Origin of the sequence: Kitasatospora sp. NPDC004669 (assembly GCF_040609455.1) — a bacterium.
Classification (GTDB): domain Bacteria; phylum Actinomycetota; class Actinomycetes; order Streptomycetales; family Streptomycetaceae; genus Kitasatospora.
The window spans coordinates 193,721-309,063 of the sequence record NZ_JBEXKB010000001.1; the positions used below are offsets into that span (position 1 = coordinate 193,721).

A 115,343-nucleotide genomic window follows, 5' to 3' on the forward strand; every position below is an offset into this window, starting at 1 on the left:
CGCCAAGCAGACGCCCGACGAACTGGTCCGCTGGCCGGCCGGGCCGCTGGCCGGGGACGTCGCGTACCACGAGCTGCTGCGGCGGCGGGCCTTCGACGTCTGGGTGCACGAGCAGGACCTGCGCCGGGCCCTGGAGACCCCCGGCAACCTGGACGCCCCGGGCGCGCTGGTGACCCGGGACTTCCTGCTGGAGCAGCTGCCCAAGGCCGTCGCCCACGGCGCCGGCGCCCCGGCCGGGACGACCCTGGTGGTGGACGTCACCGGCCCGGTGGAGTTCCTGCGCACCGTCCGGGTGGACGGCGCCGGACGCGGCACCATGGACGAGTCGATCAGCCTGGCCCCCGACGTCCAGCTCACCATGGGCTGGGAGACCTACCTGCGGCTCGCCTGCGGGCGCGGCCGGCCCGGCCCGGTGAGCGTGGAGGGCGACAAGGAGCTGGCCGAGCGGGTGCTGGCCAACTTCTCCGTCACGATCTGATCCGTCACAATCTGAGGCCGCTGGGGCGTGTCCGACACGCCCCGAGGCCCGCCGTACGGATCAGGACGCGGCTGCGACCTTCCGGCGCAGCCGCAGGATCATCACGGTGCCCACCGCCAGCGGGACGTACTGCCAGCAGAACGCCCAGCGGAAGGCGGAGGCCGAGTACGCCCCGGTGCCGTCCGGGGAGAGCGCGTCCAGCAGCACGCCGACGCCGAACAGGGTGATCATCGTGCCGATGAAACCGCCCATGTTGACGATCCCGGAGGCGGTGCCGAGCCGCTCCACCGGGTTGCGGGCGCGGGCGTAGTCCAGGCCGACCAGCGAGGCCGGGCCGTTGCCGCCCATCACCAGAATGATCCCGACCAGCAGCCAGGTCGGCGGGTGCCCGCCCGGCCAGGCCAGCACCAGCGCCCAGCCGAGCCCGGTGGCCGCGAGGACGCCGAACACGATCGGCATCCGGGCCCGGGCGGTGCGGGAGAGCACCCGGCCGAAGACGAAGCCGAAGCTCATGTTGGAGAGCACCAGCAGGGTCAGCAGCCCGCCGGCCGCGGCCCGGGACATGCCCTGTGCCTCCACCAGGTAGGGCAGGCCCCAGAGCAGGCCGAAGGTGTTGCCGGGGAACTGGGTGGTGAAGTGGATCCACAGGCCGAGCCTGGTGCCCGGCTCCCGCCAGCAGTCGAGGACCTGGCGGCCGATCCCGGCCCGCTCCCGCCGCTCGACCGGTCGGACCGGCCCCTCCTGCGCGGGCGCGTCCTTCAGGAACAGCGCGACCAGCGCGAACACCGCCACCCCGAGCAGCGCGATCGCGGTGAAGGTGGGCGTCCAGCCCTCGCTGTGCAGCGCCTGGGCGAGCACCACGGTGGTGACCAGGTTGCCGCCCATCCCGGCCAGGCCGGTCAGCTGGGCGACGAACGGGTTCTTCGCCGCCGGGAACCAGCGGGCGGCGATCCGCAGCACGCTGATGAAGGTCATCGCGTCGCCGCAGCCGAGCACCGCCCGGGAGGCCAGCGCGGGAGCGAAGGAGGAGCTGAACGCGAAGGCCAGCTGGCCGGTGCTGAGCAGCACCACGCCGAGCAGCAGCACCCGGCGCGGCCCGAACCGGTCCACCAGCAGGCCGACCGGGACCTGCATGGCCGCGTAGACCAGCACCTGGAGGATCGAGAAGGTGGACAGCGCCGAGGCACCGATGCCGAAGCGCTCGGCGGCGTCCAGTCCGGCCACGCCGAGGCTGGTGCGGTGGATGACGGCCAGGACGTAGACGCTGACGCCGACGGACCAGGCCAGCCAGGCCGCGCGCCCGCCGGGCGGCGCGGGCGCGGTGGCGGCCGGGGGCTCGACGGTGGGCCGGGGAGCGGGGACGGACAGGGACGGGGCTGAACGAGCTGGCTCCACGGTCATAGTTCGCCCAGGTTAGTCATCCCATGATTGGACGCCCAGTCCGGGGCGAGGACGACCCGTCAGCCGGTCACCGTCCAGGACACCGACCTGGTCATGTAGCGGGCCCGGAAGGCCTCGTCCCGCACCCAGTCCGTGGTGTCCCGGACGGTCGCGGTCACGGTGGCCGTCCGGCCCGGGGCCAGGTCCAGCTGCGCGGTGTCCAGCCGGGCGCCGTCCGCGGCCTTCGGCGTCACCGGGACGCCGTCCACCGTCCACTCCACCGTCAGCTGCCGGGTGCCGGTCAGCGGCAGCGGCCGGACGTCCAGCCGGGGGCGCCCGGCCACCTCCCCGGGCGGCGGCGAGGGGGCGTCGGTCGGCCGGACCTTGCGGTACAGCTCCTCGATGATCGCCTCGCGCGAGGGCAGGTTGTAGGCGCTGCCCAGAGTGCGCATCACCGAGTCGGGGGAGGGCCGGTAGAGGCCGTTGGCGTTGCGGTACGCCCCGACGGTCCCGGCGCCGTCCGGGGACTCGGCGCCCAGCCAGCGCCACCACTTGGTCTGCTTCTTGCGCATGTCGTCGGCGTCGACGGTGGAGAGGTTCGGGTAGTCGGCGTCGTCCGGGGCGCTGTCGTACTCGTCGCCGAGGTCCCCCACGGTGTGCCCGATCTCGTGCTGGATGATCCGCCCGGCGTCCGGGCTGCCCCCGGCCAGGGTGGTCACCCCGGTGCCCCCGGCGCCGCCGTACTCGGCGGAGTTGGCCAGCGCTATCAGGTACTGCGGCCCGGCGCCGTCCCCCGCGTACCGGGCGGTGGCGGACTCGTCGGCGCACAGCAGCCGGGCGGTGCCCTCGCACCAGAAGTGCATCCCGAGCGGGGTGGCGGGGTTGCGGCCGCGGCTCTCGGTCTCGGCTATCCCGGAGACCGGGGAGACCACCTCGACCCGCCTTATGTTGAAGAACCCCTGGTAGGTGCGGAACGGCTCGATGTCCATCAGCGCGCGCCAGGCCTTGTCGGCCTGCTGCCGGAACAGCTCCTGCTCGTCTCCGGTGTAGCCGTCGCCGAGCAGGACCAGGGTGATCCGGTTGGCCGGGTCCCCGGTGCGACGTATGTCGAAGGTCGGGGCGGCCGCGGGTACCCGCTGGTCGGCGCGGAGCGCGGTGTGCGGCGGCACCGCCCGGTCGACGGGGGCGCCCGCCCCGATCACACCGAACGGCGAGGGGCCGACCAGCTCCAGGGCGGCGGGGAGTACGGCGGTGGACACCAGCACGAGCGCGGCCAGACTTCGGACGAGACGGCCTGGGGTGCCAGAAGGCATACGGGTTCGTCCTCGGGGCTCCGGTCACCCGGCGTCGCCCGGGTGGTGGAGCGGAGACGTACCCGGACCGGCGTGTCGCCCCAACCGGCCGAAGAAAATGTCACCGACCTGGCCGAACGATTCCTGTCGTCCAAGCCATACCAATCAATCCCGCCAGCTCAATCCCGCCAGCTCAATCCCGGCGGCGCTTCCCCAGGTCCAGCACCAGGTGCGTCCCGAGCCCGAAGAGCAGCCCCCAGAAGGCCGAGCCGATGCCGAACAGGCTCATCCCCGAGGCGCTCGCCAGGAAGGTCACCACCGCCGCGTCCCGCCCGCGCTCCTCGGCCACCGCCGCCGCCAGACTGCCCTGCAGCGAGGCCAGCAGCGCGACCCCGGCGATCACCGCGATCAGCTCCTTCGGCAGGCCGGTGAACAGGCTCACCAGCACCCCGCCGAAGCTGCCCACCAGCACGTACAGCGCGGCCGAGGACATCCCCGCCACGTACCGGCGGCGCGGGTCCGGGTGGGCCTCCGGGCCCGAGCAGATCGCCGCCGTGATCGCCGCCAGGTTCACCCCGGGCGAGCCGAAGGGCGCCATCAGCATCGACATCGCGCCGGTCGAGCCGATCAGCAGCCGGTCGTCCGCCCGGTAGCCGAAGGCCCGCATCACCCCGAGGCCCGGCGCGTTCTGCGAGGCCAGCGTGACGATGGTGAGCGGCAGCGCCAGCCCCACCAGGGCCGACCAGGAGAAGGCCGGCACGGTCAGCACCGGCACGGTCGGCCCGCCCGAGCCCAGGTGCAGCGGCAGCCCGACGGTGAACGCCGCCAGCACCCCGCCGACCAGCAGCGCGACCGGGACGGCGTACCGGGGCGCGAACCGCTTGGCCAGCAGGAAAGCCGCGAAACCGCCCACCACCAGCACCGGCGCGCTGTGCACGGCGCCGAAGATCCCGGCGCCGAAGGAGAACAGGATGCCCGCCAGCATCGCGTTCACGATCCCCACCGGCACCGCCTCGATCAACCGGCCGAACCAGCCGGTCACCCCGAACAGCGCCACCACCGCGGCGCTCACCAGGAACGCCCCGACCGCCTCCCGGTACGGGTAGTCGCCCAGGCCGGTCACCAGCAGCGCGGCCCCCGGGGTGGACCAGGCGGTGATCACCGGCGTGCGGGTCCACCAGCTGAGCACGAAGCCGCTCACCCCGCTGCCGATCGCCACCGCCCAGATCCAGGACGCCGTGTGCGTCGGGTCCAGCCGCCCGGCGGCCGCCGCGGCGAGCACCACCACCAGCGGCCCCGAGAAGGACACCACGACGCACACCAGTCCTGCCAGCAGCGCCGGCCCCGACACGTCCCGTCGCAGCGACCGACGTTCCCCACTCCCGACCGGCTCTGCCTCCGGTCGGATCGTCAGCTCATCCGTCATTCCGGCAGTATCCCGAAGCCCGCCCGAAGACTCACGAAAAAACTTTTGAACCCACCTGCAACCCCCGGCGGGGATGCACGTCTATCAGGGTGAAGGCACGGAGAGCGAGACCGGCAGAGCCGGGGGGCGCTTCCGCTCACGAAGGAGCGGGGCCGGTCGCCTTCGCCAACACACCGTCAGTCACATGACCCTGGGGAGTCACGTCATGCACACGTCCGTTATCACCCGTTTTGCGAAGAACGACCGCGCCTTCTCCGGCCGCCGCCGCATCGCCGCCCTCGCCGCCACCGCCGTCCTCGCGGGCGGTGTCCAGGTCCTCGCGATGAGCGACACCGCCTGGGCCTGCGGCGACGCTCGGTACGACACTCCGCCGGCCGTCACCGGCGGCGTGATGCAGCAGGCCCCCTCCGGGGACTTCCGGGCGCCCTTCACCAACACCCTCACCGCCGACGGCGGTTGGACCGAGTACAGCGTCGAGATGGCCAACTTCACCGGGGGCGACCTTCCCAAGGTCACGCCGAGCTTCAGCCTGTCGTCCCTGTCGCACACCGCCCTGCGGGTCAAGGACGTCCGGGTCGAGGTCATGCAGAACGGTGCCTGGAAGCCGCTCAAGGTGAACGCGGGCTGCATCGGCCTCGACGCCGACACCAACTCCCTGACCCAGCCGCTGTCCAACGGCCGCGCCGCCAACTTCATGTTCCGGGTCTCCCTCTCCCCGAACACTCCGCAGGACGTGACCGAGCTGGCCGTGGTGACGGATGCCTACGCCAACAACGGCAACGAGGGGCACTGGGGCAACCGCAGCGTGAAGGTCCTCCACCCGAAGACCGCCGAGGCGAAGCCCGCCTCCGCCGCCAAGCCCGCACCCACCAAGCCGGCCAAGCCCGCCGCGGCCGTGCCCGCCGCCGACAACACCCCCGCCGAGAAGCCCGCCGAGAAGGCCCCGGCCGAGAAGCCCGCTGCCGCTGCCGCCCCGGCGACCACCGCGCCGGCCGGCACCCCCGAGCTGGCCCACACCGGCGCCGCCGAGAACAACACCTTCCTCGCCGTCTCCTCCGCCGCGCTGCTCGCGCTCGGCGGCGGCGTCCTGATCGCCGTCCGCCGCCTCCGTCCCCGGCGGTAGTCGACGGGCGGACACGACGAAGGGGCCCTCCTCCGTACGGCGGTACGGAGGAGGGCCCCTTCCTCACTTCCGGCGAACCGTCAGCCCCAGGTGATCAGGCGCTTCGGGTGCTCCAGCAGCGCGGCCACGTCGGCCAGCACCTTGGAGCCCAACTCCCCGTCCACCAGCCGGTGGTCGAAGGAGAGCGCGAGCGTGGTGACCTGGCGCGGGACGACCTTGCCCTTGTGCACCCACGGGAGCTCCCGGACCGCGCCGAAGGCGAGGATGGCCGCCTCGCCCGGGTTGAGGATCGGGGTGCCGGTGTCGACGCCGAAGACGCCGACGTTGGTGATGGTGACCGTGCCGCCCTGCATGTCGGCCGGCGAGGTCTTGCCCTGACGGGCCGTCTCCACCAGCTCGCCGAGCGCGACGGCCAGGCCGGAGAGGGTCCGGGACCCGGCGTCCTTGATGTTCGGGACGATCAGGCCGCGCGGGGTGGCCGCGGCGATGCCGAGGTTCACCTGACCCTTGATCACGATCTCCTGGGCCGCCTCGTCCCACTGGGCGTTGATCTCCGGGTGGCGCTTGATCGCGGTGAGCAGCGCCTTGGCGACCAGCAGCAGCGGGCTGACCCGGACGTCCCGGCCCAGCTCACCGCTCTCCTTGAGCCGGCGGACGAACTTCATCGTGCGGGTCACGTCGACCTGGACGAACTCGGTGACGTGCGGGGCGGTGAAGGCCGAGGCCACCATCGCCTGCGCGGTCGCCCTGCGGACGCCCTTGATCGGCACCCGGACGTCGCCCGCGCCGGGGACCGGCACCGGAGCCTCGACGACGGCGGCCGTCGGGGCCGCGGCGGCCTCGACCGGCTCGACGGCCGGAGCCGCCAGGGCCGCGGCGTGGGCGTGCACGTCCTCGCGGGTGATCACGCCGGCCGGGCCGGTCGGGGTGACGGCCCGCAGGTCGACGCCGAGGTCCTTGGCCAGCTTGCGCACCGGCGGCTTGGCCAACGGCCGCTCACCGACCGGCGCTTCGGCCACCGGGGCGGGCGCGGCCGGAGCCGGGGCGACCGGGGCGGCGGGCGCGGCCGGAGCCGGCTTGGGCGCGGCGACCGTCTTGGTGGTGGTCGTGCGCCGGGCCCGGCGCTGGGTGACGCCGGTGCGCGGGCCGTACCCGACCAGCACCTCGCGGCGCTCGGGCTCGGCCTCGTCGGCCGGCGCCTCCACAGCGGGGGCGGTCGCGGTGGCCGGAGCGGCCCCCGCCTCGCCGGCCACCGCGACCGAGATGATCACGGTGCCGACGTCGACCGTCGCACCCTCGGGGAAGAAGAGCCGCTCGACGACCCCGTTGAACGGGATCGGCAGCTCGACTGCCGCCTTGGCGGTCTCGACCTCGCAGACGACCTGCCCGTCGGTGACGGTGTCACCGGGCTTGACGTACCAGCTGAGGATCTCGGCCTCGGTGAGGCCCTCGCCCACGTCGGGCATCTTGAACTCGCGGAGCGAGCGAACTTCGGTGGTCATCTTCGCTCCCCGGTATCAGTACGCGAGCGCGCGGTCGACGGCGTCGAGCACGCGGTCCAGGTCGGGCAGGAAGGCCTCCTCGACCCGGGACGGCGGGTACGGCGCGTAGTAGCCGCCGACCCGCAGGACCGGTGCCTCCAGGTGGTAGAAGCACCGCTCCGTGAGCCGGGCGGCCAGCTCGGCGCCCATGCCCAGGAAGACCGGCGCCTCGTGCACCACGACGGCCCGTCCGGTGCGCTTGACCGACTCCTCCAGGGTGGTGAAGTCCACCGGGGAGAGGGAGCGCAGGTCGACGACCTCCAGCCGGCGGCCGTCCTCCTCGGCGGCCGCGGCGGCCTCCAGGCAGACCTTGACCATCGGGCCGTACGCGATCAGCGTCGCGTCGGTGCCGGGGCGGACGATCCGGGCGTCGTGCAGACCCAGGTCGGCGGCGGCGCCGACCTCGCCCTTGTCCCAGTAACGCCGCTTGGGCTCCAGGAAGATGACCGGGTCGTCCGACTCGATGGCCTGCCGCAGCATCCAGTGCGCGTCGTGCGCGCTGGCCGGGGTGACCACCCGCAGACCGGCGGTGTGCGCGAAGTACGCCTCGTGCGACTCGCTGTGGTGCTCGACCGCGCCGATACCACCCGCGTAGGGGATACGGACGGTGATCGGCATCTTGACGTGGCCCAGCGCACGGGCGTGCATCTTGGCCAGCTGGGAGACGATCTGGTCGAAGGCCGGGTAGACGAATCCGTCGAACTGGATCTCCACGACCGGGCGGTAGCCGCGCAGCGCGAGGCCGATCGCGGTGCCCATGATGCCGGACTCGGCCAGCGGGGTGTCGATCACCCGGCTCTCGCCGAAGTCCTTCTGCAGGCCGTCGGTGATCCGGAAGACGCCGCCGAGCTTGCCGATGTCCTCGCCCATCAGGACGGTCTTCGGGTCGTTCTCCAGCGACTTGCGCAGCGCCTCGTTGAGCGCCTTGGCGATGCTCAGCTGACCGGCCATCAGTGGTTCTCCCCCGCCTCGAAGGAGGCCGCGTACTCGATGTATTCGGCCCGTTCCTCATCGACCAGCGCGTGCGGCTCGCTGTACACGTGGTCGAAGATCAGCGTCGGGTCCGGGTCCGGCATGTTGCGCACGCCCTCGCGCACCCGCAGGCCCAGCTGCTCGCTCTCGGCGTCGACGGCGGCGAAGAACTCCTCGTCCGCCAGGCCCTCCTTCTCCAGGAGGGTGCGCAGCCGCAGGATCGGGTCCTTGGCCTTCCAGGCCTCGGTCTCCTCGGCGAGCCGGTAGCGGGTGGGGTCGTCGGAGGTGGTGTGCGCGCCCATCCGGTAGGTGAAGGCCTCGATCAGCACCGGGCCGTTGCCGCTGCGGGCGTAGTCGAGCGCCCAGCGGGAGACCGCGAGGCAGGCCAGCACGTCGTTGCCGTCCACCCGCACGCCCGGGAAGCCGAAGCCGGAGGCACGGCGGTACAGCGGGATCTTGGTCTGGGTGGTGGTGGGCTCGGAGATCGCCCACTGGTTGTTCTGGCAGAAGAACACCACCGGCGCGTTGTAGACCGAGGCGAAGGTGAAGGCCTCGTTGACGTCGCCCTGGCTGGAGGCGCCGTCGCCGAAGTACGCGATCACCGCGTCGTCGGCGCCGTCCTTGGTGATGCCCATCGCGTAACCGGTGGCGTGCAGGGCCTGCGCGCCGATCACGATGGTGTACAGGTGGAAGTTCTTCTCGTTCGGGTCCCAGCCGCCGTGGTTCACGCCGCGGAACATCCCGAGCAGGTTCAGCGGGTCGACGTCGCGGCACCAGGCCACACCGTGCTCGCGGTAGGTGGGGAAGGCGTAGTCGCCGGTGCGCATGGCGCGGCCGGAGCCGACCTGGGCGGCTTCCTGACCGAGCAGCGAGGCCCACAGACCCAGCTCACCCTGGCGCTGGAGGGCGGTCGCCTCGGCGTCGAACCGGCGCACCAGCACCAGGTCGCGGTAGAGGGAGCGCAGCTCCTCCGGAGTGGTGGTGAGGGGGTAGTCCGGGTGCTCGACCCGCTCGCCCTCCGGGGTGAGCAGCTGCACGAGCTCCGGCTGGGCGTCCGTACCCGTGGCGCGGAGGGTGCCAGGGACGTCGGGGGCCGCCTTCTTGCGAGCCCTCGCCGTACTTTTGGCCGTGCTTTTGACGGTCACGTTCACTCCTCGGTCTGTCCGGCCGCCCGGGGTCGCCGGTGACCGGTCCGGTCACCGCCTCGCGGGGCGCGCGTGGGTGTGCGCACCTACTGCGTGGCAGGTGGTGATCCTGTTCCGACGGCGTCCCTCACGAGAACGTTACCCAGCGTCCGCCCTTGGCGCGCTTGCGCTAGGACGTCCTACTTGTTCAGGGTCTACAACCCCGAGGGTGCCGCGCCCGGCTCGCCGTCGAAAGGGTGGGGGTGACGGTCGGCGTGACGCAGCTCTCAATTCGAGCGCCTTCAGGACACCAGCGCACGTTATCCGGGCGGACGCCCGTGCGTAAGGGGGTTCTCGGTATCGGTTTCGGCGACTGTGGCCGGATCACGTCATGACGCCGATGAGAACGATAGGCCTTGTGTAGGGTGATATGGGAGGCTTTGGGCGTGATTGATAACGGACAAATCAGGGTGTTCCTGCTCGACGATCACGAGGTCGTCCGACGGGGCGTGCGCGATCTGCTCTCGGTCGAGGATGACATCGAGGTGGTCGGCGAGGCCGGCACGGCCGCCGAGGCACTCACCCGGATCCCGGCGGTCCACCCCGACGTCGCGGTGCTCGACGTACGGCTGCCGGACGGCAACGGGGTCGAGGTCTGCCGCGAGATCCGTTCCCGGCTGCCGGAGATCAAGTGCCTGATGCTGACCTCCTTCTCGGACGACGAGGCACTGTTCGACTCGATCATGGCGGGCGCCTCCGGCTACGTCCTGAAGGCGATCCGCGGCACCGACCTGATCACCGCCGTCCGGGACGTCGCGGCCGGCCGCTCGCTGCTCGACCCGGTCGCCACCAGCCGGGTGCTCGCCCGGCTGCGCGACGGCGGCGAGAAGGAGGACGAGCGGCTGGCCCAACTCACCAAGCAGGAGCGGCGGATCCTCGATCTGATCGGTGAAGGGATGACCAATCGTCAGATCGGCAACGAGTTGCACCTGGCCGAGAAGACGGTGAAGAACTACGTCTCCAGTCTGCTCGCCAAGATGGGCATGGAGCGACGCACCCAGGCGGCGGCCTTCGTGGCGCGGCACCAGGCCGACCATCAGCACTGATCCGACCGCTGCACACGCCTGACGGTTTGTCAAGGGCCCCTACCGGGGGGCCATAACCTCTGCACGTGACTTTCAGCCAGACCCTCGCCTGCGCCCCGGCCCGCCCCGACCTCACCGCCCCGCCGATAGGGACCCTCAGTCCACCCGTCCCGCGCAGCGCACTCACCGAGGTCCTGGCCCGCTACCGGGTGGGGCGGCTGCTGACCGCCGAAGCGGTCGCCGAAGGCCTGCTGAACCGGGGCTACCGGGTCACCACCGAGGCCGGTTCCTACTTCCTGAAGTGCTACGTCGACGCCGCCACCGCCAACCGTCCGAAGATCCTCGCCCACCACCGCGCGATGACCGACCTGCACGCCCTCGGACTGCCCGTCGCGCCCCCGCTGACCTGCGCCGAACGCGTCGGCACGGTGGCCGGCCTGGACGGTCGGCTGTTCGCGCTCTTCCCCTGGGTCGATGGCCGACACCAGCACGGTACGGAGCTCCCCCCGTCGCAGTGCGACGCGCTCGGCGCGCTGCTCGGCCGACTGCACGGCGCGCTCGACGACGTCTGCGCCCCCCTCGACCAGCCCGCCGGCTACCGCAGCGCCGACCCTCGCGACAGCGCGGAACTCGCTCGCGACCTGCAACGCCGCGCCCGCGAGCACCGCCCGTACGGCGAACTGGACGCACTGGTCGAAGAACGGCTCGACGAACGGCTGGAACTGCTCGCCGAACACGCCCACCGCCGCCCCGACCCGCGTACCGCCCCGCCCACCGGCTGGACCCACGGCGACTTCCACGGCCTCAATCTGCTGTACGCCGACGGGCGCGTCACGGCCGTCCTGGACTGGGACAAGCTCGGCCCGCAGCCACGCGCGGAGGAGGCCGTCCGCGCCGCCACCCTGCTCTTCAACGACCGGGACACCGGCACCCTCGACCTGGTCCGGGTCCGCCGCTACTCACAGGCCTACCGGGCCTCCGGAGCCGCCACCGCCGAGCACCTGGCCGCAGCCGTCCACAGGGTCTGGTGGGAGCGGCTGAACGACTTCTGGATGCTGCAGTGGCGCTACCAGCGGGCCGACCACCGGGCCGACCCGCTCTACCCCGCCTCGGCGGGCCAGTTGGCGTGGTGGTGCCAGGAGTACGAGCAGGTCCTGGACGCCTTCGCCAACTGAGCCCGTCAGCCGGTCACCGGTGGCGGCAGCGTGCCGCCACCGCCACCGGTCGGCTTCGGGGGCGGCGGCGACGGGTTGGTGGTCGTGCCCCCACCGCCCGAGCTCGGCGACGGCGCCGTGGTCGGCCCGCCGGTCGCCGAGGAGGTGGCCGTCGGGGTGTGGGTCGAGGTCGCCGTCGGCGTCGAGCTCGCCGTCGGGGTCTGCTGGGTGTGCTTGCCCGAACCCGGCGACGGCGACACGTTGTTGTAGCCGCCGTTCCCGGTGTAGCCGCCGTTGTCGGTCGGCTGCTGCGACGGCTTCCTGGTGCCGGAGACGGACGGCGACGAGGTCGGCTGGCCGCTCTGGGTCGGCGTGGTCGCCTCGGTGGTGCTGACCGCCGAGGTGGGCGCGGTCGGCGTGATCGTCTTGTTGTTGTTGTCCTCGCCACCGGTGAGCGCGAAGGCGATCCCGGCACCGGCCGCGAGCAGCACGGCGATGCCGCCGACCACCCAGCCCCAGGGCCCGCGCCGCCGTCCGCCGTCGTACTCGCCGTCGTCGCCGTCGCCGCCGTACGGGCCGCCGGCCCCCTGGTAGGGCGAGGGGGTGTGCGGGCCGCCCGCCGAGTACGGCAGCACGGAGGTCTGGTCGCCCGCGCCGACCACGCCGAAGGCCTGGGTGGCCAGCGTCTGGTCCGGCCGGATCACCTGGGTGGCACCGGTGTCGCCCGGCAGCCCTTCGGCCGCGCCGACCCAGCCGGCCCCGGCCGCGCCGTGCATCTCACGCAGCGCGTGCTGCACGTGGGCGCGGAACTCGTCGGCGTCCTGGAAGCGGTCGTCCGGGTTCTTGGCGAGCGAGCGCAGCACCAGCGGGTCCAGCCCGACCGGCACCCGGCTGTTGGCCTGCGAGGGCGGCACCGGCGGGTCCTGGACGTGCTGGTAGACCACCGAGAGCGGGGTGTCGCCGGTGAACGGCGGGCGCAGCGTGAGCAGCTCGTAGAGCATGCAGCCGGCCGCGTACAGGTCGGAGCGGTGGTCGACCGGCTTGCCGAGCGCCTGCTCGGGCGACAGGTACTGCGGGGTGCCCATGACCATGCCGGTCTGGGTCATCGTGGTGGCCCCGCCGGTCAGCGCCCGGGCGATGCCGAAGTCCATCACCTTGACCGCGCCGCTGTTCGTGATGATCACGTTGGCGGGCTTGATGTCGCGGTGGACGATCCCGTTCCGGTGGCTGTAGGCGAGCGCCTCCAGCACCCCGGCGATGATGATCAGCGCCTGGTCGACCGGCGGCGCCTCCTCGTCCACCAACAGCTCGCGGACGGTCCGGCCCTCGACCAGCTCCATCACGATGTACGGCGTGGACTCGTCCCCGACGTACTCCTCGCCGGTGTCGTAGACCGAGACGATCGAGTGGTGGTTCAGCGCCGCGACGGCGTGTGCCTCGCGGGTGAAGCGCAGCCGGGCGACGTCGTCCTGGGCGAGCTCGCCGCGCAGCAGCTTGACCGCGACGGTGCGGCCCAGCCGCACGTCCTCGGCGGCGAAGACCTCGGCCATGCCGCCGCGGCCGAGCCGGTGGGTCAGCCGGTAGCGGCCGTCGCCGACCGTGCCCAGCGGGGCGGCGGTACCGCGGCCCGGGGTCTGCGGCCCGCTCCGGCCGAACGGCGGCAGCCCGGAGGTCGCGGCTTCGTTGCCCGGCTCGGGGAACCTCGGCGTCCCGCCGGTCCGTCCGTCCCCTCGGGCACCCGCGTCGTCGTCCGGCTGCTGCGTCTGTGCCATCGCTCCTCGCCCCGGGCGTTCGCTCGGAATCGCGGTGCCCTGTCGCTTACGTATCCCCGAACGCTACCGCTTCCGGCGCGCACCCGTGACCCGCCCGAACCGGCCGGAACCCGTCAGAGCAGGCCATTCCGGTCGGCCGGCCGGTCCAGCACCAGCACCGCGGCGGGCCGCTCGGAGTGGATCCCGATCTTGCCCTTGGTGTCGTTCTTCGCCTTGTTCACCACGATCGCGATGATGATGCCGGCCAGCACCAGCACACCGACGATGATCGCGACGACCACGAAGGCCGTGGAGCAGCCGCCGCCGTTGGGCTTCGGCTGCTGGTACGGCGGCATCGGCTGCCGCACCGGCTGCGGCGCCGGGGTGTGCATCGGCCGCGGCCCCCCTTGCTGGAGGAACTGCGGCTGCGGCGTCTGGTAGGCCGGCGGCGTGGTCTGGTACTGCGGCTGCCCTTGCTGGAGGTACTGCGGCTGCGGCGTGTGCGGAGCCTGCGGGGCAGGGGTCTGGTAGGCCGGCGGCGGGGTCTGGTAGTGCGGCTGCTGCGGGAAGGGGGGCGGGGTCTGCGGGGCCGCGTGCACCGAGCGCGGGCCCTCCTGGATCACCAGCGGGGTGCTCGCCTGGAGCGAGTGCCCGGCGCCGCCGCCCTTCAGCTCGGCGATCAGCCGCTCCGCCTCGTCCCGCATCGCGGCCGCGCTCTGGAAGCGGTGCGCCGGGTCCTTGCGCAGCGCCTGGGCGACGTAGGCGTCCACGGCCGGGGTGATCGAGCGGTTGAGGCCGGAGGGCGCCGGCGGCTCCTCCTGGACGTGCTTGTAGGCGATCGAGAAGGCCGAGTCGCCGTCGAAGACCAGCTGGCCGGTGAGCATCTCGAAGAGCATCACGCCGACCGAGTAGAGGTCGGAGCGGGCGTCCACCGGCTTGCCGAGCGCCTGCTCGGGCGAGAGGTACTGCGGGGTGCCGACCACCATGCCGGTCTGCGTCATCGACGTGACGCCGGATTCCAGCGCCCGGGCGATGCCGAAGTCCATGACCTTGACATTGCCCTTGCGGTCGAACATGACGTTGCCGGGCTTGATGTCGCGGTGCACCAGGCCCATGTCGTGCGAGGCCTCCAGCGCGTTCAGCACGCCGATGGTGACCTTCAGGGCCTGCTCGGTGGGCACCGCGCCGTACTGGGCGACCGCCTCGTTGATCGTCTCGCGCAGGCCCATGCCGTCGATCAGCTGCATGACGATGTACGGCGTGCTGGAGCCGTCCGGGGCGATGTCCTCGCCGCTGTCGTACACCGTGACGATGTTGGGGTGCTCCAGCCGGGCCACCGCCTGGGCCTCGCGGCGGAACCGCTCCTTGAACGAGTCGTCCCGGCCGAGCTCGCTGTGCATGCTCTTCAGCGCGACCTGCCGGCCCAGCACGCTGTCGTACGCGAGGTGCACGGAGGCCATACCGCCCTCGCCCAGCAGCCGCTGCAGCACATAGCGGCCGTTGCCCAGGGAGAAGCCCTCGACCGCCGCGTTGCCGTGCTCGCTCATGGTCCTCTGCTCCCCCTCGGCGCGACCGTGCTGCCGCAGCCGTGACGTTCGGTCTCGTCCGTGCGTGGTGGGCCCGGCCCGCTGGCCTGGCGGACCCCTGTCGCGGCGGCTCGACCGGCCGGCGACAGGGGTCAGGGTATCGGCTCCCGCCGACGGTGATCGGCCCAGGGCCGATCCTGGCCCCGGGCCGTCGGCGCCGTTGTGCGGCGCTGCGGCCCGGGGCGGATCGTCGTGGTACGTCCGGCCCGGCGACGGCCCACGGGCTGCGGTCTACAGGTAGGGGCCGGAGCGGATGCCGCGGCCCTGGCCCGGCTCCTCCTCGTCCGCCTCGCCCCCGTGCAGACCGGGCGGCAGCGCGCGCCGCATCTGCTCCAGCTGGGCGCGCGCGGCCATCTGCTGGGCGAACAGGGCGGTCTGGATGCCGTGGAACAGGCCCTCCAGCCAACCCACCAGCTGGGCCTGGGCGATCCGCAGCTCGGCCTCGGTCGGGATGCTGTCCTCGGTGAACGGCAGCGACAGCCGCTCCAGCTCGGCGACCAGCTCCGGGGCCAGCCCGAGTTCCAACTCCTTGATCGAGCTGGCGTGGATGTCCTTCAGCCGGGCCCGGCTGGCCTCGTCGAGGGGCGCGGCCCGGACCTCCTCCAGCAGCTGCTTGATCATGCTGCCGATGCGCATGACCTTGGCGGGCTGCTCGACCATCTCGGTCACCGGGAGCTCACGCGGCGCGTCGCCCTCGTCGTCCAGGTCCCCCGCCGAGCCGGCGAACCCCTGGCCCACGGGCAGCCCGTCCGGTCCGACGATCAGCACCTTCTGGCCGTCCTGCGACTGCCCGCCGGTGGCCCGGAAGGGCTCCTGCGACGAGCGCTCGTTCATCGGATTCGTCATGAACAACATTCTCTCTCACTGGGGTTGGTCGGGCGGAAGCCCCCGTTCGTCCCGCCGTCCTGCGCCACCCCGTCACGACGGTACGCCCCCGCGCCCCGCGCGGGAATCCGTACGGATACTCAGTTCCCGCCCCGCCCCATCCAACTACCGCCCCCGGCACCCACCGTGGGCGGGGCCGCCACCACCCCAGAACCCGCACCGAACCTCCACGTCGGCCCGCCGAGGGCGGTCCCCTCGGCGGGCCGACGTGGAATGTGCACGGTGAGGCACGGGTGGGCCACCCGGTGCCTGCTTCAACCCTTCCGGAGGCGGAGGCCGATCAGGGCGAGGCCGCAGCCGATGAGGCCCAGGCCGACGCCGAGGGGGAGCTGGAGAGTGGAGGGGTCCTGCCAACGGGCAGGGAGGATCGCCGGGGCGGCCGCCTCGACGGTTCGGTCGGCGGCCACCGTGGTGTCCGGGGCGCTGGGGGCGGCGGGGGCCAGGGCGGCCGGGGTGTTCGCGTCGCTGCCCGGCCGGTCGGCCTCGACGCTCTGGTCCCGGACCTGCCCGGGCTGCTGCTCGACGCTCTGGTCGGCGGCCTGGTCCGGCGCCTGGTCAGGGGCCTGGTCCGGCGCCTGTTCCACGGTGGCGTCGGGGCGTTCCGGCGCCGACGCCGGGCGGTGACGGTGGTGGTGGGCCCGGGGGAAGTCGCGGCCACCCGGGCGCGTCCGGGGCCCCGAATGCTGCGGCAGCACAGCCGAGGGCTCCGCCTCGATGCTCACCCGGGTGTTCGGCGAGGGCCCCGCCACGGCCGTCGTCGCGGCGGCCAGCGGGAGCGTGAGCCCCAGCACGGCCACCGCGAGCAGCTGCTGGGAGCGGTGGGTACGACGGTGGTGCGGCGCGGCGGGCAGCGGCCCGAGGGGTGCGTGCAGTGATGCGGCCACGGTCGGAGTCCTTCCGACGGCCGACCGCGCCCGGGGGCGGAATCGGCGGCGGGACAGCTCCGGACCAGCCTCACACATTCCGGCTAACGCGGCATTTCGGACACTCTGTGCAGTCCCGCACGACCGCCGCCAATCCCTCAGGCCTGCAAACCTGCAAACCTCCAGGCCTTCAGGCCTTCAGGCCTTCAGCACGACCTTCCCGACCTGCTCACCCGCCTCCAGCACCCGGTGTCCGACACCGGCCTCGGTCAGCGGCAGCACCCGGTCCACCACCGGCTTCACCACCCCGGACTCCACCAGCGGCCACACGTGCTCCCGCACCGCCGCCACGATCGCCGCCTTCTCCGCCAGCGGCCGCCCGCGCAGGTTGGTGGCGATCACGGCGGCCCGCTTGCGCAGCAGCGCGTTGAGGTCCAGCTCGCTCTTCACCCCGCCCTGCAGCCCGATGATCACCAGCCTCCCGTTGACCGCCAGTGCGTCCACGTTCCGCTGCAGGTACTTGGCGCCCATGATGTCCAGGATCACGTCCGCCCCGGCCCCGCCGGTGGCCTCCCGGAGCGCCTCGACGAAGTCCTGCTCGCGGTAGTTGATCGTGATGTCCGCGCCCAGCTCGGCGCACCGGGCCAGCTTCTCCGCGCTGCCCGCCGTCACCGCGACCCGCGCGCCGACCGCCTTGGCCAGCTGGATCGCCATCGTCCCGATGCCGCTCGCGCCGCCGTGCAGCAGCACCGTCTCACCCGGCCGCAGGTGGGCCGTGAGGAACACGTTGGACCACACCGTGCAGGCGACCTCCGGCAGCGCCGCGGCCTGCTCCGCGCTCAGCCCCTTGGGCAGCGGCAGCAGCTGCCCGCTCGGCACCGCGACCCGCTGGGCGTACCCGCCGCCGGCCAGCAGCGCGCACACCTCGTCGCCGACCGCCCAGCCGGACACCCCCGGCCCGAGCGCGACGATCCGCCCGGCGCACTCCAGCCCCGGGTAGGGCGAGGCGCCGGGCGGCGGGTTGTAGAAGCCCTGCCGCTGGAGCAGATCGGCCCGGTTGACGGCGGTGGCCGACACCTCGACCAGGACCTCGCCCTCGCCGGGCACCGGGTCGGGCACCTCCGTCCACACCAGTGCCTCGGGACCGCCGGGTACGGGAATCGTCATCGCATGCATGCCCCGAACCTACTGCGCCTCACGGCAGTTCGGGGGTCAGGCCCCGCCCCGGCCGGTCGACTCGATGACGATCACCCGGTCGGCGAGCTGCGGCGCGGCGGCCTCCGACCGGGGCCCCGTCGCTCGCTCACGGCGCCTCCACCAGCTCGACGGTCTGCCCCGCCGCCGCCCCGCCGGGCGGGACCACGGCCAGCGCCTCGGCCCGGGCCAGGCCGCGCAGCATCGCGGGCCCGTCGAAGGCGAGCGGTACGACCCCTTCGACGGTGCGCCGCACCGGCTGCAGCCGGGTGTCCACCGGGTGTCCGGGCAGGACGACGGTCGCCGGCGCGAGCGCGGGGGCGGCGACGGCCCGTCCGCCGCGGGCGTGCAGCAGCGGCAGGGCGAGCGTGACCATCCCGGCGACGGCGGCCAGCGGGTTGCCCGGCAGGCCCACCAGGTGGCGTCCGCCGGGGAGTTCGGCCAGCAGCATGGGGTGTCCGGGCCGTACGGCGACGCCGTCCACCAGCAGCCGGGCGCCGGCCTCGGCCAGCGCCCGGTGCAGGAAGTCCACCGGCCCGGCGGCCGTCCCGCCGGTGGTGACCACGACATCGGCGGTGGAGTGCCGCAGCGCGTCCCGCAGCAGCCCGAAGTCGTCCCGGACGCACCGGACCTCGGCCACCTCCGCACCGGCCGCCCGCAGCCAGGGCGGCAGCAGCGGACCGAGCGCGTCCCGGACCAGCCCCGGCCCGGGGATCCCGGAGGCGAGCAACTCGTCTCCGAGCACCAGCAGTTGGACCACCGGTCGGCGGCGGACGGCCAGCCGGTCGTGGCCGCAGGCGGCGGCCAGGCCGAGCACGGCCGGGCCGATCACCGTCCCGGCCGGCAGCAACTCCTCGCCCCTGCGGCACTCCTGGCCGCGCGGGCGGACGTCCTGACCGGTGGTCAGCGGCTGCGGGCCGCGGTCGTGCAGCAGTGCGCCGTCCGTCCGGCCGTGCTCGCGGCGCAGTACGGCGGTTGCGCCGGGCGGCAGTTGGGCCCCGGTGGCGATCTCGACGGCGCTGCCGTCGTCCAGCGGCGCCACCTCGGTCCGGCCGGCCAGCACCCGTCCGGCGACCCGCCAGGGCCCGGGACCGGCCACCGCCCAGCCGTCCATCGCGGAGGTGTCGAAGGCGGGCAGGTCAGTCAGCGCGCCCAGCGGTTCGGCCAGGGTGTGCCCCAGTGTCTCGGCCAGCGGCAGCCCGACCACCGGCAGCGGGCGCATCCCGGCCCGACGCGCGGCATCCCGGGCCCGCGGCCAGCTCAGCGTGCCCGGGCCGGTGGACGGCGCCGCCACGGCGGTCTGCCCTACCGCGCTCACGGCTCGCCCGGCCCGTCGACGGCGCTCCAGCGCTCGGCGAGTGCCGTGGACCGCCGGGACGCCTCGGCCACGGCCGCCGACCCGCCGCCCTGCTGGGCGGCCGCGTAGCCGATCAGAAAGGCGGTCAGCGGCGCGGCCGGGCGGGCCACCCCGTGCGCGACCACCCGGGCCATGTCGAGCAGGCCCCGGACGTCCACATCCAGGTCGATGCCCAGGTCGGCCTTGACCTCGGCGATCCAGTCTTCCAGCGTGCGCTCCATGCGCCCATGCTGCCTGATCGGCGGTTTCCCGTAGGTGTTCGCCCCGTGTGCGGGACGCGTCGTTTCCCTCACGGGCCGACGAAGGACCCCGTGAGCCGCCCTTCCGGTCGCCGCGCGGCGAAGGCTCAGGACCTCTCCCGCTCCCGGGCCTGCTCCAGGTCCTCCCAGGTGTCGCAGTCGTACGCGACGTTGTCGGTGTCGGCCACCAGCAGCCGGGGCAGCCCTCCGACGAGTCGGCGCAGCGGCAGTCCGTCCGGGTCGCCGAGGCCGGCCAGCGCGGTGCGCAGCGGGGCGCTCCGGTAGGCGGCGGCGAGCGGCTGCTCGCGTCCGCCGGCGTCGATCAGGACGGTGGCCGCCACGGTCGGCTCGGCCTCGTCGAGGGCGTCGACCAGCCGCTCCACCGTCCGCCGGTCCAGGAAGGGCAGGTCGGCGGCGAGCAGCAGCACGGTGTCCGCGGTGACCAGGCCGAGCCCGGCCGCGACGGCCGCGACCGGCCCGCCGCCGGGCGGCTGCTCCCTGGTCCAGCGGACCCCGTCCCGCGCGGTCGGCCGGGTGGGGCCGACCACGACGGTGGTGCGGGCGCCCGCGCAGGCGGCGAGCACCCGGTCGAGCAGGGAGGCCTCCCCCACGGTCAGGCCGGGCTTGTCGACCCCGCCGAGGCGGCGGGCGGCACCACCCGCCGGAACGATCACGTCGTACGGCGTCATGCGGCCAGTATCCGCCCGGCCGTCCGTGCCGGACCCTACTCGGCCGGGTCGTCGTCCTCGACGATCTCCGCGTCGATGATCCCGTCCTCCGCCCACGCCCGGGCGCTGTTCGCCGCCGCGCCCAGCTCCAGGAAGGACGGCAGGGTCAGCTCCCCGTACCGCCGGCTCATCGTCGTGACCAGGGCCTCCGGGTCGTGCGGGTGCGCGGCCAGCGCCCGGTCGAAGTCCCGCAGGTACTTCCCGGTGAAGGCGAGCACCCGGGCCGCGTCGTCGCCCTGCTCGGGGGCGCGGTGGCCGGCGATCACCCGGTCGACGCCGAGGTCGGCGATCCGGCCGAGGTTGTGCCCCCAGGTGGTGCGCTGGGCCGGGGTGGTGTCGGCGGTCCACACGTGGGTGCCGTTGTAGACGAAGTCCCCGGCGATCACGGTCCGGATGCTCGGTACGTGGACGACCGTGGACTCCCCGCAGTCGGCCTGGCCGAGCAGCAGCACCGGGATCACCTGGCGGTCGAGCATCAGCGGCTGCGGCAGCAGCGGGGCGGGGATCAGCGGGTGGTCCGGGATGTCGTCGCCGTACACCGGCTTCCACTGCGCGACCTTGGCGGCGACGGTGCGCCGGATGCCCTCGACCACCGCCGGTGCGGCCAGCAGCTGTGCGTCCGGGAAGAGCTTCAGCACCTCCTCCGCGCCGAAGTAGTGGTCGGGGTGCTGGTGGGTGATGACGATGGCGAGCAGTCGGCGGCCCTTGCCCGCGACCCACTCGGCCAGTTCCCGCCCGGCGCTGCGGGTGAGCTGGGCGTCCACCAGGATCGCGGTCTGCTCGCCGAGGATCAGCGTGGAGGTGCTGAAGAAGGCCGACTCGGGGCCGGTGAAGACGGCGACCTCCAGCGGTCGGGCGGACCGCTCGGCGTCCATCCGCTCCGCGCCGGCGTTCTCCTCGGGCGGGGACGACGTCACGGGCTGCTCCCTCTGGTCGGCGGTCGGGCTCCCTGCGGCCTACAGCATGGGAGTACCGGCGGCCGATCGCGCGGAAGGCGCGCCCGACGGGGCGCGCCTTCGGGCGCGGCTCACACCGCGGCTCACCCGGCGGCGCGGGCGGCGAGCTCCTTGCCGCGGTGGGCGGCCTGCTCCAGCGCCCGGGCCTTGGACTCGGCGGCCTTCGGGACGAAGTCGGCCATCGCCGGGACGGTCCCGGCCAGGGTGAGCTCGGGGACGATGAAGTCGACCTCCAGCCCGAGCATGCCGGTCAGCACCTTCTCCAGGTAGGTGGTGACGAACTCGTACGGCTCGCGCGGGGCGCCGGGCGCGTACGAGCCGCCGCGGGCGGCGACCACGGTGACCGGGGTGCCCTTGGCGGAGGGCTCCTCGCCGGCGGTGCGGCCCATCAGGATCACCTGGTCCAGCCAGGCCTTGAGGGTCGACGGGATCGTGAAGTTGTACATCGGGGTGCCGATCAGCACCGCGTCGGCCGACTCCAGCTCGGCCATGAGCTGCTCGCGCAGCGCGAAGGCGGCGGTCTGCTCGGCGCTGCGGACCTCGGCGGGGGCGAAGCCGGCGGTGATGCCGTGGGCGTCCAGGTGCGGGATCGGGTCGGCGGCGAGGTCCCGGTGGATCACCGTTCCCCCTGGGTGCTCGGCCAGCCAGGCGGCCCGGAAGGCGGCCGTGACCTCGCGGGAGACGGAGCTGTCGGTGAGCGCCGAGGAGTCGATGTGCAGGAGCGTGGGCATGGCGGGACCTCCAGAGAATAAGTAGCTGCTGTTTCCTCTGCAGCTATAAGTACAGTAGCAGCTTACTTTTATATAGTTGCTAGTGACAGGTCGAGTACGCTGGACCCATGGCCGAGCAGCAGGTAGTGACCGACGCAGTCCCGACCGCCGTCGACGCGTGCGCCCCCGAAGGCCACGGCACCTGCGCCAACATTGACCAGGCCCTCAACCGGGTGTTCACCCTGCTCGGCAAGCGCTGGACCGGCATGCTGCTGGGCGTGCTCAACAACGGCGGACCGGCCTACTTCTCCGAGCTGCGCCGCGCGATCCCGGGCATCAGCGAGCGGATGCTCTCCGACCGGCTGACCGAGCTGACCGAGGCCGGGATGGTCGTCCGCGAGGTCGACGCCGGCCCGCCGCTGCGGGTCAGCTACCGGCTCACCGAGGGCGGCGTCGCGCTGAAGCCGGCGCTCACCGAGCTGGCTCTCTGGGCCGACCGCTACCTACCGGAGAGCGCTCTCAAGGGCGGCTGCTGACATTCCCGGAACGGCCCCGCCCATGAACGACGAAGGGCCCGTCCACCGGCGAACCGGTGGACGGGCCCTTCACACACCCGGGGGCTCAGCGCTTGGTCACGGCCTCGCGCAGACGGGCCACCCGATCGGCGACACCCCAGGTGGTAACCCGCCAGAGCGCCTCGATCACGATGTTGCGGCTCATCTTGGACGCGCCCAGCTCGCGCTCGACGAAGGTGATCGGCACCTCGGCGACCTTGAACCCGGCCTTCACCGTGCGCCAGGCCAGGTCGACCTGGAAGCAGTAGCCGGCCGAGGCGACCTGGTCCATGCCCAGCCCCAGCAGGGTCTCCTTGCGGAAGGCCCGGTAGCCGCCGGTGACGTCCCGGATCGGCACGCCCAGCATCAGCCGGGAGTAGGTCGAGCCGCCGCGCGAGAGCAGCAGCCGGGACTTCGGCCAGTTCACCACCCGGCCGCCAGGCACCCAGCGCGAGCCGAGCACCAGGTCGGCGCCGCGCAGCGCGCCCAGCAGCCGGTCCAGCTCCTCGGGCTGGTGCGAGCCGTCCGCGTCCATCTCGACCAGGACGTCGTAGCCGTTGTCGATGCCCCAGCGGAAGCCGGCGAGGTAGGCGGCGCCGAGGCCCTCCTTGCCCTTGCGGTGCATGACGTGGACGTGCGGGTCCTCGACGGCCAGCTTGTCGGCCAGCTCGCCGGTGCCGTCGGGGCTGTTGTCGTCGGCGACCAACACGTGCGCCTCGGGCACCGAAGCGCGGACCCGACCGACGATCCGCTCGACGTTCTCCGCCTCGTTGTAGGTCGGGATGATCACCAGGACCCTGCCGAGATCAGCAAAACTCTGCTGGTTCACGGTCACGTACAAACCTCTCGGCCGATGGCGGGGAGTATCAGAACACCGTCGCCCGCACTCTGGAACGCGGTCCCGCCGACAGCCCGCCGGCGGGTTCACCACGGTGGAGAATGCTGTGCGGGGCGGGGCTACTGCGTCCTGGCATCCTACTACCGCGCCCGGGAACCACCGGTCCGACCACGGCACTCCCACCGGATGACCACCGTTTCCCCGTGGGTGATGCCGGTGGGCTAGGGTCGATGCCCTTGCCCGTCCCCGGACCGCCCGGACGGCCGGGCCCGCCCCGCAGATCCGGCACACCCGCCCAGCCAGCGAAGGAGTAGGACCGCGCGCATGGACAGGCTCGTCAACACCGTCCGCCCGTATGCCTGGGGGTCGCTCACGGCCCTGCCCGAGCTGCTGGGGCAGGAACCGACCGGTGAACCGCAGGCCGAACTGTGGATGGGCGCCCACCCCGGCGACCCGTCCCGCGCCGACCGCGGCGCGGGCCCGCGCCGACTCGACGAGCTGATCGCGGCCGACCCCGAACGAGAGCTCGGCGCGGCGAGCGTGGCCCGGTTCGGCCCGACCCTGCCGTTCCTGTTCAAGGTGCTCACCGCGGGCATCCCGCTGTCCATCCAGGCGCACCCCACGCTGGACCAGGCCAAGGCCGGCTTCGCCGCCGAGAACGCCCTGGGCATACCGCTGGACGCCCCCGAGCGCAGCTACCGCGACGACAACCACAAGCCCGAAATGATCTGCGCGCTGGGCGAGTTCGAGGGCCTGTGCGGCTTCCGCCGGCCCGCCGAGGCGGCCGAGCTGATGGCCCGGCTCTCGGTGCCCGGACTGGACCCGCTGATCGACCTGCTGTGCGTCGAGGACGAGTCCGAGGCGCTGCGCGGCACGCTGGCCGCCATCCTCACCATGGACGACGAGACCGCCGGGAAGACCGTCCGGGAGACCGCCGAGGTACTGGCGGAGCACGACACCGGCGATCCGGACTGGTACTACGCCCCGTACGCGCGGGTCGCCAAGGACTTCCCGGACGACCGCGGCCTGATCACCGCCTTCCTGCTCAACCACTTCCGGCTGCGCGCCGGCGAGGCGCTCTACCTGGGCGCCGGGGTGCCGCACGCCTACCTGTCCGGCGTCTGCGTCGAGCTGCAGGCCAACTCGGACAACGTGCTGCGGGCCGGCCTCACCCCCAAGCACATCGACGTGCCGGAGCTGCTGAAGGTCGTGGTCTTCGAGTCCGACTCGGCCCGGGTGGTCCATCCCGTCCCGGTCGAGGGCACCCCCGGCGAGCAGCTCTACCCCGTCCCGATCGACGAGTTCCGGCTCTCCCGCTTCGAGCTGGACGGAGTCGGGCGCGAGATCGACGGCCGCACCCCGCAGATCCTGCTCTGCACCGAGGGCGCGGTACGGCTCACCGCCGCCGACGGCACCGCGCTGGACCTCGCCCGCGGCCAGTCCGCCTTCCTCCCGGCCACCGGCGCCCCGACCCGCCTCTCCGGCACCGGCAGCACGCTGTTCCGCGCCACCGTCACGGTCTGACGACGGCCGCCGACCGTTCGTACGACGAAGGGCTCGTCCCCCACCGGGGGACGAGCCCTTCTCAGCTCAAATGATCACCGGCCCGACGGCACCGCGCCGACCTCGACCGGCATCGGCCCCGGCCCCGGCCCCGGCCCAGCTTCTGCGAGACCGGCCGGCCCGCGGGACAGGCCCTCAGTCCCGGGTCATGTCGACGAAGCGCGAGTAGTGGCCCTGGAAGGCGACCGTGATGGTGGCGGTCGGACCGTTACGGTGCTTGGCGACGATCAGGTCGGCCTCGCCCGCGCGGGGCGACTCCTTCTCGTAGGCGTCCTCGCGGTGCAGCAGGATGACCATGTCGGCGTCCTGCTCGATCGAGCCGGACTCACGGAGGTCCGAGACCATCGGCCGCTTGTCGGTGCGCTGCTCGGGACCACGGTTCAGCTGGGACAGCGCGATGACCGGCACTTCCAGCTCCTTGGCCAGCAGCTTGAGGTTACGGGACATGTCCGAGACCTCCTGCTGACGGTTCTCGGCCCGGCGGGAGCCGCCGGACTGCATCAGCTGGAGGTAGTCGATCACGATCAGCTTGATGTCGTTGCGCTGCTTGAGCCGGCGGCACTTGGCGCGGATCTCCATCATCGACAGGTTCGGCGAGTCGTCGATGAACAGCGGCGCCTCGCTGACGTCGGGCATCCGGCGGGCGACCCGGGTCCAGTCGTCGTCCGTCATGTTGCCGGAGCGCATGTGGTGCAGCGCGACCCGGGCCTCGGCGGAGAGCAGACGCATGGCGATCTCGTTGCGGCCCATTTCGAGCGAGAAGATCACGCTCGGCAGCTTGTGGTGGATCGAGCAGGCCCGGGCGAAGTCCAGCGCGAGGGTGGACTTACCCATCGCGGGTCGGGCCGCGATGACGATCATCTGGCCGGGGTGCAGACCGTTGGTGAGCTGGTCGAAGTCGGCGAAGCCGGTCGGCACGCCGGACATCTGGCCGTTGCGGGAGCCGATCGCCTCGATCTCGTCGAGGGCGCCCTCCATGATGTCGGCGAGCGGCGCGTAGTCCTCGTTGGTGCGCTGCTCGGTGACGGCGTAGATCTCCGCCTGGGCGGCGTTGACGATCTCGTCCACGTCGCCCTCGGCCGCGTAGCCCATTCCGGCGATCCGGGTGCCGGCCTCGACCAGGCGGCGCAGCACGGCGCGCTCGTGGACGATCTGGGCGTAGTACTCGGCGTTGGCCGCGGTCGGGACGGAGTTGACCAGGGTGTGCAGGTACGAGGCGCCGCCGACGCGCTGCAGCTCGCCGCGCTTGGTCAGCTCGCCGGCCACGGTGATCGGGTCGGCCGGCTCGCCGCGGGCGTAGAGGTCGAGGATCGCGCCGTGGACCATCTCGTGCGCGGGCCGGTAGTAGTCGGCCGGCTTGAGCACCTCGACCACGTCGGCGATGGCGTCCTTGGAGAGCAGCATGCCGCCCAGGACGGACTGCTCGGCGGCGAGGTCCTGCGGGGGGACGCGCTCGAAGCCGTCGACGCCGCCCTGGCCCTCGTCCTCGCGGCGGTCCCGGTCGTCCCGGCGGTCGCCCTTCTTGAAGCCGCCGCCCTTGCGGAAGCCCTCGCCCCGGCCGCCGCCCTGGCCACCACGGTTGCGGGAGACCGGGAGCCGGTCGCCGGGCCCGTCCGGGAAGGGGGCGTCGTCGAAGGCGCCGACCGGGAAGGGGTCCTCGGCGGTCTGCCAGTCCTCCTCCGGCGGCGGGGCGTCGTGGTCGTGGTACTGGGGGCCGGTCACGCGTGTTCCCCGATCAGCGAGTGGTGCGAGTTGGAGCGGGCCTTGCCGGTGGCTGGGTGGAGCGGATCCGATCCTCTTTGTACGCCACGGCACCGACAAATCGGACGCCGGGGCGAGTGGGAGTGTCGGGTGGACGGCCCACGCTAAGGCGCCGGGAGCCCTTGCGCCAAGGCGGTTATCCACAGGGGGTGTGGATGAGTGGCCCCGGGCTGTGGAGAACTGCCGCAAAGCTGTGGACACCCCTGTGGAAGCTCCTGTGGATAACCAGACGATCGATCCACCGTCAACCGCCTGACCTGCTATTACCTCTTCCCGGGCCTGTGCATGAGAAATTCTTCACACACCTCCGAACGGCTGTGGGCACCCAGCGCACAGAGCTCGTCGCTCAGGATTTCGAGTAATGATCGAACTGGGCCATTGCTCATTACCTGTGGATGAGTACCCTGGAGCCCATGACCGCCGCCCCCACCGCGCCCCCCAGCCGCCGGCACGACCGCGAGATCCTCGCCCTGGCGGTCCCGGCCTTCGGCGCGCTGGTCGCCGAACCGCTCTTCCTGATGGCCGACTCGGCGATCGTCGGCCACCTCGGCACCCCCCAGCTCGCCGGGGTCGGCGTCGCCTCCGCCGCGCTCACCACCGCGACCGGTGTGTTCGTCTTCCTCGCCTACGCCACCACCGCCGCGGTGGCCCGCCGGATCGGCGCCGGGGACCACCGGGGCGCCGTCCAGCAGGGCGTCGACGGCCTCTGGCTGGCTCTCGGGCTGGCCGTCCCGGTCGTGCTGCTCACCCTGCTGCTGGCCCCCTGGGCGGCCGGGGTGCTGGGCGCCTCGCCGACCGCCGCACCGTACGCGGTCACCTACCTGCGGATCAGCTCGCTGGGCATCCCGGCGATGCTGCTGGTGATGGCCGCCACCGGTGTGCTGCGCGGTCTCCAGGACACCCGTACGCCGCTGCTGGTGGCGGTCACGGGCTTCACCGCCAACATCGGCCTGAACGCCGGCCTGGTGTACGGGGCCGGGCTCGGGGTGGCCGGCTCGGCCTGGGGCACCGTGCTGACGCAGACCGGGATGGCCGCCGTCTACCTGGTCGTGGTGGTCCGCGGCGCCCGCCGCGAGCAGGCCTCGCTGCGGCCGGACGCGGCGGGCATCCGGGCCGGCGCCAAGGCGGGCGGTCCGCTGCTGGTCCGGACGGTCAGCCTGCGCGCGGTGCTGATGATCGCCACTGCGGTGGCCGCCCGGCTCGGCGACGACCAGGTGGCCGCGCACCAGATCACCATGACGCTGTTCAGCTTCCTGGCCTTCGCGCTGGACGCCATCGCGATCGCCGGGCAGGCCATCATCGGGCGCTACCTGGGCGCCTCGGACGTCCCCGGGGCGAAAGCCGCCACCCGGCGGATGGTCGAGTGGGGCCTCGGCTCCGGGGTGGTGCTCGGACTGCTGGTGGTGCTCGCCCGCCCGCTGTACGTCCCGCTCTTCACCCCCGACCCGGCGGTCCAGGGCCAGCTGGCCACCGCTCTGCTGCTGCTCGCGCTCAGCCAGCCGGTGGCCGGTCTGGTCTTCGTGCTGGACGGCGTGCTGATGGGCGCCGGGGACGGCCCGTACCTGGCCCGGGCGGCACTCGCCACCCTGGCGGTGTTCGCCCCGACGGCGGCCCTGGTGCCGGCCACCGGCACCGGACTGGCCGGGCTCTGGTGGGCGATGAACCTGTTCATGCTGGTCCGCGCGGTGTTCCTGGCGGCCCGCGCCCGCGGCGGCCACTGGCTGGTCACCGGGGCCGTCCGGGGCTGAGCCCCGCCCCGGAACACCCTGGAACGACCGAGGGCCGGACTCCCCGGGAGGGGAGTCCGGCCCTCAGGCCACTGCTATGGAACTCAGGCAGCCACGACGGCGACGTCGAGGTTGGCCACGACGTCCGAGTGCAGCTTGACCGAGACCTTGTGGGTGCCCACGGTCTTGATCGGCGAGGCGATCGCGACGGCGCGCTTGTCCACAGCCGGGCCGCCGGCGGCCTTGATGGCCTCGACGACGTCGGCCTGGGTCACCGAGCCGAACAGACGGCCGGCGTCACCCGAGCGAACGGCCAGCTTGACCTGGACGCCCTCGAGCTTGCCCTTGACCTCGTTGGCGGCGTCAAGGGTCTGGATCGCGTGGATCTTGCGGGCGCGACGGATGGCGTCGACGTCCTTCTGGCCACCCTTGGTCCAGCGGATGGCGTAGCCACGCGGGACCAGGTAGTTGCGGGCGTAGCCGTCCTTGACCTCGACGACCTCGCCGGCGGAGCCGAGACCCGGCACCTCGTGCGTGAGGATGATCTTCATTACTCGGTCACCCTCTCTTAGCGCGCGGTGCTGGTGTAGGGCAGCAGCGCCATCTCACGGCTGTTCTTCACGGCCGTGGCGACGTCACGCTGGTGCTGGGTGCAGTTGCCGGTGACCCGGCGGGCACGGATCTTGCCGCGGTCGGAGATGTACTTCCGCAGCAGGTTCGTGTCCTTGTAGTCAACGTAGTTGACCTTGTCCTTGCAGAAGGCGCAAACCTTCTTCTTCGGCTTGCGCGCAGGCGGCTTCGCCATGGTGTGCTCCATTTGGGGTTCACGGCCCGACTGGCGTCCGGGGACGCCTGCGGCCGGGCCGCACGAAATCTGTCAGCTCTTAGAACGGGGGCTCTTCCGAGAAACCGCCACCGGACGGGGCACCGCCCCAGCCGCCGCCGCCCTGGTTGCCACCGGACGGGGTGCTGGACGCCCACGGGTCGTCGGAGGGGCCGGACTGGCCGCCGCCGGAGTTGCCACCCCAGCCGCCGCCCTGCTGGCCGCCACCGCCGCCCCAACCGCCCTGGCCGCCACCCTGCTGGCCGCCGAAGCCGCCACCGGGGCCGCCAGGACCGCCGGAGCGGTTGGCCCGGGTGACCTTGGCGGTCGCCGAGCGCAGGCTCGGGCCGACCTCGTCGACCTCGACCTCGAAGACCGTCCGCTTCTCGCCTTCCTTGGTCTCGTAAGACCGCTGGCGCAGTCGGCCCTGCACGATGACGCGCATGCCGCGCTGGAGCGACTCGGCCACGTTCTCCGCCGGCTGACGCCAGACGTTGCACGTGAGGAAGAGGCTCTCGCCGTCCTTCCACTCGTTCGTCTGACGGTCGAAGGTGCGGGGGGTGGACGCGATACGGAACTTCGCGACCGCCGCACCCGACGGGGTGAAGCGCAGCTCGGGGTCGTCGACGAGATTGCCGACGAGGGTGATGACGGTCTCGCCTGCCATGGTGGTGATGACCTCTCGGGAAGATGTCCGTTCACCGCTGTTTCACGTGAAACAGCGGACGCGAGCTACCCGAGACCCGAAGGCCTCAGAGGTGGCTCAGTGGTTGTCCGGGCGCAGGACCTTGGTCCGCAGAACCGACTCGCTCAGGCCCAGCTGGCGGTCGAGCTCCTTGACGACCTCAGGCGCGGCCTTCAGGTCGATGACCGAGTAGATGCCCTCGGACTGCTTGTTGATCTCGTAAGCCAGACGGCGGCGACCCCAGGTGTCGACCTTCTCCACCTTGCCGCCGCCGTTGCGGACGACGGCGAGGAAGGACTCGATCAGGGGGGAGACAGCGCGCTCCTCGACCGAGGGGTCGAGGATGACCATCAGCTCGTAGTGACGCATGAGTAACCCACCTCCTTTGGACTCAGCGGCCACGGTCTCTCCGTGGCAGGAGGGTTGTGCGTAGCGTCGGCACCGGTGCGGTGACGACTCCGGCACACCGTAGCGGCCGGGTCGGACAGTCGGGCCCCGCTCACCCGAAAGAGGGCGACACCCGAAAGAGGGCGCAAGGGGGGCACAACTACACCAGTGCAGACGGCACAGCCTACCTGCACCCGGACGGCCGAACAAAACGCATAGGGGTTGTGAGAGCGACCCAACCCCCGCAATCTGGACGGAACGGGATTCCTGCCCGTTCGTCTCCACGCCAGGAGGTGGGTCTCATGGCCCAGTCCGTCCCCCGCATGCCCGCGCTCACGCTGAACACCGACGGCCACCCGCACCCCCGCGAGAACACCCTGGTGGCACTGACCGCCGTGCTGGGCGTGATCGCCTTCACCACGTCGTTCTTCCACAACCTGCACGTGCTGACCTCATGGACCGGCCTGGCCGGGATCGTCACGGGGTTCTGGGGCATGTTCGTCTCGGTCACCACCGCCGAGCGCTTCGTCCTGATGATCACGCTCGGCGCCTCCGCGATCGGCTTCTACCTCGGCATCGCCCGCGGCGGCCTCGTGGGCTGAGACCCCCGGGAGTCCGGGTTCAGGAACCCTCGGCGCCCCCGTCGCGTATCTGCAAGAAGACAGGTACGCGACGGGGGCGCCGTCGTGCCCGCAGCGGCGGGCCCCCGGGCCCCGGACGATAGGGTCACCCCGAGAACCTGGGGCCACCGCAGCCCGACCGACGAGGAGCACCGAGCAATGAGCCTTCGCCTGAGGACGATCACCCGCGAGGAGCACCTCGCCTTCATCAGGAGCCGTGCCTCGGCCAGCCACATGCAGGTGCCGGCCTGGGGTGACGTGAAGGCCGAGTGGCGCTCCGAGTCGATCGGCTGGTTCGACGAGCACAACCAGCTCGTCGGCGCCGGCCTGGTGCTCTACCGCCAGCTCCCCAAGGTCAAGCGCTACCTCGCCTACCTGCCCGAGGGCCCGGTCATCGACTGGTTCGACCGCGACCTCGACCGCTGGCTCTCCCCGATGCTGGCGCACCTGAAGTCGCAGGGCGCCTTCTCGGTGAAGATGGGCCCGCCGGTGGTCATCCGCCGCTGGAACGCCCCCACGATCAAGGAGGCCATCGCCGCCAAGCAGGCCAAGCGCCTGCGCGACATCGAGGCCGACTGGTACGAGCCGCGCGCCTTCGAGGTCGCCGACCGGCTGCGCAAGGCCGGCTGGCTGCAGGGCGAGGACGGCGGCGCCGGCTTCGGCGACGTCCAGCCGCGCTACGTGTACCAGGTGCCGCTGGCCAACCGCTCGCTGGACGACATCCAGAAGGGCTTCAACCAGCTCTGGCGCCGCAACATCAAGAAGGCCGAGAAGAGCGGCGTCGAGGTGGTCCAGGGCGGCTACGACGAGCTGCCGATCTTCCACCAGCTCTACCTGGTGACCGCCGAGCGCGACAGGTTCACCCCGCGCCCGCTGGCCTACTTCCAGCGGATGTGGAACGCCCTCAACGCCGAGGACCCGAACCGCATGCGGCTCTACATCGCCTACCACGAGGGCGAACCGCTGGCCTCGACCACGATGCTGGTGGTCGGCGAGCACGTCTGGTACTCCTACGGCGCCTCGGCCAACCACAAGCGCGAGGTCAAGCCGTCCAACGCGATCCAGTGGCGGATGATGCGCGACGCCTACGCCCTCGGCGGCGGCGTGTACGACCTGCGCGGCATCAGTGACACCCTGGACGAGAACGACCACCTGTTCGGTCTGATCCAGTTCAAGGTCGGCACCGGTGGCCAGGCGGCCGAGTACCTCGGCGAGTGGGACTTCCCGCTGAACAAGCTGCTGCACAAGGCCCTCGACCTCTACATGTCCCGCCGCTGAGGAGGCTGACCCGATGACGCTGTCGCTCTACCTCGACACCGAACGCTGGCGCACGCACCAGCAGTCCGTGCTGGCCGAGTTCCCCGGCCTGGTGCCGGTCGCCAAGGGCAACGGCTACGGCCTGGGCAACCACCGGCTGGCCGAGGAGGCGACGCTGCTCGGCACCGGCGTGCTGGCCGTCGGCACCGCCTACGAGGCGGCCGACGCCGCCGAGTGGTACGGCGGCGAGCTGCTGGTGCTCACCCCGTACCGGGTCGGCGAGGAGGCGCTCCCGCTGCCGCTCGCCCGGGTGATCCGGACGGTGGCCAGCGTCGACGCGCTGCGCGCGCTGCACGGCGCCCGGGTGGTGCTGGAGTGCATGACCACCATGCGTCGGCACGGCGTGAGCGCGGCCGACCTGCGGACGGCGGCCGGCGAGCTGGACGGGGTCTCCTTCGAGGGCCTGGCGCTGCACCTGCCGATGGACCGGCCGGACGGCTCCAGCCCGGTCGAGGAGGTCGCGTACTGGGTGGACACCGCCAAGGCGGCGGGCATCCCGGTGCACACCGTCTTCGTCAGCCACCTCGGCGCGGCGGGCATGGACCAGCTGGCCCAGCGCTACCCGGACACCGTGTTCCGGGCCCGGATCGGCACCCGGCTCTGGCTCGGCGACCACGCCGCGCTGGAGGTCCGGGCCACGGTGCTGGACGTCACCCCGGTGAAGAAGGGCGACCGCTACGGCTACCGCCAGCACCCGGCGCCCTCCGACGGCCACATCGTGGTGGTCGCCGGCGGCACCGCGCACGGCATCGGCCTGGAGGCGCCCAAGTACGTGGCGAGCATGGGTGCGCGGGCCAAGGGCATCGCCCGGGCCGGCCTGGCGACCGTCAACAAGACCAAGTCGCCGTTCCACTGGGCGGGCAAGCAGCTCTGGTTCGCCGAGCCGCCGCACATGCAGGTGTCACTGCTGTTCCTGGACGGGGAGACCAAGCCCCCCGCGATCGGCGAGGAACTGGGCCTCCAGGTCCGGCACACCACCACGCACTTCGACCGCGTGGTGGACCGCTGAGCCCCCGCCCTCTTGGTGCTCGGCTCGCCTCCGGGCCGCTCTGACCCGGTGCCGACGGTCGGCGCTCCGGCGCTCGTACCTCGCTGGTCGCTTCTCCCTTTCGGCACCGGCGCGGCCCTTCGGCTCGCTCGCAGCTTTACGGCCCCTCGGCCGGCTCCGGCAGTTCAGGCTCCTTGAGCCACTGCTCGGGGCCGGCCGGCGCGTAGGCGGCGTAGCTCTCCTCCTCGCGCAGCCGTCGGGCGGTGCCCAGCGTGAACACGTCCGGGGCGCGGTCCAGCACCCCGCCGGAGGGGTCGTCGCTGCCGTCCCAGCGGACCGGGTCGCGGTCCGCGCGCAGGGCGTCGCGGACCACCAGCACGACCAGGTAGAGCGTGCCGAGCAGGTGCAGCACGATCGCGAAGTGGTACCAGGGCTCGCCGATCCCGTGCTGCTTGGGCCCGGTGACGAAGCCCAGGTGGGACCAGATGCCCAGGGTGTACAGCACCTCGCAGGCCTGCCAGATCAGGATGTCCCGCCAGCGCGGCCGGGCCAGCGCCGCGAGCGGCAGCAGCCAGAGCGCGTACTGCGGCGAGTACACCTTGTTGACCAGCACGAACAGCGCGACCACCAGGAAGGCCAGTTGCGCGAAGCGCGGCCGACGGGGCGCCGACAGGCCGAGCCACGCTATGGCCGCACAGCCCAGCACCATCAGCAACCCGATGTAGAGGTCGAGGTCGGCCAGCCCCACGCCGCGGTTCTGCATCAGGATCAGCCAGAACGAGCCGTAGTCCTCGCCGCGGTGCTTGCTGAAGACGTAGAACGTCGACCAGCCCTGCCAGTTGGCCAGCATGATCGGCAGGTTGACCACCAGCCAGGCGCCCACCGCGCCACCCAGCATCACCCGGAACTCGCGCCACTTCCCGGCCCGCCAGCAGAGCACCAGCAGCGGACCGATCAGCAGCAGCGGGTAGAGCTTGGCGGCGGCGGCCAGGCCGATGAAGACGCCGGCCCAGCCCGGCCGGGAACCGGCCCACCAGGCCATCGCCACGGCGGCCAGGGCGACCGCGAGCAGGTCCCAGTTGACCGTGCCGTTGAGCAGCAGGACGGGCGAGAGCCCGAACAGCAGGGCGTCCCAGGGGCGGCGGCGGTGGGTGCGCGAGAGCGCCACCACGGCGACCACCGCACAGGCCATCAGCATCCCGGCGTTGATCGCCCAGAACCACTGCTCCTGGTCCTGCTGGGTGCCGCCGCCGGGCGTCAGCCAGGCTGCGACCTGCATGAACAGGCCGGTCAGCACCGGGTACTCAAGGTACTGGAGGTCCCCCGAGCTGCCCGGGATGCGGTCCACGTACGGGTGCAGCCCGGCCGCGAAGCCGCGCCCGGAGAACAGGTGCGGGATGTCGCTGTAGCAGGCGTGGATGTACTGCGGCGACCCCGGCTGGAACCAGGCCTGGTTGTAGCAGGGCAGGTTGTGCACCATGCCGAGCGCCGAGACCACGATCACCACGAGCGCCAGGAAGCGCGCCGGGATCCACCAGGAGACGCCGAGCAGCGCCCGGCGCCCGGGCGGGCCGCCGAACACCTCGCTGCCGGCCGCCGCCACCCGGTCCTCGTCGGCCGGGACGACCACGGTGTTGGCCGGCGGTGCGGCCGTGGCGACGGCTGCCGGGGTGGGCCCTGCGGCGGCGCCGGGCCGGTCCGGGCCCGCGGTTTCGTCACGATCGCTCGACGTCATGCCGGACATCCTGCCGCACCGGATGCGCCGGGACGAGGAGGACCCCGCGGTGGCCCCGGCGGTACGAGTGGTGCGGAGGGGGCGCGAGCGGCGAAACACGGCGAAACGGCGGTGGCGGCCCTCCGAGGAGGACCGCCACCGCCGCTTCAGCGTCTCACCGACCGGCCGCGTCCTACGGCGTGGCCGTACTGCTCGGAGACGTCTTGCCGCCGCCACCCGGCTTGCCCCCGCCGGTCGGCGGGGTGCTGTCGGTCGGCGTCGGCGTCGTGCAGCCGAACAGGGTGCAGGTGTCCGTCGGCTTCGGCTTCGGGGTGTGGGTCGGCGGCGGGGTCGGCGGGCAGTCCACGCCCGGCACACAGCCCCCGCCCTGGGTGGGCTGCGGCTGCGTCGGCTGCGGCTGCGTCGGCTGCGGCTGGGTCGGCTGCGGGGCCGACGGGGCCTCGGTCGGGGTCTGGGTCGGGGCCTGGGTCGGCGTGGCGGTCGCCGTGGACGGCGCGCCGGAGGAGTCCACCTCGGTGCCGACCGGCTGCGGGCTCGGGAAGTCCATCTTCTTCTCGTTGGCCAGCGCGACCTTCATGTACCGGGTGAAGATGTCGGTCGGGATGTCACCACCGTGGATGGACTCCTTGCCGCCGGTGCCGTTGAGCGAGAGCCGGTCGTGCTTGCTCGGGTCCTCGCGCCACATCGCGACGCTGGTCACCAGCTGCGGCGTGTAGCCGACCCACCAGGCCGACTTGTTCTGGTCGGTGGTACCGGTCTTGCCGGCCACCGGGCGGCCCAGCGAGTTGGTCTTGGTACCGGTACCGTTCTTGGCCACGTTCACCAGCACGTCGGTGACGTTGTCGGCGACGGCCGGCTCCAGCGCGGCCTTGGTGTCCTTCTTGCCGAAGCCCGGGCGCTCCTTGCCGTCCACCTCGACCTTGGTGGCCGAGTAGGGCTCGGCCTCCTTGCCGCTGGCCGCGAGAGTGCCGTAGCCAGTGGCCATCCGGATCGGGCTGATGGTGGAGGTGCCGAGCGCGAAGGTCGGGGTCTTCGGGTCGGCCAGGCTGTCCTTCTTGATGCCCATCTGCACCGCGATGTCGGCCACGTTCTGGCCGCCGACGTCCTGGTTCAGCTGGACGAAGGGCACGTTGTACGAGTACTGCATGGCCTGGCGCAGCGAGACGTAGCCGCGCTTGCCGGCGTCCTCGTTCTTCTGCCGGTAGGGCTTGCCGTCGTCGCCGATCACCAGCGAGCCGTCCGGCTTGCGGATCTCGGACAGGTCGTCGGAGAGGTAGCGGCTGTCCGCGTTGATCCGCTTCGGCTTGCCGTCGTCGCCCTTCGCCGTCTGTACGCCGACCTGCATCGCGGTGGCCAGCACGAAGGGCTTGAAGGTCGAACCGACCTGGACACCGGTGGCGTTGGCGTTGTTGTCGAAGTGGCCGTTCTCCACGCCGTCACCGCCGTAGAGGGCGACGATCGCACCGTCGCCGGGGCGGATGCTGGCCGAGCCGAACTGGATGAAGGTGTCGTTGTCGGGACGCTTCTGCGGGTTGAGGTTCTCCGCCTTGACGTCGTCGACCGCCTTCTTCAGGGCGTCGACCTTGTCCTTCTCGAAGGTGGTGTAGATCTTCAGGCCGCCCTTGTCGATCACCTGCTGGGTGATCGACTTGTCGGTGGCCATCACGTACTGGTTGACGGTGTCGACCAGGTAGCTGATCTCACCGTTCATGTTGGAGCTGGACTTCTGCGGGATCGGCTCGGGGAACGTGGTGCACTTGGCCCGCTCCTCCGGGGTGGTGTTGTGGGTGATCACCATCCGGTCCAGGATCCACTTCCAGCGCTCCACGGCGCGGTCGTGGTTGGCCGGCTTGGAGGGGTCGTAGTAGTTCGCGCCCTTCAGCAGTCCGGCCAGCATGGCGCTCTGGCAGAGGTTCAGGTCCTTGGCGTTGACGCCGTAGTACGCCTGGGCGGCGGCCTGCGCGCCGTTGGCGTTGCGGCCGAACCAGCTGGTGTTCAGGTAGCCCTTGAGGATGTCGTCCTTCCCCATCTGCTGGTTGATCTTCAGCGTGATGAAGAACTCCTTCAGCTTGCGGCTGAGGGTCTGCTCCTGGCTCAGGTAGGCGTTCTTGACGTACTGCTGGGTGATCGTCGAGGCGCCCTGGGTCTCCCCGCCCTTCGCCATGTTGTAGACGGCGCGCAGCATGCCCTTGGGGTCGATGCCGCTGTCGGTGCGGAAGGTCTCGTTCTCCGCCGAGATGACGGCGTTCTGCAGGTTGGGGCTGATGTCCTGGATCTCGACGATCTGGCGGTTGGTGTCACCCTTGCGGGTCATCTCACTGCCGTCGGCCCAGTAGTAGATGGTGTTCTGCTCCCTCACCAGGTCCTTGAGGTTCGGGACCGTCGTGGTCTGGTAGAGGTAGAACACGACGCCCACGCCGGTGGCGAAGAACAGCAGGAAGGCGCTCAGCCACTGCTTCCAGGACGGCAGCCAGCGCCGGACGCCGGTCTTGCCCCACCGGGGGTAGTCGATGAAGCGCTTCTTGCCGGGGCCGGCGGCCGCGGCGGCGGAAGCGGCGGCAGCACCTCGTCGGCCGCCCCCCTTCCCCTTCTTCTGGGCGGCCTTGCGCATCTCGGCACGGCCCATCCGGGGTTGCTGGGCGGTCTCCCGGACGCCGGACGGGCGTCGACGGCCGAGCCCTTCCGAGCCCAGCTCATCGGGACCGGGTCCACCCCGACGGCCACCGCCTCCCGGGGGCTGCTGCCCGTCACCGCCCGGGTCGGGCGTCCTTCGCCGTCGCTCGCTCATGTTCCAGCCACTCCTCGCCAGGCTTTCCAGCCTGAAGGCAGGGTTCACGTCCGATGCCCGGACCGCCCTAACCCCGGAGGTTGGTCCTCGTGCACACGCGACAGCGTACGCAGCACGAAATGACTATTAATCGGGCATCAGCCGTCAATTACCGCAAAACGGCGACAGATCATTACACGCCCGTTGCCAAGCCCACCCGCGCGTCGGCTTGTGATCACATTCACGCGCGCCCCCCTTGCCCGTTCCAAGGGTCGGGTTTACTGTTCTCGATATATCGAGCCGATACATCGAAGCGGAATACCGCCGGATGCAGCGGCCGGGGCGAGGTCGAGAGGGAGGAGGACGACGGCAGTGGGCAGGCGCTCAGGAGTGCTGGAGTTCGCCGTTCTCGGCCTGCTCCATGACGCCCCGATGCACGGCTACGAGCTGCGGAAACGGCTCAACATCCTGCTCGGAGCGCTGCGGGCGCTCTCCTACGGAACGCTCTACCCGTGCCTGAAGAGCCTGGTCGCCCAGGGTTTCCTGGTCGAGGACAACCCGGACGTCGAGTACGTCCCGGCCACCGCGCTCAACGGCAAGCGGTCGAAGATCGTCTACCGGCTCTCCCCCGAGGGCAAGCAGCGCTTCGAGGAGCTGCTCGCCGACTCAGGCCCCGACGCGTGGGAGGACGAGCGCTTCGGCGTCCACTTCGCGTTCTTCGGCCAGACCGATCGGGCCGTGCGGATGCGCGTCCTGGAAGGTCGACGCAGTCGGCTGGAGGAGCGCCTGGAGCGGATGCGCAACTCGCTGGCCCGCGCCCGCGAACGGTTCGACGACTACACCGTCGAACTCCAGCGGCACGGACTGGAGTCGGTGGAACGCGAGGTCCGGTGGCTCAACGAGCTGATCGAGACCGAACGGGCCAACCGCACCGGCCGGACCGGGCCCGCCACCGCCGGCGGCACCGCCGCCGGCCCCCACCAGACTTCGGACGGCCGTGGCCAGGAGACCGGGTCCCCGGACCCGTCCGGGCCACCGTACGACCGCCCGGGGCGCTCCGCCCAGGAGCGCTGACACCGCGTCAGCCCTGTGCCACGCGGCAGGAGAGGGCGCCACGCGCCCGTACAAGCAGTCATCGAAGAAGCAGGACGAGTGCCGCCGATTCCGGCGGTCCTCATGAGATCACAGGGAGCAACCGGAAATGGGTTCGGTTCGCGTAGCCATCGTCGGCGTGGGCAACTGCGCCGCCTCGCTGGTGCAGGGTGTCGAGTACTACAAGGACGCCGACCCGGCCGGCAAGGTCCCCGGGCTGATGCACGTCCAGTTCGGTGACTACCACGTCCGTGACGTGGAGTTCGTCGCCGCCTTCGACGTCGACGCCAAGAAGGTCGGCTTCGACCTGGCCGACGCCATCGGCAACAGCGAGAACAACACCATCAAGATCTGCGACGTCCCGCCGACCGGCGTGACCGTCCAGCGCGGCCACACCCTCGACGGCCTGGGCAAGTACTACCTGGAGACCATCGAGGAGTCGGACGAGGCCCCGGTCGACGTCGTCCAGGTCCTCAAGGACAAGCAGGTCGACGTCCTGGTCTGCTACCTGCCCGTCGGCTCCGAGGCCGCGGCCAAGTTCTACGCCCAGTGCGCCATCGACGCCAAGGTCGCCTTCGTGAACGCCCTGCCGGTGTTCATCGCGGGCACCAAGGAGTGGGCGGACAAGTTCACCGAGGCCGGCGTGCCGATCGTCGGTGACGACATCAAGTCCCAGGTCGGCGCCACCATCACGCACCGCGTGATGGCCAAGCTGTTCGAGGACCGCGGTGTCATCCTCGAGCGCACCATGCAGCTGAACGTCGGCGGCAACATGGACTTCAAGAACATGCTCGAGCGCGAGCGCCTGGAGTCCAAGAAGATCTCCAAGACCCAGGCCGTCACCTCGCAGATCCGCGACCGCGAGCTGGGCGCCAAGAACGTCCACATCGGTCCCTCGGACTACGTGGCCTGGCTGGACGACCGCAAGTGGGCCTACGTCCGCCTGGAGGGTCGCGCGTTCGGCGACGTTCCGCTGAACCTGGAGTACAAGCTCGAGGTCTGGGACTCCCCGAACTCCGCCGGTGTCATCATCGACGCCGTCCGCGCCGCGAAGATCGCCAAGGACCGCGGCATCGGCGGCCCGATCCTGTCGGCCTCCTCGTACTTCATGAAGTCCCCGCCGGTCCAGTACTTCGACGACGAGGCCAAGGAGAACGTCGAGAAGTTCATCCGTGGCGAGGTCGAGCGCTGAGCGCAGCGAGGTTCGCGACTGTCCAGCACCGAGCGCTGAGCTGACGGCTTGTCGTCGCTCATAGCTCTTCCGAAGGGCTCACGATCATCAGATCGTGAGCCCTTCACGTTTCCACGGCAAATGTTTCACGTGAAACGTCGACCGGTTCCGTGGCACCCTGGGCGGGTGGCGATCACCGAGAACGGCAGCACCCACCAGTCCGCGCACCGCGCCACGCTCCTCGGTCTGCTCGGGGGCCGGGACTTCCGCCGGCTGCTGACCGCCCGGGTGCTCTCCCAGGTCTCGGACGGCGTCTTCCAGGTCTCGCTCGCCGCCTACGTGGTCTTCTCCCCCGAGAAGCAGTCCTCCCCCGCCGACATCGCCTCGGTGCTGGCCGTGATGCTGCTGCCGTTCTCCGTGATCGGCCCGTTCGCCGGGGTGCTGCTGGACCGCTGGCGCCGCCGCCAGGTGCTCTACTTCGGCAACCTGGCCCGCTTCGGGCTGGGCCTGGGCACCGGCGCGCTGCTGCTGGTCGAGGCACCGATCTGGCTGTTCTTCGCCTCCGCGCTGCTGGTCACCGCGCTCAACCGGTTCATCCTGGCCGGCCTGTCCGCCGCCCTGCCCCGAGTGGTGGAGCAGGAGCAGCTGGTCACCGCCAACGCCCTCTCCCCCACCCTCGGAACGGTCGCCGCCGCCTCGGGCGGGGGCATCGGCTTCCTGCTGCACCAGGTGATGACCCCCGGGCCGCGGGCGGACGCCGCGCTGGTCACGGTCGCCTCGCTGCTGTACCTGTCGGCCGCACTGGCCGCCCGCCGGATGGACCGCGACCTGCTGGGCCCGGTGAAGCACGGCGACCACCCGGCGCTCGGCCAGGTGCTGCTGCGGGCCGCCGTCGAACTCGGTGCCGCCGTCCGCCACCTGCGGCGGGACTGCCGACCGGCCGTGCAGGCGCTGGCCGCCGTCACCGCGGCCCGGTTCTGCTACGGCGTGCTGATCGTGGTCGTGGTGATGCTCGCCCGGTACACCTTCAACGACCCGGCCGACAGCGCGGCCGGGCTGGCCACCCTCGGCCAGGCCGTCGGACTGTCCGCCGCCGGGTTCTTCGTGGCCGCCGTGGTCAGCCCCTGGTGCACCCGGCGACTGGGCCTGGCCGGCTGGATGACGGCCTGCCTGGTCGCCCCGGTCCTCTTCGTCCCCGCGCTGGGCCTGTTCTTCGCCCCGGTGCCCTGCCTGGTCGCCGCGCTGCTGCTCGGGGTGGTCACCCAGGGCACCAAGATCTGCGCCGACACGGTCGTTCAGGAATCGGTCGAGGACGAGTACCGCGGCCGAGTCTTCGCCATCTACGACGTGCTGTTCAACGTCGCCTTCGTGGCCGCCGCCCTGGTCACCGCGCTGGTGCTGCCGCTGTCCGGCCGTTCGGTGCCGGTGGTCATCGGGGTGGCGGCGGTGTACGCGCTCACCGCGGCGCTCTACCTGCGGGCCGCCCGGCGGACCGGTCCGCTGCCCGGCGGCCGGCAGGCCTGAACGCCGCGCCGCCGGAACACCGCGCGGTCCGAACAGCGCGGTGTCCGAACCATCGGTGTCTGAAACCGTGCTGTCCCGGAATGGAAACCGCCTGGTCCCGAAATCCCTTGCGACCTCCGGACGGATTGCGTCCGACCCAGTCGCTAAGGTACGTAAGCCTGTCGGAACGACAGCACTTGGTCTCGGGGGACGATCTGATGAGTACACCGCCCAGCCCGTACGGCCCGCCACCACCGGCCCCGGCGGCGCCTGCCGGCTTCGGGCCGCCCCCGCCGGCGTACGGTCAGCCGGCGTACGGGCAGCAGTCCTACGTCCAGGCCCCGCACGTCCAGGCCCCCTACGGGCAGGCTCCGTACGGGCAGCCGCAACCGTACCCGCCGCAGCCCTACGCGCAGCAGCCGCCCGCCGGGGCGTACGGCTACCCGCAGCCCGGCCCGACGCCCGCGGCACCACCCGCCAAGCGTAGTGTCCGGTCCAAGCTGCGGATCGTCGGCGCGGCCGGCGGCTGCGTCGCACTGGCCGTCACCTACTTCGTGGCCGGCCCGAGCGTCAGCAGCGCCAAGGTCGGCGACTGTGTCCAGGTGAGCGGCTACAGCGACATCAAGATCGTCAAGTGCACTGACTCGAAGGCGAATTACAAGGTGCTGGCGAAGTTCACCGGCACCACCGACGTGAACCGCTGCCAGCAGACGCCGCAGACCGCGCGCACCGTCTACGGCAAGAGCGGCCGCCGCTGGAACACCAACCGGTACGTGCTCTGCCTCGGTTCGCTGGCCCCCACCGCCCCCAGCACCACCGGCTACCCGCCGGTGAAGAAGTCCTGACCTCGTCGACCATCATCCTTCTCCGGGGGGACCACTTGTCCGTTCCGCCTCCGCCCCAGATGCCGTACGGCCCCCCGCCGGGCGACGGCAACCCCTACGGCGGCGCCCAGCCGTACGGCGCGCCGCCCCCGCCGCCCCCGGGCCCGCCCGGCTACGGCTACCCGAGCGCCCCGCCGCCGGAGCCGCCGTACGGCGCCCAGCCGCCCGGCTACGGCTACGGGTACCCGCCGCCGGCCCCGATGGACGGTCAGACCTGCCGCTTCTGCGGTGGCTACCCGGCGGTGGACGTCAAGGTCCGCGGCCACCAGGGCCTGGTGCTCTGGTACCGGATGCTGACCATGCGCGGCCCGTTCTGCCGCACCTGCGGCACGGCCACCGTGCGCGACATGTCCGCCAAGACCCTGGTCCAGGGCTGGTGGGGCTGGGCGTCGCTGTTCCTGACCCCGATCACCCTGCTGATGAACCTGGCCGCCAACGGCCGGATCAAGCAGCTGCCGCCGCCGATGCCGGGCACCCACGGCCCGCAGCTCGACCCGGGCGTCCCGCTGGGCCGGCGACCGCACACAGCCATGCTGCTGCTGCCGGTCTCGCTGGTGGTCACCGTGATCCTGGCGGCCATCGGCGTGCTCAGCCCGAAGGACCACGACAACAACGCGGACCCGGGACCGACCCCGACGCCGGTGACCACCTTCTCGCCGACGCCGCTGCCGATGCCCACCTACACCCCGCCGACCTTCCCCTCGCCGACCTTCACCCTGCCGCCGCTGCCGAGCATCACCCTGCCGCCGATCACCACCCCGACCCCGGTCGAGACGAACGGCCCGGACTACGCCAAGGTCGGCGACTGCCTGCGCAACGAGAACGGCACCAGCGAGACCACCGACACCAACCCGAAGGTCACCGTGCTGCCCTGCACCGACTCCAAGGCGCAGTACAAGGTGATCTACAAGTACCTCGCCACCTCCGACAAGAAGGTCTGCGAGAAGCAGCCGAAGGCGGACGGCTGGTACACCAGCAAGCACCCCGACCTCCCGGCCCTGGACTACGTGCTCTGCCTCAAGCAGCTCCAGTAACCGGACGCACGCGCGAGGGGCGGTCCCGGCCGAGTGCCGGAACCGCCCCCTTCGTCGTCGCGGCCGGGGCCCGTCCTCGGACTCCCGGCGCCGCCCCGCGGACGGGAGCCCGAGGACAGGCCCTCAGCCTCAGCCCTGCTGCTCGGCCCACCAGGCCCGCAGCGCCGCGACCGCCGCGTCGTGCTCCATCGGGCCGTGCTCCAGTCGCAGTTCGAGCATGTGCTTGTACGCCTTGCCGACCTGCGGGCCGGGCCTGAGGCCGAGCAGCTCCATGATCTGGTTGCCGTCCAGCGCCGGGCGGACGGCGTCCAGCTCCTCCTGCGCCTTCAGCTCGGTGATCCGCTTCTCCAGGCCGTCGTAGGTGCGCGACAGCGCGGCGGCCTTCTTGCGGTTGCGGGTGGTGCAGTCCGAGCGGGTCAGAATGTGCAGGCGCTCCAGCAGCGGCCCGGCGTCGGTCACGTAGCGACGCACCGCGGAGTCGGTCCACTCGCCGCCGCCGTAACCGTGGAAGCGCAGGTGCAGCTCCACGAGGCGGGAGACGTCCTCGGTGAGCTCCTTGGAGTACTTGAGCTCGCGCATCCGCTTGCGGGTCATCTTGGCACCGACCACCTCGTGGTGGTGGAAGGAGACCCGGCCGTCCGCCTCGAAGCGGCGGGTGCGCGGCTTGCCGATGTCGTGCAGCAGCGCGGCCAGCCGCAGGGTGAGGTCCGGGCCGTCCTGCTCCAGGTCGATGGCCTGCTCCAGGACGGTCAGCGAGTGCTCGTAGACGTCCTTGTGCCGGTGGTGCTCGTCGCGCTCCAGCTGCAGCGCGGGCAGCTCGGGCAGCACGTACCCGGCCAGGCCGGTGTCGACCAGCAGCCGCAGGCCCTTCACCGGGTGCTTGGCCAGCAACAGCTTGTTCAGCTCGGCCTGCACCCGCTCGGCCGAGACGATGGTGATCCGCTCGGCCATCGCCGTCATCGCGGCGACCACCTCGGGCGCCAGGTCGAAGTCCAGCTGGGCGGCGAAGCGGGCGGCCCGCATCATCCGCAGCGGGTCGTCGGAGAAGGACTCCTCGGGGGTGGCGGGGGTGCGCAGCACCCGGGCCTCCAGGTCCTCCAGGCCGTGGTGCGGGTCGACGAAGCCGCGGCCGGGCAGGTCGACGGCCATCGCGTTGACCGTGAAGTCCCGGCGGACCAGGTCCTGCTCGATGGTGTCGCCGTAGGTGACCTCGGGCTTGCGCGAGGTGCGGTCGTACGCCTCGGAGCGGTAGGTGGTGATCTCGATCAGGAAGGAACCCCCGGGGGTGTCCTTGCGGGCGCCGACCGTACCGAAGGCGATGCCGACGTCCCAGACCGCGTCCGCCCAGCCCTTGACCAGCTTGAGCACCTGCTGCGGGCGGGCGTCGGTGGTGAAGTCCAGGTCGTTGCCGAGCCGGCCGAGCAGCGCGTCCCGCACCGAGCCGCCGACCAACGCCAACCGGTGACCGGCCGCCTGGAACCGGCGGGCGATCTCGTCGGCGACCGGCGACACCCGCAGCAGCTCTTGCAACCCCATGGCCTGGGCCTCGCTCAGGCCTGGGACGACCTGGACGGCGGTGCTGGAACGATCGGTGCGCGCGGTGGGCTCATTGGCAGTGGACACGGCTCACAAGGGTACGTGCCCCGACAGGTCAACCGCCCGCGCGTTTTGAGCGTCTCACCCCACAGCCCCCAACACTGCACGCCAGGCCGGATCGTTACCATGCCGGTGGACGAGTCTCGGACACCGGAACCGGGGATGCGGTGTCGCGTGCCGCCTCAGCCGACGGAACCCTCCGTGGCAGCAGGGCGGCGAACAGCGTCAAGCGAAGAACGTCGAGCGGGGAACGTCGGGCGGCAGCGCCGGGCGGACAGCATCAGCAGCGAGCGATCGATCGAGAACGGCGAGGGCGAAACGAGTGAGTGAGCCGGCACGGCACTCGGGCCTGGGGGCGCACCGACAGCCTGGACGGGCCGCGGGCCCCGCCGAACGTCCCAGTGGACGTCCTGTGGCACGAGCCGCCGACGGACGGAGCCCGGGCCGCCGCGCCCGCCGCTTCGCCGCCGCCTGCGCGGCCGCCCTGACCCTGTTCACGGCCGCGCCCGCCATGGCGCTGCCGTCCGGCGGCAACATCCGCCCGGCCGCCGACGCCACGGCCACCGCGGAGTACCCGGTGGTGCTGACCATCGAGGCGGTCACCCCGCAGGTCGCCGCCCAGAACGGCACCGTGAGCATCAGCGGGCACGTCACCAACGGCGGCAAGTCGGCGATCAAGGGCGCCCACGCGGCGGTCCGCAAGCCGGTCTCCAGCAAGCCGCTGCAGCGGCGCAGCGAGCTGCAGTCGGTGGCCACCCGCAACGCACCCGGCGGCGCGGACGGCGTGGAGCTGGACAGCCCGCAGTACGCCCTGCCGGAGCTGAAGCCGGGCGAGAGCCAGCCGTACACCCTGAGCGTCGCGGTGAGCGACCTCGGGCTGTCCGACAGCGGCGTCTACGAGCTCGCGGTGGACGCCTGGGGCGCGACCGCCGAAAACCCGCACGACCGGGCCCTGGGCATCGCCCGCACCTTCCTGCCCTACAGCCAGGGCGGCACCGAGGCCCAGCCGACGAAGATCACCACGCTCTGGCCGCTGGTGCACGCTCCGGTGCTGGCCGCGCAGACCGTCTCCGACAACGACCAGACCGTCCCGGTGCTGCGCGACGACAGCCTGGCCGCCGAGTTCGCTCCGGGCGGTCGGCTGTACGAGCTGGTGGACACCGGCTCCAAGCTGACCGGGCTGACCTGGGTGGTCGACCCGGACCTGCTGGACACCGCGTTCGCGATGACCAACAAGCTGTACCGGGTGCAGAAGCCGGGTACGGATCCGGGCAAGCCGGCCAGGGACGACAACACCGTCCCGGGCACCGGCTCGGCCGCCGCCGCGGCCTGGCTGGAGAAGCTGCGCGCGGCGGTCGCCAAGCAGGGCAGCCAGGTGGTCGCACTGCCGTACGCCGACCCCGACCTCGCCTCGATCGCGCACAACGGCGCCGACCTGACCGGAATGGGCACCGCCCTGAACAAGGCGGCCACCGCCGGCCGGCTGACCGTCGAGGGCCGGCTGTCCGTGGACACCCGCTCCGACGTGGCCTGGCCGTACCAGGGCTACCTCGACCAGCAGATCGCCGGCGTCGCCCGGCAGGCGGGCAGCGGGCTGGTGCTGGTCAACGGCGCGAGCATGCCCGAGCCGGACGCGGTGAACTACACCCCGACCGCGGTGCGCCCGATCGGCAACGGTCAGAACGCCCTGGTCGCCGACGATACGGTCTCCTCGCTCTTCCAGAAGGACCTGACCAGTCCGAAGGACCAGACCGAGGCGACCCAGCGCTTCCTGGCCGAGACCTACACGATCACCCACGAGCAGCCGCAGAACCAGCGCGGCCTGCTGGTCATGCCGCCGCGCGAGCTGTCCGCCGCCACCGCCAAGGTGCTGGCCGGCGCGCTGCAGGCGGCGACCGACAAGTGGCTGACCCCGGTGAAGCTGGACGCGCTGGCCCAGTCCGCACCGGACCCGAAGTCCAACACCGCCCTCCCCTCGCCCGCCGACTACCCGACCCAGGCCCGGGCCACCGAGCTGTCGGCCGCCGACCTGAGCGGCACCGACAAGATCCAGCAGGACCTGGACGTCCTGATGCGGGTGCTCACCCTGCCGCAGCGGGTGCGCGGCCCGTTCAGCGCCGCCATGGTCCGCTCGCTCTCCACCGAGTGGCGGGCCCAGGGCCCGGCCGGCGACACCTACCGCGAGGGCGTCACGAAGTACCTGAAGGAGCTCACCGGCGCCGTCAAGGTGCCGCCGAAGACGGTGGTCACCCTGGCCGGGAACACCGGCCAGCTCCAGGTCAGCGTGAAGAACGACCTCTCCCAGACGGTCACCAACCTGAAGCTGAAGCTCACCTCGACCCAGCCGAACAGGCTGAACGTGAGCCAGCCGGAGGAGCTGGTCATCCCGGCCGCACAGAGCGTCACCCTGCGGTTCCAGGCCGAGGCGCACAACAACGGCCCGGTCACCATGACCGCCCAGCTCTGGACCACCGGCCCCAACCCGCAGAAGTACGGCGAACCGCAGACGTTCAGGGTCGAGGTCACCTCGGTGACCAACGGGGTGCTGTACGTCTTCGCCGGCGCCGGCGTCCTGCTGCTGCTGGCCGCCCTGCGCTTCGTCCGCCAGCGCAAGCGCCGCGGCGGACAGCCGCACGAGGACGGCGACCAGCCGGTCGGGGACGGCCCGGCGACGGACGGCACCGGGGGCGCCGCCGCGACCGAGCCGGAGGCTCCCGCGGAAGGCCCGGGGAACAGCCCGGAGAACGGCCTTGAGGACGGCCCGGCGGAGGAGTCCGGCGGTGACGGTCCCGTGCAGACACCGCGCGCCAGCAGCCCGGATGGCCGGGATCGGGCCGCCGGTGATGAGAAGGTTGGTCCTTGATACCGCCGACCCCCCGTAACGCCGGGTCGGCCTCCCCCACGACAGCGAAGAGGTGACATGACCGGGCGCAGCGAGGAGCGGCCGCCGGGCCGCGGTGAGAGCCGGCCGGGCGCCGAGTCGCCGTCCGGCGACTGGTACGTGGCCGACACCTACGCCCAGGACCCGTACGCGGCCGAGGCGTACGGGACCCCGCAGGACGACCAGGACCCGTACGGCCTGCGGGCCGGGCGGCCCGCGGCGCCGGAGCCGCCGGCCACCGCGTACGACGTGCCGCCGCAGCTGCCGCCGCAGGGCGGCGGCTACCCGACGCCGGTGCCGCCGGCCCAGTTCTCGTCACCGACCCCGTTCTCGCCCCCGGTGCCGCCGGTGCAGCCCGGCTGGGACACCCCGGTGCAGGCCGCCTGGCCGCAGCAGCCGGCTCAGGACGGCGGCCAGTGGGCCGGCGCCGAGCAGCCCCGGCCGCAGTGGGAGCCGGGCCCGGCGCACTCGGCCTGGGACACCGAGACCACCGAGTACGTCGGGGTGGACGCGCTGTTCGGCGGCCACCAGGCCGAGGCCGCGGCCCCGCCGCCGATGCCCCAGCCCGTCCCGGCCCAGCCGGCCGCGCCGATGCCGCCGGCCGCGCCCTACCCGCCGGTGGGCGGCTACCCGGGGCAGCCGCAGCACGGCGGCCCGGACGGGCAGCGCCCCTTCGTGCCGCCGATCGAGTTCGACCCGCCGCTCTCCGAGGAGGAGGCCACCATGCAGGTGGCCGCCGTCGCGGTGCCCCCGGCGGTCGAGCCGCTGGCGGACCTCGCCGAGGAGCGCGCCGCGCAGCCGCAGGAGCAGGCACAGCCCGCCGAGCAGGCCCCGGCCTCCGGCGGTGGCGGCGGCAAGGTCGCCAGCCTGCTGAACTCCAGCGCGATCATGGCGGCCGGCACCCTGGTCTCCCGTGGCACCGGGTTCCTCCGGACGATGGTGATCGCCGGTGCGATCGGCATCGCGGTCATGGGTGACTCGTACAACGCGGCGAACACCCTGCCGACCCTGCTGTACATCCTGATCGGCGGCGGCGCACTGAACGCGGTCTTCGTGCCGCAGCTGGTGCGCAGCATGAAGAACGACGAGGACGGCGGCACCGCCTACGCCAGCCGACTGCTCACCCTGGTGATGGTCGGGCTCGGCGGCGTGGTGTTCCTGGCGGTGCTCGGAGCGCCCCTGCTGGTGCAGCTGATCGCGCACCCGATGATGTCGAACCCGGCCCGCGCCGACACCACGGTGGCGCTGGCCCGGTACTGCCTGCCGACCATCTTCTTCATGGGCGTCCATGTGGTGATGGGCCAGATCCTGAACGCCCGCGGCCGGTTCGGCGCGATGATGTGGACCCCGGTCCTCAACAACATCGTGGTGATCTTCACCTTCGGCGCGTACATCTGGGTCTACGGCGGCTACAACGGCACCCAGGTCACCCCGGAGAACATCTCCCCGGAGGGCGTCCGGCTGCTCGGCCTGGGCACCCTGCTCGGCCTGGTGGTCCAGTCGCTGGCGATGATCCCCTACCTGCGGGCCGCGGACTTCCACTTCCGGCCGCGCTTCGACTGGCGGGGCCACGGCCTGGGCAAGGCCGCCCGGCTGGCCAAGTGGACCTTCTTCTTCGTCCTCGCCAACCAGGCCGGCTACCTGGTCATCACCCAGCTGGCCACCGCCGCCGGCAGTGCCGCCGAACAGGGCGGCCACGGCGGTGTCGGCCTGTCGGCCTTCTCCAACGCCCTGCTGATCTGGCAGCTCCCGCAGGCCGTCATCACCGTCTCGATCATGAGCGCGGTGCTCCCCCGGCTCTCCCGGGCGGCGGCCGACGAGGACGCCGGCGCCGTCCGCGACGACCTGTCGTACGGGCTGCGCACCACCGCGGTGGCGGTCGTCCCGGCGGCCTTCCTGTTCCTGGCCCTCGGCCCGGCGATCGGTCGCTCGATCTACGCGGTCGGCGGCGGGACCACGGCCCTGGACAACGCGACCAACGTCGGTCTGATGCTCTCGGCCTTCGCGCTCGGGCTGATCCCGTACTCGGCCCAGTACGTGATGCTGCGCGGCTTCTACGCCTACGAGGACACCCGGACGCCGTTCTCCAACACCGTCTGGGTGGCCGCCTGCCAGGCCGGCTTCTCGCTGGTCTGCTGGGTCGCGCTGCCCGCGCAGTGGACCGTGACCGGGATGGCCTTCGGCTACGGCCTCGCCTACGCCGTCGGAGTGACGGTGGCGGTGCCGAAGCTGAAGAAGAAGATCGGCGGGCTGGACACCAAGCGGATCGGCAAGACGTACAGCCGGCTGGCCGCCGCCTGCGTCCCGGCCGCGGTGGTCGGCCTCGGCGTCAGCCTGGCGGTCCAGCAGGTGCTCGGCGGCTGGGCGGGCAGCGTGCTGTCGTTGGTCCTGGCCGGTGGTATCCAACTGGTGGTGTTTGTGTTCATCGCGAAGCGCCTGCGGATCGAGGAGCTGAACGCCATGCTGGGCATGGTCCGCGGCCGACTGGGCCGCTGACCACCGCGTCAACCGGCCGGACGAGCGGGCGCCCTGACCGGGCGTCAACCGGGGCGACCGCCGCCTCCGCCCGTCCGGCCGAGTGCTGTGCCGCCACCCGAACCGGGGTTCTCCGGACCCACAAGGTGGCGGCCCGGTGTTGGATCTGCACCACATCTCTCCACCCGTAGGCAACCGAGCGGACCTTTCAGCGGTCGTACCCGGTGGAGAAGAGTGGGCACAATTGTCCTGGAGCACAGGGCGGCCAATCCGCAGGCTCCAGCGACTCTCTCAGGCCGGGGCGACACAAGGGGAGGCAGGACCACGGTGGCTGATGGCACCAAGGCGGTCGTCGACGCGTCAGCAGCTGACGCGGCGGCGGACGAGGCCGCGCTGGCCGCGGCGATCGACGAGCTCGGGGGCGGGAAGACCGCCCCGGCGAGCGCCGCCGACGCCTCCTCCACGGACGCCTCCGAGGACGACGGCGAGGCCGACGGTGGGGCCGACGGTGGGGACACTCCCGCAGATCCCGACCGGGAGGCCTCCGTCGGCGAGGAGACCTCCGAGATCACCGCCCCCCTCTCGGTCCGGGAGATCGCCGCCGAACTGGCCGCCGGCTCCCCCCGCAAGAAGCCCACCCCCACTCCTGAACCCGCCGCCGGGCGCCGCCCCACCGACCCGCAGCCCACGGTCGACCCGCGCGACACCGCCACCCTCCCACGCACCCTCCCCGCACCGATGCGGCACAGCGGCGACATGATCGGCCACCGGTACCGGCTGGAGGAGTGCATCTCCCAGACCGAGACCTTCAGCAGCTGGCGCGCCGTCGACGAGAAGCTGCGCCGCGCCGTCGGCGTCCACCTGATGGCCTCCGGCCACCAGCGCGCCCGCAAGGTGCTGGCCGCCGCCAAGTCCGCCGCCCTGCTCGGCGACCCGCGCTTCGTCCAGGTCCTGGACGCCGTCCAGGAGGGCGAGCTGGTCTACGTCGTGCGGGAGTGGCTGCCGCACGCCTCCGACCTCGCCAAACTGCTCGCGAACAGCCCGATGGAGCCGCACGAGGCGTACCAGATGGTCCGCCAGGTCGCCGACGCCGTCGCCGCCGCGCACCGCCGCGGCCAGGCCCACCTGCGGCTCACCCCGCGCTGCGTGCTGCGCACCGACAGCGGCCAGTACCGGATCAACGGCATCGCGGTGGACGCCGCCCTGCGCGGGCTGCCCGCCGAGGAGTCCGCCGACGACGCCCAGCGCACCGACACCCGGGCGATCGGCGTGCTGCTGTTCGCCGCGCTCACCCACCGCTGGCCGTACCCGGAGGACCGCTACGACCTCCAGGGGCTGCCGAAGGGCCTCCAGAACGCCGCGCCGGACCAGGTCCGCGCGGGCGTCCACAAGGGCCTGTCCGAGCTCGCCGCGCGGGCCCTGTTCGACCACCCGCCGCACCACGCCGAGCCGATCACCACCCCGGAGGAACTGGTCCGGGCGATCGCCCGGCTACCCAAGATCCGCCAGCCCGAACCGGAGCTGCCCGCCTTCCAGGCCCCGCCCCGGCACAACACCCACGCCCTGCCCACCGCGCCCAACCCGACCCGGGTGGCCGACACGACGGTCGCCCCGCTGCCGCCCTCCTCCCGGCCGACCTCCTCCCGGCGCACCAGGCGACGACTGCGCCGGGTGGTCAAGGCCACCGCCTGGACGGTCGCGCTGGGCGCGATCGGCGTCGCCTCCTGGCAGTTCGTCGGCAGCCTGCGCAATACCGGACCGACCATCGCCGCCACCCCGCAGCCCTCGGTCAGCACCGCCGCACCGACCACCCACCCGACGACGCACACGCCGGTGCCGATCGCCATCAAGGACGCGCAGTCGTACAACCCGCTGGGCGACGGGCCCCAGGGCAGGGAGAGCCTCGGCAAGGCCTTCGACGGCGACCCGAACACCGCCTGGACCACCGGGTGGTTCTTCGACCAGTTCGGCACCAAGCCGCCCGCCCTCCAGTCGGGCACCGGTCTGATGATCGATCTCGGCTCGCCGCAGCCGGTCTCCTCGGTGAACGTCCAGTTCCTCGGCGGCGAGCAGGCCGCGGAGCTGCGGGTGCCCACCGCGGCTGCCGCGACCAACCCGATGGGGGCCAAGCCGGAGAGCTTCACCGTCGTCGGCAAGAAGAGCGGCACCAGCGTGGAGTACACCGTCGACCCCCCGGTCACCACGCGTTACCTCTTGATCTGGCTGACCGCTCTGACGAAGGATGACGACGGCAAGTACCGCGGCCACGTCGCCGAGGTCAAGGTCTCCGGCTGACCGCACGACCGCGCACCGGAACGACGACGAGGGGTCACGGGTGGCAGTGGCGGAGGACGACGCGGCGTTGCTCGCCCGGCACGTCGCCGGCGACCCGGAGGCCTTCGGCCTGCTGGTGAACCGCCACCGCGACCGGCTCTGGGCGGTCGCCCTGCGCACCCTCGGCGACCGCGAGGAGGCCGCCGACGCGCTCCAGGACGCCCTGGTCTCCGCCTTCCGGGCCGCCGCCGGCTTCCAGGGGCGCTCGGCCGTCACCACCTGGCTGCACCGGATCGTGGTCAACGCCTGTCTGGACCGCGCCCGGCGCAGCGCCACCCGCCGCACCACCCCGCTGGACGACGACCCCCAGCGGCTGGACACCCTGGTCGGCTCCGCCGAACCGGCCGACTCGCCGGTGGTCCGGGCCGAGGTGCACCGCGAACTGACCGCGGCGCTCGCCGAGCTGCCCCCCGAGCAGCGGGCCGCACTGGTCCTGGTCGACATGCAGGGCTACCCCGTGGCCGAGGCCGCCGAGCTGCTGGGCGTCCCGGTGGGCACGGTGAAGAGCCGCTGCGCACGCGGCCGGGCCCGGCTGCTCCCGCTGGTCCGGCACCTGCGCGAGACGGACGGCGGGACCGGCGGCGGATCCGGTGTTCCACGTGGAACACCGGGGCGCGGCGCGCCGGGACGCGGGACACCCGCGCGGGAGACACCGAACGCCCCTGGCGCGGCCCCACCGTCCCGCCGGGACGCGCAGGGGAACCCGACGGGCCCCCGCACCGTCACAGGGACAGGCCCGGACACCGGCCGGACGATGCTGGAAGGAGATGCGAGCACGCGATGACCGCCCCCCTCTCCTCCCCCGAGCCCGCCGACGCCCACCCCTCCGTCGAGGAGCTCGCCGACCTGGCCGAGCGTCTGGCCGAACCCGCCGAGGCCACCGAGGCCACCGAGGCCACCGAGGCACTGCGCCGGCACCTGGACGGCTGCGTCGAGTGCCGGGAGACCGCCGACGCACTGGCCGAGGTGCAGGCGCTGCTCGGCGCCGTCGAGCCCGAGCCGATGCCCGCCGACGTCGCCGCTCGGCTGGACGCCGCCCTGGCCGAGGCCGCCCGCACCGAGAGCACCCGCGCCGAGGACGCCCCCGCCGAGGGCTCCAGCCGCCCCCAGGAGGCAGCCTGGACCGACCGCCGGACGGTCACCCCGGCCCCGTCCGCACGGACCGCTGCGGCACCCTCCGCACCCCCCTCCCGCCCCGCCTCGGCCACCGGACCCGGCCGCCCCCGCCCGCGCCGACGGCGGGCCGGTCTGCTGCTCGGCGCGGTCGCCGTGCTGGCCGCCCTCGGGCTCGGCGGGGCGCTGCTGGTGAACTCCTCCGACCCGGACCACCTCGCGGTCACCGCGGGCGCCCCGGCGGGCACCTCCGCCGCCGACCAGAGCGCCCGCACCCCCCGCAGCACCGGCCCGGTCACCGTCTACCGGGAGGACCAACTGGCCGCCCAGGTCCAGCAGTTGCTGGCCCGCTCCGGCACCGCTCCCGGACTGCGCGCGACCGGACCCGCCAAGTCCGACGCCGCAGCGCCCGCCGAGGGCGTCCGGCCGGAGCCCAACGCCTCGGCCGCCCCGAACTCCGCCGCCTCCCCCCCTGCTCCCGCCCAGCCCTCGCCGGCCACCTGTCCGGCCCCCGCCCCGGGCACCCCGCTGGCCGTCGACCGGGGCAGCTTCCAGGGCGCCCCGGTCGACGTCCTGGTCTACCCCGCTCCCGGCCGACCCGGGTTCGTGGACGTCTATCTGCGCTCCCCCGACTGCGGCCCCGTCGTGCTGCAGCGGACCGTCCCCAGGGGCTGACCAGAGGTTCCCAGCCGTCGCGGGTCCGTTCCCATGCGATCGACGACCAGGACGCCACGCCGCTCCCACAGTGCGGGCGCCTGGTACTGATCGACCTGGGAATGCGAGAGACTGGTCAGTCGTTGTCCCGGGCGGCGGAGCAGGACCGCCCTCCCCGCAGCAAACGCGGGTCGCGATGCGAACCAGGAGAAGCAGTGAGCGACGTCCGTAACGTGATCATCATCGGTTCCGGCCCGGCCGGGTACACCTCCGCGCTCTACACGGCCCGTGCCTCCCTCAAGCCGCTGGTCTTCGAGGGGGCCGTCACCGCCGGTGGCGCACTGATGAACACCACCGAGGTCGAGAACTTCCCGGGCTTCCGGGACGGCATCATGGGCCCCGAGCTGATGGACAACATGCGGGCGCAGGCCGAGCGCTTCGGCGCCGAGCTGGTCCCGGACGACATCGTCGCGGTCGACCTCACCGGTGACATCAAGACCGTCACCGACTCCGAGGGCAATGTGCACAAGGCCCGCGCCGTGATCGTCACCACCGGCTCCCAGCACCGCAAGCTGGGCCTGCCGAACGAGGACAAGCTCTCCGGCCGCGGCGTCTCGTGGTGCGCGACCTGCGACGGCTTCTTCTTCCGTGACCAGGACATCGCGGTGGTCGGCGGCGGCGACACCGCCCTGGAGGAGGCGACCTTCCTCTCCCGCTTCGCCAAGAGCGTCACGATCATCCACCGCCGGGACACCCTGCGCGCCTCCAAGGCGATGCAGGAGCGCGCCTTCGCCGACCCGAAGATCCGCTTCGAGTGGGACAGCGCGGTGGAGGCCATCCACGGCGACCCGAAGCTGACCGGCGTCACCCTGCGCGACACCACCACCGGCGAGACCCGCGAGCTGGACGTCACCGGCCTGTTCATCGCGATCGGCCACGACCCGCGCACCGACCTCTTCAAGGGCCAGCTGGACCTCGACGCCGAGGGCTACCTCAAGGTCGAGTCCCCCTCGACCCGGACCAACATCGAGGGCGTGTTCGGCGCCGGCGACGTCGTGGACCACACCTACCGCCAGGCCATCACCGCCGCCGGCACCGGATGCTCCGCCGCGCTGGACGCCGAGCGCTACCTGGCCGCGCTGGACGACCTGGAGTCCAAGGCCGCCGCCGTGGCGGTCTGACCCCCTCGCCACCGACCGAACCCCGCGGTGGGTGTTCCACGTGAAACACCCCCGCCCCGGCCAGGCAGAAACAGAACGGGCCCGTCCGTTGTTCTCCTGGCAGCCCCCTCCGTCCGAACCCGAGGAGTTCCCGTGGCCGGCGCCACCACTACCGTCACCGACGCGACGTTCAAGTCCGACGTCCTGGAGAGCGACAAGCCCGTTCTGGTCGACTTCTGGGCCACCTGGTGCGGCCCGTGCCGCCAGGTCGCCCCGATCCTGGAGGAGATCGCGGCCGAGCACGGCGAGAAGCTGACCATTGCCAAGCTCGACGTGGACGCCAACCAGGTGACCGCCGCCGAGTACAACGTCATCTCGATCCCGACCCTGATCCTCTACAAGGACGGCCAGCCGGTGAAGCAGATCACCGGTGCGCGGCCGAAGGCCGCGCTGCTGCGCGAGCTGGACGGCCTGATCTAGGTCCACCGGTCATCGACCGAACGGCGGCGGGGCTCCCCACTCGGGGAGCCCCGCCGCCGTCGTTCCGCCACGGCCCTCGGATCAGCCGCTCAGAACGGCCGCAGTGCCGGCTCCTTGCGCCCGCCGCCGAGCAGCCGCTCCAGCGCAACCTCCACATCGCCCCGCCAGGACAACGTGGTCCGCGCCTCCAGCCGCAGCCGCGGGTAGCGGTGGTGCGGCCGTACGGTCTTGAAGCCGACCGCGAGCAGGTGGTCGGCCGGCAGCACACAGCTGGTCGGCACCCGGCCCGCCGAGCCGAAGGCCTCGATCGCCCGCACCCCACGCCCGAGCAGGTCCTTGGCCACCGTCTGCACCAGCACCCGGCCGAGCCCCTGTCGCTGGTAGCCCGGCAGCACTCGGCTGACCATCAGCTGAACGGCGTCCGGCGAGACCGGGCTGGTCGGGAAGGACTGCGAGCGGGGGACGTAGGCGGGCGGTGCGTAGAGCACGAAACCGGCGGGCTGGTCGTCCACGTAGACGATCCGGCCGCAGGAGCCCCATTCCAGCAGCACCGCGGAGATCCACCCCTCCTTCTCCAGCTCCGGCTTCCCGGACTCCACCGCTTCCTTCCCGCTGACCGGGTCCAGCTCCCAGAACACGCAGGAGCGGCAGCCGGTCGGCAGATCCACGAGGTTGTCCAGCGTCAGCGGAGCTATCCGGCGTCCCATGGCCCGCACCTCCTCCCTTTCACGGTCGAGCATTCCCCCGCGAACGCCGATGGGTGCATGTTTCACGTGAAACAGCGCTCACGTGGAACATGCACCCATCGGGTCGTTGCCCTCGGCCGGCTCAGCCGTGCGACAGCCGCAGACCGTCCTCACCCGGAGCCATGCTGTCCAGGATCCGGTTGAGGTCCTCCACCGAGCCGAACTCCAGTACCACCTTGCCCTTGCCCAGCTTGCCGCCGCGCTGCGACACCTCGACCTTGACCCGGGTGTCGAAGCGGTCCGAGAGCCGGGTCGCCAGGTCGTTGAAGGCCGGGGACATCAGTTTGCCCGCCTTGGGCGCCTGGCGCTTGGGCTTCTGCTCGGCGCTCATCAGCTTGGCGATCTCCTCGGTGGTCCGCACCGAGAGGCCCTCAGCGATGATCCGCTTGGCCAGCTCCTCCTGCTGGTCCGCGTCCGGGATGCTCACCAGCGCCTTGGCGTGGCCGGCGGTCAGCACCCCGGCGGCGACCCGCCGCTGGACGGACGGCGGGAGCTTCAGCAGCCGCAGGGTGTTGGAGACGTGCGGGCGCGAGCGACCGATCCGGTCCGCCAGCTCGTCATGGGTGCAGGAGAAGTCCCGCAGCAGCTGGTCGTAGGCGGCCGCCTCCTCCAGCGGGTTCAGCTCGGCCCGGTGCAGGTTCTCCAGGAGGGCGTCCAGCAGCAGCTTGTCGTCCTCGGTGGCCCGGACGATCGTGGGGATCCGCTCCAGCCCGGCTTCCCGGGAGGCGCGCCAGCGGCGCTCGCCCATGATCAGCTCGTAGCGCTCGGCCTCGACCTGACGGACCACGATCGGCTGGAGCAGCCCGACTTCCTTGATGGAGGCGACCAGCTCGGCCAGCTTGTCCGCGTCGAAGACCTCGCGCGGCTGACGCGGGTTGGGGGTGATCGCGTCCAGCGGCAGCTCGGCGAACCGGGCCCCGGCGACCTCGGCCAGCTCGGCCGCGCGGTCGGCCTTCTCCCGCAGGCTCTCGGCGCCGGCCCGGGCCGCCACCGTTCCCCGGCCGGACGGCAGCACCGGCACCGCGGTCGGCGAGACCGTCCCGGCCCCGGAGGGCTCCAGCACCACCGAGGCCGGTGCGGGCGTGGCCGCCGCGGGCTGTCCCGTCGCCCCGCCTACCGCTGGCGGAGCCGACGGGAGCAGTGCCCCGAGACCCTTCCCCAGACCCCTGCGACCACTCACCGATTACCCTCCGTCGTACCGTGCTGTGCCACCGGGGCGCCGTGCCCCTGCTGGCCGTCCCGCTGCTGGCCCACCCGCGAACCGCCCTGGACCACCGCACGCAGCGCGAGCTCGCGGGCGGCCTCCAGGTACGAGAGCGCCCCGGTCGAACCCGGGTCGTAGGTGAGCACCGTCTGCCCGTAGCTGGGCGCCTCCGAGATGCGCACCGAGCGCGGGATCGCCGTGCTCAGCACCTCGTTCTGGAAGTGGGTCCGGACCTCCTCGGCGACCTGGGCGGCCAGCCGGGTCCGGGCGTCGTACATGGTGAGCAGGATGGTCGAGACGTGCAGCGCGGGGTTGAGGTGCGCGCGCACCAGCTCGACGTTGCGCAGCAGCTGGCCGAGGCCCTCCAGTGCGTAGTACTCGCACTGGATCGGGATCAGCACCTCCTGGCCGGCCACCAGGGCGTTGACCGTCAGCAGGCCCAGCGAGGGCGGACAGTCGATCAGGATGTAGTCCAACGGCTGTTCGTAGGCGGCGATCGCGCGCTGCAGCCGGCTCTCCCGGGCCACCAGCGAGACCAGCTCGATCTCGGCGCCGGCCAGATCGATCGTCGCGGGGACGCAGAACAGTCCCTCGACGTCCACGACCGGCTGGACCACATCGGCCAGGGGCTTGCCCTCGACCAGAACGTCGTAGATGGAGGGCACCTCGGCGTGGTGGTCGATACCGAGCGCGGTGGAGGCGTTCCCCTGCGGGTCGAGGTCGACCACCAGGACGCGCAGTCCGTGCATCGCGAGCGAGGCGGCCATGTTCACGGTGGTGGTGGTCTTGCCCACCCCACCCTTCTGGTTGGCGACCACGATCACCCGGGTGTTGGCGGGCCGGGGTAGCCCTTCCCCCGCTCGGCCGATCGCCTGGACCGCAGCCTGGGCGGCCCGTGCGATGGGCGTGTCATCGATCTGGCCGATGGTCTCCGAGTCCTGCATGGGGGTCAGTGTTTCACGTGAAACCGCAGCGGCAACAGTCGCCGCCCGGTCGCGGCGGAGGATTCCCGAGAGCAAGGAGCGACGTTTCACGTGAAACACCATGCCCGCTATGTCGGAAATCTGACGTTGCGACACTCCGGTTTTCCGGCGTCGGCCCGGCCGTCACCTGAACGACGACGGGCGGACGGTCCCCCCGTCCAGGAGGACCGTCCGCCCGTTCTGTCGCATGTCCGACGCCACTGGGCCTCAGCGGCCGCGGCGCCGCCCGCCCCGGCCGCGCTCGCCGCCCTTGGCGTTGGCGTTGCGGCCGGCCCGGGCCACCTTGGCCCGCCGCGTCGCGGCCTTCACACCGCCGGGGCTCTCCCCCGCCTTGACCTGGACCACCCGGGTCGAGGTCTCCAGGGTGCCCTCGCCGACCGAGATGACGCTCCACTCGACCGCGCCCAGCTTGGCCAGCCCGGCGCGCGAGTCGGCCAGCTCCTGCTCGGCGCTGTCGCCCTTGAGGGCCAGCATCTGTCCGTGCGGACGCAGCAGCGGCATCCCCCAGCCGGCCAGCCGGTCCAGCGGCGCCACCGCGCGGGCGGTCACCACGTCCACCGCGAGCTTGCCGACCATCTCCTCGGCGCGACCGCGCAGCACCGTGACGTTGTCCAGCCCCAACTCCCGGACGACCTCCTCCAGGAAGGTGGTCCGACGCAGCAGCGGCTCCAGCAGGGTCACCGAGACGTCCGGACGGGCCAGCGCCACCGGGATGCCGGGCAGCCCGGCACCGGAGCCGACATCACACAGGGTGGAGCCGGTCGGCAGCAGCTCGGCCAGCACCGCACAGTTGAGCACATGGCGGTCCCACAGCCGGGGCACCTCGCGCGGCCCGATCAGCCCGCGCCTGACCCCTGCGGTGGCCAGCAGCTCGGTGTAGCGGACGGCGGCGTCGAAGCGATCACCGAAGACCTCCCGGGCGGCGACCGGCGCCTCGGCCAGCACGTCCAGCTCGGGTGCCTCGGCCGCCCGCCCCTCAACGTCCGGATCCACGTCCGCCCCTGGACGGCCGGCGGCCGTGTTCTCCGTGTCCATCTCGACCTCTCCGATCCCCGGATCCACCGACCCGCTCAACGCACTGTTTCACGTGAAACATCCCGGAAGGGACGACGACCCCGCCCGCACGAGGCGGACGGGGTCGCGTCCGGTGAAGCTCACCGGCCGCCGGAGCGGCCGGTCATCGACCGTCGGCCTCAGGCCGGCAGCACGACCACACACCGCTGGGGCTCTTCGCCCTCGGACTCACTCCGCAGACCGGCGGCCGCGACCGCGTCGTGGACGACCTTGCGCTCGAAGGGCGTCATCGGCTGCAGCTTGACCTGCTCGCCGGTGCTCTTGGCCTGCTCCGCGGCCTTGGCACCGAGGGCGGCCAGCTCCTCACGCTTGCGGGCCCGGAAGCCGGCAATGTCCAGCATGAGGCGGCTGCGCTCGCCGGTCTCCCGGTGGACAGCCAACCGGGTCAGCTCCTGCAGGGCCTCCAGCACCTCGCCGTCCTGGCCGACCAGGCGCTGCAGCGCGCGGTCGTTGCCGTCGCTGACGATGGAGACCAGGGCGCGGTCGCCCTCGACGTCCATGTCGATGTCACCGTCGAGGTCCGCGATGTCGAGCAGACCCTCCAGGTAGTCCGCCGCGATGTCGCCCTCCTGCTCCAGGCGGGAGATGAGGCTCTCGTCGGCGCTGGCGGCGGCCTCGGCCTCGACGGCGGAGGTGGTGCCTTCCGTCACTGATGGACTCCTTCGGAGTTGGGCCCGTCTGGCGGGCCGGGAACGAAGCTCTACGGGGCTGCCGCAACAGGCCAGGGGTCGGTCAGGACTTCTTCTTCGGCCGCTGACCGCCACGCTTGGGCTGCTGCCGGGTCCCCTGCCTGGTGCCGGCGGGCTTGGCCGCGGTCTGCTTGGCGGCCGTCGGCTCGGGGCCGGGCTCGGCCGGAACGGCGTCGCTCGACTGCTCGGACTGGGTGTCCTGGGCGTCCTCGGCCGCCTGCGTGCCGGCACCGCCGTGCTGGCGCTGGGCCTTGGTCTGCCGACGGGGCTGCTGGCGGCTCGCCCGAACCGACTCCTCGACCACGGCCGCCGCGGAGGCCGCCTCGCTGATGGCCGCCTTGGACGGGGGCAGCAGGCCCCAGAGCGCACCCTTGATCTCCGTACCGTCCGCACGCAGCCGGCCGGCCTTCTTCAGCCGCACCTGGCGCTCCTCGAAGGCCTTGCTGCCCGGGGTCGGGTTGTTGCGGATGACGATCAGCTGCTGGCCCATCGACCAGACGTTGGTGGTCAGCCAGTAGACCAGGACACCGACCGGGAAGTTGATGCCCATCACGGCGAACATGACCGGGAAGACGTACATCAGCATCTTCTGCTGCTGCATGAACGGCGTCTTCACCGTGAGGTCGACGTTCTTGGTCATCAGCTGGCGCTGGGTGATGAACTGCGACAGCGACATCAGGATGATCATCACCGCGGTGACGATCTTGACGTTGGTCTCACCGCTGCTGACGAAGGTCGCAGACAGCGGGGCGCCGAAGATGTGCGCCTTGCCGGCGCTCACCAGCAGGTCGCCGTGGATCACCCCGATCGGCTTGCCCTTGGCGACCGAGGCCAGCACGCCGTAGAGGGCGGTGAAGAACGGGGCCTGCACGATGATGGGAAGGCAGCTGGAGAACGGGTTGGTACCCGCCTCCTTGTACAGCTTCATCATCTCTTCGGACTGGCGCTGCCGGTCGTTCTTGTAGCGCTCCTGGATGGCCTTCATCTTCGGCTGGATCGCCTGCATGGCCCGGGTCGCCTTGATCTGCTTCACGAAGAGCGGGATCAGGCAGATCCGGATGACGACGACCATCGAGGCGATGGACAGGCCCCAGGCCCAGCCACCGTCCGGATTGAAGATGTGGCTGTACAGCGAGTGGAACTGGACGATGATCCAGGACACCGCCGTGTAGAGGGGACTCAGAAAACCGAAGGTCACCGGTCAGACTCCTTGGGCATCGGGCTTCGCCACCGGCTCCGGCTCGGCGGTCCCGCTCTTGGGGCTCAGCAGATCGCGCAGCCGGCGGTGCCACACCGGGTGCTTGCGCGGCGGTACATGGTCCACGCCGCCAGGCGACCAGGGGTTACAGCGCAGGATGCGCCACACGGTCAGTCCGCCGCCCTTGACCGCTCCGTGCACCTTCACGGCCTCGTAGCCGTAGTGCGAGCAGGAGGGGTAATAGCGGCAGACCGGACCGAGCAGTGGGCTGATCGTCCACTGGTAGACCCTGATCAGGCCCATCAGCAGGTACTTCATCGCCCTGCTCCCGTCGGCGCCGTGGCGGCGGGCTCGACCCTCAGCAACCGCTTCAGCGCCGCGTCAAGATCACGTTCGAGATCCTGGTACGAGGCGGTCGCGGCCTGGGGCAGCGCACGCACCACTATCAGGCTACCGGCGGGCAGCCTGGACAGACGATCACGAACGAGATGGCGCAACCGGCGCTTGACCAGGTTGCGAACGACCGCCGGGCCAACGGCCTTGCTCACGACGAAACCCGCACGCGCCGAAGGAGTCCCCTCGGCGACGTGCGGGCGGGAGTCGCTGGTCCGGTCGGCCTGCCCCTGGGGGTCGGCCTCTCTGCTGAGATGGACGACCAGAAGGGGCCGGCCGGCCCGGCGACCGCGTTTCACCGCGGTCGCGAAGTCCTGGCGCCGCCGCAGCCGATTCTCGGAGGGCAGCACAACAGACTCTGTCGTGGATCAGGCGGACAGGCTGGCGCGGCCCTTGCCACGGCGGGCAGCCAGGATGGCGCGGCCGGCGCGGGTACGCATACGCAGCCGGAAGCCGTGGGTCTTCGCGCGACGACGGTTGTTCGGCTGGAAGGTGCGCTTGCTCACTCGGGGGCTCCTGAGGTGAATCGTAGGATGACGGGGAGTCGCTTGGCCGTCACCGTGCGTCCGCGTGATCTCCCCTGATTCGGAAATCCGGCCCATCGCCCCAGTTCGGCTGGGGTCTGAGGCAATCCACGGCGCCCGTGCTGCGCGCCTTATGGAGCGGGTGGACCCGCGGACATGCGGCAGCGGCCATCGACAACTCGACCTGGTTACGGTACGCGGGACGGGGCGTGAGGGTCAAACCGGCCGCCCGGGGCGTGTTTACCCACAGCCTGTGGACAACGACTTGATCCGTCCCTGTTCGCTGACTACCGTTGCAGGACTTGTCTGGTTTGTTCTTGGAAAGCGTGCACCAGTGGCTGATGTCAACAGCGACCTCGTCCCGGTCTGGGCGAGGGTCGTCGAGCGGCTGGTCAACGACCCCGATATCGGCGAGATGGACAAGCAGTGGGTGCAGCGCACCCAACCCATGTGGATGATGCACGACACCGCCCTGCTGGCGACCCCGAACGAGCGTGCCAAGCAGGTGCTGGAGGGCCGACTGCTTCCGCAGCTGACCGACGCCCTCAGCCGTGAACTCAGCCGACCGGTCCGGATCGCCGTGATGGTCGACGCCAACGCCGTGCCCACCACCCCCGCGCCCACCGCCCAGGCCCCCGCCGAGCCGTACCCCGGCCCGGCCGAGGAGGACTCCGGCGGCTACGGCGGACCGGGATACCAGCAGCCGTACGAGCAGGACTACGAGCGTCCCCGCTACGACACCGGCGGCTACGAGCAGCGCCCGGCGCCGTACGGCGGCCAGCCGGCCCAGCCCTGGCCCGGCTACCAGGAGTCCGGCTACCAGGAACCGCAACAGCCCTACCGCGAGCCGGATGAGCCCGCGCCCCGCCAGGCGCCGCGGCCCCTGCCCAGCCCGCCCTCGACCACCCAGGGCGACCTGTTCGGCGGCGCCTACGGCCCCGGCCCGGGCGAGCAGCCCCGCGCCGGCGCCGGGCGACGTGCGCACGGCACCCGGCCCACCGGCGGCCGCCCGGCCGAGAAGGCCGGCGCGGAGCGCGCCACCGACCGCCCCGCCGTCCCCGGGGTACCCGCCCCGCCCGGCGCTCCCCCGGCCGGCGGCTCCCGCAAGGACGAACCGGCCGCCCGGCTGAACCCCAAGTACCTCTTCGACACCTTCGTCATCGGCGCCAGCAACCGCTTCGCGCACGCGGCGGCGGTGGCGGTCGCCGAGGCCCCGGCCAAGGCGTACAACCCGCTCTTCATCTACGGCGAGTCCGGGCTGGGCAAGACCCACCTGCTGCACGCCATCGGGCACTACTCGCGCAGCCTCTTCCCGGGAACCCGGGTGCGCTACGTGTCCTCGGAGGAGTTCACCAACGAGTTCATCAACTCGATCCGGGACGGCAAGGCGGACACCTTCCGCCGCCGCTACCGGGACATGGACATCCTGCTCGTGGACGACATCCAGTTCCTCGCGAGCAAGGAGTCCACGCAGGAGGAGTTCTTCCACACCTTCAACACCCTGCACAACGCGAACAAGCAGATCGTCCTCTCCTCGGACCGGCCGCCCAAGCTGCTGACCACGCTGGAGGACCGGCTGCGCAACCGCTTCGAGTGGGGTCTGATCACCGACGTCACCCCGCCGGAGCTGGAGACCCGGATCGCGATCCTGCGCAAGAAGGCGATCCAGGAGCAACTCAACGCCCCCGCCGACGTGTTGGAGTTCATCGCGTCCCGGATCACCCGCAACATCCGGGAGTTGGAGGGCGCGCTGATCCGGGTCACCGCCTTCGCCAACCTCAACCGGGCACCGGTGGACCTGGAGTTGGCCGGGATCGTCCTCAAGGACCTGATCCCGGGCGGGGACGAGGACGCCGGCCCGGAGATCACCGCGCAGGTCATCATGCAGCAGACCGCCGCGTACTTCGGCCTGGGTGTGGACGACCTCTGCGGGTCCTCGCGCAGCCGGGTGCTGGTGACGGCCCGGCAGATCGCCATGTACCTGTGCCGGGAACTCACCGACCTGTCGCTGCCGAAGATCGGCGCGCAGTTCGGCGGCCGCGACCACACCACGGTGATGCACGCGGACCGCAAGATCCGCTCGCTGATGGCCGAGCGGCGCTCGATCTACAACCAGGTCACCGAACTCACCAACCGCATCAAGAGCTAGCGCCCGTCCACGGGCGGGGCCGGGCGGGCCCGCAGAGGGCGTCAGGAGCGATCCTGACGCCCTTTTTGCCTATCCACAGGTGTTTACCGGGCTGCGGCTGGGCAGGGATCCCGTCGACGGACGTTCCGCCAGTCCACAGCCCGCGCCGAACAACTGACCGGTGATTCGAAACCCGGGAGCGCGCAAGGCCGTTGTCCACAGGACCGGCCCCTTCCGCACAGTCCACAGGCTGGGGAGTCCGAAGTTATCCAGAATTCGTCCACAGGGCCGTCGCCGCTACGCTCTTCCGCGCAGGTCAGATGCCTGGGGACTTGTGCACAACGGTTATCCACAGGCTGTGGACAAGTGACGGGCCGCCAGTGGGCCGTTCGGGTTATCCACCGGTTGTCCCCAGGACCAGGGCGGTTATCCCCAGGTTGTCCACAGCTGGGTCCACAGTTCGACAACCGTGAACCACCGTTCACGCCCCGGTGTGAAAGGCGTCACGAAAAGTTGACCGGCGCCCGTGGATAACCGGGCCCGGATCTGGGGACAGTCCTGGGGATAACCTGTGGATACCCTGCGTGCCCTGTGGGTAACGCTCGGCTGTCCACAGCGCGGCCTGCCCGTCCACAGCCGCCGTCCACACCGACTGTGGACAAAAATCGGGCGTTGACCTGCGGAAACGGGGTTATCCACGGTTTCCACAGGCCCTACTACTACCGCTACACAGATAGACCGTGAACCTGCTTTCAAAGTGGGTGGGCCCGAAATCTGTGGACAAGCGCTCCCCGACATCTGTTCGGGTTCGCTTCCGCCCGTCTGCCCCGTCTGCCCCGTCTGTCGGCGGAGTACGTCAGACTGTCCTTTGCAGCTGGAAGCGGAGTGGCAGAGCTCGGCGGACAGCAGGACCGACGATCAAGATCAGACGAACCAGAGTGCGAGCGGGAGCGCTCGATCCAGGAGGCGGTTACCGGTGAAGTTCCGGGTGGAGCGTGACGTCCTCGCGGAGGCGGTGGCCTGGGCTGCCCGCAGCCTCCCGGCACGGCCGCCGGTGCCGGTGCTGGCCGGCCTGCTGCTGACCGCCCAGGAGGGCAGCCTGGCGCTGTCCGGCTTCGACTACGAGGTCTCGGCCCGGGTCGAGCTGGAGGCGGACGTCGAGGAGGCCGGCACCGTCCTGGTCTCCGGTCGACTCCTCAACGACATCTCGCGCAACCTTCCCAACAGGCCTGTGGAGATCTCCACCGACGGCCAACGGGTCAACTTGGTCTGCGGCAGCTCCCGCTTCACCCTCCCCACCCTGCCCGTGGACGAGTACCCGGCCCTGCCGCAGATGCCGACCGCCACCGGCACCGTCTCCGGTGACGTCTTCGCCTCCGCCGTCAGCCAGGCCGCGGTCGCCGCCGGCCGGGACGACACCCTGCCGGTGCTCACCGGTGTCCGGGTCGAGATCGAGGGCGACCGGATCACCCTGGCCGCCACCGACCGCTACCGCTTCGCCGTCCGCGAGCTGCTGTGGAAGCCCGAGCAGTCGGACATCTCCGCGGTCGCCCTGGTGCCCGCCAAGACCCTGCTGGACATCGCCAAGTCCCTGGGCAGCGGCGACAACGTCTCCATCGCGCTCTCCTCGGGCGGCGCGGGCGAGGGCCTGATCGGTTTCGAGGGCGCCGGCCGCCGCACCACCACCCGGCTGCTGGAGGGCGAGTTCCCCAAGTTCCGCAGCCTCTTCCCCACCGAGTTCAGCGCGGTCGCCGCGATCCAGACCCAGCCCTTCCTGGAGGCGCTCAAGCGCGTCTCGCTGGTCGCCGAGCGCAACACCCCGGTCCGGCTCAACTTCGAGCAGGGCGTGCTGACCCTGGAGGCCGGCTCGGGCGACGACGCCCAGGCCACCGAGCGGATCGAGGCCGACCTGGAGGGCGACGACATCTCGATCGCCTTCAACCCGGGCTACCTGGAGGAGGGCCTCAAGGCCATCGACTCCCCCTACGCCCAGCTGAGCTTCACCACCCCGACCAAGCCGGCCCTGCTCAGCGGCAAGGTCTCGGTGGACGCCGAGGAGGACGAGGCGTACCAGTACCTGATCATGCCGGTGCGCCTCTCCGGCTGAAGCCCGGAAGCGGCGTGATCCCGGGGGTGTGGGGGTCGTCCCCCACAGGACGCAGCATGCCGGTGCGCCTCTCCGGCTGACCCCGGTTCCGCCCGTTACCCACAGGCTGTGCACACCCGCTGTGCACAGCCTGTGGACGTCTCCCCCGGTCGGCCCGACTGCGCAGAGCCCGTCCCGGTCGAAAGCGTAGGCTCGGGGAGTGCGGCAACGGCGCCGCCGGCAGGCACGTCCCCACAGTAAGGATTTGGTCATGGAGCTCGGCCTCATCGGTCTTGGCAAGATGGGCGGCAACATGCGCGAGCGGATCCGCCGCGCCGGCCACACCGTCGTCGGCTACGACCGCAACCCGGAGATCTCCGACGTCGAGAGCCTGCAGGAGCTCGTCAAGAAGCTCCAGGGCCCCCGCGTGGTCTGGGTGATGGTCCCGGCCGGTGCCGCGACCCAGGCGACCGTCGACGAGCTCGCCGAGCTGCTCTCCCCCGGCGACGTGGTGGTCGACGGCGGCAACTCCCGCTGGACCGACGACATCAAGCACGCCGAGGCGCTGGCCGCCAAGGGCATCGGTTTCGTGGACTGCGGCGTCTCCGGCGGCGTCTGGGGCCTGGAGAACGGCTACGCGCTGATGTACGGCGGCGACGCCGAGCACGTCGCGCGTGTTCAGCCGGTCTTCGACGCGCTCAAGCCGGAGGGCGACTTCGGCTCGGTGCACGCGGGCGCGGTGGGCGCCGGCCACTTCGCCAAGATGGTCCACAACGGCATCGAGTACGCGATGATGCAGGCCTTCGCCGAGGGCTGGGAGCTGCTGGAGGCCGCCCCCGAGGTCACCGACGTGCGCGAGGTCTTCCGCAGCTGGCAGGAGGGCACCGTCATCCGCTCCTGGCTGCTGGACCTGGCCGTCCGCGCCCTGGACGAGGACGAGCACCTGGGCAAGCTGCGCGGTTGGGCCGCCGACTCCGGCGAGGGCCGCTGGACCGTCGAGGCCGCGATCGACCACGCCGTGCCGCTGCCGGCGATCACCGCCTCGCTGTTCGCCCGATTCGCCTCCCGCCAGGACGACTCGCCGCAGATGAAGATGATCGCCGCGCTGCGCAACCAGTTCGGCGGCCACGCGGTCGAGTCGAAGTAGTCCCCTTCCGGGGCGGAATTCCCCAGGGATTCCCGGTAACCCACAGGTCTGTCCACAGAAGGCGAGCGCAGTCCACAGCCATGCACGTCGCGCATCTGTCGCTCGCCGACTTCCGGTCGTACGCCCGGGCCGAGGTTCCCCTCGACCCGGGCGTGACGGCCTTCGTCGGGCCCAACGGCCAGGGCAAGACCAACCTGGTCGAGGCGATCGGCTACGTCGCCACCCTGGGCAGCCACCGGGTCGCCACCGACGCCCCGCTGATCCGGCTCGGCACGGAGCGGGCGGTGATCCGCACCTCGGTGGTGGACCGCGGCCGTTCCACCCTGATCGAGCTGGAGCTCACCCCGGGCAAGGCCAACCGGGCCCGGATCAACCGTTCCGACAACGTCCGCCCGCGCGACGTGCTGGGCCTGCTGCGCACCGTGCTGTTCGCCCCCGAGGACCTCAGCCTGGTCAAGGGTGACCCGGGTGAGCGCCGGCGCTTCCTGGACGAGCTGCTGACCGCCCGCGCGCCCCGGCTGGCCGGGGTCCGGCAGGACTACGAGCGGGTGCTGAAGCAGCGCAACGCCCTGCTGAAGACCGCGGCGATGGCCCGCCGGGCGGGCGGCGGCAAGGGCGCGGACCTGTCCACCTTGGAGGTCTGGGACGGCCATCTGGCCCGGGCCGGCGCCGAGTTGACGGCTTTCCGGATCCAGCTGGTGGCCGCTCTGCAGCCATTGGTGACGGCGGCTTACGGGCAGTTGGCCCCGGGCGGCGGCGAGACCTCGCTGGAGTACCGCAGTTCCTTCGAGGGCGAGCTGCCGACCAGTCGCGAGCAGGCCGAGGAGCAGCTGCTGAGGGCGCTGCAGGCGGTGCGCAAGCAGGAGGTCGAGCGCGGGCTCACCCTGGTCGGCCCGCACCGCGACGAGCTGGTGCTCAAGCTCGGCCCACTGCCCGCCAAGGGCTACGCCAGCCACGGCGAGTCCTGGTCGTTCGCGCTGGCGCTTCGGCTGGCCTCGTACGAGCTGCTGCGCGCCGACGGTGGCGAACCGGTGCTGATCCTGGACGACGTGTTCGCCGAGCTGGACGCCGCCCGCCGGGACCGGTTGGCCGAGCTGGTGGCCGACGGCGAGCAGGTGCTGGTCACCGCGGCGGTGGCCGAGGACGTACCGAAGGCCCTGGCCGGCGCCCGGTTCGCGGTCTCCGACGGCGCCGTCCGCCGGATCGACGCCTGATCCGTCGCCTGATCCGCTCGTCACACTCACCGCGGCGCGGGCACGCCCCGCCGTTCCACGTCCGACCGCTCCCGTAGGCTGGACGGCTCATCGGTTGTCCACAGGCTGGGGAAAGGAGATCGCCGTGAGCGAGCCGGCGGAGCACTCCCCCACCCCCGGTGCCCCCGAGCCCACCGGCGCCGACCTCGCCCGTTCCGCGCTGCGGGCGGCCCGCGCCCAGGCCCGTCAGCGCGGCGAGCAGGTCCAGCAGAAGCGCGAGGCGAAGCGGCACGGTCTGCGCAGCGGCGCCCGCTCGGACGGCCGCGACCCGGTCCCGCTGGGCGCCGCGTTGAACCGGCTGCTGACCGAGCGCGGCTGGGAGTCCTCCGCCGCGGTCGGCGGGGTGATGGGCCGCTGGCCGCAGATCGTCGGGCCGGACATCTCGGCGCACTGCCACCCCTCCTCCTACGACGAGGCCGCCGCGGTGCTCACCGTGCAGTGCGACTCCACCGCCTGGGCGACCCAACTGCGCTGGCTGGCACGGCAGTTGGTGGCCCGCCTGAACCACGAGCTGGGCCACGGCACGGTGAAGACCATCAAGGTGCTCGGCCCGGCCGCGCCCGCCCGCGGCTACGGCCGGCTGCGCGCGCCCGGGAGCAAGGGCCCGGGCGACACCTGGGGCTAGGGCCCGTCGTCAAGCCCCCTGGGGGCCGCCGGCCCCGCCGAGATCGGACCACGATCTTCCGGAACCCCTGACGGCCCTTCCAGGCGCCTCAGGCCCCCCGGGCGAGTATCGGGACTCGTGCGGAGGGGATTCAGGGCGGCATATCTGCCTTCAAGGGCTGCCAAACGCCCATCTCTGTCAGTCGTACCGGTAGACTGAGAGCCAAACACTGTTGCTAGTGGCAACCGAGTCGAAACGCTGTGGTCGCACGCCTGCCCGTTCGGGGAGCGCATGCGGCCCGTGCTGTGCCAGAGAGGGCGCTTCGTGGCCGATTCCGGCAACCCCAGCCAGACCCCAGACCAGACCGACCAGGCTTCCTACACCGGTAGCAACATCCAGGTGCTGGAAGGCCTCGACGCCGTCCGCAAGCGCCCCGGCATGTACATCGGCTCCACCGGTGAGCGCGGCCTGCACCACCTGGTGCAGGAGGTCGTGGACAACTCCGTCGACGAGGCGATGGCCGGGTACGCCGACACCATCGACGTCACGATCATGGCCGACGGCGCGATCCGCGTCGTCGACAACGGCCGCGGCATCCCGGTGGACATCGTCCCCGGCCAGGACAAGCCCGCCGTCGAGGTCGTGCTCACCGTCCTGCACGCGGGCGGCAAGTTCGGCGGCGGTGGCTACGCCGTCTCCGGCGGTCTGCACGGCGTGGGTGTCTCCGTGGTGAACGCGCTGTCCACCCGGCTCTCGGTGGAGATCCACAAGGACGGCCACATCTGGACCCAGGACTACAAGATGGGTGCGCCGACCGCTGCCCTGGTCAAGGGCGCGGAGACCGGCCGCACCGGCACCACGGTGACCTTCTGGGCCGACGGCGACATCTTCGAGACCACCGTCTACTCCTTCGAGACGCTCTCCCGGCGCTTCCAGGAGATGGCCTTCCTCAACAAGGGCCTGTCGATCTCGCTGACCGACGAGCGCCCCGAGCACGTGGACGAGGAGGGCAAGCCGCTCACCGTCACGTACAAGTACGACGGCGGCATCGCCGACTTCGTCGCCCACCTCAACTCCCGCAAGGGCGAGCCCGTCCACCCCTCGGTGATCGACTTCGAGGCCGAGGACAAGGACAAGTCGATCTCGGTGGAGATCGCGATGCAGTGGAACTCCTCCTACACCGAGGGTGTCTACAGCTTCGCCAACACCATCCACACCCACGGCGGCGGTACCCACGAGGAGGGCTTCCGCGCCGCGCTGACCGGCCTGGTCAACCGCTACGCGCGGGACAAGAAGCTGCTCCGGGAGAAGGACGACAACCTCTCCGGCGAGGACATCCGCGAGGGTCTGACCGCGATCATCTCGGTCAAGCTCGGCGAGCCGCAGTTCGAGGGCCAGACCAAGGACAAGCTCGGCAACACCGAGGCGAAGACCTTCGTCCAGAAGGTCGTCCACGAGCACCTGAACGACTGGCTGGACCGCAACCCCAACGAGGCCTCGGACATCATCCGCAAGTCCATCCAGGCCGCCACCGCGCGCGTCGCCGCCCGCAAGGCCCGCGACCTCACCCGCCGCAAGGGCCTGCTGGAGTCCGCCTCGCTGCCGGGCAAGCTCTCCGACTGCCAGTCCAAGGACCCGTCCGAGTGCGAGATCTTCATCGTCGAGGGTGACTCCGCCGGCGGTTCGGCCAAGCAGGGCCGCGACCCGCGCACCCAGGCCATCCTGCCGATCCGCGGCAAGATCCTGAACGTCGAGAAGGCCCGGATCGACAAGGTGCTGCAGAACACCGAGGTCCAGGCGCTGATCTCGGCCTTCGGCTGCGGCATCCAGGAGGACTACGACGAGTCCAAGCTGCGGTACCACAAGATCGTCCTGATGGCGGACGCCGACGTCGACGGTCAGCACATCCGCACCCTGCTGCTGACCCTGCTGTTCCGCTTCATGCGGCCGCTGGTCGAGTCCGGGTACGTCTACCTCGCCATGCCCCCGCTGTACAAGATCAAGTGGGGCAAGGACGACTTCGAGTACGCCTACTCCGACCGCGAGCGTGACGCGCTGATCGCCGCCGGGGTGGCGGCCGGGCGCCGGCTGCCCAAGGACGACGCGATCCAGCGCTTCAAGGGTCTCGGCGAGATGAACGCCGAGGAGCTCCGGGTCACCACGATGGACGCGGCCCACCGGCTGCTGCTCCAGGTCACCCTGGAGGACGCCGCCCGCGCCGACGAGCTGTTCTCCGTGCTGATGGGCGAGGACGTCGAGGCCCGCCGCTCCTTCATCCAGCGCAACGCCAAGGACGTCCGCTTCCTGGACGTGTGACGCGCCTGCACCCCAGGCCCCGCACGTACCAGTCCGCGTGAAAGGAAACTGACCACCAGTGGTCGACGACAACCGTCCCGACGGCGAACAGCCCGAGACCCCCGAGGCCGCAGAGGCCACCGCCCAGGCGACCATGCGGATCGAGCCGGTCGAGCTCGAGACCGAGATGCAGCGCTCGTACCTCGACTACGCGATGAGCGTGATCGTCAGCCGTGCGCTTCCCGAGGTCCGCGACGGCCTCAAGCCGGTGCACCGCCGCGTGCTCTACGCGATGTACGACGGCGGGTACCGTCCCGAGAAGGGCTACTACAAGTGCGCCCGCGTCGTCGGCGACGTGATGGGCAACTACCACCCGCACGGCGACACCTCGATCTACGACACCGTGGTCCGCCTGGCCCAGCCGTGGTCGCTGCGGATGCCGCTGGTGGACGGCAACGGCAACTTCGGCTCCCCGGGCAACGACCCGGCCGCGGCCATGCGCTACACCGAGTGCAAGATGATGCCGCTGGCCATGGAGATGATGCGCGACATCGACGAGGAGACCGTCGACTTCGCGCCCAACTACGACGGCCGCTCGCAGGAGCCCACCGTTCTGCCCGCGCGCATCCCCAACCTGCTGGTCAACGGTGCCACCGGCATCGCGGTCGGCATGGCCACCAACATCCCGCCGCACAACCTCCGCGAGGTCGCCTCCGGCGCGCTCTGGGCGCTGGAGCACCCGGACGCTTCCAACGAGGAGCTGCTGGAGGCCCTGATCGAGCGGATCAAGGGCCCCGACTTCCCCACCGGCGCGCTGATCGTCGGCCGCCGCGGCATCGACGACTACTACCGCACCGGCCGCGGCTCGGTCACCATGCGCGCCGTGGTCGAGGTCGAGGAGATCCAGGGCCGCCAGTGCCTGGTGATCACCGAGCTGCCGTACCAGGTCAACCCGGACAACCTCGCGCTGAAGATCGCCGACCTGGTCAAGGACGGCAAGATCGCCGGCATCGCCGACGTCCGCGACGAGTCCTCGTCCCGCACCGGTACCCGCCTGGTGGTCGTGCTCAAGCGCGACGCGGTCGCCAAGGTCGTGCTGAACAACCTGTACAAGCACACCGAGCTGCAGACCAACTTCGGCGCCAACATGCTGGCCCTGGTCGACGGCGTGCCGCGCACCCTGTCGCTGGACGCCTTCATCCGGCACTGGGTCAACCACCAGGTCGAGGTCATCGTCCGGCGCACCACCTTCCGGCTGCGCAAGGCGGAGGAGCGCGCCCACATCCTGCGCGCGCTGCTCAAGGCCCTGGACGTGATCGACGAGGTCATCGCGCTGATCCGGGCCTCGGCGAGCGCGGACGCCGCCCGCACCGGCCTGATGGGCCTGCTCGACATCGACGAGCTCCAGGCCAACGCCATCCTCGAGATGCAGCTGCGCCGCCTGGCCGCCCTGGAGCGCCAGCGGATCACCGACGAGCACGACGAGCTGCAGCGCAAGATCGACGAGTACAACGCGATCCTGGCCTCGCCGATCCGCCAGCGGGAGATCATCTCCGAGGAACTCGCCGCGATCGTCGAGAAGTACGGCGACGACCGGCGCTCCACCCTCATCCCGTCCGACGGCGACCTCTCCATCGAGGACCTCATCGCCGAGGAGGACATCGTCGTCACGATCACCCGTGGCGGCTACGTCAAGCGGACCCGCTCCGACCTCTACCGCTCGCAGAAGCGCGGCGGCAAGGGCGTGCGTGGTGCCCAGCTGAAGCAGGACGACATCGTCGACCACTTCTTCGTGACGACGACCCACAACTGGATCCTGTTCTTCACCAACAAGGGCCGGGTCTACCGCGCCAAGGGCTACGAGCTGCCGGACGCCGGGCGCGACGCCCGCGGCCAGCACGTGGCCAACCTGCTGGCCTTCCAGCCGGAGGAGCACATCACCCAGGTGATGGCCGTGCGCACCTACGAGGACAAGCCGTACCTGGTCCTCGCCACCCGGGCCGGCCTGGTGAAGAAGTCCCCGCTCAAGGACTACGACTCCCCGCGCTCCGGCGGCCTGATCGCGATCAACCTGCGCCAGGACGAGGAGGGCCGGGACGACGAGCTGATCGGCGCCGAGCTGGTCTCCGCCGAGGACGACCTGCTGCTGGTCTCCAAGAAGGCCCAGTCGATCCGCTTCACCGCGACCGACGACGCGCTGCGGCCCACCGGCCGTGCCACCTCCGGCGTCAAGGGCATGGCCTTCCGCGAGGACGACGAACTGCTCTCGATGAACGTCGTCCGTCCGGGCACGTACGTCTTCACCGCCACGGACGGCGGCTACGCCAAGCGCACCGGTGTGGACGAGTACCGTGTCCAGGGACGCGGCGGCTACGGCACCAAGGCGGCGAAGATCGTCGAGGGCCGGGGCTCGCTGGTCGGCGCGCTGGTGGTCGACGACACCGACGAGATCATGGCGATCACCCTGTCGGGTGGAGTGATCCGAACGAGGGTTTCCGAAGTTCGTGAAACCGGACGTGACACCATGGGCGTCCAACTGATCAACCTCGGTAAGCGCGACGCGGTCGTGGGCATGGCCCGCAACGCGGAGGCCGAGGACGACGAGACGGCGGAGGACGAGGTCGCGGACACCGAGTCCACCGAGACGGCCGAGGGTGCGGGGACGGCGGTCGGCGGCGACGCCGAGGCCTGAACCGAACCGCAGACCGGTGCCGCCGCGTCCACAGAGTGGGCGGGGCGGCACCGGACGCCGACCAGCACCGGGCAAACCCGCCGGGCGCTGGATGACGAGTGACGGATCAGGGCGGCGCCGCCCTGGTGGGAAGTGCGGGAGGACCAGGTGAGTGGTGGAGCCACGGGTGCTGCGGGAGGAGCCTCCGGCGGCCGTCCGGGCGCGCAGGGCGGGGGTTCGTACGGTGTGCCGCAGCCGCCGACCGAGCACTCGGCCGCGTCCACCTCGCTGATGCCACCGGTCGGCGGGGCGGGCCAGAGCGGTGCGACCTACGGGGGACAGACGCCGGCCGCGCCGGGCAGCCCGGCCCCCGGCTCGGGCGGCTTCTCGCAGCCGACCACCTACGCCAAGGGCCAGCCGACCCCGGCCCGGGGCACCCGGACCGGCGGCAACACCCCGGCCGGCGGCACCCCCGTCCCCGGGGCGGCGCGCCGCCCGGCGGGTGCGCCCTCGGCCGGCGGCGGCACCCTCGGCCGGACCCGCAAGGCCCGGCTGCGGGTGACCAAGGTCGACCCGTGGTCGGTGATGAAGGTCAGCTTCCTGCTCTCGCTGGCCGTCGGCATCATCATCATCGTGGCCTCGGCGGTGCTGTGGATGACGCTGGACTCGCTCGGCGTCTTCGACTCGCTGACCAAGACGCTCAAGGACGTCACCGGCGGCGGCGCCGAGAACGCCAGCAGCCAGCTGAACCTGATGGACTACATCGGCTTCGGCAAGGTGATGATGTTCACCACGCTGATCGCCGTGGTCGACGTCGTGCTGCTGACCGCGCTGTCCACGCTCTCGGCCTTCATCTACAACGCGGCGGCCGGCTTCACCGGCGGCGTCGAGCTGACCCTGGCCGAAGAGGACTGATCCCTGGCCGAATGCTGACCGTCGGTCAGTTCTCCGTCCGCGGACGGAATGCGACGGGCCCCGCAGGCTGTTCCAGCCTGCGGGGCCCGTCGGCATTCGGGTGACAGCCGACCCCCGCGGCGTGCCGCCCGGAAACGGGTCGGCCGCGGTGGGATTAGCTGGACGCCGCCCGTTCCCGCGCCTGGGAGTGCCACAGGCCGCCCCGGTCGGTCGACCGGGTCTGGTGAGGTTCCGCAGGACGACTGGACGGAGGCGCGCGGTGGCGAAGCTCGCAGGTCAACTCGTGGAGGCCCTGGACGGGCTGTTGGGGATCCCGGTACCGCTGCGGGTCCAGGCCTGGGACGGCAGCGTCGCCGGGCCGCCGGGAGCACCCACCGTGGTGCTCCGCAACCGCCGGGCGCTGCGCCGGCTGGTCTGGCAGCCGAACGAGCTGGGCCTGGCCCGGGCCTACGTCTCGGGGGACCTGGAGCTCGCCCCCGGCACCGACCTGTACGAGTCGCTCTCCGCGGTCGCCCGTTTCGCCGAGCGGCCGGAGATCCGCACCATGAACCTCGGGCCCCGCGAGGTGCTCGGGGCCAAGGGCCGCAAGGTCCTCGCCGCCGTGCTGCGGGCCGGGGCCATCGGCCCGGAGCCCACCCCGCCCCCGGAGGAGGTCCGCAGGGCCCCGGGGCGGCTGCACAGCCGCAGCCGGGACCGTGAGGCCATCAGCCACCACTACGACGTCGGGAACGACTTCTACGGCCTCGTGCTGGGCTCCTCCATGGTGTACTCCTGCGCCTACTGGACGCCCGAGGCGAAGAGCCTGGAAGCCGCCCAGGAGGCCAAGCTCGACCTGATCTGCCGCAAGCTCGGCCTGCGGCCCGGGATGCGGCTGCTGGACGTGGGCTGTGGTTGGGGCTCGCTGCTGCTGCACGCGGCCAAGCACTACGGCGTCACCGCGGTCGGCGTCTCCATCTCCAAGGAGCAGGTCGCGCTGGCCCGCGCCCGGGTCGAGGGGGCCGGTCTCGCGGACCGGGTCGAGGTCCGGCTCCAGGACTACCGGGAGATCCCCGACGGCCCGTTCGACGCGATCTCCAGCGTCGGCATGGCCGAGCACGTCGGCTCGGAGCAGTACCGGGCCTACGCCGAGGGCCTGTACCGGCTGCTGGCGCCCGGCGGTCGGCTGCTCAACCACCAGATCGCCCGCCGCCCCGACTGCCCCGGTGAGTCGCACCGCACCAGCCCCTTCATCGACCGCTACGTCTTCCCGGACGGCGAGCTCTCCCCGGTCGGTTCCACCGTGGCCCGGCTGGAGGAGGCCGGTTTCGAGGTCCGGGACGTCGAGGCGCTGCGCGAGCACTACGCGCTGACCCTGCGCGAGTGGGTGGCCAACCTGGAGGCGCACTGGATGGAGGCGGTCCGGCTGGTCGGTCGCGGTCGCGCCCGGGTCTGGCGGCTGTACATGGCCGCCTCCGCGCTCGCCTTCGAGCAGAACCGGATCGGCGTGAACCAGATCCTCGCCGTCCGCAGCACCGAGGAGGGCGCGGCGGGCCTGCGGCCGACCCGTGAGGAGTGGCTGGTGCGTCCGGCCGCCGAGGTCCCTGCCGCGACCCCGGCCGATACGGATTTGGGAGATCGGCGGTCGGTCCGCTAATCTTTCAGTGCGGCAAGGGCCTATAGCTCAGACGGTTAGAGCGCTTCCCTGATAAGGAAGAGGCCACAGGTTCAAGTCCTGTTAGGCCCACCACCGCGAAGGGCCCGGAGTGATCACTCCGGGCCCTTCGACACTTCTTGAGATCGGACGGGACCGCAGATCAGGACGGTTTCCGGTACGCTCTCTGAACAGCGCGGGCCTATAGCTCAGACGGTTAGAGCGCTTCCCTGATAAGGAAGAGGCCACAGGTTCAAGTCCTGTTAGGCCCACCGCCACGAGGGGCCCGGAGTGATCACTCCGGGCCCCTCGTCGTTTTCCCCGTGAATCCGGGGGCCGCGGCGGGGACACCGGCCGGACCGGTTCTGACGAGGGCTTCCCGGACCGGCCGGGTGCGGACGAACCGCACGACAGGAGGTTCGGCGTCAATCCTCCAAGCGGGCCTCCGGGTTGAAGCGCCGGTGGCTGGTCACGATTGGGACACCGGTGTGTATCATCGGCCGCAAGGGCAGTCTGGTACCCGGCCGCCCGTTCGCGCTCGAAACACATCTGGACTCGTCGGCCCGGCCAGCCCGGTCGGAGCACCGGCTCTTGAGTCCACCAACGCAAGAAGGACGAGGTCCCGCGGTGAAGAAGCTCCTCCTGGTCGCCCTGGTCGCCCTCGGCGGCTTCTTTGTCTACCGTCAGGTCCAGGCGGACCGCGCCGAGCAGGACCTGTGGACCGAGGCCACCGACCCGGTCCCGGCCGGCCGCTGAACCCGGACGATCTGACGATCGACGATCTTCGGAGGCGCTGATCGGCGCCTCCCGAACCGGCCGGCCCGGTCGCACGACCGGACCGGTTGGTTCCTTCAAGGGGACGGCGCTCGGAATCGCGTCGGAACCCGGTACGCTAGTGCCCGTTGGCACGCGCCGTGCCGTCGAGGGGCATTAGCTCAGTTGGTAGAGCGCTGCCTTTGCAAGGCAGATGTCAGGAGTTCGAGTCTCCTATGCTCCACACCGCCTGAACGGCGGCCGACCTGTTCTCCAGGTCGGCCGCCGTTCAGCTTTTCCGGGCCGTTCGCTACGGCTGCGGGCGGTCGTCCTCGGTCGGGTCGGTGGGCTCCGCCGACTCGCCCGTGTCCTCCGGGCCGGCGCCGTTCACCGGGGCGGAGGCGGCGTGCACGCCGGTCGGCCGGGGGGCGTCCGGGGCCGGGGGCTCGACCAGCCACTCCGGGTTGCTGTGCCGGCGCCACCACTGCCAGGCGACGATGCCGCCGCCGATCGCCAGCACGCCCGCCACGGCGAGGCCGGCGGACCGGCCGCTGCGGCACCGGGCCCGCTTCGCGTTCCGGGCGGCGAGTCGGCTGATCTCCGCCGAGCTGACGTGGCCGTGGAGGGCGGTCAACGCGGCGGCGCCGCGGGTCTGGGCCTCCTTGGCGACCGGGGAGACCGCGGCGCGGGCGTCCTCGACGGCCTGGACGACCTTGGGACCGACCGTGGTGCGGGCCTGGTCGGCGGCGTGGGCGGCGGAGAGGCGGGCCGCCAGGGCGGCCTCCTGGGCCCGGTGGAGGGCCCTCAGGGCGTTCTCCTGGGCCTCGGGCGGCAGGTTGGCGAAGGCCTGGCCCAACTGTGGGGCGAGATGCTTGTCGTACTGGACGCGGAGATTGTGGGCGGCCTGGGCGGCCTTCGGCCCGAGGGCGTCCAAGGCGGGCCCGAGGCGCTGTTTGGCGTCGTCCGCGAACTGCGCCGCGGTGTCCCGGGTCCTGGTGGCCGTCTTATGGGCCGAGTCCGAAAAGCTCACGAGTCTCTCCTCCTGGGTGGCGTCCTTTATGCGCATATCCACCTGAATGCTGATCATGCATCCGGATCTGTCCACCGGCACTTCGGGGTGGGCCGGGCGAGGGCCTCGGCGGCGGCGGGGCCGTGCGTGGGAAGGCGCCGGGAGCGAGGGGTGCCGCAGTAGGCTGGCGGTTCCGGTGGTCGGGTACGGGAAGGGGAGAGCGCTGATGCTCCCGGACGAGCCGCGGCAGTCGACGGAGCCGTCCCCGGAAGGGGGGCTGCCCGGCTGCTACCGGCATCCGCAGACGGCCACCGGGATCTCCTGCACCCGCTGTGAGCGCCCGATCTGCCCGCAGTGCATGGTGGCCGCCTCGGTGGGCTTCCAGTGCCCGGAGTGCGTCGGCAACGGGCAGGCCGGGGCACGGCGGGCGACCACCCGGTTCGGCGGGGCGCTGACCGTCGACGGCGGGCTGGTCACCCGGGTGCTGATCGGGATCAACCTGGTGGTCTGGCTGCTGGCCGCCTACGTGCTCAGGCCGCGGCTGGGCGAGGTCTGGTCGCTGGCCAGCGCCGGGCGGGACGAGCCCGGCGGTCCGTTCGGCATCGCCGACGGCCCGGATCAGTGGTACCGGCTGCTGACCGCCACCTTCCTGCACCTGGAGTGGTGGCACATCGGGATGAACATGCTGGTGCTGCTCTGGCTCGGCCCGCCGCTGGAGGAGGCGCTGGGGCGACTGCGCTTCCTGGTCCTCTACCTGCTCGCCGGGCTGGGCGGCAGCACCTTCGCCTTCGTGGTGGCCGGCGACTGGATGAACTCGCTGGGGGCCTCCGGGGCGGTCTTCGGCCTGATCGGCGCCACCGTCGTGATGCAGCTGCGGAACAAGGGTCCGCTCGCCCCGGCGATGGCCTTCCTGGTCTTCAACCTGGTGGTCACCTTCTCCCGTCCCGGCATCGACTGGCGCGCGCACCTCGGCGGTCTGGCCTTGGGCGCACTGACGGCTTTCGGCCTGATGTACGCCCCGCGCGAGCGCCGCGCCCTGGTCCAGGGGCTGGCGGTGGCCGGGGCGGTGGCCGTGGAGGCGGCGATGTTGTGGATCGGTATGGCCCTCTACGGCGCGTGACGCCCGGGGCGTTTGTCCACAGCGGGTGCGGGGTTGTGCACAGGCTGTGCGCAGGTCCGCCTGTGGACTGCTGTTCTACGCGCGTCCTCCTGCGCGGTTTCCCGGCTTCCCAGGAGTTGTGCACAGCTGTGGACGGTCGCGCCCGGAAAAGTTATCCACAGGCTGTGGGGACTTTTCCCCAGTGTGGATAACCATGTGGATAAGCACGACTGTGTGATCGTGGGACTGTGTGATGGTGGGGCGGGCCGACCGGGTTCCAGCCCGCGCCCGGGCACGCCGAACCGCCGCCCCGGGACCCGCGATCCGAAGCGGCGGAAACGGCTCGAATCCGAGCCTCAGGACGAGCGGAGCGTCACTTCCACTGAGTGGAGACGCCGAACCCGGCCGCGATGAAGCCGAAGCCGACCAGGATGTTCCAGTTCCGCCAGCTCTCGACCGGGTAGCTGCCGCTGGTCACGTAGTACGTGACGATCCACACCAGGCCGATCAGGAACAGTGCCAGCATCAGCGGCGCGACCCAACCGCGGCCCGAGCTGATCTTCACCGCGGCCGTGGTGGGCGGGGTGTAGTCGGACTTCTTGCGGAGTCGAGACTTCGGCACGAGGAGCTCTCCTGTCGATGCGCTGTGAGACCGCGCAGGGGGTGCAGCGGGTGAGACGCCGACGTCGGGTTGTGGAGAGCGCTCTGGGACCGCTCCCCGACCTGCCACCGGCGTCCGTTAGCGTAGTGGCTCGGCGGGTCTCAAGGAGATAAGGGTACGGTGACTAATTTGTCGATTCCCCCCGGGAAGGCCGGTACCCGCCGCTCCGGCATCCGAATTGTCGGCCGTGCCCTGACCTGCGCGGTGTTCGCGCTCGCCGGTCTGCTCTTCTACATCAGCGCGCAGACCGCCCGCGGCACCGACCTGCGGACCGACAACTCGCTGCTGAGCCTCGGCGACGTGATCCGCCAGCGCAGCTCGCAGAACCAGCAGGCGCAGGCCCAGCTGGCCGACCTCCAGGCCCGGGCGCAGCAGCTCACCGAGCAGCAGGGCCACGACCCCGCCGACGCGGCGCAGCTGGACGGCCTGCGGCGCGGTGCGGCCCTGGAGCCGCTGCAGGGCGGCGGCCTGACCGTCACCCTCAACGACGCCCCGTCGAACGCCACCGCGCGCATCCCCGGCGTCCCCGAGCCCGGCGTCAACGACCTGGTCATCCATCAGCAGGACATCCAGGCCGTGGTCAACGCGCTGTGGCGGGGCGGCGCCGAGGGCGTGCAGGTCATGGACCAGCGGCTGATCTCCACCAGCGCGGTGCGCTGCGTGGGCAACACCCTGCTGCTCCAGGGCCGGGTCTACTCCCCGCCGTACGTCGTCAAGGCGGTGGGCAGGACCGACGCCCTGCGGGCGGCCGTCGAGGCGGACCCGACGATCCGCAACTACCTGCAGTACGTCCAGGCGTACGGCCTGGGCTGGAAGGTCCAGGAGAGCGGCGACCTGGCCCTGCCCGGCTACTCCGGCACCACCGAACTCCGGTCGGCGGGCTGAGTGGCGGACCAGCCTCACGGCTGTGGATCCCGGGTCTACTCTTGACCCCAGTCTGCTACCTCGAGGGAGCACCATGTACGGCTTCATCTGGCGTCACCTCCCGGGGAACACCCTGGTCAAGGCCGTCATTTCGCTGCTCCTGATCCTGGGGATCGTCTACCTTCTCTTCACCTACGTCTTCCCGTGGGCGGAACCGCTGCTCCCCTTCGGTGACGTCACAGTGGACGGCGGCGACGGAGCCGCGGCCGGCTGACCCAGCGGGCCCGGCAGTTCCCCAAAGCACCGCATCCCACGGAGAGCACGCGCGAATGACCACCCAGCCGACCCCGCCCCGCATCCTGGTCGTGGACAACTACGACAGCTTCGTCTTCAACCTGGTCCAGTACCTGTACCAGCTCGGCGCCACCTGCGAGGTGGTGCGCAACGACGAGGTGACCGTCGAGCACGCCGTCCGCCGGGCGGGGGAGGAGGGCTTCGACGGGGTCCTGCTCTCCCCCGGGCCGGGGGCGCCCGAGGAAGCCGGGGTCTGCATCGAGATGGTGCACCACTGCGCCGGGATCGGGCTGCCGGTGTTCGGCGTCTGCCTGGGCCTGCAGTCGATCGCGGTCGCGTACGGCGCGGTGGTCGACCGGGCGCCGGAACTGCTGCACGGCAAGACCTCGCTGGTCGAGCACGAGGACGGCGGCGTGTTCGAGGGCCTGCCCTCGCCGCTGACCGCGACCCGCTACCACTCGCTGGCCGTCGAGCCGGCCACCGTGCCGGACGAGCTGGTGGTCACCGCGCGCACCGAGAGCGGCGTGATCATGGGCCTGCGGCACCGTGAACTGCCGGTCGAGGGCGTGCAGTTCCACCCCGAGTCGGTGCTGACCGAGGGCGGGCACCGGATGCTCGCCAACTGGCTGGCGGAGTGCGGTGACCCGCACGCCGTGGACCGGTCGGCCGGGCTCGCCCCGGTGATCGGCCGGGGCTGAGCGGCGTGACCGCGGTGCGCCCGGAGGGGCGTTACCAGCCCGAGGCCGGCCCCTACGGCGGCGCTCAGCAGTACGGCGGCGCGCCCTACGACGTGGGCCGGTCAGGCGTGCCGTACCCGCAGCAGCACCAGGCCCAGGGCGCGCCCGAGGACGCCTGGGGCGTGTACGAGCAGGCCGAGGAGCCCGCCGAGGGCGGGCCCGAGTACCCGTGGCTGCCGGACCAGACCCTCCAGCTGCGGCTGCCCGCCGACGCCGGCGAGCCGGCCGCCGAGCCCGCCCCGCCCACCGGCGGCCGGGCCGAGCGCCGTCGGGCCGCCCAGGGCCGGACCTCGGTCCGCTCGGGCAGCGGGCGGCGCCGGGCGAAGGGCCGGGCGGCCGGACAGGCGCGCCCCAGGGAGTCCGCGGTCGTGGTGGGCGCCCGGTTCGTCGGCGAGCTGTGCATCACCCTCGGTGTGGTGATGCTGCTGTTCGTGGCGTACCAGCTCTGGTGGACCAACGTGCAGGCCGACGCGGCCGCCAGCAGCGCCCGTGACCAGCTGGAGCAGCAGTTCGACGCCCAGCCACCCGCCCAGCCGGGCCAGCCGGCGCCGGACCCGAACAAGCCCGAGGCGTTCGCGCCCGGCAAGGGCTTCGCCATCATCTACCTGCCCAAGCTGGGCCTGAAGTTCCCGATCGCCGAGGGCACCGACAAGTCGGCGGTGCTCGACAAGGGCCTGGTCGGCCACTACACCAACACCGGGATGCCCGGCGACAAGGCGAGCAACTTCGCGCTGGCCGCGCACCGAAACACCCACGGCGAGCCGTTCCGGTACATCAACGAGCTGGGCAAGGGCGACAAGATCGTGGTGGAGACCGCCACCGCGTACTACACGTACGAGATCACCGGCGGCATCCCGCAGACCTCCCCGAGCAACGTGAGCGTGATCAAACCGGTGCCCAACGGCTCCGGGTACACCGGTCCCGGCCGCTACATCACGCTGACCACCTGTACGCCGGAGTTCACTTCCAAGTTCCGGCTCATCCTCTTTGGCAAGATGATCGAGGATCGGCCGCGCAGCCAAGGCAAGCCGGCCGCGATCACGGGCGGATAGCCGCCCGGAGGCCCGTTCGGAGGGGGATCACCGCAGATGCAGGACGACGGGACCGCGCAGTCGGCAGAGCCGGCCCAGGAGGCCTTCCCCCCGCCCGGGGAGGGCGCCGCGCCGGGCGCCGGGTCCTCACCCGGGGGCCGGGCGCGGCGGGGGCGGAGCCGGGCGCTGGCCGCGCTCGGCGTCTTCGGTGAGCTGCTGATCACCCTGGGCCTGGTGCTCGGCCTGTTCGTGGCCTACTCGCTGTGGTGGACCAACGTGCAGGCGGACCGCTCCGCGGCGGCCGCTTCCGACAAGTTGCGCAGCTCCTGGGCCGCCGGCCCGACCGCAGGCCCCTCGGCCGCGCCCGGTGCCACCCCGGGTGCCACCCCCGGTGCCACTCCCGATGCCACCCCCGGCGCCACCCCCGCGCCCGGCGGGGCCCCCGCGGCGCCGCCCGCGATCGGGGACGACATCGGCTTCCTGCACGTCCCGGCGATGGGCCGGGACTTCCAGGTGCTGATCCGGATGGGCACCTCCACCGAGGTCCTGGACGAGGGCGTGGCGGGCGTCTACGAGCAGCCCTACAAGGCCGCGATGCCCTGGGACCAGGCGGGCAACTTCGCGCTGGCCGCCCACCGGGACGGCCACGGCGCCAAGTTCCACGACCTGGACGCCGTCCACACGGGTGACGCGATCGTGGTCGAGACCAAGGACAAGTGGTACGTCTACAAGGTCGACGGCACCCTGCCGGAGACCTCCAAGTACGACACCGGCATCGTCGCGCCCGTCCCGGTCGGCTCCGGCTACACCGCGTCCGGCCGCTACATCACCCTGACCACCTGCACGCCGGTGTACACCTCGCGGTACCGGATGGCCGTCTGGGGGAGTCTGGCGCGGGTGGACGACATGGACGCCAAGCGCACCCCGCCGCCCGAGCTGCGGCGCTCCTGAGGGCCCTTCAGGGCCTCCTGAGGCCTCCTCAGGCTTCGTTCCCGGTAATGCCCGAGGGCCCGTCGCGATCACCGCGACGGGCCCTCGGGCATTACCGTTCAGGACGGTCGAGCCTCAGAACCAGGGGAACCAGGGCTTAGGGGTTGCCTTTGCCGGGGGGCGTGGAGAAGGGGTCGCCCCCTTTCGGCGGATCGGCCGGCTTGGTGAACAGCTGCACCTGGGTGTTCGGGTCCAGCTGTTGGCCGGCGCCGGGGTTGCTCATCTGGACGATCGCATTCGGGTCCTGCGGGCCGACCACGGTGTAGCCCAGGCCGTTCTTCTGCAGGGCGGCGATGGCGTCCGACAGCTTCTGGTTCTGCAGCGGCGGGACGGTGGCCTTGTCCGGCGCCTTGTAGACGGTCAGCGAGATCTTCGTGCCGGCCGGGGCCTTGGTGTTCGGCGGGACCGACTGCGCGGCGACCGTGTTGACCTTGGTCGGGTCGTTGGTCGGCGTGGTCTTCGAGGCGTCGACCTGGAAGCCTTGGCTCTGCAGCTGGTTCTGCGCGTCGTCCTTCTGCGCGCCGACCACGTTCGGGACGTTCACCTTGGTCTTGCCCTGCGAGACCGTCAGCTTGATCGGGGCGCTCGGGTCGGCGTTGTTGTTCGCCGCCGGGTCCTGGGCGGTGACCGTCTCCTGCGGAGCGGTGTCGTCGTCCTTGTACTCGGTGGAGACGTTGGTGAAGCCGGCGTCGGCGAGCGCCTTGGTGGCCTGGTCCTTGGTCTTGCCGACCACGGTCGGCACCTGCGCCTTGGCCGGGCCGGAGGAGATCTGCACCGTGATGGCGGTGTTCTCGGCGACCTGGCCGCCGGCCACCGGGTTCTGGGTGCAGACCTGGTCCTTCTTCACGTTGGTGTCCGGGCAGGCGATCTTGTCGCCCTCGGTCACCTGGAACTTGGTCCCGGCCGTGGTCTTGGCGTCGGCCAGGCTCTTGCCGACCAGGTTCGGCACGGCCACCTTCGGGGCGTCCTTGGTGCCCTTGTCGCTGAACATCGCCTGGGCCACGAAGAAGGTGCCGACCAGGACCAGCACGGCGGCCACCGCCAGCACGATCCAGGAGGTGTTGCCCTTCTTCGGCCGGTCCTCGCCGCGCCGGCCGCGGCCGCCCTCGCCGTAGCCGTCGTCTCCGCCGCCCTGCCCGCCGGCGTAGGTCTGGCCGTAGCCGTCGTCCTGGTAGCCGCCCTGGCCGTAGCCGGCCTGCGCGGAGGCCTGCGGCAGGAGGGTGGTCGGGCCGCCGCCGGGCTGCTGGGGCAGCACGTTGGTCTGGCCGTACGGGTCGTGCTGCTGCGGGTAGCCGTTCTGGTCGTAGCCGTACCCGGCGGCGCCCATGCCGTAGGCGGCGGCCTGCTGGGCGGCGGCGACCGGGAGGCCGTCGAGGAAGCGCTCGATGTCGTCGCGCATCTCGTCGGCGCTCTGGTAGCGGTAGTCGCGGTCCTTGGCGAGCGCCTTCAGCACGATCGCGTCGATCTCGGGGCGTACCTCGGGATCGAAGACCGACGGCGGCTGCGGCTCCTCCCGGACGTGCTGGTAGGCCACCGCGACCGGCGAGTCGCCGACGAACGGCGGGCGGACGGTCAGCAGCTCGTAGAGCAGGCAGCCGGTGGAGTAGAGGTCGGAGCGGGCGTCGACCTGCTCGCCCTTGGCCTGCTCGGGGGAGAGGTACTGGGCGGTGCCGATGACGGCCGAGGTCTGGGTCATGGTCATGCCGGTGTCACCCATCGCGCGGGCGATGCCGAAGTCCATGACCTTGACGTTGCCCTGCCGGGTCAGCATCACGTTGGCCGGCTTGATGTCGCGGTGCACGATGCCGGCCCGGTGCGAGTACTCGAGGGCCTGGAGGATGCCGATGGTCATCTCCAGCGCGCGCTCGGGCAGCAGCCGGCGGCCGGAGTGCAGCAGCTCGCGCAGCGTCGACCCCTCGACGTACTCCATCACGATGTACGGGATGGAGATGCCGTCGATGTAGTCCTCGCCGGTGTCGTACACGGCGACGATCGCGGGGTGGTTCAGGGAGGCCGCGGACTGCGCCTCGCGGCGGAACCGGGCCTGGAACGACGGGTCCCGGGCCATGTCGGCCCGGAGTGTCTTCACGGCGACGGAACGGCCGAGCCGGGTGTCATGGCCGAGGTACACCTCGGCCATGCCGCCGCGCCCGAGGACGCCGCCGAGCTCGTACCTGCCGCCTAGGCGACGAGGCTCTTCCATAGTTCCGACCCTCTCCCTCACCCGCCGGTGAGGTTGTGACGTAGGTGTCCCCGCACGCTCTGGGTGACGCCGCGCGCGCCGCGACCGGTTCTCCGGCCGGGCCGTGCGCCGCCTCGCGGGCGGCAACGGGCACACCCGCTGCTGGCGGATACGCTACCGGTCGCACCCCACCGGACCGGAGTCAGCCGTCGGCCGATATCAGACCGGTATCCGGAAGGGGGTGCCGATCGTGACATTCGCCTCACCCTCGACCGCGCTCCCCTACTTGCCGAGTGCGGCCTGCATCACCGCCTTGCCGATCGGGGCCGCGAGGCGGCCGCCGCTGATGCCGTCGCGGTTGTTGGAGCCGTCCTCGACCACGACCGCGACCGCGACCGACTGGCCGTCCGAGGTCTTGGCCCAGCAGGTGAACCAGGCGAACGGCAGGCCGGCGTTGTCCTCGCCGTGCTGCGCGGTGCCGGTCTTGCCGCCGACCTGCACGCCGGGGATCTTGGCGTTGGTGCCGGTGCCGTTCTCGACCACCGAGACCATCAGGTCCTGCATCTTCTGCGCGGTGGCCGGGCTCATCGCCTGGGAGAACTGCTTCTCGGTGTGCTTGGAGATGGTGGTCAGCGAGGCCGAGCGCTCCTGATCGACCAGGTAGGGCTGCATCAGGCTGCCGTTGTTGGCGATCGCGGCGGAGACCATGGCCATCTGCAGCGGGGTGGCGCGGGTGTCGTGCTGGCCTATCGAGTCCTGGGCGGTGCCGTCCAGACTGGGGCTGTCCGGGAAGATGCTCTTCTCGGAGCGGGCCGGGGTGTCCACCGTGCTGTTGAAGCCGAACTTCTCGGCCTGCGCCCGCATCTTGTCCTTGCCGAGGTCCGCGCCCATCTTGGCGTAGACCGTGTTGCAGGACTGGTCCATCCCGGACTTGAGCGTGGCGTTCTCGCAGCGCTCGTTGGGGCTCTCGTTCTTCAGCACGGTCTGGGTGCCGGGCAGCGTGTACGGGTCCGGGGTCGACGTCGTGTCGTTGATGTTCTGGTACAGGCCGTTCTCGAACGCGGCGGTCGCGGTGACCAGCTTGAAGGTCGAGCCGGGCGGGTAGGTCTCGCGCAGCGCCCGGTTGAGCATCGGCTTGTTCGGGTCCGCGAGGAGGTCCTGCCAGGCCTTGGTGTCGCCGCTGTCACCGCCGGCGAAGGTGCTCGGGTCGTAGGACGGCGTGGAGACCAGCGCCAGGATCGCACCGGTCTTCGGGTCGAGCGCGACCACCGCGCCCTTCTTGTCGCCGAGGCCGTCGAAGGCGGCCTTCTGGACCTTGGCGTTGATGGTCGTGACGACGTCGCCGCCGCGCTTCTGCTCGCCGGTCAGCATGTCCAGGGTGTTGCGGAAGAACAGCCGGTCGTCGGTGCCGGAGAGGATGCCGTCCTCCAGGTTCTCCAGCTGGGTGGAGCCGTAGGCCTGCGAGGAGTAGCCGGTCACCGGCGCGTACATCGGGCCGTCGACCCAGGAGCGCTTGTACTTGTAGCGCAGGCCGTTCACGAAGTCGGACTTCGTCACCGGCTGGCCGCTGACGATGATGTTGCCGCGCGGGTGGGCGTAGCGGTCGTACAGCTGGCGCTTGTTGTTCTTGTTGGACGCCAGGGAGTCGGCCTGGACGCCCTGCACCCAGTTGGTGCGCGCCATCAGGGCCAGGATCAGCACGAGGCAGAAGATCGAGACCCGTCGGATCGGCTTGTTCATCGGGCGGGTCCTCCCTGGCCCTCGGTGGCCGGGGCCGGTTCGACCCCGGGTCGGCGGGCGCTGTCGCTGATCTTCAGCAGGATCGCGACCAGCGCCCAGTTGGCGACCACGGACGAACCGCCCTGAGCGAGGAACGGCATGGTCATACCGGTGAGCGGGATCAGCCCGGTGACCCCGCCGGCGACGACGAAGACCTGCAGCGCCATCGCCGAGGCGAGACCGACGGCGAACAGCTTGCCGAAGGGGTCGCGGGCGGCGAGGGCGGTGCGCAGGCCGCGCTGTACCAACAGGGCGTACAGCAGGAAGATCGCCATCAGGCCGGTGAGTCCGAGCTCCTCGCCGAAGGAGCCCAGGATGAAGTCGCTCTTCGCGGCGAAGTTGATCAGCCAGGAGCGGCCCTGGCCCAGGCCCGAGCCGGTCACCCCGCCGGAGCCGAGCGCCATCAGCGACTGGCCGATCTGCTCGGTCGAGCCCTTGGGCGGGTTCGGCGAGAAGGCGGCCATCGGGTCGAGCCAGGCGTCGATGCGGACCTTGACGTGGCTGGTGGTCAGGGCGACCGCGACCGCGCCGCCGACCGACATCAGCAGGCCGAACAGGATCCAGCTGGTCCGCTCGGTGGCGACGTAGAGCATCACCACGAACAGGCCGAAGAACAGGAAGGACGTGCCGAGGTCGTTCTCGAAGACCAGGATCAGCAGGCTGAGCAGCCAGATCACGGCGATCGGGCCGAGGTCGCGGCCGCGCGGCAGGTACAGGCCCATGAAGCGGCGGCTGGCCAGGGCCAGGGCGTCCCGCTTGACCATCAGGTAGCCGGCGAAGAACACGGTCAGGATGATCTTGGCGAACTCGCCGGGCTGGATGGAGAAGCCACCCATCCGGATCCAGATCTTGGCGCCGAAGTCCTCCGCCCGGGCCGGGAAGAAGGCCGGCGCGGCGAGCAGGACCAGTGCCACCACCATCGAGATGTAGGTGTAGCGCTGGAGCACCCGGTGGTCCTTCAGCAGGACCATCACCCCGATGAACAGCGCGACCCCGAGGGCGGACCAGATCAGCTGGTTCCTCGCCGCCGGGAAGTTGCCGCTGAGCAGCCTGCCCGCCTTGTCCAGGCGCCAGATCATCACCACGCCCAGCCCGTTCAGCAGGGTGGCGATCGGCAGCATCAGCGGGTCCGCGTACGGCGCGAAGCGGCGCACCAGCAGATGCGCGACCAGCGCCAGCGAGCCCATGCCGAGGCCGTAGCCGAGCATGCCGGCCGGCAGCTCGGAGTCCATCGCCAGCCCCACGTTGGCGTACGCCACGATCGGCAGCAGGACCGCGAAGACCAGCAGCGCCAGCTCGGTGCCCCGCCGGTTCGGCGCGCCCTGGAACGAGATGGTGGTGTTGCCCCGGCGCCGGGGCACGGCACGCTCGGCCACCGCCCGGCGCCGACCACCGGCGCGGCCGGTGTCACCGCTCAGGTTGTAGCTGCTCACGTGGTGACCGCTCCCTGACGGCCGGCAAGCCCGCTGCGGGCGGGCCCATGTCGGATCACGGACGTCACGGCTTCGGGCAGGATTCGGCCCGGCTGCGCTCGTCGTCGTTCAGCTGGGGCTGCTGGGGCTGCTGGGGCTGCTCGCTCGGGGCACCGGCCGTCGGCGGGGTGGCGTTCTGCGTCGGGGCGGAGGTGCTCGGGGCGGTCGGGGTCGGCGTGGCCGTCGGCGAGCCCGCGGCCGGGCTGCGGGGCTTGGTCTCCTTCTCGCCCGGGGTGGGCGGGGTGGCGGCCACGAACGAGGCCTTGCTGGCCTGGGTCGGCTGGGCGCTCTGCGGGGCCCCTCCGGCCGGGACGCCGGTGGGGGCGGCGCTGGAGGCACCGGCGACCTTCTGGCACAGCTGGGCCCAGTCCTTGAGGCCCTGCACCGTCGTCTCGGCCTCCTTGCGGCTGCCGACGGAGATGGTCTTGTTCACGTGGGTGCGCTGGTCCTGCGGCAGCCACTTCAGCGGGATGTCGCTGTACGAGGTGTCCACCGAGGACAGGCTCAGGCCGGCCAGGTTCTGGTTGATGCCCTGGTAGACCGCGACGTGGTCGCCGTCCTCGCCGACGTAGTACTGGTCCTGGGTCCACTGGTAGCCGAAGTACCCGGCGCCGCCGAGCAGGCCGAGCGTGACCAGGACGGCCAGCGAGACGGTCAGGCCCCGGCGCTTGCGCTTGGGGGGCTGCTCCTCGTCGAAGTCCTCGGTGCCGTACACCGAGGGCTCGGCGGAGGGGTAGCCGTAGCCGGCCTCGCCCTCGTAGCCCTCGGCGGGGCCGAAGCCGCCCGCGGCGCCGTAGCCGCCCGCGGCGCCGTAGCCGGCCTCGTAGCCCTCGGCCGGGCCGAAGGCGCCCTGGGGGCTGCGGCCCAGGCCGGCGGCACGGCCGGCCGGGGTGTCCGCGATCGAGCGGTCGGCGGCGGCCGAGGACGGCGGGGTGTCGGCGACCGCGCCGACCACCACCGGGACGTCGTTGAACTGGCCGCTCATGGTGTCCGTGGCGCCGACGTCGATGACGTCCGCCACGATGCAGGTGATGTTGTCCGGACCGCCGCCGCGCAGCGCGAGCTGGATCAGCTCCTGCACGGTCTGCTCGGGCGAGTAGAAGCTGCCGAGGGTGTCCTGGAGGGTCTGGTGGCTGACCGGGCCGGAGAGGCCGTCGGAGCAGAGCAGGTAGCGGTCGCCGGCCCGGACCTCGCGGATCGACAGGTCGGGCTCGACCTGGCCGCGGCCGTCCAGCGCCCGCATCAGCAGCGAGCGCTGGGGGTGGGTCTCGGCCTCCTCGGGCGTGATCCGGCCCTCGTCGACCAGGCGCTGCACCCAGGTGTGGTCCTGGGTGATCTGCACGAGCGAGCCGTCGCGCAGCAGGTAGGCGCGGGAGTCGCCGACGTGCACCAGGCCCATCCGCTGGCCGGTCCAGAGCATGGCGGTCAGGGTGCAGCCCATGCCCTCCAGCTGCGGGTCCTCCTCGACCATCTGCCGGAGCCGGTCGTTGGCGCCCTGGACGGCGTCGCCCAGCAGGGTAAGCAGGTCGGCGCCCGGCACGTCCTCGTCCAGGCGGACGATCGAGCCGAGCACCTCGGAGGACGCGACCTCGCCGGCCGCGGCGCCGCCCATGCCGTCGGCCACGGCCAGCAGCCGCGGCCCGGCGTAGCCGGAGTCCTCGTTCCCCTCCCGGATCAGTCCCTTGTGGGAGCCGGCGGCGAAGCGCAGCACCAGGGTCATGCGACCTGTGCCCCCCTCTGGGTCTTGGACGGGATGCTTGCCCTCATGCGCTACTACTTCCGCAGTTCGATGACGGTCCTGCCGATACGGATCGGCATGCCCGGCTGGAGCGGGGTGGGCGCGGTCAGGCGCTGCCGGTCCAGATAGGTGCCGTTGGTGGAGCCTAGATCCTCGACCGTCCACTGCCCAGTCTGATCCGGATAGATCCTGGCATGCCGGGAGGACGCGTAGTCGTCGTCCAGCACGATGGTGGAGTCGTGCGCGCGGCCCAGCGTGATGGTCTGGCCCTGCAGCGCGACGGTGGTTCCGGCCAGCGAGCCCTGCACCACGACGAGCTGGGTCGGGCCGCCGCGGCGGCGGCCGCCGCCCTGGGTCTGGCCCGGGGCGGACCCGCCGACGGCGGGCGCCGGACGTGCGGTGGCCGTGGCGGCCGGGGTACCGCCCGACGTGGCGTTGGCGCCGCGGCGGGAGGTGCGGGGGTTCACCTTGGTGCCGAACAGGTCGCTGCGGATCACCTGGATCGCGACGATGACGAACAGCCACAGCACGGCGAGGAAACCCAGCCGCATGACCGTCAGGGTCAGTTCTGACATGGCCGTCCCGCCAGTCGGTGAGCGAGGCGCGCGAACAACTCGGACACTACCCTTCGACCTGCCGGTAGACGATGGTGGTGGAGCCCACGACGATTCGGGAGCCGTCGCGGAGCGTAGCGCGCTGGGTGTGCTGCCCGTCCACCACGATGCCGTTGGTGGACCCCAGGTCGAGCACCATCGAAGGGGTGCCGGGGCGGATCTCGGCGTGCTTGCGGGAGACCCCGGGGTCGTCGATCCGTACGTCCGCCTCGGTCGAGCGGCCGAGCACACAGGCCGCGCCGGTGATCTGGTGGCGGGCGCCGTTCACCTCGATCCAGCGGCGGACCGAGGCGCCGTGGCCGGCGCCGGGGAAGGCGCGGACGTTGCCGCCGGCGGGCGGGGCCGGGGGCATCGCGGGGGGCGCAGCCGGCGGCGGGGGCGCGCTGTACTGTCCGGCGCCGCCCTGCTGCCATGGCGCGCCGGGGGCCGGGGCGGCCGGCTGGCGGTCGTAGCCGGGCTGCGGCGGGGCGTACTGCTGGGGCTCCTCGGCGGCCAGGGTGCGGCTGCGCACCCGGTACAGGCCGGTGTCCAGGTCGTCGGCCTTCTCCAGGTTCACCTGGAGCGGGCCCATGAAGGTGTATCGCTGGGCCTCGGCGTACTCGCGGACCATGCCGGCCAGTTCGGTGCCGAGCTGGCCGGAGTAGGGGCTGAGCCGCTCGAAGTCGTGGGGGCTGAGCTCGACGATGAAGTCGTTCGGCACGACGGTGCGGTCGCGGTTCCAGATGCTCGCGTTGTTGTCGCACTCGCGCTGCAGAGCGCCGGCGATCTCCACGGGTTGGACCTCGGACTTGAACACCTTGGCGAAGGTGCCGTTGACGAGACCCTCCAGCCGCTGCTCGAACTTCTTCAGCATTCCCATGGGACACCCCCTTCCAGGGTTCGTTCGCCTGCCTGCCGGCCGGGTCTCTCCGGGGAGTGGTCCTCCCGGGAGTCGGTCGTGCCTACTTGCGGTACTTCCGTACTGATCGTATCCACGCCGGGCCCTTCCGTACGGTTCCCGGACCGCGTCGTGACCCCGGGGTGGGCTCGGACACACAGGGTGACGCATTTCGGGTACGGCACGCCAGGTGCGCCGGTCGGAGCGGTCTCCCGCCCCTCGGTCACCCGTTCGTCGCGCACCCGTTCGGATGCGGTCGGTCTCCCCCGGATACGGATTCGGAGCTGCCCTCCAGGTCGTGCTACTGTTTTCCACGTCGGAAGGGCCGCCCGGAAGGGAAGCCGGACCGAGGAAGCGCGAAGACCACATGGTACCGAGCGGTTCTGAGGGAAGGTCGGCAAAGAAGACAACACCCATGCGCGGGTGGCGGAATAGGCAGACGCGCTGGATTCAGGTTCCAGTGCCCGAAAGGGCGTGGGGGTTCAACTCCCCCCTCGCGCACAGCGAAGCCCCGCAGATCTTCGGATCTGCGGGGCTTTTTTGTCGTCCCGGAGCCCGCTCGGGCCCGTCGCGCCGGCTCGGGTGGCCGGGGTCAGGAGCGGGTGGCGGGCAGCTCGGCGCGGACCTCGAAGCCGCCGTCCTGGGTGGGGCCGGCGGTGAGGGTACCGCCCAGCAGCTGGGCGCGCTCGCGCAGTCCGACCAGCCCGTGGCCGCCGCCCGGCAGGGTCTCGGCCGGGTGGACCGGCGGCGCCTCGTTGCGGACCTCGACCCGCAGTCGGCGGCCCTTCGCCCGGACCCTCACGTGCACCACCGCATCCGGGGCGTACTTGGTGATGTTGGTGAGCGCCTCCTGGACGGTGCGGTAGGCGGCCCGCTCGACCGCCTCCGGCCACGGGCGGTCGCCGGGGTTGAGCTCGGCGTCGGCGGTCAGACCGCTCTCCTCGATCAGCCGGGGCAGGTCGGCCAGCCGGGGCTGTGGGGCGAGCGGGGCGGCCGGGAGCGGGCCGCTGCTGCCGCGCAGCACCCCGACCATCTGGCGCAGCTCGTCCAGGGTCCGTACGGACAGTTCGCGGATGGTGCGGGCGACGGTCGCGGCGGCCGGGTCGCCGGTGCTCACCTGGAGCGCGCCGGCCTGGATGCTGATCAGGCTGACCTGATGCGAGACCACGTCGTGCATCTCCCGGGCGAGTCGGCTGCGCTCGCTCATCAGCACCCGTTCGGCGAGCAGCCGGCTCTCCCGCTCCTGGCCGCGGGTCAGCTCGTCCAGCCGGGCGGCCAGCTCCCGCCGGGTGCGGGAGAGCAGGCCGGTGGCGGCCGGCCCGCCCGCCAGCATCACGGCCTGGATGGCGTCCAGGGCGGTGGCCCGGCTCAGGTCGAAGACGTTGTCGGGCAGCGGCCAGTGGAAGAAGGAGACCAGGGCGAACAAGGTCCCGCAGGGGATCAGGACCCGGCGCCCGGGGCGTTCGGCGGCCACCGTGTAGACGGCGGTGATCGGGGCCAGCCAGATCTCCTCGACCCAGCTGCCGGGCATGGTGAGCAGGAACACCGCCACCGGGAAGCGGCGGCGCCAGAACAGCGCGACGGCGGCCAGCGTGGACAGCGAGAACTGCCACCAGGTGGCGTCCCGGGCCACCAGCGCGGCGTCCAGCAGGGAGTACAGGACAGGCAGCAGCAGCATCAGCCAGGGCGCGGAGCACCAGGCCGGCAGCCGGCGGGACGGCAGCGGGTCGGCGGCCGTCATGCCCCGTCGCCGGGCTTGGGCCGCACCAGGCCGGCCCGGTGGGCGAGCACGGCGGCCTGCACCCGGTTGGCGGCGCCGAGCTTGCCGAGGATGGCGCTGATGTGGTCCTTGACCGTCCCGGTGCCGAGGAACAGCCGGTCGGCGATCTCGGCGTTGGACAGGCCCTCACCGAGCAGGGCGAGCACGTCGAGCTCCCGGCCGGTGAGGGTGCGGGCCAGCGCGGTGGCCTCGGCGTCCGGGCCGCCGCCGTCCACGTAGCCGCCGATCACGGTGCGGGTGACGGTCGGGGAGAGGATGTTGCCGCCGGCCGCGAGCACCCGGACGGCGTGCACCAGCTGCTCGGGGGCGGTGTCCTTGAGCAGGAAGCCGGCCGCGCCGGCCCGCAGCGCGGTGCCGATGTACTCGTCGGTGTCGAAGGTGGTGAGCATCGCCACGGCGGGCGGGTCGGGCAGGGCCCGTAGGCGACGCAGCACGGAGATGCCGTCGAGGTCCGGCATCCGGATGTCGAGCAGCACCACGTGCGGACGCAGGCGCTGGACGTGGTCCTCGGCCTGCCCGCCGGAGCAGTCGCCGACCACCTCCAGGTCTGGGGCGGAGCCGACGATCAGGCCCAGGCCGGAGCGGACCAGGATCTCGTCGTCGACGATCAGCACGCGGGTGGTGGTGATGGTGCCTCCTCGGTTCGGGCGGCCGGGTTCGGGCGGTCCGCGGGGATCGCTTTTGAGAGTAGGGGTAGTGACGGCAGGACGCCGAACGCATGGGGGGTGCCCACCCCCGCCGTTCGGCGGGGGCGGGAATCGGCTACCCGGTTCACGTAATTCTCAGGAACGGTGGGCAACCATGGAGTTGGCTGCCCTTTCCGGCCCGCCGCTCCCTGCGGGCGGCCGGTGGGCGGGGGCGGCCGGTCAGTCCGTCGGGCCCGTGCGGGCGCCCGGCGCCGGGCCCTGCGGATGCGCCCCACCATCTGATCGTTTGGAATTGAGCTGTGTCGTCCACTGTGAAGCCGGAGCCGTCCGCCACGTCAACCGGGCCCCGGCCCGGCGGGCTGCTCGACCGCTGGCGGCCGAGGGCCGCCGTGGCCTCCGTCTGGTACCTCCGGCTGCTGGCCCTGCTGAACGTCGCCACCGTGCTGCTGGTGCCCTGGGGTAACCAGGTCTCCGAGCACAACGAGGGTGAGTATTTCACGCCGTACCTGATGACCTCGGGCCTGGCGGCCGCGGTGCTGTCGGTCTTCCTCGCGATCGCGATGCGGCGTCGCAAGCGGGCCGCGTGGATCTTCAACGCGGCGCTCGGCAGTGTGTTCGCGCTGCTGTACCTGGCGGTCATGGTGCTGCCCGGCGAGCGGTTCAGCAAGCACCCGCTCAACTACATCTCCACCATCCTGACCTGCCTGTTCGTGCTGGCGCTGCTGATCGGGCGCAAGGAGTTCACGTCCAAGGGCGACCGCTCCAACCCGAAGACCGCGGCGGCCACCTTCGTCAGCGGTCTGGTGTTCGGCGGTCTGGCCGGCGGGCTGCTGGTCTGGGCCACCAACGAGCTCAACGGCGCCGGCTTCTGGGACCTCTTCCGCTACTCGGTCGGTCGGATGATCACCATCACCCCGTCCGAGCACCTGCGCTCGGTGATCGCCACGCCGACCTGGGTGAACGCCGCGATCAACGCGATGGGCGCGGTGCTGTTCCTGCTGGTGCTGTACATGGCCTTCCGCAGCCCGCGCGGCACGGAGCTGCTCAACCCCGAGGACGAGGCGAAGCTGCGCGGCCTGCTGGACAAGCAGGGCGAGCGGGACTCGCTGGGCTACTTCGCGCTGCGCCGGGACAAGGCGGTGATCTTCTCCCCCAGCGGCAAGGCGGCGGTGACCTACCGGGTGGTCGGCGGGGTCTCGCTCGCCTCGGGCGACCCGATCGGCGACCCGGAGGCCTGGCCGGGCGCGATCGAGGCCTGGCTGTCCGAGGCCCGTGAGCACGCCTGGGCGCCGGCCGTGATGGGAGCCTCCGAGGAGGCCGGTGTGATCTACGCCCGGCACGGGCTGGACGCCCTGGAACTGGGCGACGAGGCGATCGTCGAGCTGGACGAGTTCTCGCTGGACGGCCGCGCGATGCGGGTGGTCCGGCAGGCGTACAACCGGGTCAAGCGGGCCGGGTACACGGTGCGGATCCGCCGCCACGAGGACATCTCCGAGGCGGAGATGGCGCGGCTGGTGGCCAAGGCCGACGAGTGGCGCGACGGCGCGACCGAGCGCGGCTTCTCGATGGCGCTCGGTCGGCTCGGCGACCTGGCCGACGGCCGCTGCGTGATGCTGGAGTGCCACGACGGGGACGGCGAGCTCGCGGCGCTGCTGAGCTTCGTCCCGTGGGGCCCGGACGGGCTCTCGCTGGACCTGATGCGCCGGGCCCGGGACACCGAGAACGGCCTGATGGAGTTCATGGTGATCGAGCTGCTGCAGCGCGCCGACGAGGTGGGGCTGAAGCGGGTCTCGCTGAACTTCGCGATGTTCCGCTCGGTCTTCGAGCGCGGTTCGCGGCTCGGCGCGGGACCGGTGCTGCGGCTGTGGCGCGCCGTCCTCGGGTTCTTCTCGCGCTGGTGGCAGATCGAGTCGCTGTACCGCGCGAACGCCAAGTACCGGCCGATCTGGGAGCCGCGCTACCTGCTGTTCGAGAAGAGCAGCGAGATCCCGCGGATCGGCATCGCGAGCGCGCGGGCCGAAGGGTTCATCGTCGCGCCGAGCCTGCCCGCCCTGTTCCGGCGCCGGCACGCCGAGACCGCCGTGGTGGCTCCCCGGGTGCCGGTGGCGGCACGGGACGGGAAGTAGCCCTCCGTCGGGGGCGGAGGGGCCCTCGGTCGAATGGGGGATCCGGTGGGGGGATTCTTCTCCCCCCTGAGGATGACCTCAATCCCCATCCATGCCGATGTGGATTTGTTAAGTGGCTTCTAATGTTGGGGTAGCTGAGTAGTTCGGGGATTCGGGAGAAACGGTTGTGATTCACAGGACCCACGCGGGGGGCGTGCGAAAGGGGCCGCTGGCGCTAGCCGGCGCGGCCGCTGTCGCCGAGTGGGGAACGTTGTACGTGACGGTCCGGGACGCGGTGGTGCGAAGGAAGTTCGCCACGTTCCCGCTGGCCACGGTGGCGACGTCTCTGATCCTGCTGTTCAGTATCGTCCAGCACCTGCCGGGCGGCGAGCGTTTCGTCAACCACATCGGGGTGGTGCGGGCCTCGCTCCCGATGGAGGTCTCGCTGCTGCGGACCCCGCTGTCGTTGTACGTGCCGGCCCTGGACCTGCCGGTCTGGGGGGCGCTGGCCCAGGTGTTCGTGGTCTTCGCGATCGCCGAGGTCGTGCTCGGCCGGCGGATGACCCTGGTGGTCGCCTACGCCTGCACCCTGACGGGCACGCTGTTCGCCCGGGTCGGGGTGGCGATCGGGCCGGGCCACCTGTTCGGCTTCCCGAAGTGGGTCGCCTTTGTGCGGGACACCGGGCCGTCGGCCGCGGTGGTGGCGCTGGCGATCTGCATCGCGTTCCGCTGCCGGGCCTGGTTCACCGCCGCCCTGGTGGTGGCCCTGATGGTCGGCGAGGCGGTCGTGCTGCCGAACCTGGCCGGTCTGGAGCACGTGGTCGCGGTGGTCACCGCGCTGCTGATCGCCGGCTCGGTCGAGGTCTTCGGCGACCTCTGGCCGCGGGTGCTGGCCGGGGTCGGCGCCGCCACCTCGGTGGCCGCGGTCGCCTCCCGGGAGGTCGCGGTGGAGGCCGGGCGGCGCCGTTCGGCGGGGGCCGTCATCCCCTGAGAGACCCAGCATCCGGGGACACTGCATCTGCGGTGTCGGCCGCGTACGCCAGCCCACTGGTTCGCAGTGTGCCCGTACGCGGCCGTCACGCGTGTGGGAGGGGGAGCTCGAACCAGACGACCTTCCCCACGGCCTTGCGGGCGGTGCCCCAGCGTTCGGCGAGTTTGGTGACCAGGGTGAGGCCGCGGCCGGTCTCGCCGAGCTGCTCGGCCGGCTCCAGCGAGGGCAGGTTGTGGTTGTCGTCGCTGACCTCGACCAGCAGCTTGTCCACCCGGATCAGCTGGAGCTGGACGGTGTCCCGGGCGACCCGGACGGCGTTCGTGACCAGCTCGCTGACCAGCAGCTCGGTGGTGTCGCTGAGCGCCTCCAGGTGCCAGGCGGCCAGCTGCTCGCGGACCAGCGAGCGGGCCCGGCGGACCTCGCGGTGCTCCACGGTGAGGTCCCAGGTGGCCACCTCGGACGGGGCGACCCCGTCGAAACGGGCCACCAGCAGGGCGACGTCGTCCTTGCGGTCGTCCGAGTGCAGCCGCCGCAGCACCTCGTCGCAGGCCTGCTCGGGGCTCTGCTGCGGGTCGATCAGGTTGCCGCACAGCGCTGCCAGACCGGCTCCTATGTCCCCGCCCCGCACCTCGACCAGGCCGTCGGTGCACAGCACCAGCATCGAGCCGTCCGAGACGTCGATGGTCTTGGCGACGAACGGCACCCCGCCGACGCCGATCGGCGCGCCGGCCGGGATCTCCAGCAGCTCGCCGGTGCCGTCCGGGTGCACCAGGACGGGCGGCACGTGCCCGGCGCTGGCCAGCTCGCAGGTCCGGTTGATCGGGTCGTAGACCGCGTACAGGCAGGTCGCCAGGTGGTCGTCGCCGAGCTTGTGGGCCAGGTTGTCCAGGTGGCGCAGCAGCTGGCCGGGCGGCAGGTCCAGTGCGGCGAGGGTTTGCATCGCGGTGCGGAAGCGGCCCATCGCGGCGGCGGAGTGGATGCCGTGGCCCATCACGTCGCCGACCACCAGGGCGACCCGGCTGCCGGGCAGCTGGATCGCGTCGAACCAGTCGCCGCCGACCTCGGCCTTGGGGTCGCCGGGTAGGTAGCGGTGGGCGATCTGCACGCCGGGGATCTGCGGCGGGCGGGTCGGGATCATCGAGCGCTGCAGGGTGGTGGCGACCCTGGCCTCGGCGCGGTGCAGTCGGGCGTTGTCCAGCGACAGCGCGGCCCGTACCGCCAGCTCCTTGAGGGTGGCGGCGTCGCTCTCGTCGAAGGGGGCGCGGTCGGGCAGCCGGAGCAGCTTGAGGATGCCCAGTACGGTGCCCCGGGCGGACAGCGGCACCACCAGCATCGAGCGGCCGGAGACCACCGGGACCAGCCGGGCGCCGCCGAGTGCGATCGCGTAGTCGACCGCGACGTCCGCGCTGACCACCGGGACCAGCACCGGCTGGTTCAGCTGCAGGGCCATCCCGGGCGGGGTGCGGCGGGGCATGCTGACCAGCGAGCCCTCGGAGAGCACGTGGTCCCAGACGCCGCCGGTCTCGTTGAACACCAGGGCGACCCGGCGCAGCATGGTGTCGTCGTCCGGGCGGGCGACCGGCAACTCGGAGTCCGAGATCAGCCCGTCCACCAGGTCCACGCAGGCGAAGTCGGCGACCCGGGGGACCAGCACCTGGCACAGCTCGCGGGCCGTGAAGCCGAGGTCCAGGGTGGTGCCGACCTTGCCGCCGACCTCGTTCAGCAGTGCCAGCTGCTCGCCGGCCTGCCCGTTGGTGAGGAACGGGCCGAGCCGTCCGCTGGGGGTGCCCTCGGCGCAGGTGGGGGCCGGGACGGCGCCGGACGGGGCCTGGTCGGCGCGGCGGGGCGGGAGGCCGTCGGCGGACGACGCGACGGCGGTGGCCTGCTGCTCGATGGTGGCTCCTCCTCCGGTGGGTGAGGGGACCTCCCGGCCGGAGGCCGGGGGAGGGACGGACGGGGTGCCCGCCGCGCCCAGCCCGCCGCCGACCGCGGCGGGCTGGGCGGCGGGTCGGTCGGCCGCCTCGCACTGGGCGGGCAGCGGGCCGGTCGGACGGCGGCCGGACATGGACTGCTCGGGCTGCGGCGGCGGGCCGACCCGGGCGGCGCGCTGCTGGGGCGTCGGGTAGCGGCGGCCGAGGCCGGCGGCCGCGTGCGCGGCGCCGCTCTGCGGGTCGGAGGGCAGCACCGGCAGGACCGTGGCCGCGTCCAGCCGCAGGGCGGGCAGCCCGCCGCGTGCCACCGCCTCCGACAAGGGCGCCCGGTGGGCGGCGGGCAGCAGCCGGGCCAGCGGCTCGGGCAGCGCGGCGGCGGCCGGGGTGAGCGTGGCGGTCAGCCCGTGGAAGCCGCCCCGGGCGGCGGGGGCGGCGGCGAACGGCAGCAGCCGCTCGCCCAGCGCGAGCCGGGGCCCGGTGGTGCGCAGCGGGCGGGCGTCGGCGGCCAGGGCGAGCAGTCCGCCGGACGGGCCGGGCAGCGGGTAGGCCCACCAGAGCACGTCGCGCTGGTGCTCCTCGCGGTCGGTCACGGTCAGCCGGCCGGCCCAGGAGCGGCCGTCGGCGGTCAGCTCGGCCAGGGTGTCGAGGGCGTCGCAGCGTCGGCGTACGGCGCAGCGGCCGAGCACCCGGGACTCCAGGGCGGGCAGCAGGCCGGAGGCGGGGCGGTCGGTGGCGGCCTCGGCGCGGTGCCCGAACAGTTCCTCGGCGGCCCGGCTCCACTGGGTGATCCGTCCGGTCCGGTCGACCTGGACGAGGGCGAGCCGGAGCAGGGCGGCCACCCCGCTCGGATGGTCGCCCGGCGCGGTTTCGGCGCCCGCCGGGCGCGGTGTGGAGTTGGACTCGGCCACCATGGATTGGGTCTGCTCCCGCCTGGTCGCCACGCCTGGAGGCGGCCGTCTCTCCGGAGGAAGGCACGCTGTGCGGATACCAGCGAAGCACGGACCGGGCCGGGCACGACACCGAAACGGGGAGATTCATCAGGATCGGTTGCGTGTCACGTGCCGCGCGCCGGTTCGTACCCCCGCTTCACCCGGACGGGGCTTGCCCGCGCGACGGTAGGGTGGCAGGCCGGGCCGCCCCCGCGGCGGTTCCGCAGGACCCTGCCGGCCGGACGAGACAGAGGCGAGAAGTGAGCGCGCAGAGCCCCGTTCGGTGGACGGACCCGGAGCAGCAGGAGCTGGAGGAGCGGGTCGCCGCGGCCGAACTCGCCTGGCTCAGCATGGACGTGGACGTGCAGACGCTGCGGGTCGAGATCGACAACTTCGCACTGATCCATCATCAGCTGCTCGGCCCGCTCTACGCCAGGCTGGACGAGCTGGACGCGCTGGTCGCCGAGGCCGTCGCGGCCCGCACCGGACGGCCCGAGGACGTGCGCCGGGCCGCCGAGGCGCGGCAGCAGGTCGAGGAGCTGCCGGACCTGGACGCCCTGTTCGACTCGGTGCGGGAGAAGGCCGGGGAGGAGCACCCCGAGGCCGCCCCGCCGCCCGCCGCGCCGGCCCGGGTGAAGCCCGGCAAGGAGGCCCAGCGGATCTACCGCGAGCTGGTCCGCCGCGCCCACCCCGACCTGAGCACCGACCCGGCCGAGCAGCAGCGCCGGGCGGCCTTCCTGGTGAGGGTCAACGAGGCCTACGCGTACGGGGACGCCGCCGCGCTGGAGGGCCTGGCCGCCGAGTGGTCCACCGCGCCGGAGGCCGCGCCCGCCCTCGACTCCCCCGACCGGCTGGACTGGCTGCGCCGCCGGCTGGACTGGCTGACCGCGAAGATCGCCGAGACCGCCACCGAGCAGGTCCGGCTGGAGCGGACCCCGATGGGCCAGCTGCTCGCCCTTGCCCCGCAGGACCCGGACGGGCTGCTGGAGCAGCTCGCCGAGGAACTGCTCGCCAAGGCCGCCGTGCAGCAGGCCGAGCTGGAGCGGTTGCTCGGTGCCCCCGCAACGGTGCCGGTGGGCGAGAATGAGACGGACCCGACCTTCCCCCAGCCTTCGGCCGGGCGGTACCCCCACCAGGAGAGCCACACGATGTTCGCGCAGATCCCCACCACCGACGCCGCCTCCGTCCCGGCCGACGCCGCCCTGCTGGACGTGCGCGAGCAGGACGAGTGGGACGCCGGCCACGTGGAGGGCGCGCTGCACATCCCGATCGGCGAGGTGATCGCCCGGATCGGCGAGCTGCCCGACGCGAAGCTGTACGTGCTCTGCCGGGTCGGCGGCCGCTCCGCGCAGGTCGTCCAGTACCTGGTCCAGCAGGGCCTGGACGCGGTGAACGTGGACGGCGGGATGTACGCCTGGGACGGTGCGGGCCGTCCGATGGTCAGCAGCGGCGGCCAGGCGGCCTTCGTCCTGTAGGCCCCGTCCGTCGGCGGGGGAGGATGGGCGCGCGCCGCGCCGGTACGGGCCGGCGGCGCGCCGTTTCGGGCGGGGGAGGCCATGACGGAGACCACGGACCGGCCCGCCTCGGGGCGGGTCTGGTCGAAGCCCGCGCAGCTCGTCCTCGGCCTGGCCGGGGCGCTGCTGGCGGGTGGCACCGGGCTGTTCCTGGCCGCGGTGTTCCTGCACGTCGCGCCCGCGAACTCGCTGTCCCGGCAGTACCGGGACCAGATCGACGGCGTGATCTACCCGGAGTTCGAGCAGAACTGGAAGCTGTTCGCGCCCAACCCGCTGCAGCAGAACATCAGCGTGGACGCCCGGGTGCGCACCGTCGCCGACGGCGGCACCACCCACACCCGTGACTGGATCGGGCTGACCGCGCAGGACCTCGCCGCGATCCGGGGCAACCCGGCGCCCAGCCACGTCGACCAGAACCTGCTGCGCCGCGCCTGGGACTTCTACGACGGCTCGCACGACCAGGACGAGAAGCAGACCAATCCGCGCGGCCGACTCGCCGAGCAGTACCTCAAGCGGATCGCGCTGCAGCGGATCGGCCGGGAGGTGGACGGCGAGCGGGTGCTGGAGATCGAGTTCCGGGTGACCTCGGCGACCGTCCCGCCGCCCTCCTGGAGCGGTGAGGCCGCGCCGCCCGCGCCCAAGGTGCGGGAGCTGCCGTGGTGGGCGGTCGGGGACGAGGACTACCGGGGGATCGGGTGAACGAGGTACGGGCTTCGCAGCCGGTGGAGCCCGCACAGCCGGGGCTGCTGGACTGCGTTCCGCGGCAGGGCGGGCCGCCGCCCGTCCCCGTGGTGCCGCCCGGCGGGCCGGGGGCGGTGCTCGGGCGGGCGGCGGAGGCGTTCACCGGGCGGGTGCTCGGACGGCACCAGGCCGCGGTGGTGCGGATCGGTTTCGGGCTGGTCTGGCTCGCCTACCTGCTGCGCGAGTGGCCCAACCGGCGGGTGCTGTACGGCGACCGCTCGCCCTGGTCGATGGAGCTCGCCCAGCGGATGCTGGCCGACAACGGGGCGTTCACCGTGCTGCCCTGGTTCGGCGGGCGGCTCTGGTTCGAGCTGGTCTACCACCTGGCCGTGCTGGCCGCCCTGGCGGTACTGCTGGGCTGGCGGACCAGGGCGAGCACGGTGCTGTTCCTGGTCACCGTGCTGTCGCTGCAGAACCGCAGCGTCCTCCTCGGCGACGGCGGGGACAACGTCGTCCACCTGATGGCGGTCTACCTGGTCTTCACCCGCTGCGCCGAGGTCTGGTCGCTGGACTCCCGACGCACCCGAGCCGGGTGGTCCGGGGTGGTGCTCTGGGCGCTGCTCGGCGCGGTGCTGGCGGCCTGTCAGTTCGGTGACTTCTCCGGCGACACCCTGACCTGGAGCGGCCCGACCTTCCCGTACCTCGGCTGGTCGCCGCTGTTCTGGGGGCTCTGGGCGGTGGCCGGGCTCTGGTGGGTGCTCGGGCGGCTGCGGCCCGGGGGCGAGCCGCGGGCGGTGCTCGACGCGCTGGCGAACATGGTGCACAACTGCGCGATGCTGGTGATCGCCGCCGAGGTGGTGCTGATCTACTCCACGGCCGGCTGGTACAAGGTGCAGGGCTCACGCTGGCAGGACGGCACCGCGCTGTACTACCCGCTGCACCTGGACTACTTCACCCCCTGGCCGGGGCTGTCCGCGCTGGTCGGCTCGGCGCTGCTGCCGGTGTTCCTGATCTCGTACGGCACGGTGATCCTGCAGGTCGCCTTCCCGTTCACGCTGTTCAACCGGCGGGTCAAGAACGTGCTGCTGGTGGTGATGATGGCCGAGCACCTGGGGATAGCGGTGGTGCTCGGGCTGCCGGTGTTCTCGCTCGCGATGGTCGCGGCGGACGCGGTGTTCCTGCCGACCGGCGCCCTGCTCCGGGTGGCGGCGCGGCTGGGGCGGATCGGATTCAACGGGCCTCCCGGGCTTGCCGGGCGGAGGGACCGGAGCCCCGCCGCCTAGGATTTCGTTATGTCCTGGTTCGCCGCTCTTCGTGACACCGCGCGGACCGGACTCACCCTGGACCGGGCGCTCACCGACCCCAAGCGGGCCGCGCGCGGCGCGGTCGCCGTGGCGCTGGTGCTGTTCCCGACCCTGGCGCTCGGCGGGGTCCCGCTCGCCACCTCCGCCGCGATGGGTGCGTTCATCGCCGGCTCCGCCACCTTCCAGCGCAGCTTCCGGCCTCGGGCCAGCCTGGCCGTCGCGGCCGGGTTCGGACTCGGCGTCAGCGCCTTCCTCGGCTACCTGGCCGCCGGGGTCACCGGGCTGTTCCCGGTGCTGCTCGCGGTGTGGGCGTTCGGCGCCGGGCTCGCCTGGGCGATCGGGCCGACCGCCGGGGTGGTCGCGGCCAACACCCTGTCGGTGATGCTGATCGTCGTCCAGCTGCCGGTCAGCGCGCTGGCCGCGCTCGGCCACGGACTGGTCGCCGCGCTCGGCGGGGTCGTCCAGGCGGTCGTCATCACCCTGTGGCCAATCGGGAGTTGGACCGCCCAGCGGGGCGCCCTCGCCGACACCTACGCCGAACTCGCCGACTACGCACGCCGGTTGCGGCAGGACCCGACCGCGCATGTGGACCCGGCGCCGTTCATGACCGCCCGGAGCGCCGCCGCCCTGACCCCCTGGCAGGACCGCCACCGGCCGCCCGAACTGCGCGGCCTGCGCGGCCTCGCCGAGCGGATCCGACCCACCCTCGCCGCGCTCGCCGACCCCAAGGTGGGCGCCCCGGAGGAAGGACCGGAGCGCGACCGCGCCCGCGAGGTGCTGGCGGCCGCCGCCGAGGTGATGGACGCCCTCGCCCGGGCGATCCGCATCGGCGACCCGGTCCGGCTCCCCCGCTCGGCGCCCACCCTCACCCTGGTCCGGCCGGAGGAGGGGGCGCGGCTGCAGGGGGCGGCCCGGCGCTCCGCCCGCCGGCTCGGCGGACTGCTGCGCAAGGCCGCGGACGCGCTGGACCGCAACGACGAGGACACCATCACCACGCCGGTGATCGGGGCCGGTGGGGCGTTGCACAAACCGTCCATCGTCCGGATGCTGCCGGTCGCGCTGCGGGCCGTACGACGGCAGGTGCAGCCGCGCTCGGCGATCTTCCAGCACGCCGTACGGCTGACCGGGGTGGTCACCGTCGCCTACCTGCTGGCCCGGCTGGCCGGGCTCCACCACGGGTACTGGGCGCCGATGACCGCCGCGATGGTGATGCGGCCGGACTTCGCCCAGACGTACAGCCGGGGCGTCGCGCGGCTGGCCGGGACGGTCGTCGGGGTCGCCGTCTCGACGCTGGTGGTGCAGCTCGTCCACCCCGGGGAGTGGGTGCTGGCCGCGCTGGCGGTGCTGTGCATCGGCGGGGCGTACCTCGCCTTCCGGACCGGGTACGCGCTGACCACGGTCGGGATCTCCTCGTACGTGGTGTTCCTGCTCGGGCTGCAGGCCGGGGACCCGCTGGTGACGGCCTTCGAGCGGGTGGGGCTGACGCTGCTCGGCGGTTCGGTGGCGCTGCTGACGTACGCGCTGTTCCCGACCTGGCAGACCGCGCGGCTCGGGGAACGGCTCGCCGAATGGCTGGCGGCGGCCGGGCGGTACGCGGCGGCGGTCGTCGCCTGCTACGAGCAGCCGGCGGCGGCGCGGGGGCGGGTCGTGCGGTCGGCGCTGCTGGACTCGCGGGAGGCGCGGTCCGAGCTGATCCAGGCCATGCAGCGGGCCGACGCGGAACCGGGGCGGCACGAGTCCGGGCTGAGCGGGGTGAGCCGGCGCCAGATCGACCGGGCCCGCGCGGCGGTCGGGCACCTCGGGCGGGCGGCCGTACTGCTGGAGGCGCACCTACCGGCCCCCGACGCGGATCCCGTGCCGGGGGCGGCGGAGTACGCGGAGGAACTGCGGTTGGCGACGGCACTGGCGGCGGGGGCGCTGCTGACGGTGCGGCCGGTGGAGTTCGGGGCGGTGCGGGCGGCGCAGGCGCGGCTGGAGGAACGACTGGCGGAGGCGCCGTCGGGGGTGCAGCGGGACGTGGTGCGGGCGGGGACCCGGCTGCTGGGGGTCGCTCTGCGGGATCTGGAGCGGGCTCTGCGGGGGAGTTCGGAGGGGCGGCAGGTGGGAGCATGAGCGAGCGGAGCGAGTGAACGATCGAGGGGTGCGCGTTTCGCGAAGCGACTGCCGGGCGAAGCGGGGTGGGAGCGTGAGCGAGCGGAGCGAGTGAACGATCGAGGGGTGCGCGTTTCGCGAAGCGACTGCCGAGCGAAGCGAGGTGGGAGCATGAGCGCCATGGGAGACGACGAGCTGATGCGGGCGTGGCGGACGGTGGAGCAGGAGCCGGGGGCCGTGCTGCTGGACGGGTTCCACGCGCTGAAGCACGCGCTGCGCTTCGGCGGTGACGTCCGTCGGGTGCTGACGGCCGATCGGGCGGCGCTGCTGGCGTTGGCCGCCGAGTTGGCCGAGGACGTCGTCCCGGCGGTGGACGCGCTCGCGGTGGAGCTGCCCGAGGCCCGGTTGCGGACGCTGGCGCCCCGGCTGCACCCGACCGGGGTGATCGCGCTGGCCGTCCGCCCGTCCGTCGAGGCCAACCGGGCAGTGCTGGCGCGGCGTCCGCGCAAGGCGCCGGTGGTGCTGCTGGAGAACCCGCGCAACCTGGGCAACGTCGGGGCGGTGATCCGGTTGGCGGCCGGGTTCGGTGCCACCGGGGTGGTGACCACCGGGGACCTGGACCCCTGGCACCCGACCGTGCTGCGCGGCAGCGCGGGACTGCACTTCGCCACCGCCGTCGAGCGGCTGAGCCTGCCGGAGCTGCCCGCCGGGCCGCTGTACGTGCTGGACCCGGAGGGCGCGGACATCCGCGACCTGCCGTTCCCGGACGACGCGCTGCTGGCCTTCGGCACCGAGCGGCACGGCGTCTCGGCGGAGCTCAAGGCCCGCGCCGACCACCTGGTCGCGGTGCCGATGCAGGCCGGGGTGTCCAGCTTCAACCTGGCGACCAGTGTCGCGATGGGCCTGTTCCACTGGATGTCCGGCAAGCGCTGAGGCGCGGCGGACCGGGCTGAGCGGGTGCGGACCGATCGAGCAACCGGTCCGGCGCCGGCCGGGCGGAGCCGGTGGTGCCGGAACGGACCCGGTGCTGTTCCCGGAGGTGGATCAGCGCGGGTTGGCGGGCGAGTACTCGGGATCGGTCCAGGCCAGCGGGGTGGCGTCGGCGAGTTCCAGCACGCCGGTGACGGTCAGTTCGACCATCCGCTCGGCGCCCGGGGCGGCCTCCCGGGCCTCCTCGGACCAGTCGGCGCGGGCCTCGCCGGTGACCAGCAGCGCCCCGCCGGTCTCCCAGTCGGGCAGCAGCAGGCCGGCCCGCGGGTCCAGCTCCAGGTTTCCGAGCGTCATGAACATGCTGTTGCCGCGATATTCGGGCCAGCGCACCCGGTCCGGCCCGACCGCCTCCAGGAAGCCCGGGAAGCCGCCGCGGTGTGAGGCGTCCACACTGCCGTCCGGGCCGGCGGTGGCGATGAAGAAGGTGTCGGCGGTGGCCAGGGCCAGCTGCTGCGCCGTCGACAGCACCGGGCCGGACGCGACCGTACGGGGCGCACCGGCGCCCGGGCGGTCCAGCGGGGTGCGGCGCTGGATGTACTTCGGGCAGTTGGAGACCACCTCCTCGGCGTGGACCGTCAGCCCGCCCCGGCCGTCCGGCGCCGAGCGGCCGTTGAGCCGCATCCGGCGGCGGCCGGCCGGGTCCAGGGCGATGGTGCCGACCCGGGCCGGGCGGTCCAGCGCCTCGGCCAGCGGGTCGGCCCCCGCGGGGCGGGCGGCGACCGTCATCGTCCGCTCGTCCGCGGCCTGCAGGAAGCCGGCCGGGCCGGCCAGCTGGGTGGCCCAGATCCGGCCGTCGAGGTCGGCGGCGCCGACCACCAGCATCCGCCGCTCGGTGAGGAAGCGTGCGGCCACCGCCGGGACGGTGCTGCGGATCGACCGGCCGGCGTGGTCGGCCCGTTCGGTCAGGCCGGCCCGGGCCTGGGCGGCCCGCTCTCCGGCGTGGTACGGCGTGCTGATGGTCGTCATGGTGTGCTCCCTCCTCGGCGCGGTCGGTGTGCTCCCCCGTGGCCCACCGGTCGTGCCGGCCCGGAACCGGTCGGATCCTTCGGCTTAGAAGAAGCCGCAGGTCGGGGCGCCGGTGGTGGGCGCCTCGGCGTCGGTCTGGTCCACTCCGGTGCGGGTGTAGATCTCCAGCCGGATGCCGTCCGGGTCGGAGAAGAAGATGCCGCCGGAGGCCGAGCCCTCGCCGTGCGGGACGACGCCGTCGTAGGCGAACTCGGCTCCCAGCTCGCGCAGCAGCTGCTCGGTGGCGCGGACCTCGTCCAGGCTCTCGACCTCGAAGGAGAGGTGGTGCAGGCCGGGGGTCGCGGTGGAGAAGGCGCCGGCGCTCTGCTGCCAGAGGGTGACCACCAGGCGGCCGTCGCGGCCGAGCAGCGCGTAGCGGCGCTCGGGGTCGGTGCTCTCGTGGGCGATCTGGAGGCCGAGGACGGCGCGGTAGAAGTCGATCGAGCGGGCCAGGTCGGTGACGTTCAGGCCCACGTGGCCGGTCTGCAGGGTGCGGAGCAGGGTGGTGCTGGACATGCCTGGTCACTCCCGGAGGCTGGGGCGGTCCGGCGAGGCTCCTGCCTAACCGGTACTCATGAGACTAGGAGTTAGGTGATGGAGCGTCAACCACTACCTGCGCTTTTAGGGGTTAGGTTTTCGGGGGTGGGAACGCGAAAGCCCCGTCGGACCGATGACGGTCCGACGGGGCCTCTGGGCGGGAGGGGCTAGGCCCACTCCCAGCGGATGCCGATGTGGCCCGGCTGCTGGTCCGGGGCCAGGACGTGGGCGCTCGCCGAGGCGCCGATCCACAGCTGCTCACGACGGTGGTCGACGTCGGCGCCCGGCTCGCGGTCGTAGCGCTCGCAGTGCGCCGGGACGGCAGCCGGGTCGAAGTGGACCTGGAGCACGTACTCGCGCACCTGGGTGGCGAAGCGGCGGCTGTACTCCATGGTCGGGCCGCCGGGCGGGATCTCCACCTCGTACTCGAAGACCGTGCTGTCGCCGAGCCCGAGCGGGCGGTCCAGCATCAGCTCGGCGACGGTCAGCCCGACCTCCGGGCGGCGGCGGACCCGGCCGAGCCGGCCGTGCCGCACCGAGGTGATCTCCGGGCAGCCGGTGGCCTCCTCGTCGGCCTTGTGCACCACCAGGCAGCGGCCGACGCCGCCGACCGTGGCGCGCACCACCTGGCGCATCCGGAGCAGGTTGGCGCGCCGCTCGGCGTCCACGTAGTACGAGTCGTGGATGCTGAGCCGCTCCAGCTCGCCGGCGGGCGGGGCGTCCAGCTCGGAGAAGATCGCGGCGATCTCCTGCTCGCCCGGCCAGACGTCCTCCAGCCCCAGGTGGCTGGCGCTGGCGGCGGCGGCCCAGCGGCCGCGCGGGCGTGGCGGGCCGAGCAGCGAGGAGAGCGAGCTGTGCGGCAGGCCGAGCAGCTCCTCCAGCAGGTGGACGGCGCGCAGCGAGCTGGCTCGCTCGGGCTGGCTGCGGCCGCGGCGCCAGTAACTGAGGGTCGTCACGCTGACCCTGACGCCGCGTTGGGCGAGCGCCGCCCGGATCCGGTCCAGGCTGAGGCCGCTGGCCTCGATGGCCAGGTGCAGGGCGTCCGCGAAGCCGCCGGCCGGGGAGGGGCGTCCGGCGGACGGCGCGGGCGCGGGCGCAGGCGCAGGCGCGGGCGGGTCGGTACGCTCCGTACGCGATCCGACCAGCCGCAGCCGCGCGGCGTCCTGAGGTTGCTGTGCGGCCATGCGGTGACCCTCCCCACCAGGTGAGTTCGGTGGCACCGGGCCGGCGCCGGGGCGCGCCGCCAGCGGCTTCACCGAGCTTTGGGGAACCCTATGCACGGTCGAGAGGCTACGTCATCAGTCGCGCGTATGACAGTGGTCACGACAGGTGAACCGGATGGTTAGCGATCTTGAAACAGTCCGGAAACACAGCCGGAACCCTGAACGGGGGAAGGCACCGATCATGACGGAAACGGACACCGCCGGGGCGGGCCCTTTCGGCGCCGCCCCGGCGGGGGTCTCGGTGGTGCTGCTCGGTGGAGCTACCGGCCGGTGATCACTTGACGTTCAGCGCGACGTCGTCGATCACGAAGCTGGTCTGGTTGGAGCCGTCCTCGGTGCCGGTGAACTTGAGGGTCACGGTCTGGCCGGCGAAGGAGGTCAGGTCCACCGTCTGCTGGACGTAGCCGGAGGCCGCGTCCACGTTGGACCAGGTCTTCAGCGTGGTGCTGTTGCCCTGCAGGGTCAGCGTGTCGTACGCGGTGCTGCCGGTCTCCGCGGTGTCGATGTGCAGCCAGAAGGTGAGGGTCGCGGAGGCGCAGCCGGTCGGGACCGAGACGGTCTGCGACAGGGTGTCGGTGTGGGTGGTGCCGTAGCCGTCCAGCCAGGCCTTCCAGCTGCCCGAGTGGGCCGGCTGCGAGCTGCTGTTGTCGATGACGCCCGAGGAGGTGGTCCACGGGGCGGCGGTGCCGGTCTCGAAGCCGCCGTTGCCGATCAGCTGGGCGGCGGTGCAGCCGCCGGTGGGCGGCGGGGTGGTGCCGCCGCCGCCGAGCAGGGCGGTGGTCAGGGCGTCGGCGACCGGGGAGCCCCAGCCGGTGACCTGGTCGTAGCCGGCCTTGGCGGAGAAGTCCTGGTTGGCGCCGGTGGTCACGTCGTGGAAGGTGCTGCCGTAGCTGCTGCTGTTCGCGACCGCGTACAGCCGCGGGCTCGCCTCGCCGAGGACCGGCTGCCCGGCGGCCTTGGCCTTCTGGTTGAACTGGGCGGCGTAGCCGGACCACAGCGGCGCGGCCGCGCTGGTGCCGCCGTAGACCTGCCAGGCGCCGCCGGTGTAGATCGCGAAGCCGCTCTGCGGGTCGGCGTTGGAGGCGACGTCCGGGACGGTGCGCATGGTGCCGTTGACGCCGGTGCCGGTCTGCCAGCTCGGCTTGCTGAACACGGTGGAGACGCCGCCGCCGGCGGTGCTCCAGGCGCTCTCCGAGGAGTAGGCGTTGCCGCTGGTGACCTTGAGGTTGGTGCCGCCGACACCGGTCTGGTGCGGGCTGGACGCCGGGAAGTCGACGGCCTTGACGGTCGAGCCGCTGGTGGAGCGGGTGCAGTCGCGCGAGCCGTCGTCGCCGGAGGCGGAGAAGATCGAGATGCCCTGGGCGGCGGCCTGCTTGAAGGCGTTGTCGACGGCGGTCATCGAGGCGGCGGTGGTGTCCGGCTCGCAGGAGCCCCAGGAGATCGAGATGACCGAGGCCTTGTTGTCGGCCACGATCTTGTTGGCCATGTCGATCTCGCCCTGGTCGCTGTTGGGCGCCTCGTAGATCAGCTGGGTGGCCTTGGGGGCCGCGCCGCGGACGATCTCGCTGTCCAGCTCGACCTCGCCCATGCCCTGGCCGGGCGCGGAGTCGTAGTTGGCGCCGTCCACCGAGACCGTGGAGACGGCCGGGCCGGTCAGGCCGTACTGCGAGTCGTAGGTGGTCAGGTCCGAGGACTTGTAGCCGTCGAACTCCCAGAGGGCGACCGTCGTGCCGGTGCCGTCGGCGCCGGTCTTGTTCAGGTTGTAGGCGCCGTCGTACTGGGCCGGGCTCAGGCCGCTCGGGGTGGAGGTGGCGGCGTTCGGGGTGACCGAGTTCGGCTTGGCGATGCGGTTCTTGCGCACCGCGTGGTTGTCCAGGCCGCTCACGCCCTGGACCACGGAGGCCAGGTCGGCGGGGATCGAGGCGGCGGCGTCGTTGGCGAAGAACGCGCGCTGCAGCTGCGGGTCCACGTAGGAGCTCTCGTGGGTGCCGAAGGCCTGCGAGATCTGCGCGGTGGTGCCGTGGGCGGTGACCACCTGGCGGTTGGCGCTCACGTCTGCGACGGTCAGGCCCTGTGCGGCCAGGTACGCCTTGACCTGGTCGACGTCCTGCTGGGTCGGGCCGAACTGCGCGGTGAACTGCTCCGGCGTCAGGTACTTGCCGAACTGCGGCGAGCCGGGCGTGGTGACCGCGGTGAGGAAGCGGTCCAGGGCGTCGGCGTTGCGCAGCTTGAGGCTGACGGCCACCGAGATCTGCTGCTCGGCCGGGACGTCACCCTTCTTCTCCGAGTGGGCCACCGCCGGGTTCACGGTGTTCGGCAGGGCGACGCGCGGGGTGGCGTGCGGGGTGGGGGCGGCCTGCGCGGTGGAGACGCCGAGCGAGACGGCGGTCAGCGGCAGGACGGCTATCGCCGCAGCGAGTGCGAGAGTGCGGGGGCGCAACGGATCCTCCTCGGGCCGGCTGTGGGGGCCGGCAAGGGGCCAGGCGTTCCGGGGTGAGAACGCTGGCTAGAACATGACAGAACAGATGCGCGAGATGTCCCATGACCAAGCAATTCGTTGCTAAAAAACAGTCAACTGTGGAGCCCCGGAAGGCCGGTGATTCCATACAGTGAATGGCCGGAATTCCGCTGCTGGTCCATACCAATTCACGGTGCGGGACGCGGACGTAGAATCGGGCGGAGCCGAGGGAGAGGGACGACTGACGTGACGGCAGACCCGAGGGACCCCCGACCGCTGACCGGCGAGCCGCTCGCGCTCGACCTGCTCAACACGCGCTGGGCCGGCACGCCCGTCAACGATCTGCTCACCGGCGTCGAGGAGTACGGGATCTGGCTCTCCTCGAACGGGTTGAACGGGCGCTGCGCGGCCGACGAGGCCGGGCTGGCGGCGATCCGGGAGGCTCGCGAGGTGATCGGGCTGGCCGCCCAGGAGGCCCGTGAGCGGGGCGAGTTGAGCGTACGGGCGCGCGGCGGGCTGGACGCGGTGCTGGCGCACGGGCGGATCCGGCGGACGGCCGGAGCGGGCGGGGCCGCGGACCTGGTGGAGGCCGACCGGCCGGAGTGGCTGGCGCCCTGGCTGGCGGCGGACGACTTCCTCACCCTGCTCGGGCAGGGGGCACACCGGGTGAAGCAGTGCGCACACGAGGCGTGCATTCTGCATTTCTTCGACGCCTCGCAGAACGGCCGCCGGCGCTGGTGCCGGATGGCCGTCTGCGGGAATCGGGCGAAGGCGGCGCGGCACTACGTGAAGGCGCGGGGTTAACGGACGACCGAACAAATGGTCGGCGGGTGCGGCGAGGTGCCGCACCCGCCGACCGCTGGTCAGGCGGCGCCCAGCCAGCTGGTCAGGGCCTCGGTGAGCTCGCCCTGGCCGGGGTCGACGGCGGCCCAGGCGACGTAGCCGTCCGGGCGGATCAGCAGGACGGTGTCGGCCAGCTTGCCGTGCGGGTCGGCCGGGGCGGCGGAGACCATCCGGTCCGCCCAGGGCTCGGCGGCGGTCAGCTCGTCATTGCTGACCAGCACGAACCGCCCGGCACGCAGCGCCTCGTAGAGCCGCTCGGGGCCGGCCGGGGCGCCCTCCTCGGGCTTGCTCAGCGCGGTCAGCCGCAGGTCCGGGACGCGCTTGCCGACCTGCGGGTGGGCGCCCTTGGGCGCCGGGTACGAGATCTCGATGCCGGCGACCATCCGGGCACCGCGATCGCTGATCAGGTCGAGATGGCCGCCGAGCGCGGTGAGCGCGCTGCGCAGGGCGCGGGTGGGGGCGGACTCGGCGAGCGCGATCCGGATCAGCGCGCCGGAGGTGCGCAGCACCATCCTGCCGACCGGGTGCCGCTCGGTCTGGTACGTGTCCAGCAGCGCGTCGGCGGCCCGGCCCCGGAGGGTGGCGGCGAGCTTCCAGGAGAGGTTGGCGGCGTCCTGGAGGCCGGTGTTCATGCCCTGGCCGCCGGCCGGGGAGTGGCAGTGGGCGGCGTCGCCGGCCAGGAAGACGC

Annotated in this window: 95 protein-coding genes, 4 tRNA genes and 1 pseudogene (2 of these 100 running past the window's edge); 50 read left to right on the plus strand and 50 right to left on the minus strand. The window is 72.1% G+C overall.

The annotated features are described in order from the left end of the window. Positions 1-478: the 3' portion of a maleylpyruvate isomerase family mycothiol-dependent enzyme gene (locus ABZW30_RS00920; RefSeq protein WP_355668876.1), read on the plus strand. Its footprint begins 344 nt before the window's first position; only the last 478 of its 822 coding nucleotides appear in the window; the start codon falls outside the window, past its left edge; its stop codon occupies positions 476-478. A 60-nt stretch (positions 479-538) separates the two neighbouring features. On the opposite strand, the gene ABZW30_RS00925 is transcribed toward ABZW30_RS00920, so the two are convergent. The 3 genes from ABZW30_RS00925 to ABZW30_RS00935 all read right to left on the minus strand — a co-directional run bounded on the left by ABZW30_RS00925 (position 539) and on the right by ABZW30_RS00935 (position 4,576). After that, entirely contained in the window at positions 539-1,879 is a 1,341-nt protein-coding gene (locus tag ABZW30_RS00925) for an MFS transporter (protein WP_355668877.1), read from the minus strand. A 59-nt stretch (positions 1,880-1,938) separates the two neighbouring features. Next, positions 1,939-3,171, minus strand: coding sequence for a M64 family metallopeptidase (locus tag ABZW30_RS00930; RefSeq protein ID WP_355668878.1), 1,233 nt, complete (start codon positions 3,169-3,171; stop codon positions 1,939-1,941). Between the two features lie 172 nt (positions 3,172-3,343). Beyond that, a complete protein-coding gene (locus tag ABZW30_RS00935) occupies positions 3,344-4,576 on the minus strand; it encodes a benzoate/H(+) symporter BenE family transporter (RefSeq protein ID WP_355668879.1) in 1,233 nt (410 codons plus the stop codon). A 205-nt stretch (positions 4,577-4,781) separates the two neighbouring features. Between ABZW30_RS00935 and ABZW30_RS00940 the strand changes: the two genes are divergently transcribed. Continuing rightward, positions 4,782-5,699 (plus strand): LPXTG cell wall anchor domain-containing protein, encoded by a 918-nt coding sequence (locus tag ABZW30_RS00940; protein WP_355668880.1) that lies wholly within the window; start codon positions 4,782-4,784, stop codon positions 5,697-5,699. An 80-nt stretch (positions 5,700-5,779) separates the two neighbouring features. Here ABZW30_RS00940 and ABZW30_RS00945 read toward each other — a convergent pair whose 3' ends face one another. Genes ABZW30_RS00945 through pdhA form a run of 3 tightly spaced genes read right to left on the minus strand, consistent with a single transcriptional unit; the run spans position 5,780 to position 9,357 of the window. After that, positions 5,780-7,201: a dihydrolipoamide acetyltransferase family protein gene (locus tag ABZW30_RS00945; protein ID WP_355668881.1), complete on the minus strand. Its 1,422-nt coding sequence runs from the start codon at positions 7,199-7,201 to the stop codon at positions 5,780-5,782. A gap of 15 nt (positions 7,202-7,216) precedes the next feature. Further along, positions 7,217-8,194 (minus strand): alpha-ketoacid dehydrogenase subunit beta, encoded by a 978-nt coding sequence (locus tag ABZW30_RS00950; protein WP_355669034.1) that lies wholly within the window; start codon positions 8,192-8,194, stop codon positions 7,217-7,219. Continuing rightward, a complete protein-coding gene (pdhA, locus tag ABZW30_RS00955) occupies positions 8,191-9,357 on the minus strand; it encodes a pyruvate dehydrogenase (acetyl-transferring) E1 component subunit alpha (protein WP_355668882.1) in 1,167 nt (388 codons plus the stop codon). Before pdhA ends, ABZW30_RS00950 begins: the two co-directional genes overlap by 4 nt. A gap of 425 nt (positions 9,358-9,782) precedes the next feature. Here pdhA and ABZW30_RS00960 point away from each other — a divergent pair, with 425 nt between their 5' ends. Both ABZW30_RS00960 and ABZW30_RS00965 read left to right on the plus strand, forming a co-directional pair. Beyond that, positions 9,783-10,442 carry a response regulator transcription factor gene (locus ABZW30_RS00960; RefSeq protein WP_355668883.1) on the plus strand — a complete coding sequence of 220 codons (660 nt, stop codon included), beginning with the start codon at positions 9,783-9,785 and terminating at the stop codon, positions 10,440-10,442. Positions 10,443-10,507: 65 nt separating this feature from the next. Continuing rightward, a complete protein-coding gene (locus ABZW30_RS00965) occupies positions 10,508-11,596 on the plus strand; it encodes a phosphotransferase (RefSeq protein WP_355668884.1) in 1,089 nt (362 codons plus the stop codon). A 5-nt stretch (positions 11,597-11,601) separates the two neighbouring features. Here ABZW30_RS00965 and ABZW30_RS00970 read toward each other — a convergent pair whose 3' ends face one another. The 10 genes and pseudogenes from ABZW30_RS00970 to ABZW30_RS01015 all read right to left on the minus strand — a co-directional run bounded on the left by ABZW30_RS00970 (position 11,602) and on the right by ABZW30_RS01015 (position 21,865). Continuing rightward, positions 11,602-13,125: a protein kinase gene (locus ABZW30_RS00970; RefSeq protein WP_355669035.1), complete on the minus strand. Its 1,524-nt coding sequence runs from the start codon at positions 13,123-13,125 to the stop codon at positions 11,602-11,604. 335 nt (positions 13,126-13,460) lie between these two features. Further along, complete coding sequence (locus ABZW30_RS00975; RefSeq protein WP_355668885.1) at positions 13,461-14,873, minus strand: protein kinase; 1,413 nt, start codon at positions 14,871-14,873, stop codon at positions 13,461-13,463. Positions 14,874-15,143: 270 nt separating this feature from the next. After that, on the minus strand, positions 15,144-15,758 hold the full coding sequence (locus tag ABZW30_RS00980) for a bacterial proteasome activator family protein (RefSeq protein ID WP_355668886.1): 615 nt from the start codon (positions 15,756-15,758) through the stop codon (positions 15,144-15,146). Positions 15,759-16,051: 293 nt separating this feature from the next. Then, a complete protein-coding gene (locus tag ABZW30_RS00985; RefSeq protein WP_355668887.1) occupies positions 16,052-16,681 on the minus strand; it encodes a hypothetical protein in 630 nt (209 codons plus the stop codon). Positions 16,682-16,858: 177 nt separating this feature from the next. Next, a complete protein-coding gene (locus ABZW30_RS00990) occupies positions 16,859-17,836 on the minus strand; it encodes an NAD(P)H-quinone oxidoreductase (protein WP_355668888.1) in 978 nt (325 codons plus the stop codon). A gap of 127 nt (positions 17,837-17,963) precedes the next feature. Continuing rightward, the gene (locus ABZW30_RS00995) at positions 17,964-19,076 is read right to left on the minus strand and encodes a molybdopterin molybdotransferase MoeA (protein WP_355669036.1); all 1,113 of its coding nucleotides are present in this window, start codon (positions 19,074-19,076) and stop codon (positions 17,964-17,966) included. Positions 19,077-19,168: 92 nt separating this feature from the next. Then, a pseudogene (locus tag ABZW30_RS01000) lies at positions 19,169-19,450 on the minus strand (DUF6457 domain-containing protein); the annotation flags it as partial. 107 nt (positions 19,451-19,557) lie between these two features. After that, the gene (locus ABZW30_RS01005; protein ID WP_355668889.1) at positions 19,558-20,139 is read right to left on the minus strand and encodes a molybdenum cofactor guanylyltransferase; all 582 of its coding nucleotides are present in this window, start codon (positions 20,137-20,139) and stop codon (positions 19,558-19,560) included. Between the two features lie 35 nt (positions 20,140-20,174). Next, positions 20,175-21,095: an MBL fold metallo-hydrolase gene (locus ABZW30_RS01010; RefSeq protein ID WP_355668890.1), complete on the minus strand. Its 921-nt coding sequence runs from the start codon at positions 21,093-21,095 to the stop codon at positions 20,175-20,177. A 122-nt stretch (positions 21,096-21,217) separates the two neighbouring features. Then, positions 21,218-21,865 (minus strand): NAD(P)H-dependent oxidoreductase, encoded by a 648-nt coding sequence (locus ABZW30_RS01015; RefSeq protein ID WP_355668891.1) that lies wholly within the window; start codon positions 21,863-21,865, stop codon positions 21,218-21,220. Positions 21,866-21,972: 107 nt separating this feature from the next. Between ABZW30_RS01015 and ABZW30_RS01020 the strand changes: the two genes are divergently transcribed. Next, positions 21,973-22,380 (plus strand): helix-turn-helix domain-containing protein, encoded by a 408-nt coding sequence (locus ABZW30_RS01020; RefSeq protein WP_355668892.1) that lies wholly within the window; start codon positions 21,973-21,975, stop codon positions 22,378-22,380. 85 nt (positions 22,381-22,465) lie between these two features. Here ABZW30_RS01020 and ABZW30_RS01025 read toward each other — a convergent pair whose 3' ends face one another. Then, positions 22,466-23,233 (minus strand): polyprenol monophosphomannose synthase, encoded by a 768-nt coding sequence (locus ABZW30_RS01025; protein WP_355668893.1) that lies wholly within the window; start codon positions 23,231-23,233, stop codon positions 22,466-22,468. A gap of 327 nt (positions 23,234-23,560) precedes the next feature. On the opposite strand from ABZW30_RS01025, the gene manA reads away from it, so the two are divergent. After that, positions 23,561-24,760: a mannose-6-phosphate isomerase, class I gene (gene manA, locus ABZW30_RS01030; protein WP_355668894.1), complete on the plus strand. Its 1,200-nt coding sequence runs from the start codon at positions 23,561-23,563 to the stop codon at positions 24,758-24,760. Positions 24,761-24,934: 174 nt separating this feature from the next. On the opposite strand, the gene dnaB is transcribed toward manA, so the two are convergent. Continuing rightward, the gene (gene dnaB, locus ABZW30_RS01035) at positions 24,935-26,521 is read right to left on the minus strand and encodes a replicative DNA helicase (RefSeq protein ID WP_355668895.1); all 1,587 of its coding nucleotides are present in this window, start codon (positions 26,519-26,521) and stop codon (positions 24,935-24,937) included. Positions 26,522-26,973: 452 nt separating this feature from the next. Between dnaB and ABZW30_RS01040 the strand changes: the two genes are divergently transcribed. Further along, positions 26,974-28,308, plus strand: coding sequence for an MATE family efflux transporter (locus ABZW30_RS01040; RefSeq protein WP_355668896.1), 1,335 nt, complete (start codon positions 26,974-26,976; stop codon positions 28,306-28,308). A gap of 83 nt (positions 28,309-28,391) precedes the next feature. Here ABZW30_RS01040 and rplI read toward each other — a convergent pair whose 3' ends face one another. From rplI to rpsF, 4 genes are all read right to left on the minus strand, one after another. Beyond that, positions 28,392-28,838, minus strand: a complete 447-nt coding sequence (rplI, locus tag ABZW30_RS01045; RefSeq protein WP_355668897.1) for a 50S ribosomal protein L9 — start codon at positions 28,836-28,838, stop codon at positions 28,392-28,394. 17 nt (positions 28,839-28,855) lie between these two features. Beyond that, complete coding sequence (rpsR, locus tag ABZW30_RS01050; RefSeq protein ID WP_350515712.1) at positions 28,856-29,092, minus strand: 30S ribosomal protein S18; 237 nt, start codon at positions 29,090-29,092, stop codon at positions 28,856-28,858. Between the two features lie 79 nt (positions 29,093-29,171). Continuing rightward, complete coding sequence (locus ABZW30_RS01055; protein WP_355668898.1) at positions 29,172-29,777, minus strand: single-stranded DNA-binding protein; 606 nt, start codon at positions 29,775-29,777, stop codon at positions 29,172-29,174. Positions 29,778-29,873: 96 nt separating this feature from the next. Further along, positions 29,874-30,164 carry a 30S ribosomal protein S6 gene (gene rpsF / locus ABZW30_RS01060; RefSeq protein ID WP_355668899.1) on the minus strand — a complete coding sequence of 97 codons (291 nt, stop codon included), beginning with the start codon at positions 30,162-30,164 and terminating at the stop codon, positions 29,874-29,876. 320 nt (positions 30,165-30,484) lie between these two features. Here rpsF and ABZW30_RS01065 point away from each other — a divergent pair, with 320 nt between their 5' ends. The 3 genes from ABZW30_RS01065 (at position 30,485) to ABZW30_RS01075 (ending at position 33,128) form a co-directional block, all read left to right on the plus strand. Continuing rightward, positions 30,485-30,784 carry a hypothetical protein gene (locus ABZW30_RS01065; RefSeq protein WP_355668900.1) on the plus strand — a complete coding sequence of 100 codons (300 nt, stop codon included), beginning with the start codon at positions 30,485-30,487 and terminating at the stop codon, positions 30,782-30,784. A gap of 177 nt (positions 30,785-30,961) precedes the next feature. After that, a complete protein-coding gene (locus ABZW30_RS01070) occupies positions 30,962-32,080 on the plus strand; it encodes a peptidoglycan bridge formation glycyltransferase FemA/FemB family protein (protein ID WP_355668901.1) in 1,119 nt (372 codons plus the stop codon). A gap of 13 nt (positions 32,081-32,093) precedes the next feature. After that, on the plus strand, positions 32,094-33,128 hold the full coding sequence (locus tag ABZW30_RS01075) for an alanine racemase (protein WP_355668902.1): 1,035 nt from the start codon (positions 32,094-32,096) through the stop codon (positions 33,126-33,128). 136 nt (positions 33,129-33,264) lie between these two features. Here the strand turns inward: ABZW30_RS01075 and ABZW30_RS01080 are convergent, their stop codons facing one another. Together ABZW30_RS01080 and ABZW30_RS01085 are read right to left on the minus strand one after the other, a co-directional pair. Then, positions 33,265-34,842 (minus strand): glycosyltransferase 87 family protein, encoded by a 1,578-nt coding sequence (locus ABZW30_RS01080; protein WP_355668903.1) that lies wholly within the window; start codon positions 34,840-34,842, stop codon positions 33,265-33,267. 172 nt (positions 34,843-35,014) lie between these two features. Continuing rightward, complete coding sequence (locus ABZW30_RS01085; RefSeq protein WP_355668904.1) at positions 35,015-37,468, minus strand: transglycosylase domain-containing protein; 2,454 nt, start codon at positions 37,466-37,468, stop codon at positions 35,015-35,017. Positions 37,469-37,981: 513 nt separating this feature from the next. Between ABZW30_RS01085 and ABZW30_RS01090 the strand changes: the two genes are divergently transcribed. The 5 genes from ABZW30_RS01090 to ABZW30_RS01110 all read left to right on the plus strand — a co-directional run bounded on the left by ABZW30_RS01090 (position 37,982) and on the right by ABZW30_RS01110 (position 43,293). After that, positions 37,982-38,683, plus strand: a complete 702-nt coding sequence (locus ABZW30_RS01090) for a PadR family transcriptional regulator (protein ID WP_355668905.1) — start codon at positions 37,982-37,984, stop codon at positions 38,681-38,683. 127 nt (positions 38,684-38,810) lie between these two features. After that, on the plus strand, positions 38,811-39,893 hold the full coding sequence (locus tag ABZW30_RS01095; protein WP_263104417.1) for an inositol-3-phosphate synthase: 1,083 nt from the start codon (positions 38,811-38,813) through the stop codon (positions 39,891-39,893). 225 nt (positions 39,894-40,118) lie between these two features. Continuing rightward, a complete protein-coding gene (locus ABZW30_RS01100; RefSeq protein ID WP_355669037.1) occupies positions 40,119-41,396 on the plus strand; it encodes an MFS transporter in 1,278 nt (425 codons plus the stop codon). Positions 41,397-41,593: 197 nt separating this feature from the next. Continuing rightward, a complete protein-coding gene (locus tag ABZW30_RS01105) occupies positions 41,594-42,220 on the plus strand; it encodes a hypothetical protein (protein ID WP_355668906.1) in 627 nt (208 codons plus the stop codon). Between the two features lie 35 nt (positions 42,221-42,255). Then, positions 42,256-43,293 carry a hypothetical protein gene (locus ABZW30_RS01110; RefSeq protein WP_355668907.1) on the plus strand — a complete coding sequence of 346 codons (1,038 nt, stop codon included), beginning with the start codon at positions 42,256-42,258 and terminating at the stop codon, positions 43,291-43,293. 129 nt (positions 43,294-43,422) lie between these two features. On the opposite strand, the gene ABZW30_RS01115 is transcribed toward ABZW30_RS01110, so the two are convergent. Continuing rightward, on the minus strand, positions 43,423-44,829 hold the full coding sequence (locus tag ABZW30_RS01115; RefSeq protein ID WP_355669038.1) for a CCA tRNA nucleotidyltransferase: 1,407 nt from the start codon (positions 44,827-44,829) through the stop codon (positions 43,423-43,425). 472 nt (positions 44,830-45,301) lie between these two features. Here ABZW30_RS01115 and ABZW30_RS01120 point away from each other — a divergent pair, with 472 nt between their 5' ends. The 7 genes from ABZW30_RS01120 to trxA all read left to right on the plus strand — a co-directional run bounded on the left by ABZW30_RS01120 (position 45,302) and on the right by trxA (position 55,986). Further along, positions 45,302-47,752 carry a DUF6049 family protein gene (locus ABZW30_RS01120; protein WP_355668908.1) on the plus strand — a complete coding sequence of 817 codons (2,451 nt, stop codon included), beginning with the start codon at positions 45,302-45,304 and terminating at the stop codon, positions 47,750-47,752. Positions 47,753-47,809: 57 nt separating this feature from the next. After that, complete coding sequence (gene murJ, locus ABZW30_RS01125) at positions 47,810-50,266, plus strand: murein biosynthesis integral membrane protein MurJ (protein WP_355668909.1); 2,457 nt, start codon at positions 47,810-47,812, stop codon at positions 50,264-50,266. Between the two features lie 306 nt (positions 50,267-50,572). Then, positions 50,573-52,540, plus strand: coding sequence for a protein kinase family protein (locus ABZW30_RS01130; protein ID WP_355668910.1), 1,968 nt, complete (start codon positions 50,573-50,575; stop codon positions 52,538-52,540). A 40-nt stretch (positions 52,541-52,580) separates the two neighbouring features. Further along, positions 52,581-53,363 carry an RNA polymerase sigma factor SigM gene (gene sigM / locus ABZW30_RS01135; RefSeq protein WP_355668911.1) on the plus strand — a complete coding sequence of 261 codons (783 nt, stop codon included), beginning with the start codon at positions 52,581-52,583 and terminating at the stop codon, positions 53,361-53,363. Beyond that, positions 53,360-54,367: a hypothetical protein gene (locus ABZW30_RS01140; protein WP_355668912.1), complete on the plus strand. Its 1,008-nt coding sequence runs from the start codon at positions 53,360-53,362 to the stop codon at positions 54,365-54,367. The genes sigM and ABZW30_RS01140 overlap by 4 nt, the downstream gene beginning before the upstream one ends. A 194-nt stretch (positions 54,368-54,561) precedes the next feature. After that, entirely contained in the window at positions 54,562-55,527 is a 966-nt protein-coding gene (gene trxB / locus ABZW30_RS01145; protein ID WP_355668913.1) for a thioredoxin-disulfide reductase, read from the plus strand. A gap of 132 nt (positions 55,528-55,659) precedes the next feature. Next, a complete protein-coding gene (trxA, locus tag ABZW30_RS01150) occupies positions 55,660-55,986 on the plus strand; it encodes a thioredoxin (protein ID WP_355668914.1) in 327 nt (108 codons plus the stop codon). Positions 55,987-56,075: 89 nt separating this feature from the next. Here trxA and ABZW30_RS01155 read toward each other — a convergent pair whose 3' ends face one another. The 9 genes from ABZW30_RS01155 to rpmH form a co-directional block, all read right to left on the minus strand. Further along, positions 56,076-56,693: a GNAT family N-acetyltransferase gene (locus tag ABZW30_RS01155; protein ID WP_355668915.1), complete on the minus strand. Its 618-nt coding sequence runs from the start codon at positions 56,691-56,693 to the stop codon at positions 56,076-56,078. A gap of 121 nt (positions 56,694-56,814) precedes the next feature. Continuing rightward, complete coding sequence (locus ABZW30_RS01160; protein WP_355668916.1) at positions 56,815-57,912, minus strand: ParB/RepB/Spo0J family partition protein; 1,098 nt, start codon at positions 57,910-57,912, stop codon at positions 56,815-56,817. Beyond that, positions 57,909-58,880: a ParA family protein gene (locus ABZW30_RS01165; protein ID WP_355668917.1), complete on the minus strand. Its 972-nt coding sequence runs from the start codon at positions 58,878-58,880 to the stop codon at positions 57,909-57,911. Before ABZW30_RS01165 ends, ABZW30_RS01160 begins: the two co-directional genes overlap by 4 nt. A gap of 246 nt (positions 58,881-59,126) precedes the next feature. Then, positions 59,127-59,954, minus strand: a complete 828-nt coding sequence (gene rsmG, locus ABZW30_RS01170; protein WP_355668918.1) for a 16S rRNA (guanine(527)-N(7))-methyltransferase RsmG — start codon at positions 59,952-59,954, stop codon at positions 59,127-59,129. A 158-nt stretch (positions 59,955-60,112) separates the two neighbouring features. Further along, the gene (locus tag ABZW30_RS01175) at positions 60,113-60,643 is read right to left on the minus strand and encodes a R3H domain-containing nucleic acid-binding protein (protein ID WP_355668919.1); all 531 of its coding nucleotides are present in this window, start codon (positions 60,641-60,643) and stop codon (positions 60,113-60,115) included. Positions 60,644-60,725: 82 nt separating this feature from the next. Further along, the gene (gene yidC / locus ABZW30_RS01180) at positions 60,726-61,880 is read right to left on the minus strand and encodes a membrane protein insertase YidC (RefSeq protein ID WP_355668920.1); all 1,155 of its coding nucleotides are present in this window, start codon (positions 61,878-61,880) and stop codon (positions 60,726-60,728) included. Between the two features lie 3 nt (positions 61,881-61,883). Then, on the minus strand, positions 61,884-62,198 hold the full coding sequence (gene yidD / locus ABZW30_RS01185; RefSeq protein WP_316522234.1) for a membrane protein insertion efficiency factor YidD: 315 nt from the start codon (positions 62,196-62,198) through the stop codon (positions 61,884-61,886). Continuing rightward, the gene (gene rnpA / locus ABZW30_RS01190; protein ID WP_355668921.1) at positions 62,195-62,623 is read right to left on the minus strand and encodes a ribonuclease P protein component; all 429 of its coding nucleotides are present in this window, start codon (positions 62,621-62,623) and stop codon (positions 62,195-62,197) included. The genes yidD and rnpA overlap by 4 nt, the downstream gene beginning before the upstream one ends. Positions 62,624-62,641: 18 nt before the next feature. After that, entirely contained in the window at positions 62,642-62,779 is a 138-nt protein-coding gene (gene rpmH, locus ABZW30_RS01195; protein ID WP_030059672.1) for a 50S ribosomal protein L34, read from the minus strand. A 352-nt stretch (positions 62,780-63,131) separates the two neighbouring features. On the opposite strand from rpmH, the gene dnaA reads away from it, so the two are divergent. The 13 genes from dnaA to ABZW30_RS01260 all read left to right on the plus strand — a co-directional run bounded on the left by dnaA (position 63,132) and on the right by ABZW30_RS01260 (position 78,523). Further along, positions 63,132-64,946, plus strand: coding sequence for a chromosomal replication initiator protein DnaA (gene dnaA / locus ABZW30_RS01200; protein ID WP_355668922.1), 1,815 nt, complete (start codon positions 63,132-63,134; stop codon positions 64,944-64,946). Between the two features lie 955 nt (positions 64,947-65,901). Then, positions 65,902-67,032, plus strand: coding sequence for a DNA polymerase III subunit beta (gene dnaN, locus ABZW30_RS01205; protein ID WP_355668923.1), 1,131 nt, complete (start codon positions 65,902-65,904; stop codon positions 67,030-67,032). A gap of 250 nt (positions 67,033-67,282) precedes the next feature. Beyond that, on the plus strand, positions 67,283-68,158 hold the full coding sequence (gnd, locus tag ABZW30_RS01210) for a phosphogluconate dehydrogenase (NAD(+)-dependent, decarboxylating) (protein WP_355668924.1): 876 nt from the start codon (positions 67,283-67,285) through the stop codon (positions 68,156-68,158). Positions 68,159-68,238: 80 nt separating this feature from the next. Beyond that, on the plus strand, positions 68,239-69,372 hold the full coding sequence (gene recF / locus ABZW30_RS01215) for a DNA replication/repair protein RecF (protein ID WP_355668925.1): 1,134 nt from the start codon (positions 68,239-68,241) through the stop codon (positions 69,370-69,372). Positions 69,373-69,496: 124 nt separating this feature from the next. Further along, on the plus strand, positions 69,497-70,036 hold the full coding sequence (locus ABZW30_RS01220; RefSeq protein ID WP_355668926.1) for a DciA family protein: 540 nt from the start codon (positions 69,497-69,499) through the stop codon (positions 70,034-70,036). A gap of 279 nt (positions 70,037-70,315) precedes the next feature. After that, positions 70,316-72,331: a DNA topoisomerase (ATP-hydrolyzing) subunit B gene (gene gyrB, locus ABZW30_RS01225; protein WP_355668927.1), complete on the plus strand. Its 2,016-nt coding sequence runs from the start codon at positions 70,316-70,318 to the stop codon at positions 72,329-72,331. 58 nt (positions 72,332-72,389) lie between these two features. Continuing rightward, the gene (gene gyrA / locus ABZW30_RS01230; protein WP_355668928.1) at positions 72,390-75,002 is read left to right on the plus strand and encodes a DNA gyrase subunit A; all 2,613 of its coding nucleotides are present in this window, start codon (positions 72,390-72,392) and stop codon (positions 75,000-75,002) included. A 225-nt stretch (positions 75,003-75,227) separates the two neighbouring features. Continuing rightward, entirely contained in the window at positions 75,228-75,896 is a 669-nt protein-coding gene (locus ABZW30_RS01235; protein WP_355668929.1) for a DUF3566 domain-containing protein, read from the plus strand. A gap of 259 nt (positions 75,897-76,155) precedes the next feature. Further along, positions 76,156-77,529: a cyclopropane-fatty-acyl-phospholipid synthase family protein gene (locus ABZW30_RS01240; RefSeq protein ID WP_355668930.1), complete on the plus strand. Its 1,374-nt coding sequence runs from the start codon at positions 76,156-76,158 to the stop codon at positions 77,527-77,529. 16 nt (positions 77,530-77,545) lie between these two features. Then, a tRNA-Ile gene (locus tag ABZW30_RS01245) sits at positions 77,546-77,622 on the plus strand. Between the two features lie 102 nt (positions 77,623-77,724). Next, positions 77,725-77,798: transfer RNA gene (locus ABZW30_RS01250), tRNA-Ile, on the plus strand. A 355-nt stretch (positions 77,799-78,153) separates the two neighbouring features. Next, positions 78,154-78,282: a DLW-39 family protein gene (locus ABZW30_RS01255; protein ID WP_014137031.1), complete on the plus strand. Its 129-nt coding sequence runs from the start codon at positions 78,154-78,156 to the stop codon at positions 78,280-78,282. 168 nt (positions 78,283-78,450) lie between these two features. After that, positions 78,451-78,523, plus strand: a tRNA-Ala gene (locus ABZW30_RS01260). A 66-nt stretch (positions 78,524-78,589) separates the two neighbouring features. Here ABZW30_RS01260 and ABZW30_RS01265 read toward each other — a convergent pair. After that, positions 78,590-79,309: a DUF5324 family protein gene (locus tag ABZW30_RS01265; protein ID WP_355668931.1), complete on the minus strand. Its 720-nt coding sequence runs from the start codon at positions 79,307-79,309 to the stop codon at positions 78,590-78,592. Between the two features lie 205 nt (positions 79,310-79,514). Here ABZW30_RS01265 and ABZW30_RS01270 point away from each other — a divergent pair, with 205 nt between their 5' ends. Continuing rightward, positions 79,515-80,408, plus strand: coding sequence for a rhomboid family intramembrane serine protease (locus tag ABZW30_RS01270; RefSeq protein ID WP_355668932.1), 894 nt, complete (start codon positions 79,515-79,517; stop codon positions 80,406-80,408). Positions 80,409-80,760: 352 nt separating this feature from the next. On the opposite strand, the gene crgA is transcribed toward ABZW30_RS01270, so the two are convergent. After that, positions 80,761-81,009: a cell division protein CrgA gene (crgA, locus tag ABZW30_RS01275; protein WP_270145659.1), complete on the minus strand. Its 249-nt coding sequence runs from the start codon at positions 81,007-81,009 to the stop codon at positions 80,761-80,763. A 168-nt stretch (positions 81,010-81,177) separates the two neighbouring features. On the opposite strand from crgA, the gene ABZW30_RS01280 reads away from it, so the two are divergent. The 5 genes from ABZW30_RS01280 (at position 81,178) to ABZW30_RS01300 (ending at position 84,925) form a co-directional block, all read left to right on the plus strand. Next, a complete protein-coding gene (locus tag ABZW30_RS01280; RefSeq protein WP_355668933.1) occupies positions 81,178-81,933 on the plus strand; it encodes a DUF881 domain-containing protein in 756 nt (251 codons plus the stop codon). Between the two features lie 73 nt (positions 81,934-82,006). After that, positions 82,007-82,186, plus strand: a complete 180-nt coding sequence (locus ABZW30_RS01285) for a hypothetical protein (RefSeq protein WP_355668934.1) — start codon at positions 82,007-82,009, stop codon at positions 82,184-82,186. 55 nt (positions 82,187-82,241) lie between these two features. Further along, positions 82,242-82,904, plus strand: coding sequence for an aminodeoxychorismate/anthranilate synthase component II (locus tag ABZW30_RS01290; protein WP_355668935.1), 663 nt, complete (start codon positions 82,242-82,244; stop codon positions 82,902-82,904). A 5-nt stretch (positions 82,905-82,909) separates the two neighbouring features. Continuing rightward, a complete protein-coding gene (locus ABZW30_RS01295; protein ID WP_355668936.1) occupies positions 82,910-83,995 on the plus strand; it encodes a class E sortase in 1,086 nt (361 codons plus the stop codon). Between the two features lie 36 nt (positions 83,996-84,031). Then, on the plus strand, positions 84,032-84,925 hold the full coding sequence (locus ABZW30_RS01300) for a class E sortase (protein ID WP_355668937.1): 894 nt from the start codon (positions 84,032-84,034) through the stop codon (positions 84,923-84,925). 136 nt (positions 84,926-85,061) lie between these two features. Here the strand turns inward: ABZW30_RS01300 and pknB are convergent, their stop codons facing one another. From pknB to ABZW30_RS01330, 6 genes are all read right to left on the minus strand, one after another. After that, complete coding sequence (gene pknB / locus ABZW30_RS01305) at positions 85,062-87,167, minus strand: Stk1 family PASTA domain-containing Ser/Thr kinase (protein ID WP_355668938.1); 2,106 nt, start codon at positions 87,165-87,167, stop codon at positions 85,062-85,064. 261 nt (positions 87,168-87,428) lie between these two features. After that, a complete protein-coding gene (locus ABZW30_RS01310) occupies positions 87,429-88,886 on the minus strand; it encodes a penicillin-binding transpeptidase domain-containing protein (RefSeq protein WP_355668939.1) in 1,458 nt (485 codons plus the stop codon). Beyond that, the gene (locus tag ABZW30_RS01315; RefSeq protein ID WP_355669039.1) at positions 88,883-90,301 is read right to left on the minus strand and encodes an FtsW/RodA/SpoVE family cell cycle protein; all 1,419 of its coding nucleotides are present in this window, start codon (positions 90,299-90,301) and stop codon (positions 88,883-88,885) included. Before ABZW30_RS01315 ends, ABZW30_RS01310 begins: the two co-directional genes overlap by 4 nt. Positions 90,302-90,422: 121 nt before the next feature. Continuing rightward, positions 90,423-92,117, minus strand: coding sequence for a protein phosphatase 2C domain-containing protein (locus ABZW30_RS01320; protein WP_355668940.1), 1,695 nt, complete (start codon positions 92,115-92,117; stop codon positions 90,423-90,425). 53 nt (positions 92,118-92,170) lie between these two features. Beyond that, positions 92,171-92,710 carry an FHA domain-containing protein gene (locus ABZW30_RS01325; RefSeq protein ID WP_355668941.1) on the minus strand — a complete coding sequence of 180 codons (540 nt, stop codon included), beginning with the start codon at positions 92,708-92,710 and terminating at the stop codon, positions 92,171-92,173. A gap of 46 nt (positions 92,711-92,756) precedes the next feature. Beyond that, positions 92,757-93,608: a DUF3662 and FHA domain-containing protein gene (locus ABZW30_RS01330; RefSeq protein WP_355668942.1), complete on the minus strand. Its 852-nt coding sequence runs from the start codon at positions 93,606-93,608 to the stop codon at positions 92,757-92,759. A gap of 435 nt (positions 93,609-94,043) precedes the next feature. Here ABZW30_RS01330 and ABZW30_RS01335 point away from each other — a divergent pair. After that, a tRNA-Leu gene (locus ABZW30_RS01335) sits at positions 94,044-94,127 on the plus strand. Positions 94,128-94,218: 91 nt separating this feature from the next. Here the strand turns inward: ABZW30_RS01335 and ABZW30_RS01340 are convergent. Beyond that, positions 94,219-95,367 carry a histidine kinase gene (locus ABZW30_RS01340; protein WP_355668943.1) on the minus strand — a complete coding sequence of 383 codons (1,149 nt, stop codon included), beginning with the start codon at positions 95,365-95,367 and terminating at the stop codon, positions 94,219-94,221. Next, entirely contained in the window at positions 95,364-96,014 is a 651-nt protein-coding gene (locus ABZW30_RS01345; RefSeq protein ID WP_355669040.1) for a response regulator transcription factor, read from the minus strand. Before ABZW30_RS01345 ends, ABZW30_RS01340 begins: the two co-directional genes overlap by 4 nt. A 398-nt stretch (positions 96,015-96,412) precedes the next feature. Between ABZW30_RS01345 and ABZW30_RS01350 the strand changes: the two genes are divergently transcribed. Continuing rightward, positions 96,413-98,179 (plus strand): phosphatidylglycerol lysyltransferase domain-containing protein, encoded by a 1,767-nt coding sequence (locus tag ABZW30_RS01350; protein WP_355669041.1) that lies wholly within the window; start codon positions 96,413-96,415, stop codon positions 98,177-98,179. A gap of 193 nt (positions 98,180-98,372) precedes the next feature. Then, complete coding sequence (locus ABZW30_RS01355; protein WP_355668944.1) at positions 98,373-99,149, plus strand: hypothetical protein; 777 nt, start codon at positions 98,373-98,375, stop codon at positions 99,147-99,149. Positions 99,150-99,234: 85 nt separating this feature from the next. Here the strand turns inward: ABZW30_RS01355 and ABZW30_RS01360 are convergent, their stop codons facing one another. After that, positions 99,235-102,021, minus strand: a complete 2,787-nt coding sequence (locus ABZW30_RS01360; protein ID WP_355668945.1) for a SpoIIE family protein phosphatase — start codon at positions 102,019-102,021, stop codon at positions 99,235-99,237. Positions 102,022-102,269: 248 nt separating this feature from the next. Between ABZW30_RS01360 and ABZW30_RS01365 the strand changes: the two genes are divergently transcribed. From ABZW30_RS01365 to ABZW30_RS01385, 5 genes are all read left to right on the plus strand, one after another. Then, positions 102,270-103,484, plus strand: a complete 1,215-nt coding sequence (locus ABZW30_RS01365) for a rhodanese-like domain-containing protein (protein ID WP_355668946.1) — start codon at positions 102,270-102,272, stop codon at positions 103,482-103,484. An 81-nt stretch (positions 103,485-103,565) separates the two neighbouring features. Further along, positions 103,566-104,222 (plus strand): DUF5819 family protein, encoded by a 657-nt coding sequence (locus ABZW30_RS01370; RefSeq protein WP_355668947.1) that lies wholly within the window; start codon positions 103,566-103,568, stop codon positions 104,220-104,222. Positions 104,223-104,338: 116 nt separating this feature from the next. Beyond that, the gene (locus ABZW30_RS01375; RefSeq protein WP_355669042.1) at positions 104,339-105,487 is read left to right on the plus strand and encodes an HTTM domain-containing protein; all 1,149 of its coding nucleotides are present in this window, start codon (positions 104,339-104,341) and stop codon (positions 105,485-105,487) included. A gap of 9 nt (positions 105,488-105,496) precedes the next feature. Then, positions 105,497-107,620 carry an FUSC family protein gene (locus ABZW30_RS01380; protein WP_355668948.1) on the plus strand — a complete coding sequence of 708 codons (2,124 nt, stop codon included), beginning with the start codon at positions 105,497-105,499 and terminating at the stop codon, positions 107,618-107,620. A 159-nt stretch (positions 107,621-107,779) separates the two neighbouring features. Further along, the gene (locus tag ABZW30_RS01385) at positions 107,780-108,532 is read left to right on the plus strand and encodes a TrmH family RNA methyltransferase (RefSeq protein ID WP_355669043.1); all 753 of its coding nucleotides are present in this window, start codon (positions 107,780-107,782) and stop codon (positions 108,530-108,532) included. 111 nt (positions 108,533-108,643) lie between these two features. Here the strand turns inward: ABZW30_RS01385 and ABZW30_RS01390 are convergent, their stop codons facing one another. The 4 genes from ABZW30_RS01390 to ABZW30_RS01405 all read right to left on the minus strand — a co-directional run bounded on the left by ABZW30_RS01390 (position 108,644) and on the right by ABZW30_RS01405 (position 113,794). Next, on the minus strand, positions 108,644-109,555 hold the full coding sequence (locus ABZW30_RS01390) for a pyridoxamine 5'-phosphate oxidase family protein (protein ID WP_355668949.1): 912 nt from the start codon (positions 109,553-109,555) through the stop codon (positions 108,644-108,646). Positions 109,556-109,639: 84 nt separating this feature from the next. Further along, positions 109,640-110,110, minus strand: a complete 471-nt coding sequence (locus ABZW30_RS01395; protein ID WP_355668950.1) for a VOC family protein — start codon at positions 110,108-110,110, stop codon at positions 109,640-109,642. 188 nt (positions 110,111-110,298) lie between these two features. Then, entirely contained in the window at positions 110,299-111,315 is a 1,017-nt protein-coding gene (locus tag ABZW30_RS01400; protein WP_355668951.1) for an XRE family transcriptional regulator, read from the minus strand. 313 nt (positions 111,316-111,628) lie between these two features. Continuing rightward, the gene (locus ABZW30_RS01405) at positions 111,629-113,794 is read right to left on the minus strand and encodes a protease pro-enzyme activation domain-containing protein (RefSeq protein ID WP_355668952.1); all 2,166 of its coding nucleotides are present in this window, start codon (positions 113,792-113,794) and stop codon (positions 111,629-111,631) included. 264 nt (positions 113,795-114,058) lie between these two features. Between ABZW30_RS01405 and ABZW30_RS01410 the strand changes: the two genes are divergently transcribed. Then, positions 114,059-114,616 carry a CGNR zinc finger domain-containing protein gene (locus ABZW30_RS01410; RefSeq protein WP_355668953.1) on the plus strand — a complete coding sequence of 186 codons (558 nt, stop codon included), beginning with the start codon at positions 114,059-114,061 and terminating at the stop codon, positions 114,614-114,616. Between the two features lie 59 nt (positions 114,617-114,675). Here ABZW30_RS01410 and ABZW30_RS01415 read toward each other — a convergent pair whose 3' ends face one another. After that, a protein-coding gene (locus tag ABZW30_RS01415; RefSeq protein WP_355668954.1) for an FAD-dependent monooxygenase crosses the window boundary here: on the minus strand, positions 114,676-115,343 show its 3' end. Its footprint extends 820 nt past the window's final position; the window shows 668 of its 1,488 coding nt (coding positions 821-1,488); its start codon lies beyond the right edge, outside the window; its stop codon occupies positions 114,676-114,678.

Bases quoted from the DNA above. Each gene is read 5' to 3' on its own strand.
- ABZW30_RS00925 (WP_355668877.1), bottom strand. From the start codon at position 1,879: ATGACCGTGGAGCCAGCTCGTTCAGCCCCGTCCCTGTCCGTCCCCGCT.
- ABZW30_RS00930 (WP_355668878.1), bottom strand. From the start codon at position 3,171: ATGCCTTCTGGCACCCCAGGCCGTCTCGTCCGAAGTCTGGCCGCGCTC.
- ABZW30_RS00935 (WP_355668879.1), bottom strand. From the start codon at position 4,576: ATGACGGATGAGCTGACGATCCGACCGGAGGCAGAGCCGGTCGGGAGT.
- ABZW30_RS00940 (WP_355668880.1), top strand. From the start codon at position 4,782: ATGCACACGTCCGTTATCACCCGTTTTGCGAAGAACGACCGCGCCTTC.
- ABZW30_RS00945 (WP_355668881.1), bottom strand. From the start codon at position 7,201: ATGACCACCGAAGTTCGCTCGCTCCGCGAGTTCAAGATGCCCGACGTG.
- ABZW30_RS00970 (WP_355669035.1), bottom strand. From the start codon at position 13,125: ATGGCCGAGGTCTTCGCCGCCGAGGACGTGCGGCTGGGCCGCACCGTC.
- ABZW30_RS00975 (WP_355668885.1), bottom strand. From the start codon at position 14,873: ATGAGCGAGCACGGCAACGCGGCGGTCGAGGGCTTCTCCCTGGGCAAC.
- ABZW30_RS00980 (WP_355668886.1), bottom strand. From the start codon at position 15,758: ATGACGAATCCGATGAACGAGCGCTCGTCGCAGGAGCCCTTCCGGGCC.
- ABZW30_RS00990 (WP_355668888.1), bottom strand. From the start codon at position 17,836: ATGCATGCGATGACGATTCCCGTACCCGGCGGTCCCGAGGCACTGGTG.
- ABZW30_RS00995 (WP_355669036.1), bottom strand. From the start codon at position 19,076: ATGCGCCCGCTGCCGGTGGTCGGGCTGCCGCTGGCCGAGACACTGGGG.
- ABZW30_RS01005 (WP_355668889.1), bottom strand. From the start codon at position 20,139: ATGACGCCGTACGACGTGATCGTTCCGGCGGGTGGTGCCGCCCGCCGC.
- ABZW30_RS01015 (WP_355668891.1), bottom strand. From the start codon at position 21,865: ATGCCCACGCTCCTGCACATCGACTCCTCGGCGCTCACCGACAGCTCC.
- ABZW30_RS01020 (WP_355668892.1), top strand. From the start codon at position 21,973: ATGGCCGAGCAGCAGGTAGTGACCGACGCAGTCCCGACCGCCGTCGAC.
- manA (WP_355668894.1), top strand. From the start codon at position 23,561: ATGGACAGGCTCGTCAACACCGTCCGCCCGTATGCCTGGGGGTCGCTC.
- ABZW30_RS01040 (WP_355668896.1), top strand. From the start codon at position 26,974: ATGACCGCCGCCCCCACCGCGCCCCCCAGCCGCCGGCACGACCGCGAG.
- rplI (WP_355668897.1), bottom strand. From the start codon at position 28,838: ATGAAGATCATCCTCACGCACGAGGTGCCGGGTCTCGGCTCCGCCGGC.
- rpsR (WP_350515712.1), bottom strand. From the start codon at position 29,092: ATGGCGAAGCCGCCTGCGCGCAAGCCGAAGAAGAAGGTTTGCGCCTTC.
- ABZW30_RS01055 (WP_355668898.1), bottom strand. From the start codon at position 29,777: ATGGCAGGCGAGACCGTCATCACCCTCGTCGGCAATCTCGTCGACGAC.
- rpsF (WP_355668899.1), bottom strand. From the start codon at position 30,164: ATGCGTCACTACGAGCTGATGGTCATCCTCGACCCCTCGGTCGAGGAG.
- ABZW30_RS01065 (WP_355668900.1), top strand. From the start codon at position 30,485: ATGGCCCAGTCCGTCCCCCGCATGCCCGCGCTCACGCTGAACACCGAC.
- ABZW30_RS01070 (WP_355668901.1), top strand. From the start codon at position 30,962: ATGAGCCTTCGCCTGAGGACGATCACCCGCGAGGAGCACCTCGCCTTC.
- ABZW30_RS01075 (WP_355668902.1), top strand. From the start codon at position 32,094: ATGACGCTGTCGCTCTACCTCGACACCGAACGCTGGCGCACGCACCAG.
- ABZW30_RS01080 (WP_355668903.1), bottom strand. From the start codon at position 34,842: ATGACGTCGAGCGATCGTGACGAAACCGCGGGCCCGGACCGGCCCGGC.
- ABZW30_RS01085 (WP_355668904.1), bottom strand. From the start codon at position 37,468: ATGGGCCGTGCCGAGATGCGCAAGGCCGCCCAGAAGAAGGGGAAGGGG.
- ABZW30_RS01095 (WP_263104417.1), top strand. From the start codon at position 38,811: ATGGGTTCGGTTCGCGTAGCCATCGTCGGCGTGGGCAACTGCGCCGCC.
- ABZW30_RS01105 (WP_355668906.1), top strand. From the start codon at position 41,594: ATGAGTACACCGCCCAGCCCGTACGGCCCGCCACCACCGGCCCCGGCG.
- ABZW30_RS01115 (WP_355669038.1), bottom strand. From the start codon at position 44,829: ATGGGGTTGCAAGAGCTGCTGCGGGTGTCGCCGGTCGCCGACGAGATC.
- murJ (WP_355668909.1), top strand. From the start codon at position 47,810: ATGACCGGGCGCAGCGAGGAGCGGCCGCCGGGCCGCGGTGAGAGCCGG.
- ABZW30_RS01140 (WP_355668912.1), top strand. From the start codon at position 53,360: ATGACCGCCCCCCTCTCCTCCCCCGAGCCCGCCGACGCCCACCCCTCC.
- ABZW30_RS01155 (WP_355668915.1), bottom strand. From the start codon at position 56,693: ATGGGACGCCGGATAGCTCCGCTGACGCTGGACAACCTCGTGGATCTG.
- ABZW30_RS01165 (WP_355668917.1), bottom strand. From the start codon at position 58,880: ATGCAGGACTCGGAGACCATCGGCCAGATCGATGACACGCCCATCGCA.
- rsmG (WP_355668918.1), bottom strand. From the start codon at position 59,954: ATGGACACGGAGAACACGGCCGCCGGCCGTCCAGGGGCGGACGTGGAT.
- yidD (WP_316522234.1), bottom strand. From the start codon at position 62,198: ATGAAGTACCTGCTGATGGGCCTGATCAGGGTCTACCAGTGGACGATC.
- gnd (WP_355668924.1), top strand. From the start codon at position 67,283: ATGGAGCTCGGCCTCATCGGTCTTGGCAAGATGGGCGGCAACATGCGC.
- recF (WP_355668925.1), top strand. From the start codon at position 68,239: ATGCACGTCGCGCATCTGTCGCTCGCCGACTTCCGGTCGTACGCCCGG.
- ABZW30_RS01270 (WP_355668932.1), top strand. From the start codon at position 79,515: ATGCTCCCGGACGAGCCGCGGCAGTCGACGGAGCCGTCCCCGGAAGGG.
- ABZW30_RS01285 (WP_355668934.1), top strand. From the start codon at position 82,007: ATGTACGGCTTCATCTGGCGTCACCTCCCGGGGAACACCCTGGTCAAG.
- ABZW30_RS01290 (WP_355668935.1), top strand. From the start codon at position 82,242: ATGACCACCCAGCCGACCCCGCCCCGCATCCTGGTCGTGGACAACTAC.
- ABZW30_RS01300 (WP_355668937.1), top strand. From the start codon at position 84,032: ATGCAGGACGACGGGACCGCGCAGTCGGCAGAGCCGGCCCAGGAGGCC.
- pknB (WP_355668938.1), bottom strand. From the start codon at position 87,167: ATGGAAGAGCCTCGTCGCCTAGGCGGCAGGTACGAGCTCGGCGGCGTC.
- ABZW30_RS01310 (WP_355668939.1), bottom strand. From the start codon at position 88,886: ATGAACAAGCCGATCCGACGGGTCTCGATCTTCTGCCTCGTGCTGATC.
- ABZW30_RS01320 (WP_355668940.1), bottom strand. From the start codon at position 92,117: ATGACCCTGGTGCTGCGCTTCGCCGCCGGCTCCCACAAGGGACTGATC.
- ABZW30_RS01325 (WP_355668941.1), bottom strand. From the start codon at position 92,710: ATGTCAGAACTGACCCTGACGGTCATGCGGCTGGGTTTCCTCGCCGTG.
- ABZW30_RS01330 (WP_355668942.1), bottom strand. From the start codon at position 93,608: ATGGGAATGCTGAAGAAGTTCGAGCAGCGGCTGGAGGGTCTCGTCAAC.
- ABZW30_RS01340 (WP_355668943.1), bottom strand. From the start codon at position 95,367: ATGACGGCCGCCGACCCGCTGCCGTCCCGCCGGCTGCCGGCCTGGTGC.
- ABZW30_RS01370 (WP_355668947.1), top strand. From the start codon at position 103,566: ATGACGGAGACCACGGACCGGCCCGCCTCGGGGCGGGTCTGGTCGAAG.
- ABZW30_RS01380 (WP_355668948.1), top strand. From the start codon at position 105,497: ATGTCCTGGTTCGCCGCTCTTCGTGACACCGCGCGGACCGGACTCACC.
- ABZW30_RS01385 (WP_355669043.1), top strand. From the start codon at position 107,780: ATGGGAGACGACGAGCTGATGCGGGCGTGGCGGACGGTGGAGCAGGAG.
- ABZW30_RS01390 (WP_355668949.1), bottom strand. From the start codon at position 109,555: ATGACGACCATCAGCACGCCGTACCACGCCGGAGAGCGGGCCGCCCAG.
- ABZW30_RS01395 (WP_355668950.1), bottom strand. From the start codon at position 110,110: ATGTCCAGCACCACCCTGCTCCGCACCCTGCAGACCGGCCACGTGGGC.
- ABZW30_RS01400 (WP_355668951.1), bottom strand. From the start codon at position 111,315: ATGGCCGCACAGCAACCTCAGGACGCCGCGCGGCTGCGGCTGGTCGGA.